The organism is Janibacter sp. Y6 (assembly GCF_040900765.1).
Lineage (GTDB): Bacteria > Actinomycetota > Actinomycetes > Actinomycetales > Dermatophilaceae > Marihabitans > Marihabitans melonis.
This window is the reverse complement of the sequence record NZ_JAKLYZ010000003.1, coordinates 449,012-545,562: the sequence shown is the minus strand read 5'-3', so window position 1 is coordinate 545,562 and position 96,551 is coordinate 449,012. Positions and strand designations below refer to the sequence as shown.

Genomic DNA, 96,551 nt, shown 5'->3' with positions numbered 1-96,551 from the left:
CTTTCCAGACACTAACCATGCGGTTGCGTCTCGTATCCGGTATTAGACGCCGTTTCCAGCGCTTATTCCAGAGTCCGGGGCAGGTTACTCACGTGTTACTCACCCGTTCGCCACTGATCCCCTCGAAGCAAGCTCCAAGGTTCACCGTTCGACTTGCATGTGTTAAGCACGCCGCCAGCGTTCGTCCTGAGCCAGGATCAAACTCTCCGTTGATGTTCAACTCCCACCACAACCCCAAAAGGACCGCGGTGAAATACTGATACCCACAAAGGGTTGTCATCCCAGCTGAGCAAGAACAACTAGCAAAAATACTAGATGATCATTGTCAACCAAAGGATTAAAATATCGTTTCATCAGCACCACACACCCACCATCAAGCGAGTGCGCCGCACCTTCTGAAGACGAGGTATTGGCATCGATTTTTGACACGCTGTTGAGTTCTCAAGGTTCGGACGCGCACCGATTGGTCTGCACTCTCGTGCGTCTCGCTCGGGGCTCTTGGTGAAACCTTACCGCATCCAATCTTGGGCGATTTCCGTGATCTTCCTCGTGAGGGAGCCGGTGACTCGCGCTTGGTTTTCTTGCGGTGTGTTTCCAACCGTACCAGGCCCTTCGGACCGGCTCCAACTCGCTCTTTCGCCATCAGCAGTGCTGCGACGAAGACCTTCGTGGTGGTTGATCAGCTCGCGGGACCGGCCTACTTGGTGCAACCCTGCAAGGGCTGCCGCTTGGTGTCCGTTCCTCCCTCTCGGGCTGACATCGAGAACATTAGACGACCATCCGCGGCGATGCCAAATCGCCCGCCACAGGGGGCCGGCTCACCCCTGCTCACCCCCGGCTCACCCCAGGCGCAGGGCCGCGAGGGCCTTCTTGCCACGGCGCAGCAGGGCGGTCGAGCCGTGGAGGAAGTCCTCCTGGGTGAGCACCCGCTCGGGGTCGGTGACCTTCTCGCCGTTCACCGACGCCGCCCCGTCGGCCACCGCACGACGGGCCGCGTTGCGCGACTCGACGAGACCGCTGGCGACGAGGGCGTCGACGACGGTGTCGCCGACCGCGCCCGCTCCCCCGGGCAGCTCGGCCGTCGCGTCGGCGAGCGTCTGCGCGTCGAGGACCCGGACGTCTCCCTTGTCGAAGAGCGCGGCCGACGCCGCCTGGGCCTGCGCGGTCGCCGCCTCCCCGTGCACGAGCGTCGTGACGTCTTGGGCGAGGAGCCGCTGCGCCGCGCGCCGGAAGGGCTCGTCGCGGACCTGCCGCTCGAGATCGGCGACCTCGTCCGGTGTGCGGTCGGTGAAGATCTTCACGAGCGAGACCACCGAGGCGTCCTCGACGTTGAGCCAGTACTGGTAGAAGGCGAAGGGGCTCGTCATCGACGGGTCGAGCCACACGGCGTTGCCCTCGGACTTGCCGAACTTGCGTCCCTGCGAGTCGGTGATGAGCGGGGTGGTCAGCGCGTGCGCCGTCCCCCCCTCGACGCGGTGCACCAGGTCGGTGCCGGCGGTGATGTTGCCCCACTGGTCCTGCGCACCCGTCTGCAGGGTGCAGCCGTGCTCGCGGTAGAGGTGGAGGTAGTCCAGCGCCTGGAGGATCTGGTAGCTGAACTCCGTGTAGCTGATCCCCTGCTCGGACTCCAGCCGGGCGGCCACGGCGTCCTTCTTGATCATCTGGTTGACCCGGAAGTACTTGCCGTAGTCCCGCAGGAAGTCCAGCGCGGAGATCGGCGCGGTCCAGTCGAGGTTGTTGACGAAGAGCGGGGGCTCGCCGTCCTCCGGGGTGAGGATCAGGCGCACCTGGGCGGCGATGCGCTCGACGTCCTGCGCCGTCTGCTCCTTGGTCTTGAGCACCCGCTCGCTCGTGGGCCGCGGGTCGCCGATGAGGCCCGTCGAGCCGCCGACGAGACCGATGACCTTGTGCCCGGCTCGCTGCAGGTGCCGCAGGAGGATGAGCTGGACGAGGTTGCCGAAGTGCAGCGAGGGCGCCGTCGGGTCGAAGCCGCAGTAGACGGTGACCGGGCCGGCGGCGAGCGCGTCGCGCAGCGCCTGCTCGTCGGTGGTCTGGGCCACCAGACCACGCCAGGTCAGCTCGTCGAGGATGTCAGTCACGGTGCGTCGGGCTCCTTCGTCGTCTCGCCGCCCGCCGTAGGCGGCGCACCCAGCCTGCCACGAAGCGCGACGACGCCCCGAGCCGGCGTCCGGGCATGGACGCGCAGTGATGGGATGGCCCCATGACCCTCCACGACGGCGACACCCCCGTCGACGCCGACCAGCTGTGCCGGCTGCTCGAGGAGCAGCGTCCCGACCTGGCGGACGCCCCGCTGCAGGTCGTCGAGGGCCCGGGGACCGATCACGTGCTCGTCCGGGTGGGGCACGACCTCGTCGCCCGGCTCCCCCGCAACGCCCCAGCCGCGGTGTCGCTCGGCACCGAGCTGCACTGGCTCCCCCGCCTCGTCGACCGGCTCGCCCTGCCCCTGCCCCGGGTCGAGCACGAAGGGGTGCCCGGCGCCGGGTACCCCTTCGCCTGGGCCCTCCTGAGCTGGCTCGACGGGCACGACCTCTGCGCGGTCGTCGTCGACGGCCCGGTCCCCCGGACCTGGGCCGACGACCTCGCCGACCTCGTGGCAACCCTCCGCGCGGTCGACGTCTCGCTCGACCCACCGCGGGGGGCACGTGGCGGTGACGTGGCCACCCGGGCCGCCGGTGCGGACGGCGTGCTCACCGCCCTCGCCGACCGCCACCGCGTGCGGCTCCTGCGACGGGCCCTCGACCTCGGGCGGGAGGCCGCCCCCTTCGCCGGCCCGCCGGTGCTGCTCCACGCCGATCTCATCCCGGGCAACCTCCTGCACCGCGACGGTCGCCTCACCGGGCTGCTCGACCTCGGCGCGCTGACGACCGGCGACCCCGCGTGGGACCTCACGCCGGCGTGGTGGGTGCTCGACGCGCCCGGGCGCTCGCGGCTGCGCGACCTGCTCGGCGGCGACGACGCGGTCTGGGCGCGCGCCCGTGCTCTCGCGACGGTCCAGGGCGCCCTGGCGACCTGGCACTACACGCCGCGGCGGCACCCCCTGGCCGCCCTCGGCGACCGCGCGCTCCGCGAGGTCGCCGACGACCTCAGCGGCGTCTGACCCGGGGCCTGGCCGCGCGGTACGGCGAGACGCTCGGCTCGCCGTCGAGCCAGTAGCGCCACGGGTAGAGCACACCGTCGCCCCCGGCACCGCTGACGCCCACCCGCGGGCCGCTGCGCACGCGCGCCGGGTCCACCGGTGCCGCCGGTGGGAGGACGGCGAAGGGGGCGTCGTCGCCCCCGCACACGTCGGCCCCGTCGTCCTCGCCGGTGATGCCGAGCGCCCGGGTGAGCCGGGCCGGGCCGCGGGCGAGGTCCCGGTCGCGGACGCCGGGTCGGCGCTCCAGCGCCAGCTCGAGTCCGTCGACGACCTCACCGGCCCGCACGAGGACCGCGCCGCAGACGCCGTCGGACGCGCACACGAGGTTGGCGCACCAGTGCATGCCGTAGGTGAAGTACACGTACAGGTGCCCCGGGGGACCGAACATCACCGCGGTGCGGGGCGTGCGCCCCCGGAAGCCGTGCGACCCGGGGTCGCTCTCGCCGCGGTAGGCCTCGACCTCGGTGATCCGCAGCCCGACGCCGCGCACCACGAGGGTGCAGCCGAGCAGCTCGGGCGCGACCTCGAGGGGGTCGCGCCCGAACCACGCGCGCGGCAGGGCCTGCGTCATCGGCTGGGACGGGTCAACGGACCGGCTCAGCGGGCGACGACCCGCGTCGCGGCCCACTGCGAGAGGTCGGCGTGCGTCTCGCGCACCCGCTGCAGCTGCTCGGCCACCCGGACGGGGGCGGTCCCGCCCTTCGCGTCGCGCGAGGCGAGCGAGCCCTCGACCGAGAGCACCTCGCGCACGGCGGGCGTCAGGTGGGGCGAGATCTGCGCGAGGTCGTCGTCGGAGAGGTCCCACAGCTCCATGCCGCGCTCCTCGCACACCCGCACGCACGCCCCGGCCACCTCGTGCGCCACGCGGAAGGGGACCCCTTCGCGCACGAGCCACTCGGCGACGTCCGTCGCGAGCGAGAAGCCCTGGGGTGCGAGCGAGGCCATCCGCTCGGTGTCGAAGCGCAGCGTCGCGACCATCCCCGCGACCGCGGGCAGGACGAGCTCGAGGGTGTCGACGGCGTCGAAGACCGGCTCCTTGTCCTCCTGGAGGTCGCGGTTGTACGCCAGCGGCAGCGCCTTGAGCGTCGCGAGCAGACCGGCGAGGTCACCGATGAGCCGGCCGGCCTTGCCGCGGGCGAGCTCGGCGACGTCGGGGTTCTTCTTCTGCGGCATGATGCTCGACCCGGTCGAGTACGAGTCGTCGAGGGTGACGAAGCCGAACTCCTTCGTCGCCCAGAGGATGACCTCCTCGGACAGGCGCGAGATGTCGACCGCCGCCATCGCGCAGACGAAGGACAGCTCGGCGACGAAGTCGCGCGCCGCGGTGCCGTCGATGGAGTTCTCGACCGACCCGGCGAAGCCGAGGTCGGAGGCGACCGCCTCGGGGTCGAGACCGAGGCTGGAGCCGGCGAGTGCGCCGGACCCGTAGGGCGACAGCGAGGTCCGGGCGTCCCAGTCGCGCAGCCGCTCGACGTCGCGCAGCAGCGGCCACGCGTGGGCGAGCAGATGGTGGGCGAGCAGGACCGGCTGGGCGTGCTGGAGGTGCGTGCGCCCGGGCATCGCCGCCTCCGGGTGCGCCGCCGACTGCTCGACGAGCGCGGCGACGACGGCGAGGAGGTGCTCGGCGACGACCCGCGCGTGGTCGCGCAGGTACATCCGGAAGAGCGTGGCCACCTGGTCGTTGCGCGAGCGGCCCGCGCGCAGCCGGCCGCCCACGTCGGCGCCGGCGCGCTCGATGAGACCGCGCTCGAGCGCGGTGTGCACGTCCTCGTCGTCCTCACCGGGCGCGAAGTCGCCCGACAGGACGTCGGCGAGCAGGGTGTCGAGCCCGGCGAGCATCGCGTCGCGCGTCGTCTCGTCGAGCAGGCCCGCCCCGTGGAGCACCCGGGTGTGGGCCCGCGAGCCGGCGATGTCGTAGGGCGCCAGGCGCCAGTCGAAGTGGGTCGACTTCGACAGGGCGGCGAGCGCGTCGCTCGGCCCGCCCGCGAAGCGTCCGCCCCACAGGCTCACCTTCTCGCTGCTCTGCTCGGTACCGCTCACTGCTCCTCCTCGTTCGTGTGGGTCAGGGCGAGCAGCCGACGCACGAGGTCGCCCGCCGCCCCCGCCCCGGTCGTGATGATCATGATCGTGTCGTCTCCGGCGATCGTGCCGAGGACGTCGGGCAGCCGGGCGTGGTCCATCGCCGAGGCGAGGTAGCCGGCGGCTCCCGGGGGCGTGCGCGCGACGACGAGCTGCTCGCTCGACGTCGCCGTGACGAGCAGCTCCTCGCACAGCCGGCGCAGCCGGTCGTCGAGCTCGTCGGGGCCGACCGCGGGACGCGGGGTCGGGTCTCCCCCTTCGCCCGGGACCGCGTAGACGAGCGCGCGTCCGACGCGCACCCGCTCGGCCCGCAGGTCGATGAGGTCCCGGCTCAGCGTCGCCTGGGTGACGGTGATGCCGTCGGCCGCGAGCAGCTCGAGCAGCTCGGCCTGCGAGCGCACCGCGTGGCTCGAGAGCAGCTCGGCGATCCGGGCCTGACGACCCGGCCGGCTGGCGACGATCACGTGCCGTCCCGGTGCTGCTCGAGGAGGAAGGCGAGCACCGCCTTCTGCGCGTGGAGCCTGTTCTCGGCCTCGTCCCACACGACCGAGCGCGGCCCGTCGATGACGTCGGCGGCGATCTCCACGCCGCGGTAGGCGGGCAGGCAGTGCAGGGCGATCGCGTCGGGGGCGGCCTGCGCGAAGAGCTCGGCGCTCAGCGCGAAGGGGGCGAAGGGGGAGCCCTCGCCCTGCCGGCCGGAGCGCTCGTCCTCCTGCCCCATCGACACCCACGTGTCGGTGGCGACGCTCCCGGCGCCGGCGACCGCCTCGACCGGGTCGGCGGTGACGACGACCGACCCGCCGGTCTGCGCGGCGACGGCCTCGGCCCGGGCGAGGACCCCCGCGTCCGGCTGGTGGCTGGCGGGGGTGCCGATGCGCACGTGCATGCCGGCGGTCGCCCCGGCGAGCAGGTAGGTGTGCGCCATGTTGTTGGCCCCGTCGCCGACGTAGGCGAGGTGCTGGCCGGCGAGGTCGCCGCGGTGCTCGCGGATCGTCAGCAGGTCGGCCAGCCCCTGGCAGGGGTGGTAGTCGTCGGTGAGCGCGTTGACGACCGGCACCCCGGCGTGGCGGGCCATCTCCTCGATGCGGTCCTGACCGTGGGTGCGCCAGACGACGGCGCTCACCTGCCGGCCGATGACGCGGGCGACGTCCGCGACCGACTCGCGGGTGCCGATCTGGGCGAGGTTGCCGTCGACGACCATCGGGTAGCCGCCGAGCTCGGCGACGCCCGTGGTGAAGGACAGCTGGGTGCGCAGGGTCGGCTTGTCGAAGATGATCGCGACGGCCTGGGGCCCCTCGAGCGGGCGCTCGGCGTGGCGCGAGGCCTTGAGCGCGAGCGCCCGGTCGAGGACCGCGGTCTGCTCGGCAGGGGTGAGGTCGTCGTCGGCGAGGAGGTGGCGGGTCACGAGCTGCTCCGGGTGGCGTCGTCGAGGATGGAGGGCAGGGCGGCGACGAAGCCGTCGAGCTCCGCCGCCGTGATGACGAGCGGCGGCGCGAGACGGATCGCGTCGGGGGCGACGGGGTTGACGATGAAGCCCGCCCGTCGGGCGGCGGCGACGACATCGGCCGAGGCGAGACCACGAAGGGGGATCGCGCGCAGCAGCCCGAGCCCGCGGACCGGGCCGAGGCGGGGGTCCTCGAGCGCGGCGACCGCGGCGACGAGGTGCTCGCCGAGCTCTCCCGCCCGGGCCACGAGCCCCTCGGACTCGATGGTGTCGAGCACGGTGAGCGCCGCCGAGCAGGCGAGCGGGTTGCCGCCGAAGGTGCTGCCGTGCTGGCCGGGCGCGAGGAGCGTGGTCGTCTCCGGCCCGAAGGTGACGAGCGCGCCGATCGGCACGCCGCCGCCGAGCCCCTTCGCCAGGGTCATCGCGTCGGGGACGACGCCGTGGTGCTGGTGGGCGAACCACGCGCCGGTGCGCCCGATGCCGGTCTGGATCTCGTCGAGGACGAGGAGGGCGCCGACCTCGCGGGTGACCTCACGGGCGGCCCGCAGGTAGTCGCCGTCGAGGGGCAGCACGCCGGCCTCGCCCTGGACCGGCTCGAGGAGCACCATCGCCGTGCTCTCGTCGACGGCGGCCCGCAGGGCCGCGACGTCGCCCGGGGGCACGTGGACGACGTCGGGGATGAGCGGCTCGAAGGGCTCGCGGTAGGCGGCCTTGTGGGTGAGGGCCAGCGCCCCGGTGCTGCGTCCGTGGAAGGCGCCCTCGAGGGCGACGATGCGGCTGCGGCCCGTGCGGCGCGAGAGCTTGATCGCCGCCTCGACCGACTCGGTGCCGCTGTTGGTGAAGAAGACCCCGGACCCCGCCGGGGCGTCGGCGACCGCCAGGATGCGCTCGGCGGCGCCGACCTGGGCGGTCGTCGTGAAGAAGTTCGAGACGTGGACGAGCTCGCCGGCCTGCTTGCTGATGGCCGCGACGAGCTCGGGGTGCGAGTGCCCGAGCGCGTTGACCGCGATGCCGGAGACGAGGTCGAGGTAGCGCCGCCCGTCGACGTCCCAGACCCAGCAGCCCTCGCCGCGGGAGATGACGAGGCCCGGGGCGCCGAAGACGCCGATGTGGCTCGCCCCGTAGCGCTCGAGCCACTCCGCCTGGCTCGAGGTGCGCTCCTCACCCGCGCTCACGACGGGCTCCCGGAGACGAGCGCCTCGTCGGCCGCCGCCGCGGCCTCGGTGCCGTCGGGCACGAGCATCGTGCCGATGCCCTCGCGGGTGAAGATCTCGAGGAGCATCGAGTGCGGCTGGCGGCCGTCGACGACGTGCGCCTGCGGCACGCCGCCCTCGACGGCGCGGATGCAGGCCTCGAGCTTGGGGATCATCCCGGCGTCGACGCGCTCGAGGAGCCGGCGCGCGCCGGAGACGGAGAGCTGGCTGAGCAGGCTGTCGCGGTCGGGCCAGTCGGCGTAGATGCCCTCGACGTCGGTGAGCACGACGAGCTTGTGCGCGCCGAGGGCGACGGCGAGCGCGGCCGCGGCCGTGTCGGCGTTGACGTTGAGGACCTGGCCCTCGACGTCGAGGTCGGGGGCGATCGTCGACACGACGGGGATGCGACCGGCGTCGAGGACGTCCTGCACCGCGGAGGGCTCGACGTGCTCGACGTCGCCGACGAGACCGATGTCGACGTGCTGCCCGTCGATCTCGACCCCACGGCGGCGCCCGCCGAAGAGACCGGCGTCCTCGCCCGACAGCCCGACGGCGACGGGGCCGTGCTGGTTGAGCAGCCCGACGAGCTCGCGCCCGACCTGCCCCATGAGCACCATGCGCACGACGTCCATGACCTCGGGGGTCGTCACCCGCAGCCCGCCCTTGAACTCGCTCTCGAGCCCGAGCCGGTCGAGCATCGCCGCGATCTGCGGTCCGCCGCCGTGGACGACGACGGGGCGCAGCCCGGCGTAGCGCAGGAAGACGACGTCCTCGGCGAAGGCACGCTTGAGCGCGTCGTCGGTCATCGCGTTGCCGCCGTACTTGACGACGACGAGCGAGCCGCGGAAGCGCTCGAGCCAGGGCAGGGCCTCGACGAGCGTCGTCGCCTTGGTGCGGGCGACGCGCAGCGCGGCCGCGTCGATCGCACCGCGCAGCGTGGCGCTCGGGTCGGACGAAGGGGGCGGGGTCACGCGCATCACTTCCCGGTCAGGTGGAGTAGGCGGAGTTCTCGTGGACGTAGTCGTGGGTGAGGTCGTTGGTCCAGACCGTCACCTCGTGCTCGCCCGCGTGGAGGTCGACGACGACGCTCACCTCGCGGCCGGCGAGGCTGACGGCCGAGCGGTCCTCGCCCACTCCCCCGGCGCGGCAGACCTGCACGTCGTTCATGCTCACGTCGAGCCGGTCGGGCTCGAAGACCGCCCGGGTCGTGCCGACGGCGGCGAGCACGCGGCCCCAGTTCGGGTCCTCGCCGAAGACCGCGCACTTGAAGAGGTTGTTGCGCGCGACGGACCGGGCGACCTCGAGGCCGTCGTCCTCGCTCGCGGCGCCCCGCACGGTGATCGCGATGTCGTGCTTCGCGCCCTCGGCGTCGCCGATGAGCGCGCGGGCCAGCTCGGAGCACACCTCGCGGACGGCCTCGGTGAGCTCGTCGGGGTCGACGGGCACCCCGCTCGCGCCGGATGCCATGAGGAGCACGGTGTCGTTCGTCGACTGGCAGCCGTCGGAGTCGACCCGGTCGAAGGTCGTGCGGGTCGCCTCGCGCAGCGCGGCGTCGAGGACCTCAGGGGACGTCACCGCGTCCGTCGTCACGACGACGAGCATCGTCGCCAGGGCCGGCGCGAGCATCCCCGCCCCCTTCGCCATGCCGCCGACCGACCAGCCGTCGCGGCTCGCGGTCGCCGTCTTGCTCACGGTGTCGGTCGTCATGATCGCCTCGGCGGCGTCGGCGCCGCCGTCCGTCGAGAGCGCGGCCGCGGCCGCGTCGACACCGCCGAGCAGCGCGTCCATCGGCAGCCGCTCGCCGATGAGACCGGTCGAGCACACGGCGACGTCACCGGCGGAGACCCCGAGCACCAGGGCGACGTGCTCGGCCGTGCGGTGCGTGTCGGCGAAGCCCTCGGGCCCGGTGCACGCGTTCGCACCGCCGGAGTTGAGCACGACCGCGTCGACCCGGCCGTCGGAGAGCACCTGCCGGGTCCACACGACGGGGGCCGCCTGGACGCGGTTGGAGGTGAGGACGACGGCCGCGTGGTGGTCGGGGCCGTCGTTGACGACGACGGCGACGTCGGGGCGACCGCTCGCCTTGAGACCGGCGGTGACGCCGGCCGCGCGGAAGCCGGCGGGGACGGTGGTGCTCATGAGCCCTCCTGGGGGTCCGGGCGCCAGCCCGACAGGGACGTCGGGGTGACGACGAAGCCGTGCTTGCGCCACAGGGTCGCGGCGTCGTCGGCCCGCGCCTCGGGGACGAGGACCCAGTCGGTGTCGTAGGTCGACATCGCGAGGATGCTGATCCGGCCGGCGACGACGGGCGTCAGCAGGTCGTGCATGACCCCGACGAGCTCGAAGTCGAGCGGTCCGGCGACCTCGAAGGGGATGTACGGCCCCTCCTGGCGGACGTCGGCGGGCACGAGGTGCGCGTCGCACATGATCGAGGTCTCGTCGGCGGTGCGGGTGATCGAGGAGAAGGCCCCGCCGAAGACGTCCCACGTCGGCTCCTCGCCGGCGGCGAGCCGGGCGACGACTAGACGGTCGGGGTGACGCATGAGGTGCAGCGGCATCCGGCTCACGGCGCGACCCCCGCGAGCGGCAGCCCCGTGGTCTCGGGCAGGCCGAGGGCGAGGTTCATCGACTGCACGGCGGCGCCGGCGGTCCCCTTCGTGAGGTTGTCGACCGCGGCGACGGCGACGACGCGGCCGACGCGCTCGTCGAGGGTCACCTGCACGTGGACGAGGTTGGACCCGACGACGTCGCCCGTGCGCGGCCACGTGCCCTGCGCCAGCAGGTGGACGAAGGGCTCGTCCGCGTAGGCCTGCTCGTAGGCGGCCCGCACGGCGGTGACGTCGACGCCCTCGGCGGCCGGCGCGGTCGCGGTCGCGAGGATGCCCCGGGGCATCGGCGCGAGGGTGGGGGTGAAGGACACGCTCGCGTCCGTGCCCGCGGCGAGGGCGAGGTTCTGCTCGATCTCGGGGGTGTGGCGGTGGACCCCACCGACGCCGTAGGGGGACATCGCCCCCATGACCTCCGAGCCGAGGAGGTGCGCCTTGAGCGAGCGGCCGGCACCGGACGTGCCGGAGGCGGCGACGACGACGACGTCCTGGGCGCGCGCGACACCGGCGGACAGCGCCGGGGCGAGGGCCAGGCTCACGGCCGTCGGGTAGCACCCGGGCACCGCAATGCGGCGTGCCGAGCGCAGCTGCTCGCGGGCCTTGGTCCCGTCGTGGGCGACGAGCTCGGGCATGCCGTAGGGCCAGGTCCCGGCGAAGGGGGTGTCGTAGTACGTCGTCCACGCGGACTCGTCGCGCAGCCGGAAGTCGGCGCCGCAGTCGACGACGACGCAGTCCTGCGGCAGCTGGGCGGCGATCGCCGCCGAGTGGCCGTGCGGGAGGGCGAGGAAGACGACGTCGTGCCCGACGAGCTGCTCGACCTCGGTCGGGGCGAGCACCCGGTCGGCGAGCGGGGAGAGGTGCGGGGCGATGTCGCCCAGCCGGCTCCCGGCGTTGCCGGCTGCGGTGACCGCGCCGATCTCGACCTCGGGGTGCGCGAGGAGGAGCCGGAGGATCTCTGCCCCGGCGTACCCGCTCGCTCCTGCGACTGCTGCTGTGACCACGATGTATGAATATACGCTATCGCTAGAAGTTATGCAGACCGGGGTGGTGCACAGCCGCTCGCCCGGGGTCGGCGCCCCGGGCGAGCGACGCGTCAGCGCTGGACGGCGCCGGTGGCCCGGCCCGCCGCGGCAACCGCGCGGTCGCGCAGCGCGCTCACCTCGTCGGTCGTCAGCGTGCGGTCCGGCGCGCGGAAGGTCAGCCGGTAGGCGAGCGACTTGCGACCCGCGTCGAGCTGGTCGCCGCGGTAGACGTCGAAGAGGGCCACCGACTCGAGCGCGTCCCCGGCGCCGGAGCGCAGGGCGAGCTCGACCCCGGATGCCGCGACGTCCTCGGCGACGACGAGGGCGACGTCCGTGCGGGCGGCCGGGTAGCCCGACAGCGTGCGCGCCTGCACGGGCACGCCGCTGGCGTCGACGAGGACGTCGACGTCCATCTCGGCGGCCACCGTGCGCTCCGGGAGGCCGAGCGCGGCGACGACCTTCGGGTGCAGCTCGCCGAGGTGGCCGACGAGGACGCCGTCGGCCGTGGTCACCCGGGCGCAGCGACCGGGGTGGTAGGGCATGACGTCGTCGGCCTCGAGCGTCAGGCGCAGCGCGAGCGCCTCGCCGAGCTGGGTGACGAGCTCGACGACGTCGGCGAGGTCGGCACGACGACCCGCACCCCACCAGCCGGCGCGGTCGCGGTCGCCGGCGAGGACGAGGGCGAGGTGCCGGGGCTGGGCGGGGACGGCCGCGCGGATCGCCGCGAGCGTCTCGGCGTCCGGGTGCACGCCGACGTCGGCGGTCGGCGCGGGCTGCTGCTCGCCCTCGCGCTGCACGACGAGCCCGGTCTCGAAGAGCGCGACGTCCTTCGCCCCGCGGGCGAGGTTGCGGCGCAGCGACTCGACGAGCGTCGTGAGCACGCGGGTGCGCATGAGCGGCTGCTCGTCGGAGAGCGGGTTGGCGACGACGAGGGTGCGCTCGCGCTCGGCCGCTGCGTCGAGCCCGAGGGCCTCGTGCTGGGCGTCGCCGACGAAGGGCGGGTTCCACACCTCGGAGAGACCCTGCGCCGCGAGCACGGTGGCGAGCAGACGGCGCACGCCCTGGCCGTGGGTCAGCCCGCGGCCGCCCGGCGCGGTCGGGACCACGGACGGGATGGCCTCGTAGCCCTCGAGCCGGGCGACCTCCTCGACGAGGTCCTCCCCCGTCGTGAGGTCGGGTCGCCAGGTCGGCGGGACGACGACGTACGTCTCGTCCTCGGTGCTCACCTCGCAGCCGATCTCGCGCAGGCGGCGCTCGACGGTCGGGCCGTCGTAGGGCACGCCGACGACGCGGCCGGGCAGGTCGGCGGCCATGCGCACCGGCTCGGGGCGCAGCGGCTCGCCGACGTCGGTGACACCGGGGTCGGCCGTGCCGCCCCCGTGCTCGACGAGCAGCTCGACGGCCATCTGGGCGGCAGCGGCGGCGAGCTGCGGGTCGACGCCGCGCTCGAAGCGGCGCGACGCCTCCGAGGGCAGCCGGTGACGGCGGGCGGTCCGGGCGACCGACACCGCGTCGAAGTGGGCCGCCTCGAGCAGGACGTCCGTCGTCGACGGACCGACCTCGCTGTCCTGGCCGCCCATGACACCGGCGATGGCGAGCACGCGCTCGCCCCCCTCGGTGACGAGCAGGTCCTGCGGGCTGAGGGCGCGCTCGACGTCGTCGAGGGTCGTGAGCCGCTCGCCGTCGCGGGCGCGGCGCACGACGACCGGCCCGTCGAGGGTCGCGACGTCGAAGGCGTGCAGCGGCTGGCCGAGGTCGAGCATGACGTAGTTCGTCACGTCGACGGGCAGCGAGATCGGACGCATGCCCGCCTCGGTGAGCCGCGTCGCCATCCAGTCCGGCGTGGGCGCGGAGACGTCGATGCCGCGCACGACGCGGGCGACGTAGCGGTCGCAGCCGGGACGGCCGCGCACCGGGGAGTCGTCGCGCAGCTCGACGGGGTAGCCGCCGGCGCCGGCCGCCGGGGCGCGCTCGGCGAGCGCGAGGGCCGGGTCGACGAAGGGGGCGCCCGTCGAGTGGGCGTACTCGCGGGCGACGCCGCGCACGGCGAAGCAGTAGCCGCGGTCCGGGGTGACGTTGATCTCGACGGTCTCGCGGTCGAGGCCGAGGAGCGGGATCGCGTCCTGGCCGGGCTGCAGCGAGGAGGCGTCGGGACGGTCGGTGAGCACGAGGATCCCGTCGTGGTCCTCGCCGATGCCGAGCTCGGCGACCGAGCAGATCATCCCGGCGCTCACGTGCCCGTAGGTCTTGCGCGCCGAGATCTCGAAACCGCCGGGCAGCACCCCGCCGGGGAGGATGACGACGACGAGGTCGCCCGCGTCGAAGTTGTGCGCGCCGCAGACGATGCCCTGGGGCTCACCGGTGCCGTTGGCGTCGCCGACGTCGACCGTGCACCAGTTGATCGTCTTGCCGTTCTTCTGCTCCTCCGGCTCGCGGGTGAGCACCCGGCCCACGACGAGCGGGCCGGTGACGTCACCGGTGTGCAGGCCTTCTTCCTCGAGCCCGACCTGCACGAGGGCGGCGGCCACGTCGAGGCCGCTCACCCCGTCGGGCAGGGTGACGTGCTCGCCGAGCCAGTCGACGGGTACCCGCATCAGATCTCCATCCCGAACTGGGCGTCGAATCGCACGTCACCCTCGATCATGTCGCGCATGTCGGACACCCCGGTCCGGAACATCAGCGCCCGGTCGATGCCCATCCCGAAGGCGAAGCCGGTGTACCGGTCGGGGTCGACCCCGCTCGCCGTGAGGACGTTGCGGTTGACCATCCCGCAGCCGCCCCACTCGATCCAGCCCGTGCCCTTGCACGTACGGCAGTCGGGGTCCTCGCCGCGGCACACGAAGCAGCGCAGGTCCATCTCGGCGCTCGGCTCGGTGAAGGGGAAGTACGAGGGGCGCAGCCGCGTCGTGATGCCCTCGCCGAAGAGCGAGGTCGCGAGCCGGTCGAGCGTGCCCTTGAGGTGCGCCATCGTCAGCCCCTCGTCGACGGCGATGCCCTCGACCTGGTGGAAGGCCGGCATGTGCGTCGCGTCGAGCTCGTCGGTGCGGAAGACGCGGCCGATCGCGGCGACGTAGAGCGGCACGCCGCGCTCGATGAGCGAGCGCGCCTGGACCGGTGAGGTGTGGGTGCGCAGGACGAGACCGGCGTCGGCGGGCTCGAGGTAGAAGGTGTCCTGCATCTGGCGCGCGGGGTGGTCGGCGTCGAAGTTCAGCGCGTCGAAGTTGAACCACTCGGCCTCGACCTCCGGACCCTCGGCGATCTCCCAGCCCATGCCGACGAAGAGGTCGGCGATGCGCTCGGACATCAGCTCGATGGGGTGCCGGCGCCCGAGCGGGCGGCGGGCCGCGCGCTGGGTGACGTCGAGGGTCTCCTCGCGCAGGATCCGCTCGTCGCGCTCGGCCTCGAGCTCTCCCTGGCGGGCCGTGAGGGCCTGGGCCACCCGGCCGCGGGCCTGCCCGACGCGCTTGCCGGCCTCGGCCTTGGCGCTCGGGGGCAGGGCGCCGATCTCTCGGTTGGCCAGGGCCAGCGGGCTCTTGTCCCCCTGGTGGGCGGGGCGCACGGCCTTGAGCTCCTCGAGGGAGCTCGCGGCGGCGATCGCGGCGAGGGCGGCGTCGACGGCCTCCTCGACGGCGGCGGGCGCGAGCGCGGCCACCTCGACGGGGTCGTAGCTGGTGTTGGGTCCGGACACGCCTGAGAGTCTAGGTAATGCCCGCGGGAGATCTCACCGCGGTTTCGCTCGCGCTCGCGGGCGGCAGGGGTGACGATGGCCAGGGCCCGACGACGCAGCCGGGCCGACCTGCCCGACCGACGAAGGAGTCACCCCGTGCCCGAGCCCAGCCACGCCGTGGGACGCACCGACCTGCCGATGCCCGAGCGCACGATCGGCGCCGACCTCGACGCGACGGTCGCGGCGCACGCAGACCGGGACGCGCTCGTGGAGATGGCGAGCGGGCGGCGCTGGACCTACGCCCAGCTGCGCCGCGACGTCGACGAGCTGGCCCGCGGCTTCCTCGCCATGGGCGTGCGGCCGGGTGACCGCGTCGGCATCTGGGCCCCGAGCTGCGCCGAGTGGACCCTCACCCAGTACGCGACGGCGAAGATCGGCGCCGTCCTCGTCACCGTCAACCCCGCCTACCGCACCCACGAGCTGCAGTACGTCCTCGCCCAGGCCGGCACGAGCGTGCTCGTCTGCACGCAGTCCTTCAAGGGCAGCGACTACCCGCAGATGGTGGCCGAGGTGCGCGACGAGCTGCCGGAGCTGCGCGAGGTCGTCGTCATCGGCACGCCGTCGTGGGACGCCCTCGTGGCCGGCGCGCGGTCCGTTGACGCCGACGAGCTCGCCCGGGTCGGCGAGGGGCTCGCCCCGGACGACCCGATCAACATCCAGTACACGTCGGGCACGACGGGCTTCCCGAAGGGGGCGACCCTCTCCCACCGCAACATCCTGGGCAACGGGTGGTTCGTCGGCGAGGGCTGCCGCTACACGCACGAGGACCGGATCTGCATCCCCGTGCCCTTCTACCACTGCTTCGGCATGGTCATGGGTAACCTCGCGGCCACCTCGCACGGGGCCTGCATGGTCATCCCCGCCCCCGCCTTCGACCCCGCCCTCACGCTCGCCGCCGTGGCGGCCGAGCGGTGCACGAGCCTGTACGGGGTGCCGACGATGTTCATCGCCGAGTGGGCCCTGCCGGACCGCGAGAGCTACGACCTGTCCACCCTGCGCACGGGGATCATGGCCGGCTCCCCCTGCCCCGCCGAGCTCATGCGCCAGGTCCTCGACGCCGGGATCAGCGACATGACGATCTGCTACGGCATGACCGAGACCTCGCCGGTCTCGACGCAGACGAGCCCGGACGACCCCTTCGAGGCCAAGGTCGGCACCGTCGGGCGCGTCGGACCTCACCTCGAGGTCAAGGTCGTCGACCCGACCACCGGCGAGACGGTGCCCCGCGGCGAACCCGGCGAGCTGTGCACGAAGGGGTACTCCGTGATGCTCGGCTACTGGCGCGAGCCGCAGAAGAGCGCCGAGGCGATCCGCGACGGGTGGATGCACACGGGCGACCTCGCGGTCATGGACGACGAGGGCTTCGTGCGGATCACCGGGCGGATCAAGGACGTCGTCATCCGTGGGGGCGAGAACATCTACCCCCGCGAGATCGAGGAGTTCCTCTACACCCACCCCGACGTCCTCGACGCCCAGGTCATCGGGGTCCCCGACGATCGCTACGGCGAGGAGCTCATGGCCTGGGTGCGTCTGCGCGAGGGCGCCGAGCCGATGACCGCGCAGTCGCTGCGCGACTTCTGCACCGGCCGCCTCGCCCACTACAAGATCCCGCGCTTCGTCCACGTCGTCGACGACTTCCCGATGACCGTCACCGGAAAGGTGCGCAAGGTCGAGATGCGCGAGGCGGCCGCGCAGATCCTGCGGCGGGACGGTGCCTGACGACGGGCGAAGGGGTGCGCCCCCTCAGTCGTCGAGCTCGACCTCCTGGAGGGTCCCGTCGGGCTTCACGGGGTTCTCGAGGCCGTTGGGCAGGAAGGGGTTGTCGGAGTCGAGCACGTCCTGGCGGTAGGGCTCGGCGTCGGACTCGTTGCTGATGACGAGCTGCCCGTCGCGGATGACGAGCCCCTGCGACAGCGGGCTGAGGTCGTCGCGGACGACGGTCTGCTCCCCCGTCACCGGGTCGACCTGCACGAGGTTCGACGGGTCGTCCGGGCCACGGGACTGCGTGAAGTAGTAGTGCTCGCCGTCGCTGACGAGCCCCTGGATGTTGTACGGGGCCTCGAAGGTGTGGACCGGCTCGGGCATCCAGGTGCTCGGCGGGCCGGGCGAGTACGCCGGGGTCGGCAGCTCGCCGTCCGGTCCGAGCTCGTACTCGTAGACCGTCGGGGTGTCGCCGTCCGCGTCGCCGCGGTTGAGGTACTCGGCCACGACGAGCCGCCCGTCGGCGACGGTGAGCGTCGAGCCCGTCGGCACCCGCACCGTCTCGACCGGGGCGGTCGGGTCGGTGGAGGTGTCGTCACCGCCGGCCGCGAGCAGGGTGTCGAGCGAGTAGCGCTGGACGTACGAGCCGTCGCCGCCCTCCTCGCCGTTGCCGGAGACGTAGACGTTGTCCCCGTCGACGGCCAGGCCGCCGTAGTGGTCGTTGCCCTCGACGGGCACGTAGCGCGTCTGGCCGTCCTCGGTCTGGATCGCGAGGAGCCCCTGCTCGGGGTTGTCGTGGTCGTAGAAGGCCCACACGTAGGCGCCCTCCTCCTCGCTGTACCCAAAGCCCTGCGGCACCCACGGACGCCCGTCGTCGGGATAGGGGATCTCGACGTCCTCGGCGCTGGGCATCGAGCGGCGCTCGCCCCCGCCGGAGTCGGTGCTCGTACGGACCGGCGCGGTGCCGCCCGTCCCGGGCGCGCCGCCACCCCCTTCGCCGCTCGCCGCACGCTGGTCGGCCGCCTGCTGCCGGGCCCGCTCCGAGACGAGGCGCAGCATCGCCGAGGCATCGCCCAGCGAGCGGTGGGCGCCCTGCCACTGCTGCGCGAAGGACTCGACGTCGGGGCCCGACCACGACTGCCCCAGGACCCCCAACCCCGAGGCGCCCGTCTGCGCGACGACGTCGACCCGGTCGGCCAGCGCCGACAGCGCCACCCCCACCTGCTCGACCCGCTCCGGGTCCTGCCCCTGCGTCACCGCCATCGGCTTCCCCCGTCTCTCGCGCACGGCCTGCTCGTCCCGGGTCAGCGTAGGGGCACCCCCGCCGCTCGCCCATGGGGACGACTCCCCGGCCGACGCCCCGCCGGGCGCCCTAAACTTGACTGGTTCCAGATCATGCGGGACTCTGGACGGATGCACCCCACCCTGTCCCCCGACGACGCCGCGCAGATGCTGCGTGCGCGGTCGCTGCGGGTGACCGCGCCGCGGGTCGCGGTCCTCACGGTGCTCGCCGCGGCACCCCACGCGACGGTCGACGTCATCACGACCTCGACCCGCGAGGTGCTCGGCTCGGTGAGCACGCAGGCCGTCTACGACGTCCTCGCCGCTCTCGCCCGCGCCGGCCTCGTGCGCCGTTTCGAGCCGGCCGGCCACCCGGCCCGCTACGAGATCGAGCTCGGCGACAACCACCACCACCTCGTCTGCCGCTCCTGCGCGACGATGGTCGACGTCGACTGCGCGACGGGCTCCGCCCCCTGCCTGGACGCCGCCGACGACAACGGCTTCGCCATCGACGAGGCCGAGGTCATCTACTGGGGTCTGTGCCCCCGGTGCCAGGCCGAGCTCGAGCCGGCGCTGAGCGTGGACGCCCGCTGAGCGCACAGCCCCCCGGTGGGTCATGATCGAGGTGGGCCGCCGCGACGCGGACCGGCCGGCTGAGATCTCGACCGAGGAGCACAGCGCATGTCCACCCCTTCGCACCCCGCCCCGCACGCAGGCCCTGACGGGACCGTCGACGTCTCCGGGCCGTCCACCACCGCCAGCGGTGCGCCCGTCGCCAGCGACCGCAACAGCCTCTCCGTCGGGGCGAACGGCCCGCTGCTGCTCCACGACCACCACCTCGTCGACACGCTCGCCCACTTCAACCGCGAGAACATCCCCGAGCGCAAGCCGCACGCGAAGGGGTCGGGCGCCTTCGGCCGCTTCGAGGTGACCGGGGACGTCAGCCGGTACACGAAGGCCGCGGTCTTCCAGCCCGGGACGACGACCCGGATGCTCGCCCGCTTCTCGACCGTCGCCGGCGAGCTCGGCTCGCCCGACACGTGGCGCGACGTCCGCGGCTTCTCGCTGCGCTTCTACTCCTCCGAGGGCAACTACGACCTCGTCGGCAACAACACCCCGGTCTTCTTCGTCCGCGACCCCATGAAGTTCCCCCACTTCATCCGCAGCCAGAAGCGCCTGCCGGACTCCGGGCTGCGCGACATGACGATGCAGTGGGACTTCTGGACCGCCAACCCCGAGTCGGCGCACCAGGTCACCTACCTCATGGGTGACCGCGGGCTCCCCCGCACGTGGCGTCACATGAACGGCTACGGCTCGCACACGTACATGTGGGTGGACGCGCAGGGCGAGCGCTTTTGGGTGAAGTACCACTTCCACAGCGAGCAGGGCGTCGAGGCGCTCACCGGCGAGGCCGCCGAGCGGATCGCCGGGTCGGACGCGGACTTCCACCGCCGCGACCTCTTCGAGGCGATCGAGCGCGGCGACGCCCCGCGCTGGACGATGTCGGTGCAGGTCATGCCCTACGAGGACGCGAAGGCCTACCGGTACAACCCCTTCGACCTCACGAAGGTCTGGCCGCACGAGGACTACCCGCTCATCGAGGTCGGCACGATGACCCTCGACGAGAACCCCGTGAACTTCTTCGCGCAGATCGAGCAGGCCGCCTTCGCGCCGAGCAACACCGTGCCCGGCATCGGCTTCTCCCCCGACAAGATGCTCCTCGGCCGGGTCTTCGCCTACGCCGACGCGCACCGCGCGCGGGTGGGCGTCAACGCCGACCAGCTGCCGGTCAACCGCCCCGCGGTCGAGCGCACCAACGCCGCCGTCTTCGACGGGGCGATGACCTACGAGCACTCCGGTGCTGCCCCGACCTACCTGCCGAACAGCTACGGGCGCCCGCACGCGGACGAGACCGGCCCGGTGGCCGCCGGGTGGGAGTCCGACGGCGAGATGGTGCGCTCGGCCTACGAGCTGCACCCGCAGGACGACGACTTCGGCCAGGCGGGGCTGCTCGTGCGCGAGGTCTTCGACGACGCGCAGCGCGAGCGGCTCGTCGCCACCGTCGCGGGCACCCTGCCCGACGTCGTCGAGCCCGTCCTGTCCCGGGTCTTCGAGTACTGGCGCAGCGTCGACGGCGACATCGGCGCGCGCATCCAGGCCGCCTACGAAGAGGCGAAGGGGGCCAGCCTCCCCGGTGGCGACGCCGACGACGCCAAGGCCGAGCAGGACGTCATCAAGGAGTCCCGCACCCACGCGGACGCCTGAGCGGCGCCGGCCCTCGGTCTGTCGGTCAGGCGCGGGTCGAGGCGTAGAGGCACAGGGTCGCCGCCATCGCGAGGTTGAGCGACTCGGCGTGCCCGTAGATCGGGACGCGGACGACCTCGTCGCAGGCGGTGAGGAGGTCGTCGGGCAGGCCCCAGGCCTCGTTGCCCATGACCCAGGCGTGGGGGCGGGTGCGGTCGACCTCGTCGACGCTCGCGCGGCCCGAGCCGTCGGCGGCGTAGGTGCTCACGCCGGCCTCGTGCAGGCGGGCCAGGGTGGTGGGCACGTCGAGACCGGTGACGACCGGGACGTGGAAGAGGGAGCCGACGGTCGAGCGGACGACCTTCGGGGCGGTGACGTCGACCGAGGACCCCGAGACGAGGACGGCGTCGGCCCCGGCGGCGTCGGCACCGCGGACGACCGTGCCGAGGTTGCCGGGGTCACGGACGTTGGTGAGGAAGACGAGGGTGCGGGGGCCGGCGGCGAGGACGTCGTCGAGCCCGGCGGGCTGCCAGCCGACGACGGCGGCCATGCCCTGGGGGTGCTCGGCGTCGCACATCGCGGCGAGGACCTCCTCGCTCACCTCGTGCACGAAGCGACCCGCCTCGCGCGCGTCGTGGACGACGTCGGCGTAGCGGTCGGCCGCCTCGGCGGTGACGTAGAGGTCGACGACGTCGTGGGGGGCGAAGCGCACGGCCTCGCGCACGCCCTGGGGACCCTCGACGAGGAGGCGTCCCGTGCGGCGTCGCACGGGACGACGAGAGAGCCCTCGCACCGACCGCACCCGGTCGGAACCGGGGTTGGTCAGCACGGGGCTCTCCCGGTGCTGCTCTGCGCTCAGGCGCTGGCCGTCTCGGTCTGCGCCGGGACGTTGGCCCGGGCGATCTCGACGAGTGCGGCGAAGGCGGCCTCGTCGTTGACGGCGAGCTCGGCGAGCATGCGACGGTCGACCTCGATCTCAGCGGCGCGCAGCCCCTGGATGAAGCGGTTGTACGTCATGCCGTTGGCGCGGGCGCCGGCGTTGATGCGCTGGATCCACAGGCGACGGAAGTCGCCCTTCTTGGCCCGGCGGTCGCGGTAGCTGTAGCCCAGCGAGTGGGTGACCTGCTCCTTGGCCTTCCGGTACAGGCGCGAGCGCTGACCGCGGTAACCGCTGGCCCGCTCGAGGACGACCCGGCGCTTCTTCTGGGCGTTGACCGCCCGCTTCACGCGTGCCACGTGAGTACTCCTTCGTTGTGGGGTGTGTCGACTGGCAGGTCAGAGGCCGAGGAGCCGCTTGACCTTCTTGGTCTCGGCCGGGCTCAGCTCGACGTCGTTCGCCAGGCGGCGGGCGTGCTGCGGGGTCTTCTCGTGGAACTTGTGCACGTGGTTGGCGCGCTGGCGCATGATCTTGCCCGAGCCGGTCACCCGGAAGCGCTTCTTGGCACCGCTGTGCGTCTTGTTCTTCGGCATCTCGCCGTTCTCCTTGCTGATCTGCTCTGCTGGTTGGCGGGGGACGGCGCTCAGGCCTGCGAGGTGCTCTCGCTCGCGGGGGCCTGCTCGACCTGGTCGGCCTGGACCTCGGTGCTCTCGACCTCGGTGGTCTCGGTCTGCGGGGTCTGGGCCTCGACGGCCTCGGCCTGCGCGGCCTCGTCCTTCATCCGACGCTGCTGGGCGCGTGCCTCGGACTTCTTCTTGGTCGGCCCGAGGACCATGACCATGTTGCGGCCGTCCTGCTTCGGCGAGGACTCGACGAAGCCGAGCTCGGCGACGTCCTCGGCGAGACGCTGCAGGAGACGGAAGCCCAGCTCCGGGCGCGACTGCTCGCGACCGCGGAACATGATCGTCACCTTGACCTTGTCGCCGGCGCTGAGGAAGCGCACGACGTGGCCCTTCTTCGTGCCGTAGTCGTGGGCGTCGATCTTCGGGCGGAGCTTGATCTCCTTGATGATCGTGTTGACCTGGTTCTTGCGCGCTTCGCGCGCCTTCATGGCGGCTTCGTACTTGTACTTGCCGAAGTCCATGAGCTTGGCCACGGGAGGCTTGGCCATCGGGGCGACCTCGACGAGATCGAGATCGGCCTCGGCGGCCAGACGGAGGGCGTCCTCGACCCGGACGATCCCCACCTGCTCCCCGTTAGGCCCGACAAGCCGCACCTCGGGGACACGGATGCGGTCGTTGATGCGAGGCTCGCTGATGTGATGCTCCTTCGTCGGTGGTCCTGGTCCCGGCACGACGAAGGGCTCCTCGCCGTGCGAGGAGCCCACCTGGACACGAGCACCACGACGCCGTCGGACCCCCGCCGAGACGGCGGGGCCGAGGACGACCATGACGGTCGCGACCTGAGACCCGGCCGATCAAGTCGGCCCGGGTGGAAGCGGTGAAGCCCCTCTTGCGCTGCACGCGGACGTGCAACCGGTCGAGGTCAAGACTAGCAGCGGCCCCGCGGCCGACGAAATCAGCCCGGTCAGCCCACGCGGGCGGGCGGGCGCGACGCCCGGGCCGACGCGACGGAGCGGCTGCGCCGACGCGCCTGGAGCACGACGAGCGCTGCTCCCGCGACGAGCAGACCCGCCACCGAGACCGCGACGAAGCCGGCCGGCGCACCGGCGTGGTCGATCGCGAAGCCGGCGACGGGAGCACCGAGGGCGCTGCCACCGGTGATCGCCGACCCGTGCCAGCCGAGGGCCTCGCCGCGCGAGCGCTCGGGCACGATCCGGCTCAGCTGCTCGGTCGTCGCGGTGAGCGTCGGGGCGCAGAAGAAGCCGGCGAGCAGCAGGGCCAGGCTGCTGACGAGCGTCGACGAGGTGAGCGCGACCGGCAGCGTGGCGAGCGCGAGGGCGACGAGGAGCACGTGCGCGGGGACGCTGCGGTGCCACATGCCGTAGAGCAGACCACCGACGAGCGAGCCGAAGGCCCACACGGCCATCGCGACCGCGACCCCCGTCTCCTCCCCCACCGCGCGCAGCAGCGCGACGACCGAGACGTCGGTGCCCGAGAGGATCACCGTCGTCGCGGCGGTCATCGCGAGCACGGCGACGGCCGCGCCGGAGCACCACGAGCGCGCCGGGGCGAGGGTCGAGGAGGACTGCGTCGAGTCCTGGGCGGGCGCGTCGCTGACGATCGTCGGGTCCATCCACCACATCGCCGCCGCGCCGAGGACCCCCAGCCACATGAGGACGAGCAGGACGTAGCGGGTGTCGAGGGCGCTCGCGGCGACGACGCCGATGGCGGGGCCGATCATGAAGGAGATCTCCGTGGCGACGGAGTCGAGCGAGAGCGCGCTGCGGCGCTGCTGCTCGGGCACGGCGTGGAGGATCATCTGGCGCAGCACGCCCCAGGTCGGCACCTGGAAGAGGCCGGCGACGACGACGGCCGCGACGAGCGGCCAGTACGACAAGAAGGGCGCGACCGACCACACGAGCGGGAGCACGACGAGCGAGGGCACGAAGGTGCGCCGAAGGCCCTGCCGGTCGACGAGCCGCCCGCGCCACGGGTTGCTCACGGCGAGCGCGAGGGTCAGCGCCATGCTCGCGATGCCGGCCTTCCCGTAGCTCTGCCCGAGGTGGGTGACGACGTGCAGCGTGAGCGCGATGAGGCTGGCCGCCATCGGGGTGCGCAGGATGATGCCGAAGATCAGCGCGTGGCGCACCTGCGGGATCCGCAGCACGTCACGGTAGGGGGCGATGGTCACAACCACCTATGGTGCGGCTGCCCCGCCCTCCCCGGCAAACCGGTCCCGACGGGAGGCGAAGGGGGTGAGCGTGCTCACCGCACCCGGAAGGTCAACGCATCGACCCGCGCCCGCAGCTCGCCGTCGGCGGCGAGCCGCTCGCCCACCCCTTCGACGACGGCCTGCAGCTGCTCGGTCGCCAGGCCGGGCACGATCTGCAGCGACAGGACGAGCTCGCCGGGCTCGGCGCCGGCGACCAGGTCGTGCCCGAGGACCTCGGGCGCACCGGAGAGCGCGGCGGCGACGGAGCGAGCGACGAAGGGGTCCTCGTGCGGCGGCAGCCAGGGCTGGCGCTGGACGAGCGCCCACAGCATGCTCGAGCGCACCTCCGCGGCGTGCTCGCTCGCGCAGTCGAGCACCATGAGCTGGGCCTGCTCGGAGATCGCCGCCTCGGCCGCCCGCTCGGCCGTGACCGGCACGGGGCGCAGCGAGGTGTCGAAGGCCGCGAGGTCGGCGGCGCTGGAGAAGACGGGCAGCGCGGTGCGCCCGTCGGGGTTGTCGAGCAGGACGACGGCCATGTCCGTCTCCTTCTCGGCGGTGAGGCCGCTCGTGCCCTCGGTCGTCTCTGCCGCGACGGCCGTCACCGGCACGAGCAGCCGAGCACCGCGCAGGGCCTCGACGAGCGCCGCGTCGTCGCCCGTGCCGAGCGCGGCGCCCAGGCGAGGGTCGCGCGAGCCGTCGTCGCCCTCGAAGCCCGAGTGCGGCACGGCCCGCCCGCCCCACGGGACCCCGGCCGAGTCGGCCGGGCGGGTCTGCGGGACCTGCTCGGGCTGCTCGGGCTGCTCGGGCGAGGTCACTGGGGCCCGGCCGCCGCGATGGCGTCGGCCATCGTCAGGGTGCCGCGGTAGAGCGCGGAGCCGACGATCGCGCCCTCGACGCCCAGCGGCACGAGCTCGCGTAGGGCGGCGACGTCGTCCGAGGTCGTCACGCCGCCGGAGGCGACGACGGGTCGCTGCGTCGCGGCGCAGACGTCACGCAGGAGCTGCAGGTTCGGGCCGGCGAGCATGCCGTCCTTCGCGACGTCGGTGACGACGTAGCGGGCGCAGCCCTCGGAGTCCAGGCGCGCGAGGGTCTCCCAGAGGTCTCCCCCTTCGCTCGTCCACCCGCGCGCCGCGAGCGTCGTGCCGCGCACGTCGAGACCGACGGCGACCCGGTCGCCGTACGTCGCGATGGCGCTCGCGGTCCACTCGGGGTCCTCGAGCGCCGCGGTGCCGAGGTTGACGCGCCGGCACCCGGTCGCGAGGGCGCGACCCAGGGTCACCTCGTCGCGGATGCCCCCGCTCATCTCGACGTCGACGTCGAGCCGGCCGACGATCTCGGCGAGCAGGTCGGCGTTGCTCCCCCTCCCGAAGGCGGCGTCGAGGTCGACGAGGTGGAGCCAGCGCGAGCCCTGCTCCTGCCACGACAGCGCCGCCTCGACGGGGTCGCCGAACTGGCCCCCGCTGCCGGCGACGCCCTGGACGAGCTGGACGGCCCGCCCCTCGGAGACGTCGACGGCCGGCAGCAGCTCCAGGCTCGGGATCGGGTCGGTCGCGCTGGTCATAGTGAGCTCACCCAGTTCTTCAAGAGGTGCAGTCCCGCGTCCCCGGACTTCTCGGGGTGGAACTGCGTGGCGGACAAGGTGCCGTCCTCGACGGCGGCGGCGAAGGGGTGGCCGTGCTCGGCGACCGAGACCACCCGCTCCCCCAGCGCCGCCGTGTCGGTGACGGCGTAGGAGTGGACGAAGTAGAAGCGCTCGCCGTCGAGCCCGTCGAGCAGCGCGCTGCCCCGGCCGGCCACGACGGGGGTCCAGCCCATGTGGGGCACGACGGGGGCGTCGACCCGGTGCACCGAGCCCGGCCACAGGCCCAGGCCCGGCTGCGGGTCGGGCGAGGGCTCGTCGGAGCCGTCGAGCATGACCTGCATGCCGACGCAGATGCCGAGGGTCGGTGCGCCGTGGGCGAGCCGGGCCCGGACGACCTCGCCGCCGCCGGCGTCGCGCAGACCGGTCATGCACGCGTGGAAGTTGCCGACGCCGGGCACGAGCAGGCCGTCGGCCCGCTCCGCGCGGGCGAGGTCGGAGGTGAGCTCGACGGCGGCGCCGACGTGCTCGAGGGCGCGGACGACGGAGCGGACGTTGCCGCTGCCGTAGTCGAGGACGACGACGTCGGTCATGGGCGGCCGTCCTCGGCGACGCGGGCGAAGCCGGCGAGCGAGCGGGGGTCGGGCTCGACGAGCGCGCCGGGCTGGTCCTCGCCGCGCACGACCTGCGCACCGGGCAGCTGGAGCACCTCGAGGACGTGCGCGAGCCAGTCGTGCGAGGGCAGCTGGGTCTCCTCGAGCGCGGCGGTCACCTCGGCGGTGCTCACCCCGGCCCCGGCGAAGGGGGCGAGGTCACCCGGGCGCAGCGGCGCGAGGTCGCCCTGGCGCACGAGAGAGCCCCGACGCATCCGCACGGCCCAGCGCTTCATCGTGCGCCAGCCGGTCGACTGGGCGGCGATGACGGCGCGGTCGCCGACGACCCCGAGACCGAGGGAGGGTGCCACGCGGGGCCCGACGGGTCGGGCGAGCAGCACCGACGTCGGGTCGTCGTAGGGGGCCGCGGCCGCGACCCGGCCGGGCGCCGCGGAGACGAGGGTCCAGCCGTGCTGCTCGGCGACGTGGCAGGCCACGACGCCGCGCCGGACCCACGTCGAGGCCGACGCGGCCGACGCGGAGACGAGGACGAGTGCGCTCACCGGGATCGGCTTACAGCGCGCCCTTGGCGCTGGGGATGCCCTCGACCCGGGGGTCGAGGGCCACCGCGGCGCGCAGGGCACGGGCGACGGCCTTGAACTGCGCCTCGACGATGTGGTGCGGGTCGCGGCCGGCGAGCACGCGCACGTGGAGGGCGATGCCGGCGTGGTGGCCGAGCGTCTCGAGGACGTGCCGGGTGAGGGAGCCGACGTAGGCGCCGCCGATGACGACGTACTGCTGCCCCTCGGGCTCACCGGTGTGGACGACGTAGGGGCGGCCGGCGACGTCGACGACGGCGTGCACGAGCGCCTCGTCGAGCGGCACGGTCGCGTCGCCGAAGCGGGAGATGCCGGACTTGTCGCCGAGCGCCTCGCGCAGGGCGTCGCCGAGGCAGATCGCGACGTCCTCGACGGTGTGGTGCGCGTCGACGTCGGTGTCACCGGTGGCCGTGACGTCGATGTCGATGAGGCTGTGCTTGGCCAGCGAGGCGAGCATGTGGTCGTAGAAGCGCACCCCCGTCGAGACCGAGCTGCGCCCGGTGCCGTCGAGGTCGATGCGCAGCTCGACCGAGCTCTCGGACGTGGCGCGCGAGATGGTCGCGGTCCGGTGCTGCTGGGTGGTCACGGGCGGGCCCCTTCGGCAGTGGCGGTCGTGGTGCTGGTCGGCGCGAGGTGCTGCGGGAGCAGGGAGCGCAGCGCGGTGAGGAAGGCGGTGGTCTCCTCCGGCGTGCCCGCGGTGACCCGCAGGTGGCCGGGGATCCCGACGTCGCGGACGAGCACGCCCGCGTCGAGGAGAGCCTGCCAGGTGGCGGGGGCGTCGGCGAGCCCGCCGAAGAGGACGAAGTTGGCGTCGCTGGGCACGGGCCGCAGACCCATCTCGGCGAGCTCGGTGACGAGCCGGTCGCGCTGCTCCTTGATCGCCTCGACCGTCGACAGCAGGCGCGGCGCGTGGGCCAGGGCGACCTCGGCGACGGCCTGGGTGGGGGTCGAGAGGTGGTAGGGCAGGCGCACGAGCCGCAGGGCGTCGACGAGGCTCGGGTGCGCGGCGAGGTAGCCCAGGCGCGCCCCGGCGAGGGTGAAGGCCTTGCTCATCGTGCGCGTGACGACGAGCCGCTCGTGGTGCTCGAGCAGCGCGAGGGCGCTCGGGGTGCCCGGCCGCGCGAACTCGGCGTACGCCTCGTCGACGACGACGATCGCCCGGGGCGCGGCCGCGAGGACCGCCTCGATCGACTCGAAGGGCAGCGCGGTGCCCGTCGGGTTGTTCGGGGAGCACAAGAAGACGAGGTCGGGGTCGCTCGCCCGGACCTGCTCGACCGCCGAGCCCACCTCGAGGTCGAAGCTCTCGGCGTCGCGCTGGCCGTCCACCCACCGGGTGCCGAGGGTCTCGACGATGATCGGGTGCATCGAGTACGCCGGGGTGAAGCCCAGGGCGGTGCGCCCGGCCCCTCCGAAGGCGAGCACCAGGTGCTGGAGCACCTCGTTGCTGCCGTTGCCGGCCCACACCTGCTCGGGACGCAGCCGGGTGCCGGACTGCAGCTCGAGGTAGTCGACGAGCGCCTTGCGCAGCCCGACGAACTCGCGGTCCGGGTAGCGGTTGAGCCCGGAGAGGTCCTCCCCCAGGCGCGCGAGGACGTCGGCGACGACCTCGTCAGGCACGGGGTAGCTGCTCTCGTTGGTGTTGAGCTGCACGGCGACGTCGAGCTGGGGGGCGCCGTAGGCGGTCCGACCGCGCAGGTCGGGTCGCAGGGCGGCCTCGACCTGGGCGCCGGGGGCAGGTGCGGGCCCGCTCATCGGGCGACCGTCTGCCCGGTGCGCGCCGTGACGGCCTCGCCGTGCGCGGGCAGGTCCTCGGCCTCGGCGAGCGTGACGACGTGCTGCCCGACCTCGGTGAGGGCCTGCTCGTCGTAGTGGATGACGTGGATGCCGCGCAGGAAGGACTGGACGGACAGGCCGCTGCTGTGGCAGGCGCACCCGCCGGTGGGCAGGACGTGGTTGCTGCCGGCGGCGTAGTCGCCGAGCGAGACGGGGCTGTACGTGCCGACGAAGACCGCGCCGGCGTTGCGCACCCGGGCGGCGACGGCGGGCGAGTCGGCCGTGATGATCTCGAGGTGCTCGGCCCCGTAGGCGTTGACGACGGCGAGCCCGGCGTCGAGGTCGTCGACGAGCACGACACCGGACTGCGGACCGGTGAGGGCGGTCTGGACGCGCTCGGAGTGCTTCGTCGCGAGGGCGCGTCGGGTCACCGCCTCCTCGACGGCGGCGGCGAGCTCGGTGCTGTCGGTGACGAGCACCGACGCGGCGAGCGGGTCGTGCTCGGCCTGGCTGACGAGGTCGGCGGCGACGTGCTCGGGGTCGGCACCGGCGTCCGCGAGCACGGCGATCTCGGTCGGGCCGGCCTCGGAGTCGATGCCGATGAGGCCCTTGAGCAGGCGCTTGGCGGCGGCGACGTAGACGTTGCCCGGGCCGGTGACGAGGCTCACCGGCTCGCAGCGCGGCACGCGCCCGTCGACCGGCTCGGCCGTCGTGTCGTCGAAGCCGTGGGCGAAGGCGGCGACGGCCTGGGCCCCGCCGGTCGCGTAGACCTCGTCGACCCCGAGGAGCGCGCAGGCGGCGAGGATCGTCGGGTGCGGGTAGCCGGCGAGCTCGCCGGCGTTGTCGCGCTGGGGCGGGCTCGCCACGGCGAGCGAGGAGACCCCGGCGATCTGTGCGGGGACGACGTTCATGACGACGGAGGACGGGTAGACCGCGAGACCGCCGGGCACGTAGAGGCCGACGCGGTCGACGGGCACCCAGCGCTCGGTGACGGTGCCGCCCGGGCTCACCTGCGTCGTGGTGTCGGTGCGCACCTGGTCGGCGTGCACGAGCCGTGCCCGCTCGATCGAGACCTCGAGCGCGCGGCGCACGTCGGGGTCGAGGATCTCGAGCGCACGCTGCATGACCTCGGCCGGCACGCGCAGGCGCTGCGGGCGCACCCCGTCGAAGCGCTCGGCGAGCTCGAGGAGGGCCTCGGCACCGCGCTCGGCGACGTCGGCGACGATGGGGGTGACGGCCTGCAGGGCGGCCTCGACGTCGTACTCCGCGCGCGGCAGCGCCGCACGCAGCTCGGTCACCGACAGGTCGGTACCACGCAGGTCAGTCGTCGAGAGCATGGCTCCATCTTAGGTACCGCTCGCGGCACCCCTTCGCCAGGTCTCACCAGCTGGGGGTGCGCTCAGACCTCGCCGTAGAAGACCCGGTCGGTGACGGAGCGGGCATGCCGCGCCGTGCGGCGGTAGGACTCGGCGAGGGTGAGCCCGGACTGTGGCGGCATGCCGACGATCCGGCCGACCCCGTCGGCCTCGCGCAGGTTCGAGGGCACCGAGTCGACGGGCCGGGCGCGCAGGAGCATCCCCGCGTTGCGCAGCCTTGAGGCCATCGACCACGCCTCGCGCATCGCGTCGGCGTCGGCGCGCTCGAGCAGACCGGCCTCCACCGCGGCCGCAATCGCCGGCAGGGTCTGGGTGGTGCGCAGGCCGGCCACCTCGTGGGCGTGCTGCATCTGGAGGAGCTGGATCGTCCACTCGACGTCCGACAGCCCGCCGTAGCCGAGCTTGAAGTGGGTGCGCCGGTCGGCTCCGCGCGGCAGGCGCTCGCCCTCCATCCGCGCCTTGAGGCGGCGCACCTGGCGCACCGCGTCGGCCGAGAGACCCCCCTTCGGCCACCGCATCGGGTCGACGAGCGCCATGAAACGCTCGCCCAGGGCCTCGTCGCCCGCGCACGGGGCCGCGCGCAGCAGGGCCTGGGCCTCCCAGGGCTCGGACCACCGCTCGTAGTACGCCCGGTAGGACGCGAGGCTGCGCACGAGCGGGCCGGCCTTGCCCTCCGGGCGCAGGTCGGCGTCGAGCCCCAGCGGCGGGTCGCTGCCGGGGGTGCCGAGCAGCGTGCGCAGACGGGAGACGACGGCAGCCGCCGCCTCCTGGGCCTCGGCGTCCGCCACCCCGTCGTGGGGGTCGTGGACGAAGAGGACGTCGGCGTCGCTCGCGTAGCCGACCTCGCGGCCGCCGAGCCGGCCCATGCCGACGACGAGCAGGTCGGTGCCGAGCGGTCGCCCGAGCTCGGCCTCGACGGCCGGCCCGACGACGCCGAGCGCCGCGTCGAGGGTGGCGCAGGTGAGCTCGGTGAGGGCCCGCCCGACGTCGTCGAGCCCGATCTGCTCGGTGAGGTCGGCGACGGCGACGCGGAAGAACTCGGCCCGCCGGATCGCCCGGATCGAGGAGATCGCGCTCTCGAGCTCGTCCTTGCGGCCGGCGGCTGCCCGCATCCGGCGCTCGATGTCGTCGCGCGAGCGCGGGACGAGCCCGCCGCTCTCGCCGAGCATCTGCACCGCCTCCGGGCTGGCGAGGAGGAGGTCGCCGGTGAAGCGGCTCGCCCCGAGCACCCGGGCGAGGGTGCGGGCAGCGGTGCCCTCGTCGCGCAGCAGCCGCAGGTACCAGGGGGTCGTGCCGAGGGCGTCGCTCACCTTGCGGAAGGCGAGCAGCCCGGCGTCGGGGTCGGCCTCCTCGCCGAACCACTCGAGCATGACCGGCAGCAGCTGTCGGTGGATGGAGGCGCTGCGCGAGACGCCGCCGGTGAGCCCCTCGATGTGCCGCAGGGCGCCCGCGGGGTCGCGGTACCCCAGCGCGAGCAGGCGCTCGCGCGCCGCCTCGGGCGACAGGCGCACGTCGTCGTCGGAGAGACGGGCCACGGCCGACAGGAGCGGGCGGTAGAAGAGGCGCTGGTGGAGGCGGCGCACCTCGAGCGAGGTCTCCGAGCGCAGCGCGGTGACGCCCTTCTCGGGCTCGGAGAAGATGCGCAGCCCCCGACCGAGGTGGCGCAGCTCGCCCGCCGCGGTCGGCATGAGGTGGGTGCGCCGCATCCGGCGCAGCTGGATCCGGTGCTCGAGGGTGCGCAGGGTGCGGTAGGCGTGGTCGAGCGTCGCGGCGTCGCCGCGACCGACGTAGCTGCCGCCGGCGAGCGCCGCGAGGGCGGTGAGGGTCGTCCCTGAGCGCAGCGTCTCGTCGGTGCGCCCGTGGACCATCTGGAGCAGCTGGACGCTGAACTCGACGTCGCGCAGACCGCCCGGCCCGAGCTTGAGCTGACGAGCGGCCTCGCCGCTCGGGATGTGCTCCTCGACGCGGCGGCGCATCGCCTGGACGTCGTCGACGAAGTCCTCGCGCGAGCTGGCCTGCCACACGAAGGGGCGGATCGCGTCGAGGTAGGCCGCACCGACCCCGGCGTCGCCGGCCATCGGGCGGGCCTTGAGCAGCGCCTGGAACTCCCAGGTCTTCGCCCACCGCTCGTAGTACGTGCGGTGGCTCGCGACGGTGCGCACGAGGGGCCCCTGGGCGCCCTCAGGACGCAGGTTGGCGTCGACCGGCCACAGCGACCCGTGCGGGGTCGAGGCCGCGCAGGCCGACATCAGACGGCTGGCCAGGCGGGTGGCCGCGGCGACCGCCGCCCCCTCGTCATGCCCCTCTGCGGGCTCGGCGACGAAGATGACGTCGACGTCGGAGATGTAGTTGAGCTCGCGCCCCCCGGCCTTGCCCATGCCGATGACGGCGAGACGGGCGGCGGCGGCCTCCTCGGGCAGCTCGTCCTGGGCGACGACGAGCGCGGCCTCGAGAGCGGCGCCGGCGAGGTCCGCCAGGGCGGCGGCGGTCACCGGCAGCTCGTCGACGGGGTCCTCGCTCGTGACGTCGAGCGCGGCGATCGCGACGAGCTGGCGGCGGTACTCGACCCGCAGCGCGTCCTGCGGCTCGAGCTCGCCCGGGTCGCGCACGGCGGCGATCGCGGCTTCCGCCCGGGCCTGCGGCTCCATCGGCGCGGCCTCGACGACCGCGCGCCAGTGGCCCGGGTGGGCGACGAGGTGGTCGGTGAGGGCGGTCGAGGCCCCGAGGACGCCAAGGATGCGGCGCCGCGCCTCGTCCTGCCCGCACAGGGCGGGCAGCAGGCCCTCCTCGCCGTGCTCCGTCGCGGACTCGACGAGCCGGACGAGCCCGAGCAGGGCGGCGTCGGGGTCGGAGGCACGGCTCAGCGCGTCGACGAGCGCGTCGCGGCACCCGTCGAGGTCGGCGAGCGCGGGGTCGCCGAGCAGCTGCTCGGCGCGCTCGGCGTCGACCAGGCCCCTGCGCGCCAGGTTCGTCGAGGGCTCTCGTCGTCCCGGCACCGCCATCACAGCCGGGGCAGGAGGCGCTCGAGCTCGAAGGGGGTGACCTGGTGCCTGTAGTCGTCCCACTCCTGCTTCTTGTTTCGCAGGACGAAGTCGAAGACGTGCTCGCCGAGGGTCTGGGCGACGAGCTCGCTGGACTCCATCGCCTCGATGGCCTCCGACAGCGAGGCCGGCAGCGGCTTGATGCCCATGGCGCGACGCTCGCGGTCGGTGAGCTGCCAGACGTCGTCCTCGGTCTCGGCGGGCAGGTCGTAGCCCTCCTCGATCCCCTTGAGACCGGCGGCGAGCATCACCGAGAAGGCGAGGTAGGGGTTGCAGGCCGCGTCGACCGTGCGCACCTCGACCCGGCTGCTGTTGGCCTTGTTCGGCTTGTACATCGGCACGCGCACCATCGCCGAGCGGTTGTTGTGCCCCCACGTGAGATGGGCCGGCGCCTCGCCGCCGCCCCACAGCCGCTTGTAGCTGTTGACCCACTGGTTGGTGATGAGGGTGAACTCGCGACCGTGGGTCAGCAGGCCCGCGATGAACTGGCGGCCGGTCTTGCTCAGCGAGTACGGCGCACCGGGCTCGTAGAAGGCATTCGAGTCGCCCTCGAAGAGCGACATGTGGGTGTGCATGCCCGAGCCCGGGTGGTCGGCGAAGACCTTGGGCATGAAGGTCGCGTAGATGCCCTGCTCGAGCGCGACCTCCTTGATGACGGTGCGGAAGGTCATGATGTTGTCGGCGGTCGACAGCGCGTCGGCGTAGCGCAGGTCGATCTCGTTCTGGCCCGGGGCGCCCTCGTGGTGGCTGAACTCCACGGAGATGCCCACCTGCTCGAGCATGGTGATCGCAGCGCGACGGAAGTCGTGCGCCGTCCCCTTCGGCACGTGGTCGAAGTATCCGCCCTGGTCGACCGGCTCGGGGGCCCCGGAGCCGGACTTGAGCAGGAAGAACTCGATCTCGGGGTGGGTGTAGAAGGAGAAGCCCATGTCCGCGGCCCGCGAGAGCGTGCGCCGCAGGACGTAGCGCGCGTCGGCCAGCGCCGGGTTGCCGTCGGGCAGGGTGATGTCGCAGAACATCCGCGCGGTGCCGGGGCGCTCGCCGCGCCACGGCAGGACCTGGAAGGTCGAGGGATCGGGCTTGGCCAGCATGTCCGCCTCGTACACGCGGGTGAAGCCCTCGATGGCGCTGCCGTCGAAGCCGATCCCCTCGGCGAAGGCACCCTCGAGCTCCGCGGGGGCGATGGCGACCGACTTCAGCGTCCCCAGGACGTCGGTGAACCACAGCCGCACGAAGCGGATGTCGCGCTCCTCGATGGTGCGAAGGACGAACTCCTGCTGGCGATCCATGGCCCCATCCTGCCCCATGGACGCACGACGCCCGCCGTGACCACGCGGGTCACGGCGGGCGCCGTCGAGGGTGGCGTCAGGCACGCCGGGCCGGGCTCACTTCTTGCGCGAGACCTGGACCTGCATGTTGTCGCCGGTGCCGGAGAGCACCTCGATCGTCGTCCCGGAGCCCGCGACCTTCGTCGAGCCCTGGGGGTTCTTCGCCGACCAGTACTTGTCGACGTTGGTGTCGTCGAACTTCGGGATGGCCGCCTGCCAGCGCAGCGAGGTCGCCGTGCCGTTCTTGTGGAAGGTCACCGGGTCGGTCCGCTCGAGGCCGAAGGTGGCGTCGAAGGGCTGACGACGGTTGCCCAGGAGCGAGCCGTCCGAGAACGTGACCGGCGTGGGCCGCGCGTCCACCGGGAGGACCTGGCCGTAGCCGGGGTGGTCGCTCGTGTTGTTGTCGCTGTACTCGTTGTTGATGTACCAGACGAGCAAGCCGTTCTGGTACGGGAAGCGCTCCACCCAGTCCGGCTTGGTCGAGGACCAGCCGAAGTTGTACGGGCCCGTCTTGAGGTACTTGTCGTACCCGCTGTAGACGCGGTTCTCCGCGAGGTAGTAGCTCTGGACCGTCTCGGTCGTCGTGCCGTCCATGCGCTCGAAGCCCTTGGCGGTCCAGCCGTTGTCACCGGACTCGACGTCGTCGGAGAGCAGGGTCGCGCCGTCGGCGGTCACCGTGATGTCGTCGAGGAAGGGACCGTCCTCGTGCACGCCGCCGTCGGTGGCGTAGCGGAAGCGGAAGTCGACCTTCTGGCCGGCCCACTTCGACAGGTCCCAGGTCTTCTGGGTCCACGAGCGGCTGACACCGCTGATCGGGCTGCCGGTGTCGGTCCACGTCGCGCCGCCGTCGGTGCTCACCTGGCCGTAGAGGAAGTCGTAGCCCTCCTCGATGTCGTACCAGGTCCAGGCGGAGACCGAGGCGGTCTTCTTGCCGGTGAGGTCGATGCTGCGGGTCAGCGTGCTGTTGAGGTCGTCGGCCGAGCCGCCCCACCACTGCATGGAGCCGGAGTGCGGGGTGTTGTACTCGGTCGTGTTCGTCTTCTCCGGAAGGAGGACGGACAGCGCCTGCGGCCGCTTCTTGTCGTCGCGGTCGGCCGGGCCGAGCTTGGCCGTGGTCACCCGCTTCTTCGACGGGTCGATGGTCTGCACGTCGAGCCAGCCGAGCTGCAGCTTCTCCCACGCGCCCATGTAGCCGGGCTTGGAGCCGATGTCCTCGGTGCCGTCGTTGAGCCAGCTGCCGGCGGACATGAGGGTCCAGAAGCCGGTGCCGTTGTCACCACCGGCGGTGTCGTAGAGGTCGGGCAGACCGAGGTCGTGGCCGAACTCGTGGGTGAAGACGCCCAGGCCGCCGTTCTCGGGCTCGGTGGTGTAGTCACCGATCCACAGGCCGGAGTCGCCGATCGGGACACCGCCGAGGAGGTTGCCCGAGGGGCCGGCCTTGCCCGCGAGGTTGGAGTAGGCGTACCAGCGGTGGCTCCAGATGGCGTCCTCGCCCTCGGCGCCGCCGCCGGCCTCCTCGCCCTCACCGGCGTGGATGGCCTGGAAGTGGTCGATGTAGCCGTCCGGCTCGTCGAAGTCGCCGTCGCCGTCGTGGTCGTAGCGGTCCCACTGGTCGAAGGTGCGCAGGTAGGCCTTGATCTCCTCGAGGCTCTTGCCCTGGGCGACCTGGTCGTCGTACCAGGCCTGCGCGGTGTCCTTGACGTAGTTCCAGTAGCCGTCGGCCTCGGAGGTGCCGTCGCCCTTGACGGGGTTGTGGCCGTAGCGCGCCTCGTTGTAGGGCACCTTCACCCAGTCGGAGACGTCACCGGTGGTGCTGAAGCGACCGTTGGACTGCTTGAGGTAGAAGTCGCGGAAGGACTCCTTGCCCTCGGCGAACATGAGGTCCTGGTAGTGCTCCTGGTCGAAGTCGCTCTGCCAGATCGTCGAGTTGTTGTCCGTGGCGTCGTTGTTCCAGTTGCGGTCCGGCTTCGGGATCCGGTTGTGCACCGGGCCCGGGGCGCCGCCCTGGGGCGAGCTGACCCTGTCACCGAAGTCGGTGAGGACCGTGAAGACCGAGGCCTCGCGGTTGACGTCGTACTCGACGTACTTGCTCTTCTTGCGGTTGCCCTTGCCGTCCTTCGCGCCCTTGAGCTCGATGACCTTCTTGCCGCCGCGGGTGACCACGTCGGCCTCGCCCTTGACGAGCTTGTCGACGGCGTCCTCGCGCAGGCGGCGCTGGGCGTCGCCCAGCGGGTTGGGCTTGTCGTCCTGCTGGACGTTCTTGCTGGTCCCGTCCTGGGGCGGGACCTCGCTCGCACCGGCGGTCGCGGTCGCGGTCGTGGGGGCGAGGGTGAAGACCAGGGCCGAGGTGGCGATCCCGGCCAGAGCTGTGCTGTGACGTCTCTTCACTAGGGGACTTCTTTCGTGGACGAGCGGCTCAGGGGTGCCGCGTGACGGTCCTCGTAGTTGAGCAAGCCGTCCGGCCGTCCGGAAGAGATCCGAGATCTTCTTGGAGGAATCCTTACTTCTTGCAGTCCGTGCACTGACTGCCGAGCGGTCATCCTGCCCCGCCGGGGCGACCCCCTAGGCTGACGCCATGCCCTCGAGCCCGAACGCCCAGGACGCACCCGGCGAGACCACCGCCCCGTACGGCGGGGGCACCGCCCCGGCCGCCGCCGGCGCCGCCGGCAAGCGCCGCGTGCGCATCCCGCACCTGCAGGCGATGACCGACCGTGGCGATCGCTGGAGCATGCTCACCGCCTACGACATGTACACGGCGGAGATCTTCGACGAGGCCGGCATCGAGGTGCTCCTCGTCGGCGACTCGGCCGGCAACAACGTCTACGGCTACGACACGACGCTGCCGGTGAGCGTCGAGGAGATGGTCTTCCTCACGCGGGCCGTCTCCCGCGCCGCGACGCGCGCGCTCGTCCTGGCCGATCTCCCCTTCGGCAGCTACCAGGCCTCCCCCGAGCAGGGCTACCTCACGGCCGCCCGCTTCATGAAGGAGGGCGGCGCGCACGCCGTCAAGCTCGAGGGCGGGGTCGAGATGGCACCGACGATCGAGCGCCTCGTGCGCGGCGGCATCCCGGTGTGCGCGCACATCGGCTTCACCCCGCAGAGCGAGCACACCCTCGGCGGCTACCGGGTCCAGGGCCGCGGCGAGGAGCAGGCCGAGCGCACGCTCGCCGACGCCCGCGCCGTCGAGGCCGCCGGGGCCTTCGCCGTCGTCCTCGAGATGGTGCCCGCGCCCGTCGCCGCCCGGGTGAGCGAGGAGCTGCGCATCCCCACCGTCGGCATCGGCGCCGGCCCGTCGTGCGACGCCCAGGTGCTCGTCTGGCAGGACATGGCCGGCCTGCGCGGGGGCAAGGCGCCCCGCTTCGTCAAGAAGTACGCCGACCTGCGCGGCGAGCTCTCCCGCGCTGCGGGCGAATTCGCCCGTGAGGTCCAGGCCGGCACCTTCCCCGCCGCGGAGCACTCCTTCGATGCCTGACGAGCTGCCCGAGATCCGCACGCGCTGGTCCGAGGTGAGCGGCGGCATCGACGCGGCCACCGCCTACCAGCGCCGCTTCGACGCGCTCGTCGAGCGCGGCGTCGACATCCACGGCGAGGCCCGCTTCGTCCACGAGCTGCTGCCCGCCCCCATCCGGGTCCTCGACGCCGGTTGCGGCACCGGGCGCGTCGCCTCCGAGCTGACCCGCCTGGGCCACGACGTCGTCGGGGTCGACGCCGACGGCGACATGATCGAGGTGGCGCGCGAGCGAGACGACGTCACCCGCTTCGTGCGGGCCGACCTCGCCTCGCTGGAGCTGCGCGGCCAGACCTTCGACGTCGTGCTCATGGCGGGCAACGTCGTGCCCTACCTCGCCGACGGCACGCTCGTCGACGTCCTGCGCCACCTGCGCGGCCATCTCACCCCCGAGGGCGTTCTCGTCGCCGGGTGGTCGTTGCCCGGGCACGAGCCCGCCGCGGCCGCACCGGTCTCGTGGCAGACCTACGAGCGCGCGACCTTCGCCGCCGGGCTCTCCCTCGTGCGCCGCTACGCCGGGTGGGACGCCCAGGCGTGGCCGGGCGACGGCTCGTACTGCCTCGCCCTCCACCGGCGCAGCTGAGGGACCGGTCAGCGGCCCTCCTCGTACTCCTCGTCCTCTTGGTCCCACTGCGCGGTGCGCTCGGCGGCCGAGGCGAGGGCGTTGCGGGCCTGCTCCTCGGTGTCGTACGGGCCCATGAGGTTCTCGCCCGCGGACTTGCTCTCGTCGGGCTCCACCTGGCCGGACTCGATGTTGTACCAGTAGGTCATCGACAGCTCCTTCTGCGCAGACATGGCGGCCTCGCCGTTGCGTCGCCGACGAGATGCCTAGACTCCACCGTATGCCCGGAGCAGCACCTGCCAGCCCCGCCGCGCCCGTCCGACCCGGCACGGTCTCGCCCCGCCGACCCGTCCCGGCCTCGATCGCCCGTCCCGAGTACGTCGACCGCCCCGCGCCCCAGCCGTACACCGGCCCCGAGGTCAAGGACGCCGAGACGATCGAGCGGATGCGCGTGGCCGGCCGGCTCGCCGCGCGGGCCATGGCCGCCGCCGCCGAGGTCATCGCCCCGGGCGTGACGACCGACGAGATCGACCGCGTCGGCCACGAGTACCTCCTCGACCACGGCGCCTACCCCTCGACCCTGGGCTACCGCGGCTTCCCGAAGTCGCTGTGCACCTCGGTCAACGAGGTCGTCTGCCACGGCATCCCCGACGACCGCCCGCTCCAGGACGGCGACGTCGTCAACATCGACATCACGGCCTACCTCGACGGCGTGCACGGCGACACCGACGCGACCTATCTCGTCGGCGAGGTCGACGAGGAGTCGCGCCTGCTCGTAGAGCGCACCCACGAGGCGATGATGCGCGGCATCCGCGCGGCCGTGCCCGGCCGCCAGGTCAACATCATCGGCCGGGTCATCGAGAAGTACGCGGCCCGCTTCGGCTACGGCGTCGTGCGCGACTTCACGGGCCACGGCATCGGCAGCGCCTTCCACTCCGGTCTCGTCATCCCGCACTACGACGCGGCCCCCGGCTACGACACCGTCATCGAGCCCGGCATGACCTTCACCGTCGAGCCGATGCTCAACCTCGGCACCCACGAGTGGACGATGTGGAAGGACGGCTGGACCGTCTCGACGAAGGACCTGCGTCGCTCGGCGCAGTTCGAGCACACCGTCCTCATCACCGAGGACGGCCCCGAGATCCTCACCCTGCCCTGACCCCCTGACCGCGCACGAGAAGCGAGATCACATGGCCACGACGAGCACCGCCCTCGGCATCGACGTCGGCGGCTCCGGCATCAAGGGAGCCCCCGTCGACCTGCGCAAGGGCGCCTTCGCCGACGACCGTCTGCGCATCCCGACGCCCGACGTCGCGACACCCGACGCGGTGTGCGACGTCGTCGCCGAGATCGTCTCCCAGTTCGGGCTGAAGAAGGACGCGGCGGTCGGCATCACGCTGCCCGCGGTCGTCACCCACGGCGTCGCGCGCAGCGCCGCGAACATCGACCCCTCGTGGGTGGACGTCGACGCCGAGGCGCTCTTCGAGAAGCGGCTCGGCCGCGATGTCGTCATCGTCAACGACGCCGACGCGGCCGGGGTCGCCGAGCGGCACTTCGGCGCGGCGCGCAAGCACGACGGGCTCGTCGTGCTCACGACGCTCGGCACCGGCATCGGCTCGGCCGTGCTCCTCGACGGGCAGCTCATGCCCAACTCCGAGCTCGGCCACCTCGAGATCGACGGGCACGACGCGGAGACCCGCGCCGCCGACAGCGCCCGCGAGCGCGAGGACCTCGACTGGGAGCAGTGGGCCCAGCGCCTCACCCGCTACTACCGCGTCGTCGAGGACCTGCTGTGGCCCGACCTCTTCGTCGTCGGCGGTGGCGTGAGCAAGCACGCCGACCACTTCCTGCCGCTCCTCGAGATCCGCACCGAGATCGTCCCGGCGAAGCTGCGCAACAAGGCCGGCATCATCGGCGCGGCCTACCTGGCGGCGAACGCCTGAGGCCGCCGTCGTCCCCCCGAGGGGCACGGCACCTCGAGCAGCCATGGCAGCCACCGGAGGTCACGACCAGACGCTGAGGCGCAGCCTCGGGCTCGGCGACGCGGTCGTCGTCGGGCTCGCCGCGATGCTCGGCGCAGGGGTCTTCGTCGCCTTCGCGCCGGCGGCCCGCGCGGCCGGGGACCTGCTCCTCGTCGCGCTGGCGATCGCGGTCCTCGTCGCCGGGGCGAACGCCCACAGCAGTGCTCGGCTCGCCGCGCGCTACCCGACGTCCGGCGGCGCCTACGTCTACGGCCGAGAGCGTCTCGGGGTGCCGTGGGGGCACCTGGCCGGGTGGGCCTTCATCACCGGCAAGACGGCGTCCTGCGCGGCGATGGCCCTCACCGTGGGCGCGTACCTCATGCCCGACCAGCAGGCCGTGCTCGCCGTCCTCGTCGTCCTCGCGGTGCTGGCGCTCAACCTCGCCGGCGTGCAGCGCAGCGCGAGGGTCGCGTCAGCGGTCGTCGCGCTCGTGCTCGTCGCGCTGCTCGGCTTCGTCGCCGTCATGCTCGCCTCGCCCCCGGCGATCCTGTCCGACCTGCCCGCCCGCGAGAGCGAGCCGGGGCTGCTCGGGGCGGTCCAGGGCGCGGGATTCCTCTTCTTCGCGATGGCCGGGTATGCCCGGGTCGCCACCCTCGGCGAGGAGGTGCGCGACCCCGAGCGCACGCTCCCCCGGGCGATCGCCCTGTCGCTGGGCGTCGTGACGGTCGTCTACCTGCTCGTCGCCTCGGCCTTCCTCTTCACCGTCGGGCCCGACTGGCTCAGCGCGCGGGTCTCCCCCGTCGCCGAGGCCGCCGAGATCTCCGGTCTGCCGTGGCTGGGCCCGGTGATGCGCGTCGTCGCCGGTGTCGCCGCCGGCGGAGCCCTCCTCGCGCTCCTCCTGGGTGTCTCGCGCACCGTGCTCGCGATGGCGCGCGACCACCACCTGCCCCGTGGGCTGGCGCTCGTCGACGCGAAGGGGGTCCCCGCCCGGGCGGAGATCACCGTGGCCGTCGTCGTGCTGCTGCTCGTGGTCCTCTTCGACGTGCGGGCGGTCATCGGCTTCTCCAGCGTGTGCGTGCTCACCTACTACGCGATCGCCAACGCCAGCGCGCTGACCCTCCCGGGCTCGGCGGCCCTGCGGGTCGTCCCGGTCGTCGGGCTCGTCGGCTGCGTCGTCGTCGCGCTGTGCCTGCCGGTGCAGAGCGTCGTCGTCGGGGCGGCCGTGCTCGCCGTCGGTGCGGCGGTCGGGTGGTTCCGCCACGTCGCCCGGCACGACGGGCCCGACGCCGGTTGAGCGTGACCCGTCAGAGCTCGCTGTAGAGCTCTCCGCCGAGGGTGCGGGCCATCTCCTCGTCCAGGTCCGAGGCCTCGGAGCTGCGGGCGTCGACGAGGCTGCTCGCATCACCGAGCGTGCTCGTGCTGGGGGCAGACGACGTGGTGGTCGTGGTGGTGGTCTCCTCCGACGACCCGGCGCCGGCACAACCGGCGAGGACGGGCACGACGAGGAGAGTGGCGGCGAGGGTCTTCACCCGGTATTCCTCGCCGCCTGTCACGCCGTCGCTCGGACGGCACGCCGAGAGGCGGCGAGGGCCGATCGGTCAGCGACCGAGCGGGGTCTTGCCCATGAGCACCGAGACGCAGGCACCCATGACGACGACGAGAGGCAGCACGGCGATCGCGAGTCCGAAGGTCATGGGGACAGAGAAGCCGCTCGGTGGCGGGGCTGGCAAAGACCTGTCCAGACTTCTGCGAGAGGCCAGGTTCGGCCGACCCCGAAGGGGGATGAGTCAGCCTGTAAGCCGGGACCTGAGCGCCCGCCCCGACAGCCCCCTGATACCGGGGCACTCCCCCGTCCGGGTCCGTCTCTGGTCCGTCAGAGACTTCCCCGACGGCCCCCGTGGGCGTCCTCGATCGCGGCCAACATCCGCCCCTCATCGGTCGGCCACAGGTGGCTGTACGTGCGCAGCGTCTCCGACGGATCAGCATGCCCCAGCCGGTCCGCCACCGCCCGCGGGAACGCCCCAGCCGCGATGAGCAGCGACGCGTGATGATGCCGCAGCGCATGCCACCCCTCCCCCTCCGGCCGGCCCGCCGACACCCGCCACGCCTGCCCCAGGTGCGACCGCGCCAGCGGCCCGCCCGAGCGCGACGACCACACCAGCCCGTCACCGCTCGGCCCGAACTCCTCGAGGTGCTCGGTCAACGCCTTCGCGGTCGACGGCGCGAGCGACACCCGCCGGCGCGACCCCGCCCGCTTCAACGGACCCCACACCAGCGCGCCGCGCCGCGACCCCGGGATGACGAGCTGACGGTCGACGACGAGCACCCCGTCCTCGACCCGGTCCACCGTCAGCGAACGGAGCTCCCCCGGGCGCAGCCCTGACCCGGCCCCGACCCACACCATCGCCGACAGCCAGCGCGGCACCGAGGCCGCGACCTGCGCGACGTCGTCGACGGTGAGCGGCGCGACCGGGTCCGCATGGATCTCCGGCAGCCGGATCCGTCTGCACGGCGTCGTCGCGATGAGCCGATCCTCGACGGCCGACGCGAGCACAGCGGCGACGTACCCGTACAGGACGCGCGTCGTGCTCGGCGCGAGGCCCGACCCGGCGACGAGGCCCTGCACCATGCCGCGAGCGATCCGGGGCAGCGACGTCGACCCGATCACCGGGTAGGCGTGCAGCCGCAGCCGCGACTCGGCCTGCTCGCGGGTCGACGCACGTTGGTGGGCCTGGCGAGCGAGCCACGTCCGCGCGTACTCCTCGAAGGTCACCTGCGTCGGCGAGACGTAGGTCCCCGCCCGCTGGTCGGTCTCGACCCGGGCGAGCACGGCGCGCGCCTCGTCCTTGCTCGAGCAGGCGCGGGATCGCTCGCGCCCGTCGGGCTCGACCCACCGGGCGAGCCACCGTTTCCCTCGTCCGTGCCGCGGGCCCTTCACCCGCCGCCCGCTCTCCCCCACGACTGTCCACCGGTCGACGACGTGACCCATCAGCGGCGAGACCGCCACACCGTGCGGCTCCCGAACTGACCGCTAGGGACAAGTTCGCCCGTCGGCGGAAGCGACGACCGGAGTAGGGCGACACGCTCGTGGAGTACTCGTTGTAATTCGCTCGGCGTCGGCCTTATAGTCAAGGCAGCGAGCCGGCGATAAGGGGTCCAGGGGACCGCTTCCGAGCATCTCAGATGCAGCGGATAGTCGGCTCGCCTCATGCCCGGCCCCAGGGTCTGAATGTGGTCTCGAGGAAGGGCTCCACGCATGTGGAATGCCACTGGCTGCCCTTCCCCAAGAGCTCTCTTTGAACGCTCCACAGGCCGTAGTCGGCCACTTGGATGCCCCAGGAACTGGGCGCTTCCCACACACACGCCACGACTGTTCGGTCGACGTCGAGTTGGCTACAGACGTCCCTCACTGCGTCGTAGATGGCATCTCGCTTGCTGTTGGTCTGTAGGTGACCAGCGATCACGAAGACCTCGTCCCCCGGGTTAGAGACCCGGTAGAGGATGTACTTGAAGTGCTGGTAGAAGGCTGTCTTGTAGAGGTAGACCGGCCCCCTAGCTCGCACGTAGTCGTAGGCGTTGGGCTTGTACAAGAAGGTCGTGTCGAACCGGGGCGCCTGCCTCTTGATGAGTTCGAACACCTCGCCCCTGGTCCGGCGGGAGTCGTTCTTCGCGTGCACACCCTTCGGTGTGCGCAGACCGCGGGCTTCTAGGCGGGTTCGAAGGTCGAACCCCTCCCACATCGCGTCTGCGTGTGTACCTGTGAAGGTCGCCGTGCCGATGCCGAAGTACTCCGAGTTCGGGTCTTCGTAGTCGAGCGTGCCCGTCTCGTCACAGTAGATGTAGACCTTTCCCAACTGTCCCCCTAGAGCTCGACCGGCAGTCCAGCACCCGGGAGTCTCCGGGTGCCGGACTGTGCAACGAGAGAGTAGACGTAGAACGAGCACATCGCGCGGAGCAAAGGGGCCAGGGCCGCGCGCTCAGTGGCCGTGAGCTCGTGCGTCATCTCGCCAGACCTCCATCAGCTGGGTGAGCTCGTCGGGGGTGAGGTTGCGCAGGCGGCACTCGACGGTGTCCTCGTCGACCCACAGCTCGTCGGCGAGCTCGTGGACCGAGCGTGCCCAGCGGGCGGCCTCGATGAGGGCGGCGCTGGTGATGAGGCGCTCGGCGGCGGTGGCGTCGGCCGCTTCTTCTTCGCGGGCCTGCATGTGCCCGGGGACGGGTCCGCGCTCGACGTGGGCGACCTCGTGGGCGATGGTCGAGCGTCGCTGCGCCTGGGTCATCCCCGGGGACAGGGTGACGGTGCGTCGGTCGTAGTCGGTGCGGCCGAGGATGTCGGGGTCGCCGAGGTCGTGCCAGTGCAGTGTCCATCCGGCGAGGGCTCGGAGTGCCCGCCACGGGTGGTAGGGGTGCTGCATGGCCCGACCACATCACGTGGGACCGACAGCGTGCCCAGGGTCGGGCCAGGTCAGGGGGTCAGGAGCGGTCGATGATCGTCAGGTCGAGACCAGAGTCCGGGTGGTAGGACCAGCGGGCCTCGTAGTCGTCCCACTCGTCGGTCTGCTGCCCGTCAAGGGCGCGAGTGCTGTCGATGTGGGTGGTCACGTAGCTGGGCGTGTCGAGACGGTTCGTCACGCACCCGACGTCGAAGATGTCGCCGCGCTCGATGCCCGACTCATCCTTGCCCAGGGTGTCGAAGGTGATGGACTTCCCTCCGTCCTCGAGGAGGCCGACGACGTCGCATGCCTCCGCGACCTTCTCCAGCTCGCTGGGGGCGACGAATGCACGCCACGTAAGGAACGCTCCGCCGGCGACCGCCAGGGTCAGTACGACAACGAGCGAGATCACGAGGCCCTTCGTCTTGCTCATGCCCCATCTCCTACATCATCGGTGCGCTGGCGTGTGGCTCGACGCGCCGCAGTGCCGTACTGGCCCTTGTGCGCCCCGCTCCCCGGGGCCTGGCTGGTGGTGGGGGCGTTGTCATGGTCGGCCTCTCGCACGATGCTCTTGATGAGCTGGCCCAGCGCCTTTCGCTGGTCCCCACTCAACCGAGCAGCCTCGTCCGGCGGCGTCCACGGGCCGAGCTCGCCTGCCGGCTTCCCGGCGAGCGTGCGCAGCTCGCGAACGTCGAGGCCGAGACCCGCGGCCAACGCCCTCAGCACACGGTCTGGGGGGTTCTTCGCGCCGTTGCCCGCCACGTAGCGGCTCACGGTTGCCCGGTCGATCGCGTGACCTTGCCTGCCAGCTCGCTCGACGACTGCGTCGATGGAGTCGTTGCCCTTCGCTTCTGCGAGGCGGGCGGAAAGCGCGGTCACGTTCACAACCTTCGGGAGTCGGCATGTGCAGGCGCAACTCGTCTTGTGCGCTGCTATGCACAAACTACAACGGCGTAATAGGCATCGCCCGCTGACTTCCTTACAAACGCGCTTGCGCTTCAGCGGCGACTACTTCTACGGCCGGCTCCCCGGCATCGCCCACGTCGTCGCGCCCTGACCGCAAAAGAGCGACGTCGACCAGCTGACTAGGGCAGATCCTTCGCTGCCACCCACCTGTCCACGAACTCCCTCCCCGACTTTGTCAACTCGTACAGGACCGGACCGGATCCCACCGAGATCGCTGCGCCGTTCGGTAGCGATAGCCCGTGCTGGGTGGGTGGGTTCGTGATTTGAATCAGGTACCCGTCCTTCAACAAGTTCAAGATGGCCAACTCGAGGGCGACGTCGATGGTGATGTTGGTTGCCCCGGGACGGTCGGCGAAGAGCTGCAGCACCCGACGCTCGATCTCGCCGTACCTGTGGTTGAGCACCGACAGGTTGGCCTTGATCTGCTTCACCGCCAACTTCGGAATATCACCCTTGGTGACGAGCCGGTGGCAGTTCGGGCACAGCGCGATGAGGTTGTGGAACTCGTGCTTCTTGACCTTGGCCCAGTCCTCGATGTGTTCGATATCGACGACGTGAGCACCGCACTGCGGCATGGCGCACCGGTAGCCACTCTCGATCAGGACGTCCCGCTTCATGGATGCCGGGATGCCCGGCCTGCCTGCAGCCATACGCGTCAGTGTGCCCGAGACCGTCGGGCCGGCAGTCCGACCCGAGGAGGTCCCGCGTGGACGACGTCCTGACACAGCTGCCCTGGGGCAGCCTCGGCACGACGAGCGTCATCGTCATCTCGGTGCTCGCGCTGCTGCGCGTCTCGGTGCTCGCCATCATCCGGGGCGAGCTTGTACCGGCTCGCACGGTGGAGAAGACCGAGGCCGATCTACGCGAGTCCCTGCGCCTCGAGCGGGTCCGCAACGACCAGCCCTCCCGAGCACTGTCGGTGCTCGCGCTGAACTACGGCACGACGGCCGACAAGGTCCTCACCTCGCTGCCCCTCCTCGAGGGCCAGCAGCAGGAGCCGGTGCGCGCCGTCGGGGGAGGTGTCGTCGATGGGTGACACCAGCTGGGTGCAGCGACTCGTCGGGCGTCTCGCCCCTGACCGGCCGGACGGCGCAGCCGACGAGGTCGAGCGCTCCCGCCGCTCGCTCGACGAGACCGAGCACCTCGTCGCCACGGCCAACGACGTCGCCGCCCGTCTCCACTCCCACGCGGAGACCAACCGCTTCAGCCGACGGATCGAGATCCACCTAGCAGGGAGGCTCTACTGATGCGCCCACGCACCCTCGCGGCGCTCGCCGCCGTGGCGATGCTCGTCCTCGCGGTGGTCTCCCTGGAGTCGGCGAAGGTTGTCGCGACCGCAGCCGGCTTCGCCGCGACCGTCGGCTTCATGCTCGTCTTCCACGTCGTCACCTCTAGGCAGGAGGGGTGCCGTGGCACGTATCGCGCACCGGCCGGAACCTCATGCTCAAGGCCGCGGCGGTCGCAGCCCTGGCGACGGTCTCCCTGCTCTCCCGGGTCGACGAGGTCACGGGCCTGCCGATCAAGCAGTCCCTCGACCCGCTGCTCGTCGCCGCGTATACCGCCCTGGCCTACGCGTACTCCAGGTGGATCCGCGGCGTCCTCCACGACCACGACGACGAGGACCAGCGGTGACCGAGCAGATGATCGTCATGACCCCCGTCGAGACCGCGCTCGCGGTGATGAACACCCTCGCCGTCGTCTCCGTCGCCGTCGCGCTGGGCTCGTCCGCGGTTAAGCGCCTGCACCGCACCGAGCTCGGCCGCGGCCTCATGGTCTGCCTCGTCGCGCTGCTGATGACCAGCAGCGCCGGCCTGGCCCGCCGGATCCGCTTCGAGTACGCCGACCAGGTCGTACTCATCGCCTTCGGCATCACCGTCGTCGTCGCGTGGTGGGTCTACCGCGATCTCCTCCGCGACGACGACACCTGACCGATCCCCCTTCGTCACCCGACCCACCCCGGGCCGGGTGCTCACCCATGCCACGGAGGCACCACATGTCCGATCACACCGGGCCCGAGCGCCCGCCCGTCGACACCGACGACGTCGGCCCCCTCGAGGAGTTCACCACCGATTACAACGGCGACTACGACCCCTCGTGGGACAACGACCCTGCCGACGACCCCCAGCCCGAGCCCGCCACGGAGCAGGGCGAGCCCGACGACTACGACCCGGAGGTCTGAGCAATGACCGGCGCACTCATCATCCCCGGCGCGGACCAGTCCCGCCGCTACGACCGCGCGTACCCCGGCATCACCCAGCCCGCGGTGTCCAAGCTCGCGCTGCACTCCACCGAGACCTCGGCCAAGTGGGGCTGCCCCGGCTACTCCGGCGGCGCGTCCGCCCCCACCGCCACGATCGACCCGTGGAACTTCCGGACCTGGCAGCACTTCCCCGCCACCATGTCCGCCCGGGCGCTGCTCAACCCCACCAGCACCGCCGTCAGCGAGAACCGTGACAACGTCGCCCAGCTGGAGATCATCGGCTACAGCGACGAGCGGTACGGCAAGCAGTACGGGTCGAACCTGCGCGACCTCCCCGACGCCGGGTACGCCTACCTCGCGCGCCAGGTTGCGTGGTTCGCCGTCGAGCACCCCGTGCCCCTGCGCCGCCCCGCCCTGTGGCCGGCCTACCCCGCCTCCTACGGCAACAGCCCGGCCCGGATGACCAGCAGCGAGTACGCCGCGTACACCGGCCTCCTCGGGCACCTGCACGTCTCCGGCAACTCCCACGGCGACGTCACCCTCGACATCGACCGACTCATCGCGAAGGCCCAGGCCCTCGTCACCGGGACGAAGGGGATCGTCTCAACCGTCGAGGCGAGCAAGGTGACCATCGCCCGCTTCCAGCGCGCGATCGGCGTCGACGACGACGGGATCTGGGGCAAGGAGACCGACAAGCAGGCCAAGGCCCTGCGCAACTACCTCGCGCCCGGGCGCCGCACCAGCCAGTGGGACGACAAGCGCGGGTGGCGGCACGTCTTCGCCAAGGGCGGCAAGGGCTCCGCGAAGGCCGCGCGACGCTCCATCCAGTGGGCGCTCGGCGTCAAGACCGACGGCGACTGGGGTCCGAAGACCGACGCCGCGTGGCTCGCGTTCCGCGACGACGCCCTCGACCGATGACCCCCGACGAGCGGCCTGCCGTCCCGGACGCCACCGCTGCCGGGATCGCGATGGCGATCGCCACCGGCTTCGGCCTGACCATCGGCCTCGCTATCGGGGCCGCCTTCCTCACCGCCGCGTGGCGGCACCTCGACCACTAGGAGCACACCGTGACCTACGACCCCAAGTACGACGCCCCACGCGCCGCGACCATCCTCGGCCGCGAGCCCGCCGCCTGGGTCGGCCTCATCGAGGCCACCATCGCCCTGCTCGTCGTCTTCGCCCTCGGCGTCACCACGGAGAGCGCGGTCCTCATCATGGCTGCCGTCTCCGCGGCCGCCGGCCTGTACACGGCGTGGGCGACGAAGGACACCGCCCTCGGCGCGGTCCTCGGCCTCGCGAAGGCCGCGATCTCCCTCGCCGCGTACTACGGCCTGCAGCTCACCCCGAGCAGCAGGGCGCGCTCATGGCAATCATCCCCGTCGTCTTCGGCCTCCTCCAGCGCACTCAGACCACGCCGGTCGGCGACCCCATCGACCCGAGCCCGCAGTAGGTCTCACTCGGCTCCGCGAGGGGTTGGAGCACCAGCCAGGCTTTAGTCTCCCAGGCATGAACAACTTGCCCGCCGAACTAACCCAGGACCAGCTGCAGGAGATTCTTCGCGTACTCGAAGAGCGAGAGGTCCGAGGCAACTGCCCCAGGTGTGGAAACGCACAGTGGAGCCTGCAATCACACTTGACCGCCCTGCCCATTTTCGACCCTTCGGGCAACGTTGTTCTTCCAGCTCCGTCCGTACCCGGCTGCATCGTCCTCTGCGTGAGGTGCGGCTATATGAGCGTCCACGCCCTCGGCGTGCTCGGACTTATGCACTTGGCCGAGAGGTCTGAGCAGTGAGTACGGACGACCTGAAGAACAACATCGGCGTCAACCTCGTCGATAACCTGAAGCTAACTGAGAATATCAAGCAGGAGGTGGTGATGACGACTCGAGACAAGATCAAGGTAGCTCTGCACGAGATGCTCCCGCAGTACACCTCGACAGAGCAGCTGCTGGCCTGGGCGGGTTTGACTATCGGGTTAGCTACCGCCCTCCTGACGGCCGACTTCAAGGATTTTCTAGGTATTTCCGGGGAGACAGTCGCCGGAGCGGTGGGCTTGGGCGCTCTACTTTCCCTAGGGGTGACCTCTCGCGAAGTTCTTCGGTGGTTCCGACGCCCGAATCTCGACGATGTAGTTGATCGAATCATCCAAGACTCGGAACGCCAAGAGGCGTAGCCAGGTGCCTTCACGACCGGGCCCCCACCTTCATCTCCGGCCGATGAAGGTGGGGGCTTCTTCGCGTGCCCGGACATAGAACGCTCTTGTCGCCGCTGTCACACCGGCCCGCCACGATGACGCCATGGATCCGCGACACCCCACCGGGCCGCCCCCGCAGGTCGTCGCACCCCTTAACGAGGACTGGCCACCGCTGCCGGTCCCGCCGGCCGCGCCGCAGCCCATCAACGTCGTCGCCCGCCTCGACTGGCCCGGCGGCGAGCAGCACATCCCCACTCGCGCGGTCGCGTGGACCCGCACCCACGTCATGGTCGTCGTCGGCGATCCACGTCTCGGCGGCTGGTGGGCGTTGTGGCTTCGGGCGCACGACGTGCGCCGGCGCTAGACGGCCGGGCCGTGGACGCGGCCGCGGTGGATCGCGACCCCCTTCGCCGACGCGAGCCGCGCCCCGCACTCCTCGCACTGGTGCGTGAAGGTGCCCCGCTCGAGGCGCGCGATGGTCGTTGACCACCACCACGGCGGCTTGCCACCGTCGGGGGCCGGCAGGACCCCGCTGTCCCGGTAGAGCGCGGCCATGTGGTGCGACCACCCGAAGCGTTCGACGATCTCCGAGGTCCGCAGCCGCGCCGGGGTCAGCCGCACCGACCCCTCCTGCGCCCACCTGCGCAGCCGAGCCGGGGGCACCTCGATCTGGGCAGCGATGCCGTCAAGGTCGGCGCCGTCACGCCACAGCTGCAGCACCTCGGCGGCGACATCCTCCGGGGACGGGCTCGGGTCGGGCCACCCGTCGAGGGCGACACCGATGAGGTGCTCGGGCACTTCGTACAGCTCGGCGAGCTCCCCCAGCGAGTGGCCCTGCTCCCGGCCGAGACGCCACGCGGGGACGTCGTGCAGCCAGGGCGCGAGCAGCGCGGGCACGGCCGTGGTGAGCCGGCCGGAGAGGTTGCGCCGGTCGATGCCGAGGTCGGCGGCCAGAGCTGAGACCGTCTCCCCTGCGGCGCGTCGGGCGATGGCCTCCACGACGTCGGGGCGCACGGCCCACCCTCGCGGGCTCGCCTGCTGCGGGCTCGGATCGGCGGGCATGCCCGTCCGGAAGAGCACGTCGTGCCAGCACGGCGCGACCGCCTCCCAGAGCGTGTAGCGGGCCACGAGCAGACCGTAGCGGGCGCGGGTCGTAGAAGAACGGGGCTGGGGAGGGCACGAGGACCGACTTGTAAGCCGCAGGGGCGCGAGTCCCGCGCCGGGGGTTACCACGACCCGACTGTTGGTGAGGTCATCGTCATTCACATCTTGCGGACGAGCGCACGCAACGAGGTGCCGATATCTTTCACCCACCCGTTGAGGTCGCTCTTGGCGGGCTCGCTGCCGGCGCTCGCGGTCTGGGACAGGATGGGTGCAGGGTCGATGGTGAACTCATCGCTGTAGTCGTGACCGTCCGGGCCCTTGTATCGAAGGCGCAAGGTGAGCGTCCTCTCGCTCGACTCGTCGTCGTCAACACCCCAGATGTACACGTGGCTCAACTGCCACCGGGGCGGCCACAGGGTGACCGGAGCCGCATAGGACCGGTAGAGCCACTTGAGCATGCTGTCGTCCGGGAGGGTGTCGAGGTCCGCCGGAGGCCCGGGGTCGAGGAAGTCGATGTGCACGTCTGACGCTGCGGATCGACCCCAGTTACGGAGAACAAAGTTCACCGTCCCGTGGCTCAGGTGCTCCTGCTGCAGTTCGGGCACCAGCATCGGGCGGGACTGCGCGCGGCGGTCCTCGGCTGCATTCTCATCGGCCTTCTGCGAGTCCTTCCGGGAGGCTCGGAATGACCGGACTGCGACGATCACCGCGCCCAGCGTGATCAGCGCCGAGACGGCTGCTGCGATCGAGGAGACTACGGCGGCATCATCAGCTGACATCTGCGCATCGTGGCGGAAGCGACGGTGTCTCGCACCTCGTGGCGGCGAGCCCCACAGCCACACCCTCTGGGGGCACTCGATCCTGGTCCGTCTCTGGTCCGTCTGAGCTCGGCCTGTTGGCCTCAGATCCGTCTCTGGTCCGTCCCAAATGCAACGAACTACGACGAAATGCATCTTCCTGCCTCACCCGTAGCCCGCTTCCCCGTAGGGGAACCTCGCAGGGTGGCCCCCGAAGGGGGGGATGAGTCAGCCTGTAAGCCGGGTTCTGTCCACCGCCCCGAGGGGCGGATGGGCGGCCATCCATCTGGGGCCGTCGTCGCCGACGACCTCGTCGCGTCCTACCCGTGCGCTCGGGCGGGCAGCCCTCGGGCGCGCACTGTCTGGACTTGCTCCAGGTGGGGTTTACCTAGCCGGACCGGTCACCCGGCCCGCTGGTGGTCTCTTACACCACCCTTTCACCCTTACCGGTGCGAGCACCGGCGGTCTTCTCTCTGTGGCACTGTCCCGCGGGTCGCCCCGGGTGGCCGTTAGCCACCACCTCGCCCTGCGGAGCCCGGACTTTCCTCGACATCGCTGCCGCGGCCGCCCGGCTGACTCATCCGCGGGACAGCATACGGCTCCTGGCTGCTCCCCCTTCGCCACCGGTCACGACCTCGGGAAGGAACCTTCGACCTCGGGAAGGCAATGTCCCTTCCCGAGGTCGAGCTTTCCCGCCCAGGGCGGGAAAGCTGGGACGACCGGGGAGGCGAAGGCGAAGGGGTCAGACGACGACGAGGTCGACGGTGCCGGCGGCGACGTCGGCACCGACGACCCGCACGGTCACCTGCGAGCCGAGCTCGGCGCGGCCGGAGGCCCGGGCGATGGCCGGGGGGTCGCTCAGCTGGAGCTCGACGCGCTCCTTGTCCTCGTCGACGTCGACGACGACACCGGTGAGCTCCTCGCCCACCCGACCCCGCAGCACGGCGGCCTCGACGGCGTCGGTGCTCGCGCGCTCGACCGCCCCGGCGAGACGGTCGGAGGCCGCTATGACCTCCGGCAGCTGCGGGAGCGCGTCGCGGGCCCAGGCCGGCACCTCCTCGCCGGCGCTCACCGCGGCGCACACGGCGAGGCCGAAGCGGTCGACGAGCCGGCGCAGCGGGGCGGTGACGTGCGCGTAGGGCGCGGCGATGGCCGACTGCTCCGTGTGCTCGGGCAGCTCGCCGTCGAAGGCGGTGTACCCCGCCCCGCGGAAGAGCGAGGTGGCCTCGTGGATGAGGGCGAGATGGCGCCCGTCCGTGCGGTCCAGCGAGCGCAGCATCTCGCCGTGGGGCACGTCGTCGCGCCACTGCACGCCGAGCGCCCGGGCGGCGGCGCGCAGACGACGCAGCGCGCGCTCGTCCGGCGGGGGCATCGTGCGCAGGATCCCGACCCGGGCGTCGAGCATGAGCCGGGCGGCGCACATGCCGGTCAAGAGCGAGATCTGCGCGTTCCAGTCCTCGATGGCGAGGAGCGGGCGCAGCTGGAGGGTGTACGAGCCGTCCTCGGCGCGCTCCACCTCCTGCTCGGGCATGGGCAGGGTGGCCCCGCCGCGGGCCTGCTCGAGGGCGATCCGGCGCTCCCCCACCTCGCGCAGCAGGACGAGGCGCTCGTCGGGCTCGGCCGTCTCGAGCTGCTCCTGGGCGCCCTCGTAGTCGAGGCGGTCGACCGAGCGGACCACCGCGGGGTAGAGCTCGACGGCGGTGACCTCGCCGGTCTCGTCAAGGCGCATGTCCCACAGGTAGGCCGGCGTGGCCTGACCGGGCAGCAGGCTGGCGGCCCCCTCGGAGAGCACCGGCGGGTGCAGCGGCACCCGCTCGTCCGGGGCGTAGATCGTCTGGCCCCGGCGCCGTGCCTCGGTGTCGATCGCGCCGTCCGGCTCGACGAAAGAGACGAGGTGCGCGATCGCGTAGCGCACGCGGTAGCCCTGCCCGTCGCGCTCCAGGTGCATCGCCTGGTCGAGGTCCATCGACCCGGGCGGGTCGATGGTGAGCAGCGCCAGCGCGGTCTCGTCGCGCTCGGGCAGCGACAGCGGCTGCTCCGCGACGCGCTGAGCCTCGGCCACCGCCTCGGGCGGGAAGTCCTCGGGCACCTCGAGCTCGGCGCGGATCGCCGCGAAGCGGGCGACGAGGTCGGGATCGGGCTCCCCCGTCGAGCGGTCGCGCAGGCCGAGGACGCGGTGGGTACCCATGCGGCTCACCCTAGGACGGGTCCGCTCAGGACGACGTGCTGCGCAGTGCCTGGTCGAGGTCGGCCACGAGGTCGGCGCTCGCCTCGAGACCGATCGAGACCCGCAGGGTGCCGTCGGTGATGCCGATCGCGGCGCGCGCCTCCTCGCCCATCCGCCGGTGCGTCGTCGTCGCGGGGTGGGTGATGAGGGACTTGCTGTCACCGAGGTTGTTGGAGATGTCGACGAGCCGCAGCGCGTCCATGACGGCGAAGGCGTCGTCCTTGCCCCCACCGATCTCGAAGGTCACCACCGTGCCGCCCCCGCTCATCTGCCGGCGGGCGAGGTCGTGCTGGGGGTGCGAGGGCAGCCAGGGGTAGACGGTCGAGACGACACCGGGGTGCGCGTCGAGGTGCTCCGCGACGGCGAGGGCGGAGGACGCCATCGCGCGCACCCGTAGGTCCATCGTCTCCAGGCCCTTGAGCAGCACCCAGGCGTTGAAGGGCGACAGGCTCGGGCCGGTGTGCCGCACGAGCTGCTCGACGGGCCCGTGGATGTACTCCTGCGGCCCGAGGATCGCGCCGCCGAGCACCCTGCCCTGCCCGTCGATGTGCTTCGTCGCCGAGTACACGACGACGTCGGCGCCGTGGTCGAGCGGGCGGGAGAAGACGGGGGTGCCGAAGACGTTGTCGACGACGACCTGGGCCCCCGCGGCGTGTGCGAGCTCGCACACGGCCTCGATGTCGACGAGCTCCTGCATCGGGTTGCTCGGCGTCTCGAAGAAGACGGCGGTCGTCGGCTGCGCCAGCGCCTCGCGCCACTGCTCGAGGTCGGGCCCGTCGACGAAGACGGTCTCGACGCCCCAGCGCGGGAGGATCTCGTCGAGGATGACGAAGCACGATCCGAAGAGCCCACGAGAGGCGACGACCCGGTCGCCGGCGCCGAGCAGCGCGCCCAGGGCGGTGAAGACCGCGCCCATGCCCGACCCCGTCGCGTAGCAGGCGGGGGCTCCCTCGAGGAGCCGCAGTCGCTCCTCAAACATCGCGACGGTCGGGTTGCCGTAGCGCGAGTAGACGAACTTGCTGCGCTCGCCGGAGAAGGCGGCCTCGGCCTCTCGGGCCGAGCCGTACACGAAGCCGGAGGTGAGGTACATCGCCTCGGCGGTCTCGTCGAAGGCGCTGCGGGCCTGACCCCCGCGCACGGAGAGCGTGCGCGGGTCGAGACCGGCGGGGTCGAGGTAGGGCTGGGGGTTGCCGGGGCCGAGGTCGTGCGTCACGGGTCAGTCCTGGCGCCAGGGCAGCCCGGCGACCTTCCACCCGGCGAGGGTGCGGCGGCCGGCGTCGTCGACGCCGCCCTCGAAGCCGTCGAGGATGTTGTACGCCTCGTCCCACCCGGCAGCGGTGGCCTCGTCGGCCGCTGCCACGGAGCGCACCCCGGAGCGGCACAGGAAGTACACCGGCTGGTCGCGGCGCACGCCGAGCTGGTCGAGCTCGGCGACGAAGTCGGGGTTGCGCTCGCCCCCGGGGAAACGGGTCCACTCGACCGCGACGAGCGGGCGGCCGAGCTCGGCGAGGTCGGGCCGGCCGACGAAGGTCAGCTCGGCGCGGGTGCGCACGTCGACGAGGACGGCGTCGGGCTGGGAGCGCAGCGCCTCCCAGGTCTGCTCGGGCGTGACATCACCGGCGTAGGTCATGCGGCGCACCCTAGACCAGCCCCGCGGCGTCCCGCGGAGGCGTGTCAGCCCGCGGCGCGGGAGACGAGGAAGGCCGTGCCGAGGAAGCGCACGAGGCACCCGAGGGTGCCGAAGGTCGCGAAGCGGACGAGGCCGCTGCGACGCACACCGGCGGCCACCGTGATGACGGCGAAGGGAGGGATCCCGGTGAGCCCGGAGACGAAGACGACGAGCGGGCCGAGGACGGGACGCTCCAGGGTGTCGATGGCCCGGCTCGTCCAGCGCGCGAGGACCCGCTTGACCAGGGCCGTCCAGCCCTCGTCCGGGGGTCGCCCCTGCGGGTCGTCGTCGGGCACGACGCTCTGCCGTCGCGCACGACGCCGGGCGAAGAGTGCCATCCCGCGGTCGGCGGCGACGTAGTGGCTCACCTTGCCCACCATGAAGCCGGCGGTCATGAGCAGGATGTGCCAGTGCCAGGTCTCGGGGAAGACGAGCGGCAGCGCGAGGGCGTACACCTCGGCGTTGAGCGGCGGGATGAAGGCCGAGAGCAGCCCGAAGGCCACGGCCCCGACGAGCCCGGAGGTCTGCAGCCAGCCGGGGACGTCACCGGCGCCGATGAGCTCGACCACTACGTGCGGTTGGTGAAGGCGACGACGGCCTCGCCGCCGGGCCAGGCCTCGACGGCGGTGAGCGAGCCGGGGGCTCCGGCGAGACGCCAGATCCGGTCGTGCGGGATGCCGAGCACGTGCGCGAGGACGACGAGGATCGGCTTGCGGTGGCACACGACGACGACGCTGCCCCCGCGGGCCACGACGGCCTCCCAGGCGGCGAGCACGCGCGTCGTCAGCTCCTCGTGGCTCTCCCCGCCGGGCGGGGCGAAGGCGGGGTCGTCGCGCAGCGCGGCGAAGCCCGCGGCGTCCGCGGCGACGAGCTCGCCGACCGAGGCGCCGTCCCACTCGCCGAAGGACTGCTCGTCCCAGTCCGCCACCTGCACCGGCGTGACGCCGAGCGCGTCGGCGACGTGCTCTGCGGTCTCACGGGCCCGCCGCAGCGAGGAGCTGATGACGACGCTCTCGGCGTCGCCGACGAGGGCGCGCACGCCCCGGGCGGCGGCCTGCGCCTGCTCGTGGCCCCTCGGCGCGAGCGCGGGGTCGGCCCCGCCGCGACCGTCGAGGCGGGCCTCGAGGGTGAAGTCGGTGACCCCGTGCCGCACGAGGACGACGCGGGTCGGCTCGCCCTCGCGCCGGGGCGGGCGCACGGGCAGCTGGTCGGTGTCCTTCGTCGGCTCGAGGTCCTCCGGGGACAGGCCGACCCCGGCGTCGGGCGCCTGCGCGCTCGCCGAGACGTCCTCGGACGCAGCGCCGTCGTGCCAGTCGGCGACGTGGTCGCCGTCCATGCCCCGGTTCGACAGCGCGTCGGCGTCGCCGTTCTGCGCGCGCGGGATCCAGGTGAAGCGCACCGAGCCGCCGGCCTGCGTGATGTCGGCGAGCAGGTCACGGGCGGTCAGGGCGAGCGCACGCATGTCGGCGTGCTTGATCTTCCACCGCCCGCTCATCTGCTCGACGACGAGCTTGGAGTCCATCGCGACCTCGACGTCGGCCGAGGGGTCGATGCGCAGCACCGCCTCGAGCCCGGCGATCATCCCGCGGTACTCGGCGACGTTGTTCGAGGCCTTGCCCAGCGGGGCGGCGAGCTCGACGAGCAGCGCGCCGGACGCGCGGTCCCGCACGAGCGCGCCGTACCCGGCCACGCCGGGGTTGCCGCGCGAGCCGCCGTCGGCCTCGACCCGGAGGCGTCGACCCATCAGGCGGGCAGACCGGACTCGTCGGTGCGCACGACGATGCGCCCGCACTCCACGCAGCGCAGCACCTCGTCCTCCGGCGCCGCGGCCATGCGGTTGAGCTCGACGGGGTTGAGCTCGAGCTGGCAGCCACCGCATCGTCGAGCCCGCAGCGGGGCGGCCCCGAGGCCACCGCTCTGCGCCCGGACGCGGTCGTAGAGGGCGAGCAGCGGGTCGTCGATCTCGGCGAGGATCGACGCGCGCGGTGCGCTCACCTCGCGCTCCTGGGCGTCGAGGTCGGCCCGTGCGGCGGCGAGCTCGTCGGTGAGCCGGGCGACCTCGGCCTCCGCGGCGGGCACCTGGGCGGTCGCGTCGTCGAGACGTGCGCGGACCTCCTCGGCGCGCTCCATGACCTCGAGCTCGACGTCCTCGAGCGTGGCCTGGCGGCGGGCGAGGGACTCGAGCTCGTGCTGGAGGGCCTGGAGATCCTTCGCGCTCCCCTGGCCGGACTCGAGCCGCGAGCGGTCCCGGGTCGCCCGGTCCCGGACGAGCTGGACGTCGCCCTCGGCCCGCGCGAGCTCGCGCTCGACGTCGCTCACCTGGGTCTGCGCCATGATGACGGCGTCCTGGACCTTCCCCAGACGGGCGTGCGCGGCCTCGAGCTCGGCCTGCTGGGGGATGCGGGCCCGGGCGTGCGCGATCTGCGAGAGGCGCGTGTCGAGCTGCTGCAGGTCGAGCAGCCGCAGCTGCACGGTGGGGTCGGCCTTCACTGGGGGGCTCCTTCGGGGCCGGTGGCACCGACCGTGAAGGTCCACGGGTCGGTGCGCAGGGTGCTGACGTGGGTCTCCACGGTAGTCGTGTCGTGGCCGTGCTCCTGCAGCACCCGCAGCAGGTCGCGCGTCGCGCGCTCCAGCCACAGCGACTCCGTCGCCCAGTGGCCGGCGTCGACGAGGTAGGGCGTGCCTCCCCGCGCCTCCTCGCGCGCCTCGAGGGCGGGGTGGTGGCGCAGGTCGGCGGTGACGTAGACGTCGGCCCCGCTCGCCCGGACCGCGTCGAAGAGCCCGTCACCGGATCCGCCGAGCAGCGCGACGCGGCGCACGGCCGCGTCGGGCGGCCCGGCGACCCTGACGCCCCCGGCGGCTGCGGGCAGGCGCCCCGCGAGGTCACCGGCGAAGGTCGCGAGGTCCACGGCGTCGTCGAGGTCGCCGACGAGACCGAGGGGCTGGCCCTCCTCGACCGAGAGCGGGCCCCATCGCGTGAGGCCGCACGCCTGCGCGAGCGCGGTGTTGACCCCGGGGTCGGCGACGTCGGCGTTCGTGTGCGCCACGTAGAGCGCGACGTCGCCGACGACGAGCGAGGTGACGCTCTCCCCCTTCGCCGTCGTCGTCGCGACGGAGTGGATGCCGCGCAGGAGGAGCGGGTGGTGGGTGAGCAGGAGGTCGGCGCCGAGCTCGCGGGCCTCGGCGATGACGGCGAGGGTCGGGTCGACGGCCGCGTGGACGCGGCGCACGGGCTGCGCGAGGTCACCGGTGACGAGACCCACCTGGTCCCAGGACTGGGCCCCCGAGCTCGGGTACAGCTGCTCGAGGGCGGCGACGACGTCGCCGAGGGTGATGCTCATGTGGGCCCGGCCGGGATCGAACCGACGACATCCACGGTGTAAACGTGGCGCTCTGCCAGCTGAGCTACAGGCCCCTGCCCGCCCACGCGGTGCGGGGGACGGACGTCATTCTCGCAGGGCTGGCGCACCCCGCCGCGCACTCAGGAGCGCGCGTCCTCGATGAGGTTGATCTCGTAGAGGACGAGGTCGAGCGCGTCGGCCGCCGAGACCGGGCTGAAGCGCTGCGGCGTCTGCGGCGTGATCGTCGAGGCGACCGGGCTGAGCACGGTCCACGGCGTGGGGTGGCAGAACTGCACGACCGAGTACCGGTCGCCGCTCTGGCCCGGCGCCGCGACGACGCGGTGGATGCCCGGCTCGACGAGGCCGTTCGTCACGACCTCGAGCATGAGCCCGGTGTTGATGATCGCCCCGCCCTCGGGTGCGACGGCGTCGATCCACTCCCCCGTGTCCTTGAGCTTGACCTGCAGCCCCGAGGCCGTGGCACGGGGCAGCGCGGTGATGAGGTTGATGTCGGCGTGCTCGGCCGCCCACACGTGCGGCTGCTCGGGCGCGGACTCCATCGCCGGGTAGTGGATCGCGCGCGAGAGCGTCGGGCCGTCGACGAGCATCCGCTCGAAGTAGTCGGCGTGCGCGCCGATGCCCGTCGCGATGATCCGCAGGATCCGGCGCTGGAGGTCGGCGACCTCGTCGTGGAAGGTCGTGAGGGTCCGCGTGATCCCCGGCACGGCGACCTCGGGGAGGACGGCGTCGTGGTAGCGGTGCGGGTAGCGGGTGCGAAGGGGGTGCCCGGCCGGGATGTCGCGGCCCCAGTTGAGCATCTCCTTCCAGTCCGCGACGTCGGCGCTGGCAGCGGTCTCGACGAGCAGCCCGGTGTAGCCGGTCTGGCCGTGCGTGCCGGGCGCGACGAAGCGGTCCTTGCTCTCCTGCTCCTGGGTGAAGAACTCCTCGAGCATCCCGTAGGCCTCGTCGACGAGGTCCTCGGACAGGTCGTGGCGCACGAAGACGAAGCCGGTCTCCAGCGAGGTCATCATCCCCTCGACGACCGCCCGGGCGCGCTGCGCGTCCCCGGACTCGAAGGCTGCCAGGTCGACCTCGAGGATGTGCTCGCTCATGGCGGGGAGGCTACCGCGCCGTCCTCGTCAGGTCAGACGCGGTCGAGCGCGGCGACCTCGGCGCGCACCCGGGCGAAGTCGCGGCGCTGGCCCTGCTCGTTGACGCCGGACCACACGACGCGGCCGTCCCGGCCGACGAGGAAGGTGCCGCGCACCGCCATGCCGGCCTTCTCGTCGAGGACGCCGTAGCTGCGGGCGACCTCGCCGTGGGGCCAGAAGTCGGAGAGCAGCGGGAAGAAGTAGCCCTGCTGGTCGGCCCACGCGCGCAGGCTGAACATCGGGTCGCACGAGATGGCGAGCACCTCGCTCGTGGAGGTGACGAAGGAGCCGAGGTCGTCGCGGATCTCGCTCAGCTCACCCGTGCAGATGCCGGAGAAGGCGAAGGGGTAGAAGACGAGCAGGACGTTCTTCTCGCCGGCGAACTGCGACAGGCGCACGCTCGCGCCGTTCTGGTCGCGCAGGGCGAGATCCGGGGCGAGGTCGCCGACCGCCGGCGGGCGGGCGCTCCTCGTGGGCGCGGGGACGGGCTGGTGCCGCCTCATCGCCCGCCCTTGGGCGACACGAGCCGGGTGGCCACCCAGTCCGGGCCGCACTTCGTCGTGCCCGAGGTGTGCAGACCGGCCGTGCTCGCGGCCTCCTCGATCTCCGTCGCGTCGACCTCGTCGGGCCGCCCGGAGGTGGGGGTGACGAGCACGATGCTGCCGCCCTCCTCGAGGGTGCCCAGCGTGTCGACGAGCGCGTCGGTGAGGTCGCCGTCGGAGTCACGCCACCACATGAGGACGTGGTCGACCACACCCGTGTAGTCCTCGTCCTCCAGCTCTCCCCCGACGACCTCGACGACCGAGGCCCGGAAGCCCTCGTCGATGTCCTCGTCCCAGCCGAACTCCTGGATCACCTGGTCGTGCTCCAGACCAAGTCGGCTCACGGCGCTCGTGGCGCTGTCCCCGCTCACCTCGTACCACCTCTCGTGCTTCGCGTGATGTCTGTCATCAAGTCCACCCAATCACGACCCGGATGGCAAGGGTCGGCTAGGGGCGCTGGGAGTTGGCCCGGCGCGCCGCGCGCGGGAGCGCGCGCGCATCTCCTCGGCCACCTCCTGCGCGTCCCGGGCGGCGAGGTGCTGGGCGAGCGGGCGGACCGCCCCGACGGTCGAGACGAGCCGCACGTCGGCCAGCCCGAGCCGGCGCGCGAGCGGGCCCTGCGAGACCTCGACGGACTGGATGCGTCCCCAGGGCACGACGGTGACGACGCGCGCGAGCCGTCCGCTGCGCACGACGGCGACCTCGTCGGCGAGCAGGACGCCCCGCCGCCGCCAGGCCCACGGGTCGAGCAGCCGGGCCGAGGGCGGGCAGCCGACGGCCTGCGGCGGCAGGCCGTCGCGCATCACCGACCGTGCCGGGGTCGTGTCCATCGCCGTCGAGAGCACGCCGAGCAGGCCCTCGGCCTCGGCTCGGCTCGCGGCGGGCACGATGACGCCCTCCTCGACGACGGTGTCGCCGCCGACCTTGACCCCGGCGATGTTGACGGCCACCGACCACCAGTCCGGGCGACGCCACAGCAGCGGCTGGGTGAGCTCGACCGCCTGCACGCGGTGCAGCGGCACGGTCGACGTCGCGAGCTCGGTGAGCCCGTGCTGCGAGGCGAGGGTGCGACCGCTCACCCGCATCGTGAGGTTGCCCCAGGTGAGCAGGCGGCGGACCTTGCCGACGACGTAGAGCAGGAGCGGCACGACGAAGCCGGTGACCGCGACCTGCCCGAAGAGCGCCCCGACGCCCAGGCCGAGGACGACGAGCACGGTGATGACGAGGGTGTCGAGCGTGAGCACGGTCGAGGCGAGCAGCCGACCGAAGGGCATCGAGACGACCGGGGGCGGCGGGGGTCCCGCCGGCGAAGGGGGACCCGCCGGCGACGGGGGACCCGCCGCGGGTGAGGGGGCGAGCCCGTCGGGCGAGACCTCCGTGCTCTCGTCCCGGGCGTCCCCGTCGGCCCCCGCGCCGACCGGGTCGGCGCCGGCGCGCTCGGCCAGCCCGAGGAGCTGGTCGCGCAGCACGGCGGCGGAGCGCCGGTCGAGGTAGGCGAGCGACATGTGCGAGTCTCCGCCGCCCGCGGACTCGACCCGCACCTCTGCGAGCCCGACGAGCCGGGCGAGGAGGGGCTGGGTCGTGCTCACGGCCTGGATCTGCGCGTACCGGGCCTGGCGGTGACGGCGGAAGAGGACGCCCTGGGTGAGCTCGATGGTGCTCGGGCCGAGCCGGTAGCGGGTGAACCACCACGACGCCGCGGCCACGGCGACGACGCCGAGGACGACGAGGGCGACCGCGGCGACGGCCAGCAGAGGGTGCTCCCCCGCCGACGCCTCCCACCCGCCGTCGGGTCCCCCTTCGCCCCGGCCGGTGATCCCGCCGAGGAGGTCCTCGACGAGCTGGCTGGCGAGGTAGCCGACGACGGCGAGCAGGAGCAGCCCGCCGCGCAGCAGCGGGGAGAGGGGGTGGAAGCGCTGCCAGCCCGGCTCGGGCGGGGCGCTCACAGCCCCGCCCGGCGGCTCTCGCCCAGCGAGCTGAGGCTCTCGCGCAGCCGGTGGGCGACCGGCTCGGGCAGGCCGGGGATCGACCCGGCGCTCTGGGGGTTGGCGGTGTGCACCTCGACCTCGGCGAGACCGGCACGACGCAGCAGCGGGCCCGCCTCGACGTCGACGTACTGGATGCGGCCGTAGGGGATCGTCACGAGGGTGCGGACAATCCGCCCCTTGCGGATCACCAGCTCGTCGGGCAGCTCGGCATAGCTCATCGCGCTCACCTGGCGGCCGACGAGCCACCACGCCCAGGCCCACAGCAGGAGCAGCACGACGGCCGGGACGGCAGCCCACCGCCACACCGTCGCGGCGACGACGACCGCGGCGAGCGTCAGGGGGGCGAGGACGACCGAGGTGGCGACCCGACGCACCCCTGCCAGGCCCGGGTCGACCCGCGCCCAGCGCACCGCCCCGTCGTCGTAGAGGTCCAGGGCGGGCGGCTGCTCCGTCATGCGCTCATCCAACCACCACCCCGGAATGTGACCGTGGCCACCTCGGGTGGGAGACTGGTCCCAGCAACCCACCGCGTGGTGGGCCCGGTGCAGCACCCTGCACCCCCGTGCACCGAAAGGACGCAGACGTGACCGTCCCTGACGACCGGCCCGACGACGGCCCGATCCTCAACGGCATCCCCACCCACCTGCCGGACATCGACCCCGACGAGACCCAGGAGTGGGTCGAGTCGCTCGAGGCCCTCGTCGACCAGGCCGGCCGCCGCCGAGCCCGCTACGTGATGCTGCGCCTGCTCGAGCGCGCCCGGGCGATGAACGTCGGCGTCCCGTCGCTGACGACGACCGACTACGTCAACACCATCCGGCCCGAGCACGAGCCCTGGTACCCCGGTGACGAGGAGGTCGAGCGGCGCTACCGCTCGTGGATCCGCTGGAACGCCGCGGTGCAGGTGCACCGCGCGCAGCGCCCCGAGATCTCCGTCGGCGGTCACATCTCGACGTACGCCTCCGCGGCGACCCTCTACGAGGTGGGCTTCAACCACTTCTGGCGCGGCAAGGACCACCCCGGCGGCGGCGACCACATCTTCTTCCAGGGCCACGCCTCCCCCGGCATGTACGCCCGCGCCTTCCTCGAGGGCCGGCTGTCCGAGGACCAGATGGACGGCTTCCGCCAGGAGAAGAGCCACGAGGTCGAGGGCAAGCCCTTCGGGCTGCCGAGCTACCCGCACCCGCGCCTCATGCCCGACTTCTGGGAGTTCCCGACCGTCTCCATGGGCCTGGGCCCGATGGACGCGATCTACCAGGCGCAGTTCAACAAGTACCTGCACAACCGGGGCATCAAGGACACGAGCGAGCAGCACGTGTGGGCCTTCCTCGGCGACGGCGAGATGGACGAGGCCGAGAGCCGGGGGCTGCTGCAGACGGCGGCGACCGACGAGCTCGACAACCTCACCTTCGTCATCAACTGCAACCTCCAGCGCCTCGACGGGCCGGTGCGCGGCAACGGCAAGATCATCCAGGAGCTTGAGGCCTTCTTCCGCGGCGCCGGGTGGAACGTCATCAAGGTCGTGTGGGGCCGCGGGTGGGACCCGCTGCTCGCCGCCGACCACGACGGCGCCCTGGTCAACCTCATGAACCAGACGCCGGACGGCGACTACCAGACCTACCGCGCGAACGACGGCCGGTACGTCCGCGAGCACTTCTTCGACCGCGACCCCCGCACCCGCAAGATGGTGCAGGACTGGAGCGACGAGGACGTGTGGTGGAAGCTCAAGCGCGGCGGCCACGACTACAACAAGGTCTTCGCGGCCTACAAGGCGGCGACCGAGCACACCGGCCAGCCGACCGTCATCCTCGTCAAGACCATCAAGGGCTACGGCCTGGGCACGCACTTCGCCGCCCGCAACGCCACGCACCAGATGAAGAAGCTCACGCTCGACGACCTCAAGGGTCTGCGCGACGGGCTGAAGATCCCGATCAGCGACGAGGTCCTCGAGGCCGACCCGAAGGCCCCGCCGTACTACCACCCGGGGACCGACGACGAGGCCGTGCGCTACATGCTCGAGCGCCGCGAGAAGCTCGGCGGCTCGCTGCCCTCGCGCCGGGTGAAGTACAAGGACCTCACCCTGCCCGGCGACGACGCCTACAAGCAGATGGCCAAGGGCTCGGGCAAGCAGGAGGTCGCGACGACGATGGCGTGGGTGCGTCTCGTCAAGGACCTCATGCGCGAGAAGGACTTCGGCGACCGCGTCGTGCCGATCATCCCGGACGAGGCCCGCACCTTCGGGATGGACTCCTTCTTCCCGACGAAGAAGATCTACAACCCGCACGGCCAGAACTACACCTCGGTCGACGCCGACCTCATGCTCGCCTACAAGGAGTCCGAGCAGGGTCAGATCATCCACACCGGCATCAACGAGGCCGGCTCGGTCGCGGCCTTCATCGCCGCCGGCTCGAGCTACGCCACCCACGGCCAGCCGATGATCCCGCTGTACATCTTCTACTCGATGTTTGGCTTCCAGCGCACCGGTGACGGCATCTGGGCGGCCGCCGACCAGATGACGCGAGGCTTCCTCCTCGGGGCCACCGCCGGTCGTACGACGCTCACGGGCGAGGGCCTGCAGCACGCCGACGGGCACTCGCAGATCCTCGCGGCGACCAACCCCGCCGTCGTCACGTGGGACCCCGCCTTCGGCTTCGAGATCGGGCACATCATGCGCCGCGGTCTGGAAACGATGTACGGCGGCGACGCCCCGCAGGACGACCCGTCGCGCAACAAGATCTACTACCTCACCCTCTACAACGAGCCGTACGTGCAGCCGGCCGAGCCGGAGGGGATCGACGTCGACGGCCTGCTCAAGGGCATGTACCTCTACAAGAAGGGCGACGCCGAGGGTCTGGGCGACACCCCGCCGCGCTGCCAGCTGCTCGGCAGCGGTGTCGGCATGCCGTGGGTCCTCGAGGCCCAGGAGCTGCTGCGCAAGGACTGGGGCGTCGTCGCCGACGCGTGGTCGGTGACGTCGTGGACCGAGCTGCGCCGTGAGGCGATGGACTGCGACGAGCAGGCCTTCCTCCACCCGGAGCAGGAGAAGCGCACGCCGTACATCACGACGGCCCTCGAGCCGGCGGTCGGCCCGGTCGTCGCGGTCTCGGACTACATGAAGCAGGTCCAGGACCAGATCCGTCCCTGGGTCCCCGAGGAGTTCTCGGCGCTCGGCACGGACGGCTTCGGCTTCTCCGACACCCGCGCCGCGGCCCGTCGCTTCTTCCACGTCGACGGCCCGTCCGTCGCGGTCCGCGCGCTGCAGATGCTCGCTGCCCGCGGCTGGGTGGACGCCTCGGTCCCCGAGGAGGCGGCGAAGAAGTACCAGCTGCTCGACGTGCGGGCCGGCACCTCCGGCAACGCCGGGGGCGACGCCTGAGCGCAGGCGAGGTAGCGAAGGGGGAGGCCCGCCGGCCTCCCCCTTCGTCGTGCCGGGGCCTCAACCGGGACTCGACCCGTCCGCGCTCCGGTACTGCGCCAAGCTCCCGAAGGGGAGGTCCATATGGAGCCTCAGCGAGAACAACCGGACGTACTCAGGTGGTCTCACTGTCGAGGGGGTAGGCCTGTCGGCCGAGGCGGACCGGACGAAGGAGACGAGGATGTACATCAACCCCAGCGCCAGCTCGACGGTGTGCGGAGATACCGACCGCTACGGCGAAGCCGAACGCCCAGAGATCCACAAGGCCATGTCGTGATCCGGCGGGTCAGCGGTCTCGCGTGCCTTCTGCTCGCGGGGTGCAGCTCGACGGTCGTGGTGAGCCCGAGCCAGGTGGTCGTCACCGAGCCGTACTCCCCGGCTGAGTCCGTCTTCACCGTCGCGACGCAGGACGGCTTCTGCTCCGACGACGAGGTGTCGGTCACCCGGGCACGCTGGGAGATGTCCGAGGGGCTGACCATCACGAAGGTCGGCGTCACCGCGCGACGACCGTCGGACGACTTCACACCGCGTCCGCTCTCAGAGCTCGGCTCACCCACGTCGAGCGTCCTGCCCCGGTGCGACGGCAGCGAGGGAGCCGTCGTCATCGAGGTCGAGATCACGACTGACGAGATGGCGTGGGGCTCGGGGTTGACGATCGAGACCTCGGCCGGCGAGGCCACGGGTCGCTCGGCGATCGGCTTCTGCCCCGAGACCCCAGAGGGCATGGGGTGTACCGAGGAGCAGCATCTCGACATCCCGGTCCCGAGCCAGGACTGATCGCCTTCTTCGCGATGCCCGCTCCGCGCGACGCGAGGGCGACGCACCAGGCCCCCGCCACGCACCTGCGTGGCGGGGGCCTCGTGGGTCAGGGGCGGGGTCAGCCGCGCTCGTGGAGCATCTCGGTGCGGGCCTGCACGCACACGTCGGGCTGGTCGCAGAAGATGCCGTCGACGTCGGTCTCGAGGAAGGCCCGGGCCTCGTCGATCGCGCGGCCGAAGTGCGAGGGGTCGCTGCCGACCCGGTAGTCGGTCGGCAGGAAGGAGTTCTCCGCCCGGAAGGTCCACGGCATGACCGTGAGCCCGACCGCGTGGGCGTCGCGCACGAAGGTCGACGGCGTCCCCAGGGAGCCGTCTGCTCGGCGCGGGATGACCTGGGACTTCTCCGGGCCGTAGCCGTCGATCCAGCGGGAGAGGTCCTTCATCGCCGCCGGCGTCGTCAGCTGGGCGTAGGTGGTCCCCCGCCCGCTGAGGTCGAAGGGGCCCCCCTTCGCCGTCGTGAGGAAGGTCGTGCGCGCCCGGAAGCCGTGCTGCTCGCGCAGGTCCTTCAGGGCGGTGAGCTCGAAGGACTGGACCCACAGCGGTGCGCGGCGGTGGTCGAGGTGGTGCTTGCGGGCCAGGCGGGCCACCTCGCGCTCGGGGTCGAAGCCCTCCGCGTGGAGGTAGGTCGAGTGCTTGATCTCGGGGATGACGCCGATGACCCGGCCGGTGCGCCGCGAGAGCTCCTCGCGCTGGCGCAGCACCTCCTCGAAGGTCGGCACCTCGAAGCGGCCGTCGTACATCGCCGACTCCTCACGCAGCTCGCCGAGGCGCTCGGTCGCGCGCAGCGTCTTCAGCTCGGCGAGGGTGAAGTCGTCGACGAACCACCCGGTCGTGCGCACCCCGTCGAGCAGCTTCGTCGTGCGCCGGTCGGCGAACTCGGGGCGCTGCGCGACGTCGGTCGTGCCGCCGATCTCGGGCTCGTGACGGTCGACGAGCACGCCGTCCCTCGTCATGACGAGGTCGGGCTCGATGTAGTCCGCGCCCTGGCCGACGGCCAGCTCGTAGGCGGCGAGGGTGTGCTCGGGGCGGTAGCCCGACGCGCCGCGGTGGGCCACGACGAGCGGGCGGATCATGTCCTTCTCGCGCAGACCGGGGCCGCCGGTGACGCTCTGGGTCTGGGTGTCGAGGGCGGGGGCCGGCGCGGAGACGGCGGCGGCCGCGGGGGCGGCGAGAGCCGCGGCCGCGAGCACGCCGGTGGCGATCTTCGTGGGGGTCATGGCGGCGACGCTAGGGACGCCCGGCCAGCAGGCCGCGACGCGCAGGTGGCGCGCCGGTGACGATCAGATGAGGTCGCGGGGACGGACCGGCGCGCGGTGCGCGCGCGGGAGGTCCTACGCTGACCTCGTGTCCAAGGTCCTCACCTCTCTGCCAGTCAACGAACGCGTCGGGATCGCCTTCTCCGGTGGTCTCGACACCTCTGTCGCCGTCGCGTGGATGCGCGAGAAGGGCGCGGTCCCGTGCACGTACACGGCCGACCTCGGCCAGTACGACGAGGACGACATCGAGACGATCCCCGGCCGCGCCGGGCAGTACGGCGCGGAGATCAGCCGGCTCGTCGACTGCAAGGGCCCCCTCGTCGAGGAGGGTCTCGCCGCGATCGCGACCGGTGCCTTCCACATCCGCTCGGGCGGCCGCACGTACTTCAACACCACCCCCCTCGGGCGTGCCGTCACCGGCACGATGCTCGTGCGCGCGATGGCGCAGGACGGCGTGTCGATCTGGGGCGACGGCTCGACCTTCAAGGGCAACGACATCGAGCGCTTCTACCGCTACGGCCTCATGGCCAACCCCGCGCTGCGGGTCTACAAGCCGTGGCTCGACGCCGACTTCGTCACCGAGCTCGGCGGGCGCCAGGAGATGAGCGAGTGGCTCACCGCGCGTGACCTGCCCTACCGCGCGAGCGCCGAGAAGGCGTACAGCACGGACGCGAACATCTGGGGCGCGACCCACGAGGCGAAGACCCTCGAGCACCTCGACGAGTCCATCGAGATCGTCGAGCCGATCATGGGCGTGCGCTTCTGGGACCCCGAGGTCGCCATCGAGACCGAGGACGTCACCGTCCGCTTCGAGCGCGGCCGTCCCGTGGCGATCAACGGCACCCGCTACGACGACCCGGTGGCCCTCGTCCACGAGGCCAACACCATCGGCGGTCGCCACGGCATGGGCATGTCCGACCAGATCGAGAACCGGATCATCGAGGCGAAGTCGCGCGGCATCTACGAGGCCCCCGCGATGGCGCTGCTCCACATCACCTACGAGCGCCTCGTCGCCGCGATCCACAACGAGGACACCGTCGAGGCGTACCACACGCAGGGCCGCCGCCTCGGGCGCCTCATGTACGAGGGCCGCTGGTTCGACCCCCAGGCGCTCATGCTGCGCGAGTCGATCGAGCGCTGGGTCGCCTCGCTCGTCACCGGTGAGGTCACCCTGCGGCTGCGCCGGGGCGACGACTGGAGCATCGTGTCGACGGCGGGCGAGAACTTCAGCTACCACCCCGACAAGCTGTCGATGGAGCGCACCGAGAACGCCGCCTTCGGCCCGGTCGACCGCATCGGCCAGCTGACGATGCGCAACCTCGACATCGCCGACAGCCGCGCGAAGCTCGAGATCTACGCCGGCCAGGACCAGCTCGGCGGCGGGTACGCCGACCTCATGGGCGAGCTCGAGCCCGGTGGTGCGGAGCAGATCGCCTCCAACCCCGCGGCGGCCGCCGTCGACGACGAGGACGACGCGCTCGACCGCGCCGCCATGGAGTTCGGCACCGACTGACCTCGCACCTCTCCACGCACCCGGCCCCGTCGTCCTCGACGGGGCCGGTTGTCGTCCGCCCACAAAGACAGCCCCTAGAGTGCGCTCGTGCCCACCGCGTCTCCCGTCCCCTCGCGCGCCCAGGCCGCCGTGCGCCGGCGGGCCGGCGATCTCGCGACCGCGGCGACGAGACAGCTCGAGGAGAGCCACTCCTGGTACGCCGACCTCAGCGCCCAGGAGCGCGCCTGGGTGGCCCAGGTCGCCCAGGCGGGCATCGCCGACTTCGTCGCGTGGCTGGCCGCCGGCACGCAGGGCGGGACGGCCCGACCAGGCGCGATCTTCGCCTCCGCACCACGCGAGCTGACCCGCTCGATCACCCTCGCCCAGACCCTGTCGCTGCTCCGCGAGGTCGTCCGCGTCGTCGAGTCACGGGTCGAGAGCGTCGTGCGCGCCGAGGACGTCGTCGTCGTGCGCGAGGCGATCCTGCGCTACAGCAGCGAGGTCGCCTTCGGCGCCGCCCTCGTCTACGCCGAGGCGGCCGAGCAGCGCGGTGCGTGGGACGCGCGGCTCGAGGCGCTCGTCCTCGACGCGGTCCTGCGCGGCGAGGTCGACGAGTCGATCCGCTCGCAGGCCTCGGCCCTCGGGTGGACCGCGACGACTGGGGTGGTCGTCGTCGTCGGCCGCGCCCCGGCGCCCGACGAGAGCGGGATCGAAGGGGTCCTGTCCCACCTGCACCGGGCGGCCGCCCGCCGTCATCTCGCCGTCATCGCCGGGGTCCAGGGGCGCCGGCTCGTCGCGGTGCTCGGCCAGGTCGAGGACGTCAGCGCCGAGGTGAGCGCGCTCGCCGACTGCTTCGGCGACGGCCCGCTCGTGCACGGCGTCGTCGTCGACGACCTCGTCGAGGGCGCGCTGTCGGCCGCCGCGGCGATGGCCGGCTACGACGCGTCCGGCGGGTGGCCGGCGTGCCCTCGCCCCTGCCCTGCCTCGGACCTGCTGCCCGAGCGGGCCCTCGCCGGCGACGAGTGGGCGCGCCACGAGCTCGTGACGACCGTGTGGGAGCCGTTGCGCGCGCAGCCGGCGCTGCTGCGCACCGCCGAGATCCACCTCGACACGAAGGGGGGCCTCGAGGGCACCGCGCGCGCCCTCTTCGTCCACGTCAACACGGTGCGCTACCGCCTGGGCAAGATCACCGACGCCACGGGCTACGACCTCGCTGAGCCGCACGACGCCTTCACCGTGCGCACTGCCCTGACGATCGGCCGGTTGTTGGAGGTAACCTCCAACAACTGACTGATTTTGCTGTGCCCGTCGCCGTCGCGTCGACGGCCCGATCATCGCGAAGGTGGAGACGTGCTTGCGATCACCTGCCCCGGTCAGGGCTCCCAGACCCCCGGTTTCCTCGCCCCCTGGCTCGAGCTCCCCGGGATGCGCGACCGCCTCTACTGGCTGTCCACCGTCGCCGGTCTCGACCTCGAGCAGCACGGCACAGTCTCCGACGAGGCGACGATCAAGGACACGGCCGTCGCCCAGCCCCTCATCGTCGCCGCGGGCCTGCTCGGCATGCTCGGCCTCTTCCAGCACCCGGCCGACGGCTTCCGCGTCGTCGGCGTCGGCGCGGGCCACTCCGTCGGCGAGCTCACCGCCGCTGCCGCGGCGGGTGTCATCAGCGCCGAGCAGGCGATGGTCCTCGTCGCCCAGCGCGGCCGCGCGATGGCCGCCGCCTCGGCGCAGACCCCGACCGGCATGAGCGCGGTCGTCGGCGGCGACGAGAGCGAGGTGCTCGCCGCGATCGAGCGCCACGGTCTCACCCCCGCCAACGTCAACGGCGCCGGCCAGGTCGTCGCGGCCGGTGCACTCGACGCGCTCGCCGCCCTGGCCGACGACGCCCCCGCGAAGGCCCGGGTCATCCCGCTCTCGGTCGCCGGCGCCTTCCACACCGACTACATGTCGCCCGCCGTCGAGACCCTCTCGCGCCTCTCGCGCGCCGTCTCCACCCACGACGCACGCGTCCCGCTGCTGTCGAACTCCGACGGCACCGTCGTCGGCTCCGGCAGCGAGGTGCTGCGGCGCATCGTGCGTCAGGTCTCCTCGCCGGTGCGCTGGGACCTGTGCATGGACACGATGCGCGACCTCGGCGTGACCGGGATCATCGAGGTGCCGCCGGCCGGCGCCCTCACCGGTCTGGCCAAGCGTGGTCTCAAGGGCGTCGAGACGCTCGCGCTGCGCACCCCGGACGACCTCGAGGCGGCCCACCGCATGGTGCGCGAGCACGGCGAGGAGCGCACCGCGTCCGACCCGGCCTGGCGCCTCGTCGTCGCCCCGGTCAAGGGCACCGTCGCCGTCGAGCCGCACGGCCCCGGCGACTCCCTGAGCCCGGGCGACCTCGTCGCCCGCGTCTCCTCCCTTCGCGACACCCACCAGGTCATCTCGGCCTACGGCGGGCAGGTCGTCGAGTGGCTCGTCGAGGAGGGCGACCCCGTCTCCCCCGGCCAGCCGCTGCTGCGCCTGCACCCGACGGGAGAGCTCGCATGAGCAGCATGGTGACCCTCAGCCCCGGCCTGGGCACGACGCCGGGCGGCTACCACTCGCGGATCTCGGGCATCGGCGGGTACCGCCCCGAGCGGGTCGTGCCCAACAGCGAGATCGTCGAGCGGATCGACTCCAGCGACGAGTGGATCCGCCAGCGCTCCGGCATCGAGGCCCGCCACCGCGCGGCCCCGGAGGAGACCGTCGTCGACATGGCCGAGCAGGCCGCGCGAGCCGCGATCGCGCACGCCGGGCTCGAGGTCGACCAGGTCGACGCGGTCCTCGTCGCGACGGTGACCCACCCCTACCAGACGCCCGCCGCGGCGCCCGAGCTCGCGCACCGCCTGGGCCTGACGTGCATGGCCATCGACCTCAGCGCCGCGTGCGCCGGGTACTGCTACGGCATCGGCCTGGCCTCGGACATGGTGCGCTCGGGCTCGGCCCAGAACGTCCTCGTCCTCGGCGTCGAGAAGCTCTCGGACTTCACCGACTACGACGACCGCACCATCGCCTTCATCTTCGGCGACGGCGCCGGCGCCGCGGTCGTCTCCCGCTCCGAGACGCCGGGCATCAGCCCCACCGTGTGGGGCAGCGACGGCGAGCAGAAGGCCGTCATCGCCCAGGACGAGTCGTGGATGGAGGTCCGGGCCAACCCGGACCTGCAGTTCCCCTCGATCAAGATGCAGGGCCAGAGCGTCTTCCGCTGGGCCGTGTGGACGATCGCGAAGAAGGCCCAGGAGACCCTCGACGCGGCCGGGCTCACCGTCGCCGACGTCGACGTCTTCGTGCCGCACCAGGCGAACATGCGGATCATCGACTCGCTGGCCAAGACCCTCGGCCTGCCCGAGTCCGTCGTCATCGCTGACGACATCCGCACGACGGCCAACACCTCGGCCGCCTCCGTGCCGCTCGCGATGAGCAAGCTCGTCGAGTCCGGCCAGATCCGCAGCGGCGACGTCGTCCTGCAGATCGCCTTCGGCGCCGGCCTGGCCTACGCCGGCCAGGTCGTCATCGCCCCCTGACCACCCGCACCACCAGCACCACCCACACAGAAGAAGGAGACACGCATGGCCTACACCGACCAGGAGATCCTCGAGGGCCTCGCCGAGGTCGTCGCCGAGGAGACCGGCATCGACGCTGCCGAGGTCACCGCCGACAAGAGCTTCACCGACGACCTCGACGTGGACTCGCTGTCGATGATGACCATCGCGGTCACCGCGGAGGAGAAGTTCGGGGTGAAGATCCCCGACGAGGAGGTCAAGAACCTCAAGACCGTCGGCGACGCCGTCACCTACATCAAGACCAACCAGGGCTGATCGCCCGCACCACCGTGCTGCCACGCGGCGCCGGTCGTCACCACGACCGGTGCCGCGTGGCCGCCGGGCCCACCCCCTTCGCCGACCCCACCACGGAGAACTCATGACTTCACCCACCGTCGTCGTCACCGGTCTCGGGGCGACCACCCCGCTCGGCGGGGACGTCACCTCCACCTGGGAGGCCGCGCTCGCGGGGACCCCCGGCGCCCGGCCCCTCACCCAGGAGTGGGTGAGCGAGCACGAGCTGCCCGTCACCTTCGCCGCCAGCCTCACCACCCCGGTGGCCGAGGTGCTCAAGAAGGTCGAGACCAAGCGCCTCGACCCCTTCGCCCAGTACGCGCTCGTCGCCGCCCGTGAGGCCTGGCAGCACGCCGGCGCCCCGGAGGTCGAGCCCGAGCGGCTCGGCGTCGCCGTCGGCAGCGGCATCGGCGGGGTGCAGACCCTCATCACCGCGTGGGACACCCTCGGCTCGAAGGGGGCCCGTCGGGTCTACCCGCTGTCGATCCCCATGCTCATGCCCAACAGCGCCTCCGGCACGATCTCGCTCGAGCTCGGTGCCCGCGCGGGCGCCCACACCCTCGTCTCGGCCTGCAGCTCCGGCGCGGAGTCGATCGGCTACGGCCTGCAGATGATCCGCGACGGCAAGGCCGACGTCGTCGTCTGCGGCGGCTCCGAGGCCGCGATCCACCCGCTGCCCATCGCCGGCTTCGCCGCGATGCAGGCGCTGTCGACCCGCAACGACGACCCGGCGACCGCCTCGCGCCCCTACGACACGACGCGCGACGGCTTCGTCCTCGGCGAGGGCGCCGCGATCATGGTCCTCGAGTCCGAGGAGCACGCGAAGGCCCGCGGCGCGACGATCTACGCGACGCTCGCCGGCTTCGGCGTGAGCGCCGACGCCCACCACATGGCTGCCCCCGAGCCCGAGGGCGCCGGTGCCAGCCGCGCGATGGCCGACGCCGTGACCGACGCCGGGGCCACCCCCGCCGACGTCGTCCACATCAACGCCCACGCGACGTCGACGCCCGTCGGCGACGTCGCCGAGGTGGCCGCGATCCGTCGCGCCTTCGGCGACGAGGCCGACCACATGGCCGTGAGCGGCACGAAGTCGATGACCGGTCACCTCCTGGGTGCGGCCGGCTCGCTCGAGGCGATCTTCTCCGCGCTCGCGATCTACCACCGGGTCGCTCCCCCGACGATCAACATCACCGATCTCGACCCGGCCGTGACGCTCGACGTCGTGCGCGACGAGCCCCGCCCGCTCGGCGACGGCCAGATCATCGCCCTCAACAACTCCTTCGGCTTCGGCGGTCACAACGTCGCGCTCGCCTTCGGGAGCATCTGATGGCGCGCCAGCCCAGCGCCGCGAGCGCTGCCGTGAGCAAGGCCGGCAAGCCCGACCGCCTGCAGGACCCGCGTCACCCGGAGAAGCGCCTGCGGGCCTTCCTCGACGAGGGCTCGGTCGAGCTCCTCGGGCCCGACGACGGCTCCGGCATGATGGCCGCGCGCGGCACGGTCGACGGCCAGCAGGTCATCACCTTCGTCTCCGACGCGACGATCATGGGCGGCGCGATGGGTGTCGACGGCTGCCGCGTCGTCGTCGACGCCTACGAGCTCGCCCTCGCCGAGCAGCTGCCGATCATCGGCCTGTGGCACAGCGGCGGCGCCCGTCTGCCCGAGGGCGTCGTCTCGCTGCACGCCGTCGGCCTGATCTTCGCGATCATGACCCGCGCGAGCGGCAAGATCCCCCAGATCTCCATCGTCATCGGCGCGGCTGCCGGCGGCGCCGCGTACGGCCCCGCGCTCACCGACGTCGTCATCCTCGCCCCCGAGGGCCGGATCTTCGTCACCGGGCCCGACGTCGTGCGCTCCGTCACCGGCGAGGCCGTCGACGCGCTGCGCCTCGGTGGGCCCGAGCCGCACGGGCGTCGCTCCGGTGTCGTCCACGTCCTCGCGAGCTCCGTCGACGACGCCTTCGCCCGGGGCCGCGCCATCGCGCGTCTCATGGACCCGGCGACGCAGGGCGAGTTCGACGTCGACGGCGTCGAGGACCGCGACCTCGCGGCCTCGCTGCCCGAGTCGGCCAAGCGCGCCTACGACGTGCACTCGCTCGTCGACGACCTCCTCGACGAGGGCACGACGGAGGAGCTCCACGCGCGGTGGGCGCCGAACATCGTCACCGCGCTCGGCCGTCTCGGCGGTCGCAGCGTCGGCGTCATCGCCAACAACCCGATGCGCCTGGGTGGCTGCCTCGACTCCGCCTCGGCGGAGAAGTCGGCCCGCTTCGTGCGGATGTGCGACGCCTTCGGCATCCCGCTCGTCGTCCTCGTCGACGTGCCGGGCTACCTGCCCGGTGTCGGGCAGGAATGGGACGGCGTCGTGCGACGCGGGGCGAAGCTGCTCCACGCCTTCGCCGAGTCGGTCGTCCCGCGCGTCACCGTCGTCACCCGCAAGACCTTCGGCGGTGCCTACATCGCGATGAACTCGCGCTCGCTCGGCGCGACGAAGGTCTACGCCTGGCCCGACGCGCACGTGGCGGTCATGGGCTCGGTCGCGGCCATCCGGATCCTGCACCGCCGGCGCCTGGCCGAGGTCGACGACTCCGAGCGCGCCGCCGTCGAGGAGCAGCTCGCCGCCGAGCACGACCGCCTCTCCGGTGGTCTGCCGCGGGCGGTCGAGATCGGCGTCGTCGACGAGATCGTCGAGCCGACCGGGACCCGCTCCGCGGTCGTCGCCACCCTCGCCGCCGCCCCCGCGGCCCGTGGGCAGCACACGAACATCCCGCTCTGAGGCCTCAGCTTTCCCGCCCAGGGCGGGAAAGCTCGACCTCGGGAAAGAACATTTCCTTCCCGAGGTCGAAGGTACTTGCCCGAGGTGACTGGGACGGGTGACTCAGGGCATGGCGAAGGGGTGCGCCGCGGGGAGGATCCGCGGCGTACCCCTTCGTCATGGGCGAATGAGGTCAGCCGACCTTGTGCAGCCAGCGCACGGGTGCGCCCTCGCCGGCGTGGCGGAAGGGCTCGAGCTCGGCGTCCCACTGGCTGCCGAGGAGCTCGTCGAGCATGTCCTCGACGGCCTCCCCTGCGCCCTGGGCGAGGGTGAGGACCTCACGGAGGCGGTTCTCGTGGATGACGGTGTCGCCGGAGGCAGAGATCGTCGCGTGATGGATGCCCAGGCTCGGGGTGTGCGACCAGCGTGACCCGTCGACACCGGGGCTCGGCTCCTCGGTCACCTCGTAGCGCACGCCCTCCCACCCGCGCAGGGCGGAGGCCAGGGCCGCGCCGGTGCCCGGCAGACCCGTCCAGGAGACCTCGGCACGACGAAGCGAGGGGCCCAGCGGCTGCTCGGTCCACTCGAGGGCCACGTCACGCCCGAGAGCAGACTCCAGCGCCCACGTGATGTGGGGGCAGAGCGCCGTCGGGGTGCTGTGGATGAACACCACTCCACGCGTTGCGATCGACATCCGTTCCTCCTTGTGTGCGATGGACGTCTTCCCCACGGCCAGGGCACTGCTCGGAGATGGATGCGCTCGATGCGCGGTGGTGGTGCATAGATATGAGACGGCCGCAGCCGTCTGTTTGGGCTCATCATGCCCCATCGGCACCAGGAGCACCACCCCCCGCACCGGGCACTTCTGATGACTCTGGTAGCGCGAGGTCGCACGGGTCACGACTGCCTCACCCGTCACGGCCCGGGGCGAAGGGATCACGGTCCGGGACGACGGTGCGAGCGGACCGGGCCCGGGGGCAGGGGCTCCCGGGCCCGGCCGGCAGGTCAGCTCGCGGTGGAGCTGGCGCTCGGCGACGAGTCCTGCTCGCCCTGAGGCGCCGAGGGCGCCTCCTGCTGGGCGTCGTCGGAGTCCTCGCCGCCCGAGCCCTGGGAGCCAGGGGCCTGGCCGGGTGCTCCGTGGCCGCCCGGGCCACCGGGACCGCCCGGCCCACCGCGCCCGTCACGCTCCTCGACACCCGTGACGATGAAGGAGTCGTCGACCGTGACCTCGACCATCGTGCCGTCCGTGCGGAGCATCATGACGTCGTAGCCGCTGTCACGACCGACGTGCACGCCCTTGACCGCGGCGTCCGTCTCCTTGCCCTGCGCGGCGGTGATCGCCTTGCTCGCAGCGTCGGCGCTCAGCTCGCGGCCGTCGTCGACCGGCGCGGGCCGCTCCCCCTTCGCGCCCTGCTGACCCTGGCTGTCGCCGGAGCCCTGGGTCGAGCTCGTGCTGGACGAACCGGTCGAGGGGCTGTCGTCCGCCGAGGCGAACGAGGCGCCGGCGACGCCGAGGCCGAGGGCGGCCAGGCCGGCCGCACCGATCCCGATGAGCTTCTCCGTCTGCATGTGTGTCTCCTTCCGTCGGGGATGTGGAGATCCCACGCTCGCCGCGCGACGTAGGCCCGACCTCGGGCGGACCTGTCAGGAGGCTGTCGGTCGGTCGGCGACCTGTGCACGGGCAGGGGCGAAGGGGGCGGTAGCCTGCCCGCGTCACCGCCTCGCGGTGCGGGGCGGTAGCTCAGTCGGTCAGAGCAGCGGACTCATAATCCGTCGGTCCTGGGTTCAAGCCCCAGCCGCCCTACGTCACGACCTGAGCGTCGTAGCCTTGACCCATGCGCCCGCTCCGTCACCAAGAGCGTGAGGACCCTGCCGGCCCCCTCGTCGAACCACCGCTCGGCCCGCCGCCGCAGATCGACGCAGACGGCGCGCCGACGAGGTCGCTGCCGTGATCGAGCTGCCGGAGCTGCACGGCCGACCAGGCCCGACGGCCCCGTGGTGGGAGCGGCGGGCGTCCTGGATCTACGACTGCCTCCTCGGCAGCCTCCTGCCTGATCAAGGCGAGACCGGCATCTCGTACCCCCTCGAGCACGTCCTGCTGGGCACGTTGCACCTGCCCGGAGGCGAGCTCGCCGCCGGCGACCCGTACGTCATGGGGGCCGAGCCGCTCATCTTCAGCCGTCGGCTCGGGGCCGACGTCGTCGAGGTCGTCGCCACGGTGGCCGGCGACGAGCGGATGGCGACCTTGCTCCTCCTGGCTGGGTCGAACCCGGTCTGCGGGTGGGCGATGGCCACGTCGGCAGACGACGACGTCTGCGACCTCGCCGCAGAGGACTACCGGGGATATCCCGTCGACTCGGGCACAGGCGCGCTCGGCAGCCCAGCCGCGATGCGACGGGTCGGTCAGGCCTTGGCCGATGACGCGGGCCGCATGCGGGACCCGCTGTCGGCGGCGATCCACGCCGAGATCGGCACGTGCTCCGGGATGATCGCCTCCCTCGACGAGGGGCCCGCCGCCGTCGCGATCTGCTCATCCGGGTGGGGTGATGGCGACTACCCCACCTGGCTCGGTCTCGATGACACGGGAGCGGTGATGGTCGCGTTCACCGACTTCCTCCTTACCAGCGACCCGTACCAGACGATCGGGCACGAGGACGTCATGCCGATCTCGTGGTGGCGCCGCCTCCTCGGCCGCTAAGATCCCGCCTCGCCGATCAGGAGTCGAAACCCACCCCCGCGACGTCGAGGGCGCGCAGGAGCGGTCCCCGTCGCCCGGTCTGGTCCTCACGCGCCATCGCCGCACGGGTCGCCTGGACCGCCGCGTAGCGCAGCGGCTCTGGCGGGAAGGGGATGGGCTTGTCCCGCACCATCGACAGACCGGTGCGCTCGGTCTCGGCACCGGCGAGGAGGTCGAGCGCCACCGCCGCGCCGAAGCGCGTGGACGCGACCCCCAGCCCGGTGTACCCCATCGCGTAGGCCACGCGGCCGCCGTGCGAGGTCCCGAAGATCGGGGTAAAGCGCGAGGTCGTGTCGATGACCCCGGCCCACCGGTGGCTGATCCGCACTCCCTCCAGCTGGGGGAAGATCTCGAGCAGATGCCTCGCGAGCAGGTCGTGCGACGCCCCCTGCTCGAGCTCGGCGTCGATGCGGCCCCCGTAGTGATAGCTCGCGTCGTACCCGCCGAAGAGGATGCGGTCGTCGGCGGTGAGCCGGTAGTAGTGGAACTGGTTGCCCGCGTCGGTCAGCCCCTCGCGCCCGTGCCACCGCAGGGACGCGAGCTGCTCGCCGCTCAGCGGCTCGGTCATGAGGACGTGGTCGTAGACGGGGATGACCCACGCGCCGACCCGCCGCAGCAGCGCGGGGTACGCCCCGGTCGCGAGGACGACCTGGTCGGCGCGGACCGATCCCTCGTCACCGCGCAGCCTCATCCCCGACCCGTCGCGCTCCATCGCCCGCACCGGGCTGCGCTCGACGACCTCGACGCCGCGCTCCCGGGCCGCGGCGGCCAGGCCCCACAGCAGCCGCGCCGGGTCGACGAGACCCACTGTCGGGTCGAGCATGCCGGCGCGGTAGCAGGGCGAGTCGACGCGCTCACGCGCCGCTCGGGCGTCGAGCCAGGTCACGTCGGCACCGTGCTGCCGGTGCAGCTGGTAGCCCTCGCGCAGCGTGCGCACCTGGTGCTCGTCGAGCGCGAGGGTCAGCTCCCCCGGCACGTGGAGGTCGCAGTCGATGCCCAGCCGGGTGACGTCGGCCTGCAGCCCCGCGAAGTTCTGAGCCCCCATCCGCTCGAGGGTCTCGATCTCGTCGGGCCAGCACCCGACCCCCTGGGCCAGCCCGTGGGTGAGCGAGGGAGAGACGAAGCCGCCGTTGCGCCCCGACGCGCCGAAGCCGAGCGGTCCCCCTTCGAGCACGACGACCCGCCGACCCGGGTCCGCCTCCGCGGCCTGCAGGGCCGCCCACAGCCCGGTGAAGCCTCCCCCGACGACCGCGAGGTCGCAGCGCACCTCGCCCCGGAGCAACTCCCCCGGCGAGGGCGCCGGCCGCACCTCGGGGTCGGTCCAGTAGGGCCGGCGGGCAGCCCCGGCGAGGGACTCGTGCTCGGTCGGGCGGTCGGGCATCGCTACTCCTCGGTCGGGTGCGCAGGAGACTACGCCCGCGCCCCCGCACCCGTGCCCAGGGCTCGAGACGACGGGTGACGGTGCGGTCACAACCCCGCCTGACCTGGGCGAAGGGGGAGGCCGTCCCGCACGTGGGGTGCGAGGATGAGGGCCATGCCCAGGGGTCGTCGAGTCGCCGCTGCGCTCGCGGTCCCGGCCCTGCTGCTGGTGAGCGCGTGCAGCCAGGCCGTCGACGTGCCCCCGAGCACCTCGACCCCCACCCCTGGCACGACGACCTCGAGCGACGGGCTGCCGCCGGCGCCCGACCGCCTGCGCGTCGCGATCTCCTTCGACCAGCCCGGCCTCGGCGTCAAGGACGGCGACGACTACTCCGGTCTCGACGTCGACGTCAGCCGCTACGTCGCGCAGCAGATGGGCACCGAGCGCATCACCTTCGTCCAGGCGATCCCCGACCAGCGCGAGACCCTCCTCGCGACCGGTCAGGTCGACATGGTCGTCTCCAGCTACTCGATGACGCCGCAGCGCGCCGAGCAGGTCCGCTTCGCCGGGCCCTACCTCGTCACCGACCAGGAGCTCCTGCTCCCCCGCCGCAGCAGCATCCGCTCGCCGCAGGAGCTCCGGGGCTTCACCGTGTGCGGCGCCGCGGGCTCCTCGGCGACGCAGCGCCTCGTGCGCGACTACACCGGGCTGCACATCGTCGAGGAGAAGAGCGTCGACGCCTGCGTCGACCGGCTGCGCGACGACGAGGTCAAGGCGGTCACGTCCGACACGACGATCCTCGCCGGGTACCTCGAGGAGGAGGACGGGAGCGACCTGCGGCTGTCGGGTCGCCCCTTCGGCCGGGAGTCCTACGGGATCGGGCTGGCCAAGGACGACAGGGCCCTGTGCTACCGGGTGAGCGAGGGGCTGCGCACGATGATCTCCTCGGGCGAGTGGCGCCGGGCCGTCGCCCGCAACCTGCCGAGCGCGAAGGTCATCGGCCGGCAGACCTACCGGCCGCCGCAGGTGCGGTCGTGCACGTCCCCGACCACCCCGTCGCCCTCCGGCTCGAGCACCTCGAGCTGACCCGGCCGGGGCACGACGAAGGCCCGGACGCGATGCGTCCGGGCCTGGTCATGAAGAGCTCCCCCGGTTGGACTCGAACCAACAACCTATCGATTAACAGTCGATTGCTCTGCCAATTGAGCTACAGGGGATCGCGCCTCAGCGCTGCGCCACCATAGCAAGAAGACCGCGAGCGACGAAAACGGCGGTCAGCGCTCGAGGCCGACGTGCTCCGCGAGCCGGGCGAGGGCGTCGTCGACCTGCTCCTTGAGCTCGGGCCGGTCGGGGTCGGCGCCCTCGGAGTAGATGGTCTGCACGCTCAGCGCGCCCGTCGCGAGGTCCTTGCGCAGGACGACCCGGGCCTTGTCGCGACGGTCGACGCCGACGTGCTCGGTGAGCACGACGCTGGCCTGGACGCGCTCACGGAAGGCGTCCGTCACCGGGCCCGGGTCCGGCAGCACCCAGGCTCCCGGCTCACGCCCGTCGACGAAGCTCGCCCAGATCTCGTCGCGCTCGGGACGCCAGCCGCCGCCGTCGACGAGGTGCCACGGGCAGCGCTCGGGCTGCTCGCCGTCGACGACGAGCCGGTAGGTCGTCACGGCGAGCACACCGCCGTCGGCGAGGGCCGCGCTGGCGAGGACCCGCTCCCCCCGCTCGAGACCCTCGGGCTGGGGCTGCTTGTCACGTCGGCGCAGGATGCTCATCGGGTCAGCCCATCACGGATGGCTGCGCGCTGGCGCTCCAGGTCCTGCAGGCGCACCGAGAGTGCGCGCAGCTCGGCCTGGTCGGCCTTGGGGTCGGTGCCCAGGCGCCGCATCGTCGCCATGCCGTCGGCGATCTCGCGGCTCACCTGGCGCTCCCGCACCCGGGCGACGAGCGAGTCGGTGTACGCCCGCGGCGGCAGCCCGCTCGAGGCCTCGAGGACGACGGGCACGGGGGCGACGGCGAGCTCGGCGATGAGCCCGCGCACGGTGAGCGACGCGGCCTCGCCGAGCAGCGCGTGCCAGCCGCCGAGCGAGAGGTCCGGGCGCAGGCCGACCTCACGGATCGCGTCGAGCACGGCCCGGTGCGCCGGGGCGCTGATCGCCTCGGGCTGCCAGTCCTCGATGCCGGACTCGGCGAAGAGGGAGGGGTACTGCAGCACGGACTGGAAGAGCTGGCGCTCGGCGAAGACGACGGGGTCGCGCAGGTCGGGCGCCGGCAGCCCGGCCATCGCCTCCGCGCTCGGCTCTGGAGCGGCGGGTGCGGAGCGCTCCTTCGGGCCGGTGCTCGGCTGTGCCGAGACACGGCCGGCGCGCTGGGTCGCGGTGCGCATCTGCTCGACCTCGACACCGACCCATCCGGCGACGGTGCGGATGTACTCCGGGCGCAGCGCGCTGTCGCGGATCGCGTTGATGATCGGGGCGACCGCCGTCATCGCGCGCACGCGACCCTCCGCGGTCGTGAGGTCGAAGCGCTCGAGCGTCGTGCGCACCGCGAACTCGAACATCGGGACCGCCGACTCGACGAGGTCGCGCACCGCGGCGTCCCCCTCGCGCAGCCGCAGGTCGCACGGGTCCATGCCTTCACGGGCGACCGCGACGAAGGACTGGCTGGCCCAGCGCTGGTCCTCGCCGTAGGCCTTCATCGCGGCCTTCTGCCCCGCCGCGTCGCCGTCGAAGGTGAAGACCACCCGCGCCGGCGACATGTCGGCCTCGTCGCGCATGATCCGCCGGAGCATCTTGATGTGGTCGACACCGAAGGCGGTGCCGCACGTCGCCACGGCCTGCTCGACCCCGGAGAGGTGGGCCGCCATGACGTCGGTGTAGCCCTCGACGACGACGGCCTTGCGCTCGGTCGAGATGGCCTTCTTCGCGAGGTCGAGCCCGTAGAGCACCTGGCTCTTCTTGTAGATCGCCGTCTCGGAGGTGTTGAGGTACTTCGCGTTGATCCGGTCGTCCTCGAAGAGGCGCCGGGCGCCGAAGCCGAGGGTGTCGCCCGTCGTGTCCCGGATCGGCCACAGCAGACGGCCGCGGAAGCGGTCGTAGAGGCCCCTCGAGCCCCGCCCGCTCAAGCCGGCGGCGACGAGCTCCTCGTCGGTGAAGCCGCGTCCGAGGAGGTGGCGGGTCAGCTCCTCGCCGCCGCGGGGTGCGTAGCCGATGCCGAAGCGCTCGGCGTCGGGGCGCATGAAGCCGCGCTGGCGCAGGAAGTCGCGACCGGCTCGCCCTTCGCTCGTGTCGACGAGCATCTGCTGGTACCACTGCTCGGCCGTGCGGTTGGCCTCGACGAGCCGGGAGCGCTTGCCGATGCTCTCGCCGCGGCGCGGCGCACCGCCCTCCTCGTAGCGCAGCTCGAGGCCGAGCTTGCCGGCGAGCCGCTCGACGGACTCGGTGAAGGTGAGGTGGTCGACCTTCTGCACGAAGTCGAGGACGTCTCCCCCTTCGCCGCAGCCGAAGCAGTGATAGCTGCCGACGGACTCGCGCACGGTGAAGGACGGGGTCTTCTCGTCGTGGAAGGGGCACAGCCCCTTCATCGCGCCGACCCCGGCGGGGCGCAGCGTCACGTGCTCACGGACGACGTCGGTGATCGACGAGCGCTCCTTGACGGCCGTGACGTCCTTGGCCCTGATCCTGCCTGCCACGCGTGCACCTCCTGCGGTCGAGGTGAGTCTAGGTGCCGCGGCGAAGGGGGCGCTCAGAGCGGCCTCGGCGCACGGAGGTGACGACCGGGCCGCGATGACCTGAGTCCCGCGCTCGGGCCGGGATCGTCGCGGCCGACCGGGAAGTCTCTGTGTGACCGGGACACGTCTCGGTCATGGGCGGGTGTCCCGGGCCGGGTGCGTCGTCCCGGGCACGGACGGGTTCCCCGGACGCCGTCCCGAGCGGCACCCCTGTCGCGGCGAAGGGGGCGCTCAGAGCCGGGCGTGGAGGGCGAGCGCCCGGACGTCCGTGAGCCCGGCCACCTGGTCGACGACGACCCGCAGCCGTGCCGCGTCGTCGGCCGCGGCGTCGTGGTCGGCCCCCAGGTCGGGGTCGAGACGGCTTCGTGGGTCGGCGGCGAACCACTCGACGAGGTCGCCGACGACGACCCGCTGGCGCACGTAGACGTCGGCGCGCTCGCTCGCGTGCATGACGAAGTGGGCGGCCATCCCCTTGAGCACCGCGACCTCAGCGCGGCTGTCGTCGGGCACGACGAGCGAGGCCGCGTAGCGGGTGAGCGGGCCCGGGCCGTAGCGCTCGCGGGTCGCCTCCTCGGCGGCCTGGACGAAGCGGCCGACGAGCCGCGAGGTCATGTCCTTGAGCCGGGCGAGCGCCTCGCGGCTGCCGTCGAAGTGCAGCGGCACGAGGCCCTGGTCGGTGAGCCGGGCGAGCGCGGCCTCGACCTCGTGTGCCGGCAGGTCCGCGGCGTACTCGCCGTGGGCGGCGGCGAGCACCGAGTCCGAGCGGGCGGTGTCGCGCAGGGCCGCGGGGTCGAGCTGGCCGCAGGCGACGGCGTCCTCGACGTCGTGCACGGAGTAGGCGACGTCGTCCGACCAGTCCATGACGTCGGCCTCGAGGCAGCGCACCCGCGGCGCGGCGCCACCGCGCAACCAGCCGAAGACCGCGACGTCGTCGCCGTACGCGCCGTACTTCGGTCCGGGGCGCGGGCCGTCGTCGCGGGTCCAGGGGTACTTCGTCGCGGCGTCGAGGCTCGCGCGGGTGAGGTTGAGCCCGGCGGGCCGGCCGTCGGGGTGGACCCGCTTGGCCTCGAGCCGGGTGAGGATCCGCAGGGTCTGCGCGTTGCCCTCGAAGCCGCCGATGCCCGCGGCGATCGCGTCGAGCGCGCTCTCCCCGTTGTGGCCGAAGGGGGGATGCCCGAGGTCGTGCGCGAGGCAGGCCACCTCGACGACGTCGGCGTTGCAGCCCAGCGCCCCGCCGAACTCCCGGCCGATCTGAGCGACCTCGAGGGTGTGGGTCAGCCGGTTGCGCACGAAGTCGTCGCTCGCCGGCTGGACGACCTGGGTCTTCGCCGCGAGCCGGCGCAGGGCGGCGGAGTGGATGAGCCGCCCCCGGTCGCGCGCGAAGTCGTCGCGATCGGCGCGCTTGTGCACGGGGTCCTCGGCCACCCAGCGCTCACGATCGGCCTCGGCATAGGTCACGGGGGGAGCCTACGGGTGCGCGACGTCCACGCCGCCGGGCCTCAGAGGCCGTCCTGGGCGCCCCGGGCCCGGCGCACCCAGGCCGGCTCGGTGCCGTAGCGCTGCGTGCGGATGAGCCGACCGGCGGCGCAGTCGGCGACGAGCTCGCCCATCCGCCGCTCGCGGGTGGCCTCCTGCTTCGCGCCGAGCACCCAGTGGGTGGCCTGCTTGCGGTACCCCGGCGTCGCCTCGGCCCAGAAGGCCCGGGCACGGGGCTCTGCCTCGAGACGGGCCGCGTATCCCTGCGGCAGCTCACCGGCCTCGACCTCGTAGGTGTAGATCGCCGTGCGGTCCTCGCGCCGCCGCTCGAAGGCCGCCTCGCCCGCCGGCGTCATCAGCCCCTGCTCGCGCAGCCGCTCGACGTGAGCGACGTTGACCGCGCTCCACGTGCTGCTCGCGCGACGGGGCGTCCAGCGCTGGCGCCGCGAGTCCTCGTCGACCCGCTCGCTCACGCTGTCGATCCACCCGAAGCACAGGGCGACCGGCACCGCCTCCGCCCAGGTGATGCCGCGGTCGGGGACGTGCTTGCCGCGCAGCCCCATCCACAGCTCGCTCGCGCTGTCGTGGTGCTCCTCGAACCACGCCCGCAGCTCGGCCGCGTCGGCGAAGTAGGTCGCCGGTCGCTCCGGCGTCCCCCCAGGGCGGCCGGGCGCCCCCTTCGCCCCCGACGTCATCTCAGCCGCCGCTCACCGACAGCTCGGCCTGAGAGACCTGGGCGGCCTGGTCGGCGTCGAGCTCGCGGCTGCGCAGCCAGCCCTCCGGGAGGGCGACGGTGCGCGGGGAGCCGGCGCGGCCGCGGGGCCCGTCGGCGGCCTCGGCGGGCCAGGGCACGTCCGGGTCGAGCGTCGCGATGAGGTCGTCGAGCGCGGCGAGCGAGTCGACGAGCGCGAGCTGGTTGCGCACGCGCGAGCCCGCCGGGAAGCCCTTGAGGTACCAGGCGATGTGCTTGCGGATGTCGCGGCAGCCGCGCAGCTCGTCGCCGTCGTAGAAGTCGACGAGGTGCTCGGCGTGCAGGCGCAGCGTCGCCGCGACCTCGCCGAGGGTCGGTCGGACGCGAGCGCTCGAGCCGGCGAAGGCGGCCGCGAGATCGGTGAAGAGCCACGGCCGGCCCAGGCAGCCGCGGCCGACGACGACGCCGTCGCAGCCGGTCTCGCGGACCATCCGCAGGGCGTCGTCCGCCGACCAGATGTCGCCGTTGCCGAGGACCGGGACCTGCGTGATCGTCTCCTTGAGCAGCCGGATCGCCGACCAGTCGGCCTGGCCGGAGTACGCCTGGGACGCGGTGCGGCCGTGCAGCGAGATCGCCGCCACCCCCTCGTCGACGGCGATCTGCGCGGCCTCGAGGTAGGTGAGGTGCTCGTCGTCGATGCCCTTGCGCATCTTCACCGTCACCGGGATGTCGCGGCGCGAGCCCTCCTCGACGGCGGCGGCGACGATGGAGCGGAAGAGGTCGCGCTTCCACGGCAGCGCCGCTCCCCCGCCCTTGCGCGTCACCTTCGGCACCGGGCACCCGAAGTTGAGGTCGATGTGGTCGGCCCGGTCCTCCGTGGCGATGATGCGGGCGGCCAGCCGGGTGGCACCGGGGTCGACGCTGTAGAGCTGGACGCTGCGCGGGTGCTCGTCCGGGTCGTGCTCGAGCAGCCGCATCGTCTCGGGCGAGCGCTCGACGACCGCGCGCGAGGTGACCATCTCGTTGACGTACAGGCTGCTCGCCCCGTCGGCCCCGCCGGCGACGTGACCGGCCGCGCCGTAGCGCCGGCACAACCGGCGGAAGGCGACGTTGGTGATGCCGGCCATCGGCGCGAGGACCACCGGCGAGGTGATCGTGTGGCGGCCGAGGCGAAGGGGTGGCAGCACCGGCGACGCGACGGCCGGCGTCGCGGGCGGCGCGGTGCGGGGCGAGGTGGTGGTGGGAGCGCTCATGACCACCCCAGTGTCCCACCACCGGCGGACAGCCCCTCCCCGCCGGCTCACAGCACCGGCGAGCCGACCATCTCCCCCACCGCCGGCTGCGACCCCGGCGGTGGCTGCCCGAGGACCTCGGTGACCCGCCACGTCGTGCCGGTGTGGACGTCCCACACGAGGACCCAGGTGCCCAGGGCGGAGCGCGAGAGGAGGAGCAGCTGGTCGGCCGGGCCCCAGTCGAGCGGGACGAGGCCGCCCATGACGGTGCTGTCGTCGGCCGCGGCGAGCACCCGCGGACGGGGCGAGGCGTCGACCTGCACGGCGTAGATGCCCTGGTAGCTGCCGTCGAGCTGGGCGGTGGCCCACTGCGGCAGCCAGATGCCGGCCGCCGACCACCCGGCGATGTCGCTCACCGTCTCGCCGTGCACGCCGCCGACCGGACCGGGCATCGTCTCGCCGCCGACGAGGTCGCCCGTGCCGGCGTAGGAGGAGCGCTCGAGCCGGCCGTCGGGACGCAGCACGAGCTCCTCGGGGGCCGGGCTGACCTGGGGGTCTGCCCGCCGCACGCGCGAGCCGGTGATCCGCCACGTCGACTCCCCGCGCACGATGATGTCGCCGTTGCCGGCCCACCCGAGGCTGCTCAGCCGCTCGTCGGGCACCGGGATGTCCCGGGTGCGCCCGGCGGCCACGTCGACGAGCACCACCCGCCCGGGCTGGGGCACGGCGACCCTGTCCCGGTCGGGGTGGATCATGTCGCCGGTGAGCACGAGCGGCTCCCCGACGACCTGGCTGGTCAGCAGCTCCTCCACCTCGACGTAGGGCGTCGGCGTGCCCGTGAGGCGCAGCACGAGGTGCGCCCGGTGGCGGCCCTGGACGCGGCGCAGGGCGGCGGCGCGCACCGGCTGCGAGAGCCCGCCCTGCGGCAGCCCGGAGATGTCGGCGCCCGCGGTCCAGCCCAGCGTCGCCCCGAGGCCCAGGCTGCCCGGGTCGGGGTACCGCGGCAGGTCGCCCAGCTGCTCGGCCGGGACGAGCCGGTCGACCTGAGCGCCGCCGAGCACGACCGGGCGGCCCGGGCCCTCGGAGGTCGACGTCGGTGCCGGCACGGGCTCGACCGCCGCGTCGGGCCCGAGGGCGAAGCCGACGCCGAGCACGGCGACGACGGCCGCCGCGACGACCGCCCCGCGGCGCCGCCCGGCCCGACGACGGGTCGTCGCGGTGCGCCACGCGCTGTCGACGAGGGCGTCGAGGTCGGACGTGGCGGGAGGGGGCGTCATCCGCGAGCCCGGGTGGGTCCGGTGCCGGTGCATGGCGCGCCGCGCGTACGCGAGGGGCTCCTCGTGGCGCAGCACGCCCCAGCGCACGGCCACGAGGACGAGGGCCTCGTGCACGTCGACGCGGGCCTGCTCCTCGTCGACCCGGCCGTGGCCGGCCTCGCGCAGCAGCCCGGCCACGCTGGAGCGCGCCCAGCTGACGAACTCCTGCTCGTCTCGCGACGGCCCACCCATGGCACCGACCTCCCGTCCGCCCTCGTGCGGCGCGACCTCTCGTCGCCAGGATGGACCCTGCACCTGCGCCCGCGCAGCCGGTCCGATCTCGGTCCGGCCTCAGACGCGGCCGCGCAGCAGGGCGTAGCGGTAGACCCTCGGCTCGAGGTAGCGGTCGAAGACCCACAGCCAGGTCCTCGGGACGGTGAGATCGGGTCGGCGCACGGTGGGCTGAGGGGTGCCATCGCGGTCCATCTCGGCGAGGAGCAGCCGGCGCCGGTCGGTGGTGATCGGGATGATCGTGTAGCCGTCGTAGCGGCGCAACGGCTCGCCGAGACGGCGGCGGGCGACGTTGTCGGCGAGGACGTCGACCTGCCGACGCAGCGCTCCCCCGGACGGGCGGGTGCGCAGGTCGGCGACGTCACCGAGGGACCACACGTCCGGTGCGCTGCGGTGCGCCATCGTCTCGGGGTCGACGTCGACGAGCCCGTGCTCGCCACCGGCGAGACCGGCCAGCCAGGACGGCCCCCGGTAGTGCGGGACGACGACGGCGTGGTCGACGTCCGCGATCGTCGTCGTGCCCCCGCCGGACGCGACGACGACCTCGCGGGTGGCGCCGTCGAGCGACGCGACCCGGGCGTCGTGGTGCACCTGGACGCCGAGCCTCTCGAGCCGGGTGGTGAGCGTGCCGTCGACGAAGGGGAGGTCGAGGACCGACGCGAAGGGGGTGACGAGATGGATCTCGACGTCGCCGAGGACCCCTTCGCGCCGCCAGTGGTCGGCCGCGAGGAAGAGGGGCTTGAGCGCCGTGCCACCGCACGGCGCCGGCTCGGGCGGGATGCTCAGCACGACCCTGCCGCGGCGAAGGGGGCGCAGCGCCTCCCAGGTGCGCTCGGCCCGTTCTTCGAGGTGCGGGGTGCTCGCCCAGCCCGATGCGAGAGCCGTCTCGAGACCCTCGACCGCGCCGAGGTCCTCCTCGAGCCCGGTCGCGACGACGAGGTCGGTGTAGCCGACGCGCTCCCCCTTCGCCGTCTCGACCTCGTGGAGGTCGGGATGCACGGCGACCGCCCGGTCCCGCAGCCACTGCACGCCCGAGGGCATGACGGCGTGCGTCGTCAGGGTGAGCTCGTCGAGGCGCGCCTGACCGCCGCCGACGTAGTTGAGCATCGGTCGGTAGAGGTGGGTCGCGGAGGGGGCGACGACGAGGACGTCTCGGCAGCCGACCCGGCGCAGCCGGGCGGCCAGCGAGATGCCGGCGTTCCCTCCCCCGAGGACGACGACGTCGTGGTGCCGGCTCATGGGGCGGACGCTACCCGCGCGACCGGCGGCTGCGGGGCCTCAGGTCGGGCCCCGTGCGCGAGGATGGCCGGGTGACGACCGCCGCACCGCACGCCCGGGTCGACCGGGCCCGTCTGACCCGCTTCGCCTGGCTGGCCATCGCTGCCGCCCTGGTGACGATCGGGATGAAGACCACCGCCTGGCTCGTCACCGGATCCGTCGGTCTGCTCTCGGACGCCGCCGAGTCGGTCGTCAACCTCGTCGCCGCCGTCGGCGCGCTCGTCGCCCTGCGCGTCGCGGCGGCCCCCGCCGACGCGGGCCACCACTTCGGCCACGCGAAGGCGGAGTACCTCTCCGCCGCCCTCGAGGGCGCGATGATCGCCGTCGCCGCGCTCGTCATCATCTGGCAGTCGGTGCTGCGCCTGCTCGACCCCCGGCCGGTGGAGGACGTCGGCATCGGTCTGGCCATCTCGGTCGGCGCGTCGGTCGTCAACGGGCTCGTCGCCGTCGTCCTCCTGCGGGCCAGCCGCCGGCACCGCTCCATCACCCTCACCGCCGACGGCCGGCACCTGCTCACCGACGTCGTCACCTCCGTCGGGGTCGTCGTCGGCGTCGCGCTCGTGTGGCTCAGCGGCGTCGACTGGCTCGACCCCGTCGTCGCGCTGCTCGTCGCGGCCAACATCCTGTGGGCCGGGTGGGGGCTGCTCGACGAGTCGACGAGCGGGCTCATGGATCGCACGATGGACGAGTCCGACAACGTCCGGCTCGCCGAGCTGCTCTCGCGGTGGGCCGACGACGAGGTCCACTTCCACGGCCTGCGCACCCGGGTCGCCGGCCACACCTCCTTCGCCGAGGTGCACGTCCTCGTGCCCGGGGCGTGGGACGTGCGTCGGGCCCACGACCTCGTCGAGGAGGTCGAGGACGCGCTGCGGGCGGAGTACCCCGACCTGCGGGTCTCGACCCACATCGAGCCGCGCGAGGACCCCGCTCCTACGACGACTACGAGCACGAGGTGCCCGTGGCCGGCCCGACACCGACCCCCGGAGGACCCTCATGAGCACGCTGCTCACCCCTGCTGCCCTCGACGCGATGCGTCAGCGCCCCGACGTCGTCGTGCTCGACGTGCAGTACGAGCTGGGCGGCACGCCGAGCGCCCAGCTCTACGCCGCCGGTCACCTGCCCGGGGCGGCGCCGGTCGACCTCGACTCCGTCCTCGCCGGCCCGCCCGGCGCGGGTGGACGGCACCCCCTGCCCGACCCGGAGGTGCTCCAGGAGGGCCTGCGAGCCGCGGGTGTGCGCGCCGAGAGCACCGTCGTCGTCTACGACCAGCGCACCTCGCTGTCGGCCGCCCGGGCGTGGTGGGTGCTGCGCTGGGCAGGCGTCGAGGACGTCCGCGTGCTCGACGGCGGTCTGTCCGCGTGGCGCGACGCCGGGCTGCCGGTGAGCACCGAGCCGGACCCGGTCGAGCCGGGTGACGTCGTCGTGCGCCCCGGGAGCCTGCCGGTCCTCGACGCCGACGGCGCCGCCCGGGTCGCGCAGGAGGGTCTGCTCCTCGACGCCCGCACGCCCGAGCGCTTCCGCGGCGAGAGCGAGCCGATCGACCCGGTCGCCGGGCACGTCCCCGGGGCGACGAACCTGCCCATGGGCGAGCTGGTGCGCCCGGACGGCCGGCTGCTCCCGCCGGAAGAGCTGCGGGAGCGGCTGCACGCCCTCGGGCTGCACGCCTCCGACGCGACACCCGTCGGCACGTACTGCGGCTCGGGCGTCACCGCGGCGCACACGGCGCTCGCCCTCGCCGAGATCGGGGTGACCGCCGTGCCGTACATCGGCTCGTGGAGCGAGTGGGTGTCCGACCCCGAGCGGCCCGTCGCCACCGGCGCCTGAGCGGGGGAACCACCCGCTCCCCCGCTGCGTCCTAGCCCCGAGGTCGACGGCACGGGCCGTCGCACGAGGATCGGGGTGGGGCAGATGAGCGGGATCTCCAGCAGCATGCGCGGGGCGGTCGTGACGCTCGCCGTCGTGGTCGGGCTCGCGCTCGCCTACGTCGTCGGCACGAGCAGCGCGCAGGCCGACGAGCCGGACCCGGCAGGCCCGGCGAGCAGCGAGACGATCACCATCCGTGGCTCGGGGAGCACGAGCGTCGTGCCCGACGAGGTCCACTTCGACCTGTCGGTGACGACCCGGGCCGAGGGCCTCGACGACGCGCTGAGCCGCTCGAGCGCCGAGCTGTCGACGGCCGTCGACGCCCTCGTCGACCAGGGCGTCGCCCGCGAGGACGTGCGGACCACCGGCGCCCAGATGCGCCCGACCTACCGCCGGGTCAAGGGGCAGGCGCCCGAGCCGACGGGCTACTCCGTCACGCAGTCGGTGCGGGTCGAGGTCGCCCTCGACGACGCCGGCGACGCCATCACCGCGGCGACCAAGGACGCCGGCAGGGCGCTGCGCGTCGGCGGGATCCGGCTCGCGGTGAGCGACGAGACGCAGGCGACGAAGGAGGCGCGCGACGAGGCGATGGCCGACTCGCGCGCGACCGCCGAGCAGTACGCGAAGGCGTCCGGGCGCCGGCTCGGGAGGGCCACGAAGATCGTCGAGCCCCGCGGTGACCGGGGCGTCTTCGAGGCGCAGTCGCTCAGCAGCGCCGACGCGAGCACCGGCAGGGCCTTCGCCCTCTACGCCGGCGAGCAGGACCTCACCGTCCAGGTCGAGGTGGTCTGGGAGCTCCTCTGAGACGACGCAGCGCCCCCGGCCTGGTGGCCGGGGGCGCTGGCTGTCGTGCGGTGCGGCTCAGCAGCCGAGGAGCTTGGGGGCGAGCCAGGACTCGACCTGGTCGATGCTCACCCGCTCCTGGCGCATCGAGTCGCGCTCGCGGATCGTCACCGCGTCGTCCTCGAGGGTGTCGAAGTCGACGGTGATGCAGTACGGCGTGCCGATCTCGTCCTGGCGGCGGTAGCGCTTGCCGATCGCCTGGGCGTCGTCGAAGTCGACGTTCCAGCTGCGGCGCAGCTGGGCGGCGAGGTCGCGGGCCTTGGGCGAGAGGTCGGCGTTGCGCGAGAGCGGGAGCACCGCGGCCTTGACCGGCGCGAGGCGGTGGTCGAGGCGCAGCACGGTGCGGGTGTCGACCCCGCCCTTGGCGTTGGGCGCCTCGTCCTCGGCGTAGGCGTCGACGAGGAAGGTCATGAGCGAGCGCGACAGGCCCGCTGCCGGCTCGATGACGTACGGCGTGTACTTCTCGCCGGAGGCCTGGTCGAAGTAGACGAGGTCGGTGCCCGAGTGCTCGCTGTGGCTCTTGAGGTCGAAGTCGGTGCGGTTGGCGATGCCCTCGAGCTCGCCCCACTCGTTGCCGCTGAAGCCGAAGCGGTACTCGATGTCGACGGTGCGCTTCGAGTAGTGCGAGAGCTTCTCCTGCGCGTGCTCGTAGTGGCGCAGGTTCTCGGGCTTGATGCCGAGGTCGGTGTACCAGCGGGTGCGCTCGTCGATCCAGTACTGGTGCCAGTCCTCGTCCTCGCCGGGCTTGACGAAGAACTCCATCTCCATCTGCTCGAACTCGCGCGTGCGGAAGATGAAGTTGCCCGGCGTGATCTCGTTGCGGAAGGACTTGCCGGTCTGCGCGATGCCGAAGGGGGGCTTCTTGCGCGAGGTGCCGAGGACGTTGAGGAAGTTGATGAAGATGCCCTGCGCGGTCTCGGGGCGCAGGTAGTGCAGCCCGGACTCGTCCTCGATGACGCCGAGGTAGGTCTTGAGCATCATGTTGAACTCGCGCGCCTCGGTCCACTGGCCCCGGGTGCCGCAGTCGGGGCAGACGACCTCGGACATCGGCACGTCGTCCGGGTCGAGCTCCTGGCCCTTCTTCGCGGCCTTCTCGGCCACGGCCTCCTGCAGGTGGTCCTGACGGCGGCGCTTGTGGCAGCTGAGGCACTCGACGAGCGGGTCGGTGAAGGTGCCGACGTGCCCGGAGGCGACCCATGTCTCGCGCGGCAGGATGATCGAGGAGTCGAGGCCGACGACGTCGTCACGACCGGTGACCATCGAGCGCCACCACTGGCGCTTGATGTTCTCCTTGAGCTCGACGCCGAGGGGACCGTAGTCCCACGCGGAGCGGGTGCCGCCGTAGATCTCGCCGCAGGGGAAGACGAATCCCCGCCGCTTGCACAGCGAGACGACGGTGTCGACGGTGGAGGTCTGCTTGGCCATGGCGCAAGGCTATCCGGCCGCGAAGGGGGTGCCGACCACCGCCTACGATCGTCGGGTGAGCCCGTCCCAGCCGTCCCCCGAGGTCCCGCGGGACACCGCCGTCGCCCGCGCCACCGCGCCCCTCGTCCGATGGGTGTCGGGGCTGCCGCCGGTCGTGCCCGTCCTCGGCGTCTTCGCCCTCGTCCTGCTCGGTGCGGTCGTGCCCGGCTGGGGCTGGGTCTTCCTCGCCCTCGCGGTGCTCGTCCTCGTCTGGGTGCTCGCCATCAGCTGGCCGCGCCTCACGCCGTCGGAGAAGATGCTCCGCCTCGCGGTCATCGTCTTGTGCCTGGCGATCACCGTCGTGCGAGCCGTCCCGCGCTGACCCGTCGATTTTGACAACCGTTCTCAATTAAGATGAGAATGGTTGTCATGAAGCGCACCGCCCTCCTCGTCGCCCCCCTCCTCGCCCTCGCCGCCTGCGGCAGCGACGGCTCCGACGACGCAGCGGGCGGGGGTGACCGCCTCGAGGTGGTCACCTCCTTCTACCCCCTGCAGTACGCCGTGCAGCAGGTCGGCGGCGACCGGGTCGAGGCGAGCAACCTCACCCGCCCCGGCGCCGAGCCGCACGACCTCGAGCTCAGCCCGAAGGACGTGCTGTCGGTGGCCCAGGCCGACTCGGTGGTCTACCTCGCCGACTTCCAGCCCGCCGTCGACGACGCGATCACCGAGGCCGACGGCACCGCCTTCGACGTGACGAAGGCCGCCCGGCTCGACCTCGCCGCCACCGACGACGGCCACGACCACGGCGGCGAGTCCGCGGAGGAGCACGCGGGCCACGACCACGGCTCGCAGGACCCCCACTTCTGGCTCGACCCGCAGCGCTACGCGGACGTCGCCGACGCGATCGCCGGCGAGCTCGGCCGGGTCGACCCCGACCACGCCGCGGAGTACGAGCAGAACGCCAAGGACATGCGCACCCGGCTCGACTCGCTCGACGCCTCCTTCCGCGAGGGCCTGAAGGACTGCCAGACGACCGACCTCGTCACCTCGCACGCCGCCTTCGGCTACCTCGCCGACGCGTACGGCCTGACCCAGGAGTCGATCACCGGGCTCACCCCCGAGACCGAGCCCAGCGCGCAGGCGATGAAGGACGTCGTCGAGCACATCCGCGAGCACGACGTGCCGACGGTCTACGCCGAGACCCTCGTGCCCAAGGACGTCGCCGAGACCATCGCGAAGGAGGCCGACGCGCAGGTCATGGTCCTCGACCCGATCGAAGGGGTGACCGACGAGTCGTCCGCGCAGGACTACTTCGGCATCATGGAGGCCAACCTCACGACCTTGGAGAAGGGCCAGTCCTGCTCATGAGCTCAGCAGAGCCCACCCCGGTGATTCGGGTGCACGCGGCCTCCTTCGGGTACTCCGAGCGCACCGTCGTCACCGGCGTCGACCTCGTCGTGGAGCGCGGCGAGGTCGTCGCCGTGCTCGGGCCCAACGGGTCGGGCAAGTCGACCGTCGTCAAGGGCCTGCTCGGGCTCGCCGAGACCAGCCGCGGGACCGTCGACCTCTTCGGCACCCCGCGCGAGCACCTCGAGGAGCGCACGCGGGTCGGGTACGTCCCGCAGCGCCACACCCTCGCCTCGACCGTCTCGGCGACCGTCGAGGAGATCGTCGCGACCGGCCGTGTCCCCCGCGTGCCGTGGTGGGC

Annotated in this window: 97 protein-coding genes, 3 tRNA genes, 1 rRNA gene, 1 other RNA gene and 2 pseudogenes (1 of these 104 cut by a window edge); 38 read left to right on the top strand and 66 right to left on the bottom strand. The window is 72.7% G+C overall.

Features of this window, described 5'->3' with window-relative positions:
* Positions 1 to 213: ribosomal RNA gene (locus L6241_RS10250) — 16S ribosomal RNA — on the bottom strand; the annotation flags it as partial.
* Between the two features lie 626 nt (positions 214 to 839).
* Entirely contained in the window at positions 840 to 2,099 is a 1,260-nt protein-coding gene (tyrS, locus tag L6241_RS10245) for a tyrosine--tRNA ligase (RefSeq protein ID WP_368246061.1), read from the bottom strand.
* A 122-nt stretch (positions 2,100 to 2,221) separates the two neighbouring features.
* Between tyrS and L6241_RS10240 the strand changes: the two genes are divergently transcribed.
* Positions 2,222 to 3,118 (top strand): phosphotransferase, encoded by an 897-nt coding sequence (locus L6241_RS10240; protein ID WP_368246059.1) that lies wholly within the window; start codon positions 2,222 to 2,224, stop codon positions 3,116 to 3,118.
* Here the strand turns inward: L6241_RS10240 and L6241_RS10235 are convergent.
* The 11 genes from L6241_RS10235 to pheS form a co-directional block, all read right to left on the bottom strand.
* On the bottom strand, positions 3,105 to 3,728 hold the full coding sequence (locus L6241_RS10235; protein WP_368246057.1) for a DNA-3-methyladenine glycosylase: 624 nt from the start codon (positions 3,726 to 3,728) through the stop codon (positions 3,105 to 3,107). The two genes, L6241_RS10240 and L6241_RS10235, sit on opposite strands and share 14 nt — an antisense overlap.
* A 26-nt stretch (positions 3,729 to 3,754) precedes the next feature.
* Positions 3,755 to 5,197: an argininosuccinate lyase gene (argH, locus tag L6241_RS10230; RefSeq protein WP_368246055.1), complete on the bottom strand. Its 1,443-nt coding sequence runs from the start codon at positions 5,195 to 5,197 to the stop codon at positions 3,755 to 3,757.
* On the bottom strand, positions 5,194 to 5,700 hold the full coding sequence (locus L6241_RS10225; RefSeq protein WP_191563442.1) for an arginine repressor: 507 nt from the start codon (positions 5,698 to 5,700) through the stop codon (positions 5,194 to 5,196). The genes argH and L6241_RS10225 overlap by 4 nt, the downstream gene beginning before the upstream one ends.
* Entirely contained in the window at positions 5,697 to 6,641 is a 945-nt protein-coding gene (argF, locus tag L6241_RS10220; protein ID WP_368246052.1) for an ornithine carbamoyltransferase, read from the bottom strand. The genes L6241_RS10225 and argF overlap by 4 nt, the downstream gene beginning before the upstream one ends.
* A complete protein-coding gene (locus L6241_RS10215; protein ID WP_368246050.1) occupies positions 6,638 to 7,855 on the bottom strand; it encodes an acetylornithine transaminase in 1,218 nt (405 codons plus the stop codon). The genes argF and L6241_RS10215 overlap by 4 nt, the downstream gene beginning before the upstream one ends.
* Entirely contained in the window at positions 7,852 to 8,808 is a 957-nt protein-coding gene (argB, locus tag L6241_RS10210; protein WP_224766806.1) for an acetylglutamate kinase, read from the bottom strand. Before argB ends, L6241_RS10215 begins: the two co-directional genes overlap by 4 nt.
* 52 nt (positions 8,809 to 8,860) lie before the next feature.
* The gene (gene argJ / locus L6241_RS10205) at positions 8,861 to 10,012 is read right to left on the bottom strand and encodes a bifunctional glutamate N-acetyltransferase/amino-acid acetyltransferase ArgJ (RefSeq protein ID WP_252973825.1); all 1,152 of its coding nucleotides are present in this window, start codon (positions 10,010 to 10,012) and stop codon (positions 8,861 to 8,863) included.
* Positions 10,009 to 10,431 (bottom strand): ACT domain-containing protein, encoded by a 423-nt coding sequence (locus L6241_RS10200; RefSeq protein ID WP_068274431.1) that lies wholly within the window; start codon positions 10,429 to 10,431, stop codon positions 10,009 to 10,011. Before L6241_RS10200 ends, argJ begins: the two co-directional genes overlap by 4 nt.
* A gap of 5 nt (positions 10,432 to 10,436) precedes the next feature.
* Positions 10,437 to 11,480, bottom strand: coding sequence for an N-acetyl-gamma-glutamyl-phosphate reductase (argC, locus tag L6241_RS10195; RefSeq protein WP_368246048.1), 1,044 nt, complete (start codon positions 11,478 to 11,480; stop codon positions 10,437 to 10,439).
* A 92-nt stretch (positions 11,481 to 11,572) separates the two neighbouring features.
* Positions 11,573 to 14,095, bottom strand: coding sequence for a phenylalanine--tRNA ligase subunit beta (pheT, locus tag L6241_RS10190; RefSeq protein WP_368246046.1), 2,523 nt, complete (start codon positions 14,093 to 14,095; stop codon positions 11,573 to 11,575).
* Positions 14,095 to 15,189 carry a phenylalanine--tRNA ligase subunit alpha gene (gene pheS / locus L6241_RS10185; RefSeq protein WP_123090781.1) on the bottom strand — a complete coding sequence of 365 codons (1,095 nt, stop codon included), beginning with the start codon at positions 15,187 to 15,189 and terminating at the stop codon, positions 14,095 to 14,097. Before pheS ends, pheT begins: the two co-directional genes overlap by 1 nt.
* A gap of 177 nt (positions 15,190 to 15,366) precedes the next feature.
* Here pheS and L6241_RS10180 point away from each other — a divergent pair, with 177 nt between their 5' ends.
* Positions 15,367 to 16,947, top strand: a complete 1,581-nt coding sequence (locus L6241_RS10180) for an AMP-binding protein (RefSeq protein ID WP_229301020.1) — start codon at positions 15,367 to 15,369, stop codon at positions 16,945 to 16,947.
* A 24-nt stretch (positions 16,948 to 16,971) separates the two neighbouring features.
* Here the strand turns inward: L6241_RS10180 and L6241_RS10175 are convergent, their stop codons facing one another.
* Positions 16,972 to 18,192 (bottom strand): WXG100 family type VII secretion target, encoded by a 1,221-nt coding sequence (locus L6241_RS10175; RefSeq protein ID WP_252973821.1) that lies wholly within the window; start codon positions 18,190 to 18,192, stop codon positions 16,972 to 16,974.
* A gap of 150 nt (positions 18,193 to 18,342) precedes the next feature.
* On the opposite strand from L6241_RS10175, the gene L6241_RS10170 reads away from it, so the two are divergent.
* Complete coding sequence (locus L6241_RS10170) at positions 18,343 to 18,804, top strand: Fur family transcriptional regulator (protein ID WP_068274148.1); 462 nt, start codon at positions 18,343 to 18,345, stop codon at positions 18,802 to 18,804.
* 87 nt (positions 18,805 to 18,891) lie between these two features.
* Positions 18,892 to 20,475 carry a catalase gene (locus L6241_RS10165; protein WP_368246044.1) on the top strand — a complete coding sequence of 528 codons (1,584 nt, stop codon included), beginning with the start codon at positions 18,892 to 18,894 and terminating at the stop codon, positions 20,473 to 20,475.
* Positions 20,476 to 20,500: 25 nt separating this feature from the next.
* Here L6241_RS10165 and L6241_RS10160 read toward each other — a convergent pair whose 3' ends face one another.
* From L6241_RS10160 to L6241_RS10090, 15 genes are all read right to left on the bottom strand, one after another.
* The gene (locus L6241_RS10160; protein ID WP_368246043.1) at positions 20,501 to 21,283 is read right to left on the bottom strand and encodes a TrmH family RNA methyltransferase; all 783 of its coding nucleotides are present in this window, start codon (positions 21,281 to 21,283) and stop codon (positions 20,501 to 20,503) included.
* A 26-nt stretch (positions 21,284 to 21,309) separates the two neighbouring features.
* Complete coding sequence (gene rplT / locus L6241_RS10155) at positions 21,310 to 21,690, bottom strand: 50S ribosomal protein L20 (protein ID WP_068274144.1); 381 nt, start codon at positions 21,688 to 21,690, stop codon at positions 21,310 to 21,312.
* Positions 21,691 to 21,729: 39 nt separating this feature from the next.
* Complete coding sequence (rpmI, locus tag L6241_RS10150; protein WP_068274142.1) at positions 21,730 to 21,924, bottom strand: 50S ribosomal protein L35; 195 nt, start codon at positions 21,922 to 21,924, stop codon at positions 21,730 to 21,732.
* A 50-nt stretch (positions 21,925 to 21,974) separates the two neighbouring features.
* The gene (gene infC / locus L6241_RS10145; protein WP_308012932.1) at positions 21,975 to 22,607 is read right to left on the bottom strand and encodes a translation initiation factor IF-3; all 633 of its coding nucleotides are present in this window, start codon (positions 22,605 to 22,607) and stop codon (positions 21,975 to 21,977) included.
* Between the two features lie 311 nt (positions 22,608 to 22,918).
* Entirely contained in the window at positions 22,919 to 24,145 is a 1,227-nt protein-coding gene (locus tag L6241_RS10140; RefSeq protein WP_368246041.1) for an MFS transporter, read from the bottom strand.
* Between the two features lie 74 nt (positions 24,146 to 24,219).
* Positions 24,220 to 24,981, bottom strand: a complete 762-nt coding sequence (locus L6241_RS10135; RefSeq protein WP_368246040.1) for an SseB family protein — start codon at positions 24,979 to 24,981, stop codon at positions 24,220 to 24,222.
* Positions 24,978 to 25,727: a bifunctional 1-(5-phosphoribosyl)-5-((5-phosphoribosylamino)methylideneamino)imidazole-4-carboxamide isomerase/phosphoribosylanthranilate isomerase PriA gene (priA, locus tag L6241_RS10130; RefSeq protein WP_368246039.1), complete on the bottom strand. Its 750-nt coding sequence runs from the start codon at positions 25,725 to 25,727 to the stop codon at positions 24,978 to 24,980. The genes L6241_RS10135 and priA overlap by 4 nt, the downstream gene beginning before the upstream one ends.
* On the bottom strand, positions 25,724 to 26,338 hold the full coding sequence (gene hisH, locus L6241_RS10125; protein ID WP_068274132.1) for an imidazole glycerol phosphate synthase subunit HisH: 615 nt from the start codon (positions 26,336 to 26,338) through the stop codon (positions 25,724 to 25,726). The genes priA and hisH overlap by 4 nt, the downstream gene beginning before the upstream one ends.
* Complete coding sequence (locus L6241_RS10120) at positions 26,335 to 26,901, bottom strand: hypothetical protein (protein WP_068274128.1); 567 nt, start codon at positions 26,899 to 26,901, stop codon at positions 26,335 to 26,337. Before L6241_RS10120 ends, hisH begins: the two co-directional genes overlap by 4 nt.
* A gap of 10 nt (positions 26,902 to 26,911) precedes the next feature.
* Positions 26,912 to 27,523 carry an imidazoleglycerol-phosphate dehydratase HisB gene (hisB, locus tag L6241_RS10115; protein WP_068274126.1) on the bottom strand — a complete coding sequence of 204 codons (612 nt, stop codon included), beginning with the start codon at positions 27,521 to 27,523 and terminating at the stop codon, positions 26,912 to 26,914.
* Complete coding sequence (locus L6241_RS10110; protein WP_252973814.1) at positions 27,520 to 28,689, bottom strand: histidinol-phosphate transaminase; 1,170 nt, start codon at positions 28,687 to 28,689, stop codon at positions 27,520 to 27,522. Before L6241_RS10110 ends, hisB begins: the two co-directional genes overlap by 4 nt.
* The gene (gene hisD / locus L6241_RS10105; RefSeq protein WP_368246038.1) at positions 28,686 to 30,047 is read right to left on the bottom strand and encodes a histidinol dehydrogenase; all 1,362 of its coding nucleotides are present in this window, start codon (positions 30,045 to 30,047) and stop codon (positions 28,686 to 28,688) included. The genes L6241_RS10110 and hisD overlap by 4 nt, the downstream gene beginning before the upstream one ends.
* A 62-nt stretch (positions 30,048 to 30,109) precedes the next feature.
* Positions 30,110 to 33,082 (bottom strand): bifunctional [glutamine synthetase] adenylyltransferase/[glutamine synthetase]-adenylyl-L-tyrosine phosphorylase, encoded by a 2,973-nt coding sequence (locus L6241_RS10100; protein WP_368246037.1) that lies wholly within the window; start codon positions 33,080 to 33,082, stop codon positions 30,110 to 30,112.
* 5 nt (positions 33,083 to 33,087) lie between these two features.
* Positions 33,088 to 34,416: a glutamine synthetase family protein gene (locus L6241_RS10095; protein WP_368246035.1), complete on the bottom strand. Its 1,329-nt coding sequence runs from the start codon at positions 34,414 to 34,416 to the stop codon at positions 33,088 to 33,090.
* Between the two features lie 96 nt (positions 34,417 to 34,512).
* Entirely contained in the window at positions 34,513 to 36,843 is a 2,331-nt protein-coding gene (locus tag L6241_RS10090; protein WP_368246033.1) for an immune inhibitor A domain-containing protein, read from the bottom strand.
* 187 nt (positions 36,844 to 37,030) lie between these two features.
* Here L6241_RS10090 and panB point away from each other — a divergent pair, with 187 nt between their 5' ends.
* Both panB and L6241_RS10080 read left to right on the top strand, forming a co-directional pair.
* Positions 37,031 to 37,927, top strand: coding sequence for a 3-methyl-2-oxobutanoate hydroxymethyltransferase (panB, locus tag L6241_RS10085; protein WP_123090794.1), 897 nt, complete (start codon positions 37,031 to 37,033; stop codon positions 37,925 to 37,927).
* The gene (locus L6241_RS10080; RefSeq protein ID WP_229300939.1) at positions 37,920 to 38,546 is read left to right on the top strand and encodes a bifunctional 2-polyprenyl-6-hydroxyphenol methylase/3-demethylubiquinol 3-O-methyltransferase UbiG; all 627 of its coding nucleotides are present in this window, start codon (positions 37,920 to 37,922) and stop codon (positions 38,544 to 38,546) included. The genes panB and L6241_RS10080 overlap by 8 nt, the downstream gene beginning before the upstream one ends.
* Before the next feature lie 8 nt (positions 38,547 to 38,554).
* On the opposite strand, the gene L6241_RS10075 is transcribed toward L6241_RS10080, so the two are convergent.
* Entirely contained in the window at positions 38,555 to 38,758 is a 204-nt protein-coding gene (locus tag L6241_RS10075; RefSeq protein ID WP_225985042.1) for a methionine aminopeptidase, read from the bottom strand.
* A 47-nt stretch (positions 38,759 to 38,805) separates the two neighbouring features.
* On the opposite strand from L6241_RS10075, the gene map reads away from it, so the two are divergent.
* From map to L6241_RS10060, 3 genes are read left to right on the top strand one after another with little or no spacing between them, the layout of a single operon-like run.
* Entirely contained in the window at positions 38,806 to 39,684 is an 879-nt protein-coding gene (gene map, locus L6241_RS10070; RefSeq protein ID WP_368246032.1) for a type I methionyl aminopeptidase, read from the top strand.
* A 31-nt stretch (positions 39,685 to 39,715) separates the two neighbouring features.
* Positions 39,716 to 40,468, top strand: a complete 753-nt coding sequence (gene ppgK, locus L6241_RS10065; protein ID WP_123090796.1) for a polyphosphate--glucose phosphotransferase — start codon at positions 39,716 to 39,718, stop codon at positions 40,466 to 40,468.
* A gap of 43 nt (positions 40,469 to 40,511) precedes the next feature.
* Positions 40,512 to 41,780 (top strand): APC family permease, encoded by a 1,269-nt coding sequence (locus L6241_RS10060; RefSeq protein WP_368246031.1) that lies wholly within the window; start codon positions 40,512 to 40,514, stop codon positions 41,778 to 41,780.
* A gap of 10 nt (positions 41,781 to 41,790) precedes the next feature.
* Here the strand turns inward: L6241_RS10060 and L6241_RS10055 are convergent, their stop codons facing one another.
* The 7 genes from L6241_RS10055 to L6241_RS10025 form a co-directional block, all read right to left on the bottom strand.
* On the bottom strand, positions 41,791 to 42,015 hold the full coding sequence (locus L6241_RS10055) for a hypothetical protein (RefSeq protein WP_368246030.1): 225 nt from the start codon (positions 42,013 to 42,015) through the stop codon (positions 41,791 to 41,793).
* Positions 42,016 to 42,359: 344 nt separating this feature from the next.
* Positions 42,360 to 43,475, bottom strand: a complete 1,116-nt coding sequence (locus tag L6241_RS10050; RefSeq protein WP_368246029.1) for a tyrosine-type recombinase/integrase — start codon at positions 43,473 to 43,475, stop codon at positions 42,360 to 42,362.
* Positions 43,476 to 43,692: 217 nt separating this feature from the next.
* A complete protein-coding gene (locus L6241_RS10045; protein WP_368246028.1) occupies positions 43,693 to 44,340 on the bottom strand; it encodes a DUF3800 domain-containing protein in 648 nt (215 codons plus the stop codon).
* 123 nt (positions 44,341 to 44,463) lie between these two features.
* Positions 44,464 to 44,901 carry an ImmA/IrrE family metallo-endopeptidase gene (locus L6241_RS10040; protein ID WP_368246027.1) on the bottom strand — a complete coding sequence of 146 codons (438 nt, stop codon included), beginning with the start codon at positions 44,899 to 44,901 and terminating at the stop codon, positions 44,464 to 44,466.
* Positions 44,902 to 44,959: 58 nt separating this feature from the next.
* The gene (locus tag L6241_RS10035; RefSeq protein ID WP_368246026.1) at positions 44,960 to 45,352 is read right to left on the bottom strand and encodes a hypothetical protein; all 393 of its coding nucleotides are present in this window, start codon (positions 45,350 to 45,352) and stop codon (positions 44,960 to 44,962) included.
* The gene (locus L6241_RS10030) at positions 45,349 to 45,798 is read right to left on the bottom strand and encodes a helix-turn-helix domain-containing protein (RefSeq protein WP_368246025.1); all 450 of its coding nucleotides are present in this window, start codon (positions 45,796 to 45,798) and stop codon (positions 45,349 to 45,351) included. Before L6241_RS10030 ends, L6241_RS10035 begins: the two co-directional genes overlap by 4 nt.
* Before the next feature lie 206 nt (positions 45,799 to 46,004).
* Positions 46,005 to 46,535, bottom strand: coding sequence for an HNH endonuclease (locus L6241_RS10025; protein WP_368246024.1), 531 nt, complete (start codon positions 46,533 to 46,535; stop codon positions 46,005 to 46,007).
* A gap of 56 nt (positions 46,536 to 46,591) precedes the next feature.
* Here L6241_RS10025 and L6241_RS10020 point away from each other — a divergent pair, with 56 nt between their 5' ends.
* The 10 genes from L6241_RS10020 to L6241_RS09975 all read left to right on the top strand — a co-directional run bounded on the left by L6241_RS10020 (position 46,592) and on the right by L6241_RS09975 (position 50,641).
* On the top strand, positions 46,592 to 46,921 hold the full coding sequence (locus L6241_RS10020; protein WP_368246022.1) for a hypothetical protein: 330 nt from the start codon (positions 46,592 to 46,594) through the stop codon (positions 46,919 to 46,921).
* Positions 46,914 to 47,132, top strand: a complete 219-nt coding sequence (locus L6241_RS10015; RefSeq protein WP_368246021.1) for a hypothetical protein — start codon at positions 46,914 to 46,916, stop codon at positions 47,130 to 47,132. The genes L6241_RS10020 and L6241_RS10015 overlap by 8 nt, the downstream gene beginning before the upstream one ends.
* Positions 47,133 to 47,289: 157 nt before the next feature.
* Complete coding sequence (locus L6241_RS10010; protein WP_368246020.1) at positions 47,290 to 47,517, top strand: hypothetical protein; 228 nt, start codon at positions 47,290 to 47,292, stop codon at positions 47,515 to 47,517.
* Entirely contained in the window at positions 47,514 to 47,813 is a 300-nt protein-coding gene (locus tag L6241_RS10005; RefSeq protein WP_368246018.1) for a hypothetical protein, read from the top strand. The genes L6241_RS10010 and L6241_RS10005 overlap by 4 nt, the downstream gene beginning before the upstream one ends.
* 65 nt (positions 47,814 to 47,878) lie before the next feature.
* Complete coding sequence (locus L6241_RS10000; protein ID WP_368246017.1) at positions 47,879 to 48,064, top strand: hypothetical protein; 186 nt, start codon at positions 47,879 to 47,881, stop codon at positions 48,062 to 48,064.
* 3 nt (positions 48,065 to 48,067) lie between these two features.
* Positions 48,068 to 49,003 (top strand): hypothetical protein, encoded by a 936-nt coding sequence (locus L6241_RS09995; RefSeq protein ID WP_368246016.1) that lies wholly within the window; start codon positions 48,068 to 48,070, stop codon positions 49,001 to 49,003.
* On the top strand, positions 49,000 to 49,143 hold the full coding sequence (locus L6241_RS09990) for a hypothetical protein (protein ID WP_368246014.1): 144 nt from the start codon (positions 49,000 to 49,002) through the stop codon (positions 49,141 to 49,143). Before L6241_RS09995 ends, L6241_RS09990 begins: the two co-directional genes overlap by 4 nt.
* Positions 49,144 to 49,152: 9 nt before the next feature.
* Positions 49,153 to 49,581: a hypothetical protein gene (locus L6241_RS09985; protein WP_368246012.1), complete on the top strand. Its 429-nt coding sequence runs from the start codon at positions 49,153 to 49,155 to the stop codon at positions 49,579 to 49,581.
* Between the two features lie 291 nt (positions 49,582 to 49,872).
* Positions 49,873 to 50,256 carry a hypothetical protein gene (locus L6241_RS09980; RefSeq protein WP_368246011.1) on the top strand — a complete coding sequence of 128 codons (384 nt, stop codon included), beginning with the start codon at positions 49,873 to 49,875 and terminating at the stop codon, positions 50,254 to 50,256.
* 124 nt (positions 50,257 to 50,380) lie between these two features.
* Positions 50,381 to 50,641 carry a hypothetical protein gene (locus tag L6241_RS09975; protein WP_368246009.1) on the top strand — a complete coding sequence of 87 codons (261 nt, stop codon included), beginning with the start codon at positions 50,381 to 50,383 and terminating at the stop codon, positions 50,639 to 50,641.
* Here the strand turns inward: L6241_RS09975 and L6241_RS09970 are convergent.
* The 16 genes from L6241_RS09970 to L6241_RS09895 all read right to left on the bottom strand — a co-directional run bounded on the left by L6241_RS09970 (position 50,638) and on the right by L6241_RS09895 (position 63,551).
* Entirely contained in the window at positions 50,638 to 51,405 is a 768-nt protein-coding gene (locus L6241_RS09970) for a hypothetical protein (protein ID WP_368246008.1), read from the bottom strand. The genes L6241_RS09975 and L6241_RS09970 overlap by 4 nt on opposite strands.
* A 134-nt stretch (positions 51,406 to 51,539) precedes the next feature.
* Entirely contained in the window at positions 51,540 to 52,160 is a 621-nt protein-coding gene (locus L6241_RS09965; protein WP_368246006.1) for a hypothetical protein, read from the bottom strand.
* Between the two features lie 238 nt (positions 52,161 to 52,398).
* An RNA gene (gene rnpB, locus L6241_RS09960) (RNase P RNA component class A) lies at positions 52,399 to 52,758 on the bottom strand.
* Positions 52,759 to 52,920: 162 nt separating this feature from the next.
* Positions 52,921 to 54,366, bottom strand: a complete 1,446-nt coding sequence (locus tag L6241_RS09955) for an RNB domain-containing ribonuclease (RefSeq protein WP_368246004.1) — start codon at positions 54,364 to 54,366, stop codon at positions 52,921 to 52,923.
* Between the two features lie 25 nt (positions 54,367 to 54,391).
* Positions 54,392 to 55,618, bottom strand: a complete 1,227-nt coding sequence (locus tag L6241_RS09950) for an O-succinylhomoserine sulfhydrylase (RefSeq protein ID WP_354588897.1) — start codon at positions 55,616 to 55,618, stop codon at positions 54,392 to 54,394.
* A gap of 3 nt (positions 55,619 to 55,621) precedes the next feature.
* Positions 55,622 to 56,035, bottom strand: coding sequence for a rhodanese-like domain-containing protein (locus L6241_RS09945; protein ID WP_123090800.1), 414 nt, complete (start codon positions 56,033 to 56,035; stop codon positions 55,622 to 55,624).
* A 44-nt stretch (positions 56,036 to 56,079) separates the two neighbouring features.
* The gene (locus tag L6241_RS09940; protein ID WP_368246002.1) at positions 56,080 to 56,643 is read right to left on the bottom strand and encodes a hypothetical protein; all 564 of its coding nucleotides are present in this window, start codon (positions 56,641 to 56,643) and stop codon (positions 56,080 to 56,082) included.
* Positions 56,643 to 57,818 carry a bifunctional RNase H/acid phosphatase gene (locus tag L6241_RS09935; RefSeq protein ID WP_368246001.1) on the bottom strand — a complete coding sequence of 392 codons (1,176 nt, stop codon included), beginning with the start codon at positions 57,816 to 57,818 and terminating at the stop codon, positions 56,643 to 56,645. The genes L6241_RS09940 and L6241_RS09935 overlap by 1 nt, the downstream gene beginning before the upstream one ends.
* Positions 57,818 to 58,564, bottom strand: a complete 747-nt coding sequence (locus L6241_RS09930; RefSeq protein WP_368246000.1) for a zinc ribbon domain-containing protein — start codon at positions 58,562 to 58,564, stop codon at positions 57,818 to 57,820. The genes L6241_RS09935 and L6241_RS09930 overlap by 1 nt, the downstream gene beginning before the upstream one ends.
* Positions 58,561 to 59,415, bottom strand: a complete 855-nt coding sequence (locus tag L6241_RS09925) for a Nif3-like dinuclear metal center hexameric protein (protein ID WP_123090804.1) — start codon at positions 59,413 to 59,415, stop codon at positions 58,561 to 58,563. The genes L6241_RS09930 and L6241_RS09925 overlap by 4 nt, the downstream gene beginning before the upstream one ends.
* Before the next feature lies 1 nt (position 59,416).
* Positions 59,417 to 59,489, bottom strand: a tRNA-Val gene (locus tag L6241_RS09920).
* Positions 59,490 to 59,555: 66 nt separating this feature from the next.
* Complete coding sequence (locus L6241_RS09915; RefSeq protein ID WP_368245997.1) at positions 59,556 to 60,527, bottom strand: isopenicillin N synthase family dioxygenase; 972 nt, start codon at positions 60,525 to 60,527, stop codon at positions 59,556 to 59,558.
* A gap of 32 nt (positions 60,528 to 60,559) precedes the next feature.
* The gene (locus L6241_RS09910; RefSeq protein ID WP_123090808.1) at positions 60,560 to 61,069 is read right to left on the bottom strand and encodes a peroxiredoxin; all 510 of its coding nucleotides are present in this window, start codon (positions 61,067 to 61,069) and stop codon (positions 60,560 to 60,562) included.
* The gene (locus L6241_RS09905; protein ID WP_368245996.1) at positions 61,066 to 61,479 is read right to left on the bottom strand and encodes a DUF3052 domain-containing protein; all 414 of its coding nucleotides are present in this window, start codon (positions 61,477 to 61,479) and stop codon (positions 61,066 to 61,068) included. Before L6241_RS09905 ends, L6241_RS09910 begins: the two co-directional genes overlap by 4 nt.
* A gap of 51 nt (positions 61,480 to 61,530) precedes the next feature.
* Positions 61,531 to 63,054, bottom strand: coding sequence for a PH domain-containing protein (locus tag L6241_RS09900; protein WP_368245994.1), 1,524 nt, complete (start codon positions 63,052 to 63,054; stop codon positions 61,531 to 61,533).
* On the bottom strand, positions 63,051 to 63,551 hold the full coding sequence (locus L6241_RS09895) for a PH domain-containing protein (protein WP_229300926.1): 501 nt from the start codon (positions 63,549 to 63,551) through the stop codon (positions 63,051 to 63,053). Before L6241_RS09895 ends, L6241_RS09900 begins: the two co-directional genes overlap by 4 nt.
* A gap of 128 nt (positions 63,552 to 63,679) precedes the next feature.
* Between L6241_RS09895 and aceE the strand changes: the two genes are divergently transcribed.
* On the top strand, positions 63,680 to 66,472 hold the full coding sequence (gene aceE / locus L6241_RS09890) for a pyruvate dehydrogenase (acetyl-transferring), homodimeric type (protein WP_368245992.1): 2,793 nt from the start codon (positions 63,680 to 63,682) through the stop codon (positions 66,470 to 66,472).
* A gap of 375 nt (positions 66,473 to 66,847) precedes the next feature.
* The gene (locus L6241_RS09885; protein WP_368245990.1) at positions 66,848 to 67,288 is read left to right on the top strand and encodes a hypothetical protein; all 441 of its coding nucleotides are present in this window, start codon (positions 66,848 to 66,850) and stop codon (positions 67,286 to 67,288) included.
* Positions 67,289 to 67,388: 100 nt separating this feature from the next.
* Here the strand turns inward: L6241_RS09885 and L6241_RS09880 are convergent, their stop codons facing one another.
* Positions 67,389 to 68,546 carry a glycerophosphodiester phosphodiesterase family protein gene (locus L6241_RS09880; protein WP_368245988.1) on the bottom strand — a complete coding sequence of 386 codons (1,158 nt, stop codon included), beginning with the start codon at positions 68,544 to 68,546 and terminating at the stop codon, positions 67,389 to 67,391.
* A 127-nt stretch (positions 68,547 to 68,673) separates the two neighbouring features.
* On the opposite strand from L6241_RS09880, the gene argG reads away from it, so the two are divergent.
* The 7 genes from argG (at position 68,674) to L6241_RS09845 (ending at position 76,709) form a co-directional block, all read left to right on the top strand.
* Positions 68,674 to 70,098: an argininosuccinate synthase gene (gene argG / locus L6241_RS09875; RefSeq protein ID WP_368245986.1), complete on the top strand. Its 1,425-nt coding sequence runs from the start codon at positions 68,674 to 68,676 to the stop codon at positions 70,096 to 70,098.
* Between the two features lie 87 nt (positions 70,099 to 70,185).
* Positions 70,186 to 71,367, top strand: a complete 1,182-nt coding sequence (locus L6241_RS09870; protein WP_368245984.1) for a PucR family transcriptional regulator — start codon at positions 70,186 to 70,188, stop codon at positions 71,365 to 71,367.
* 60 nt (positions 71,368 to 71,427) lie between these two features.
* A complete protein-coding gene (locus tag L6241_RS09865) occupies positions 71,428 to 72,609 on the top strand; it encodes an acyltransferase domain-containing protein (protein WP_191680433.1) in 1,182 nt (393 codons plus the stop codon).
* Positions 72,606 to 73,625, top strand: a complete 1,020-nt coding sequence (locus tag L6241_RS09860; protein WP_224767002.1) for a beta-ketoacyl-ACP synthase III — start codon at positions 72,606 to 72,608, stop codon at positions 73,623 to 73,625. Before L6241_RS09865 ends, L6241_RS09860 begins: the two co-directional genes overlap by 4 nt.
* A gap of 45 nt (positions 73,626 to 73,670) precedes the next feature.
* Entirely contained in the window at positions 73,671 to 73,919 is a 249-nt protein-coding gene (locus L6241_RS09855) for an acyl carrier protein (protein WP_068274070.1), read from the top strand.
* A 103-nt stretch (positions 73,920 to 74,022) separates the two neighbouring features.
* Positions 74,023 to 75,264: a beta-ketoacyl-ACP synthase II gene (fabF, locus tag L6241_RS09850; RefSeq protein WP_368245982.1), complete on the top strand. Its 1,242-nt coding sequence runs from the start codon at positions 74,023 to 74,025 to the stop codon at positions 75,262 to 75,264.
* Entirely contained in the window at positions 75,264 to 76,709 is a 1,446-nt protein-coding gene (locus L6241_RS09845) for an acyl-CoA carboxylase subunit beta (RefSeq protein WP_083968635.1), read from the top strand. The genes fabF and L6241_RS09845 overlap by 1 nt, the downstream gene beginning before the upstream one ends.
* 172 nt (positions 76,710 to 76,881) lie before the next feature.
* Here the strand turns inward: L6241_RS09845 and L6241_RS09840 are convergent, their stop codons facing one another.
* A complete protein-coding gene (locus tag L6241_RS09840; protein WP_191564612.1) occupies positions 76,882 to 77,382 on the bottom strand; it encodes a DUF3145 domain-containing protein in 501 nt (166 codons plus the stop codon).
* A gap of 311 nt (positions 77,383 to 77,693) precedes the next feature.
* On the bottom strand, positions 77,694 to 78,257 hold the full coding sequence (locus L6241_RS09835) for a hypothetical protein (protein ID WP_368245979.1): 564 nt from the start codon (positions 78,255 to 78,257) through the stop codon (positions 77,694 to 77,696).
* 161 nt (positions 78,258 to 78,418) lie between these two features.
* On the opposite strand from L6241_RS09835, the gene L6241_RS09830 reads away from it, so the two are divergent.
* Together L6241_RS09830 and L6241_RS09825 are read left to right on the top strand one after the other, a co-directional pair.
* Positions 78,419 to 78,492, top strand: a tRNA-Ile gene (locus L6241_RS09830).
* Positions 78,493 to 78,636: 144 nt separating this feature from the next.
* Entirely contained in the window at positions 78,637 to 79,386 is a 750-nt protein-coding gene (locus L6241_RS09825; protein WP_368245977.1) for a DUF4241 domain-containing protein, read from the top strand.
* Between the two features lie 16 nt (positions 79,387 to 79,402).
* Here the strand turns inward: L6241_RS09825 and L6241_RS09820 are convergent, their stop codons facing one another.
* Complete coding sequence (locus L6241_RS09820; RefSeq protein WP_368245975.1) at positions 79,403 to 80,806, bottom strand: NAD(P)/FAD-dependent oxidoreductase; 1,404 nt, start codon at positions 80,804 to 80,806, stop codon at positions 79,403 to 79,405.
* A gap of 153 nt (positions 80,807 to 80,959) precedes the next feature.
* On the opposite strand from L6241_RS09820, the gene L6241_RS09815 reads away from it, so the two are divergent.
* Positions 80,960 to 81,871: a transporter substrate-binding domain-containing protein gene (locus tag L6241_RS09815; RefSeq protein ID WP_368245974.1), complete on the top strand. Its 912-nt coding sequence runs from the start codon at positions 80,960 to 80,962 to the stop codon at positions 81,869 to 81,871.
* A 58-nt stretch (positions 81,872 to 81,929) separates the two neighbouring features.
* Here the strand turns inward: L6241_RS09815 and L6241_RS09810 are convergent.
* The 8 genes from L6241_RS09810 to L6241_RS09775 all read right to left on the bottom strand — a co-directional run bounded on the left by L6241_RS09810 (position 81,930) and on the right by L6241_RS09775 (position 90,694).
* Positions 81,930 to 82,002, bottom strand: a tRNA-Asn gene (locus L6241_RS09810).
* 57 nt (positions 82,003 to 82,059) lie between these two features.
* Positions 82,060 to 82,554, bottom strand: coding sequence for a hypothetical protein (locus L6241_RS09805; RefSeq protein WP_201466411.1), 495 nt, complete (start codon positions 82,552 to 82,554; stop codon positions 82,060 to 82,062).
* On the bottom strand, positions 82,551 to 84,470 hold the full coding sequence (dnaG, locus tag L6241_RS09800) for a DNA primase (protein ID WP_368245973.1): 1,920 nt from the start codon (positions 84,468 to 84,470) through the stop codon (positions 82,551 to 82,553). Before dnaG ends, L6241_RS09805 begins: the two co-directional genes overlap by 4 nt.
* A gap of 270 nt (positions 84,471 to 84,740) precedes the next feature.
* Positions 84,741 to 85,967, bottom strand: a complete 1,227-nt coding sequence (locus L6241_RS09795) for a deoxyguanosinetriphosphate triphosphohydrolase (protein ID WP_368245972.1) — start codon at positions 85,965 to 85,967, stop codon at positions 84,741 to 84,743.
* A 41-nt stretch (positions 85,968 to 86,008) separates the two neighbouring features.
* Positions 86,009 to 86,680, bottom strand: a complete 672-nt coding sequence (locus L6241_RS09790) for a YdeI family protein (protein WP_368245970.1) — start codon at positions 86,678 to 86,680, stop codon at positions 86,009 to 86,011.
* A gap of 1 nt (position 86,681) precedes the next feature.
* Positions 86,682 to 87,929 (bottom strand): tRNA dihydrouridine synthase DusB, encoded by a 1,248-nt coding sequence (gene dusB / locus L6241_RS09785; protein ID WP_368245968.1) that lies wholly within the window; start codon positions 87,927 to 87,929, stop codon positions 86,682 to 86,684.
* Between the two features lie 47 nt (positions 87,930 to 87,976).
* Positions 87,977 to 89,416: a hypothetical protein gene (locus tag L6241_RS09780; RefSeq protein ID WP_368245967.1), complete on the bottom strand. Its 1,440-nt coding sequence runs from the start codon at positions 89,414 to 89,416 to the stop codon at positions 87,977 to 87,979.
* A 99-nt stretch (positions 89,417 to 89,515) separates the two neighbouring features.
* On the bottom strand, positions 89,516 to 90,694 hold the full coding sequence (locus L6241_RS09775) for an NAD(P)/FAD-dependent oxidoreductase (RefSeq protein WP_368245965.1): 1,179 nt from the start codon (positions 90,692 to 90,694) through the stop codon (positions 89,516 to 89,518).
* A 164-nt stretch (positions 90,695 to 90,858) separates the two neighbouring features.
* Here L6241_RS09775 and L6241_RS09770 point away from each other — a divergent pair.
* The 4 genes and pseudogenes from L6241_RS09770 to L6241_RS09755 form a co-directional block, all read left to right on the top strand.
* Positions 90,859 to 91,593, top strand: a pseudogene (locus tag L6241_RS09770) (cation diffusion facilitator family transporter); the annotation flags it as partial.
* Positions 91,594 to 91,726: 133 nt separating this feature from the next.
* Positions 91,727 to 92,041 (top strand): annotated as a pseudogene (locus L6241_RS09765) (rhodanese-like domain-containing protein); the annotation flags it as partial.
* A gap of 27 nt (positions 92,042 to 92,068) precedes the next feature.
* Positions 92,069 to 92,557, top strand: coding sequence for a sulfurtransferase (locus L6241_RS09760; protein WP_368246080.1), 489 nt, complete (start codon positions 92,069 to 92,071; stop codon positions 92,555 to 92,557).
* An 84-nt stretch (positions 92,558 to 92,641) separates the two neighbouring features.
* Positions 92,642 to 93,400, top strand: coding sequence for an SIMPL domain-containing protein (locus L6241_RS09755; protein WP_368245964.1), 759 nt, complete (start codon positions 92,642 to 92,644; stop codon positions 93,398 to 93,400).
* 57 nt (positions 93,401 to 93,457) lie between these two features.
* On the opposite strand, the gene L6241_RS09750 is transcribed toward L6241_RS09755, so the two are convergent.
* Positions 93,458 to 94,864, bottom strand: coding sequence for a glycine--tRNA ligase (locus tag L6241_RS09750; RefSeq protein WP_123090832.1), 1,407 nt, complete (start codon positions 94,862 to 94,864; stop codon positions 93,458 to 93,460).
* Between the two features lie 55 nt (positions 94,865 to 94,919).
* Between L6241_RS09750 and L6241_RS09745 the strand changes: the two genes are divergently transcribed.
* The 3 genes in view from L6241_RS09745 to L6241_RS09735 are tightly spaced (at most 47 nt apart) and all read left to right on the top strand, a layout consistent with a single transcriptional unit that may run on beyond the window.
* Positions 94,920 to 95,225, top strand: coding sequence for a hypothetical protein (locus tag L6241_RS09745; protein WP_068274394.1), 306 nt, complete (start codon positions 94,920 to 94,922; stop codon positions 95,223 to 95,225).
* Positions 95,226 to 95,272: 47 nt separating this feature from the next.
* Positions 95,273 to 96,211: a metal ABC transporter substrate-binding protein gene (locus L6241_RS09740; protein ID WP_368245963.1), complete on the top strand. Its 939-nt coding sequence runs from the start codon at positions 95,273 to 95,275 to the stop codon at positions 96,209 to 96,211.
* A protein-coding gene (locus L6241_RS09735; RefSeq protein WP_368245961.1) for a metal ABC transporter ATP-binding protein crosses the window boundary here: on the top strand, positions 96,208 to 96,551 show its beginning. The gene runs 460 nt beyond the window's last position; 344 of the gene's 804 nt are visible here — the first part of the coding sequence; it begins with the start codon at positions 96,208 to 96,210; its stop codon lies beyond the right edge, outside the window. The genes L6241_RS09740 and L6241_RS09735 overlap by 4 nt, the downstream gene beginning before the upstream one ends.

Coding starts and splice junctions, on each gene's coding strand:
- L6241_RS10240 (WP_368246059.1), top strand. CDS start 2,222: ATGACCCTCCACGACGGCGACACCCCCGTCGACGCCGACCAGCTGTGC.
- L6241_RS10235 (WP_368246057.1), bottom strand. CDS start 3,728: ATGACGCAGGCCCTGCCGCGCGCGTGGTTCGGGCGCGACCCCCTCGAG.
- argJ (WP_252973825.1), bottom strand. CDS start 10,012: ATGAGCACCACCGTCCCCGCCGGCTTCCGCGCGGCCGGCGTCACCGCC.
- L6241_RS10200 (WP_068274431.1), bottom strand. CDS start 10,431: ATGCCGCTGCACCTCATGCGTCACCCCGACCGTCTAGTCGTCGCCCGG.
- pheT (WP_368246046.1), bottom strand. CDS start 14,095: ATGCGGGTACCCGTCGACTGGCTCGGCGAGCACGTCACCCTGCCCGAC.
- L6241_RS10180 (WP_229301020.1), top strand. CDS start 15,367: ATGCCCGAGCGCACGATCGGCGCCGACCTCGACGCGACGGTCGCGGCG.
- L6241_RS10175 (WP_252973821.1), bottom strand. CDS start 18,192: ATGGCGGTGACGCAGGGGCAGGACCCGGAGCGGGTCGAGCAGGTGGGG.
- L6241_RS10170 (WP_068274148.1), top strand. CDS start 18,343: ATGCACCCCACCCTGTCCCCCGACGACGCCGCGCAGATGCTGCGTGCG.
- L6241_RS10165 (WP_368246044.1), top strand. CDS start 18,892: ATGTCCACCCCTTCGCACCCCGCCCCGCACGCAGGCCCTGACGGGACC.
- rpmI (WP_068274142.1), bottom strand. CDS start 21,924: ATGCCGAAGAACAAGACGCACAGCGGTGCCAAGAAGCGCTTCCGGGTG.
- priA (WP_368246039.1), bottom strand. CDS start 25,727: ATGACCAGCGCGACCGACCCGATCCCGAGCCTGGAGCTGCTGCCGGCC.
- hisH (WP_068274132.1), bottom strand. CDS start 26,338: ATGACCGACGTCGTCGTCCTCGACTACGGCAGCGGCAACGTCCGCTCC.
- L6241_RS10110 (WP_252973814.1), bottom strand. CDS start 28,689: ATGAGCGGGCCCGCACCTGCCCCCGGCGCCCAGGTCGAGGCCGCCCTG.
- hisD (WP_368246038.1), bottom strand. CDS start 30,047: ATGCTCTCGACGACTGACCTGCGTGGTACCGACCTGTCGGTGACCGAG.
- L6241_RS10095 (WP_368246035.1), bottom strand. CDS start 34,416: ATGGATCGCCAGCAGGAGTTCGTCCTTCGCACCATCGAGGAGCGCGAC.
- panB (WP_123090794.1), top strand. CDS start 37,031: ATGCCCTCGAGCCCGAACGCCCAGGACGCACCCGGCGAGACCACCGCC.
- L6241_RS10080 (WP_229300939.1), top strand. CDS start 37,920: ATGCCTGACGAGCTGCCCGAGATCCGCACGCGCTGGTCCGAGGTGAGC.
- L6241_RS10075 (WP_225985042.1), bottom strand. CDS start 38,758: ATGTCTGCGCAGAAGGAGCTGTCGATGACCTACTGGTACAACATCGAG.
- map (WP_368246032.1), top strand. CDS start 38,806: ATGCCCGGAGCAGCACCTGCCAGCCCCGCCGCGCCCGTCCGACCCGGC.
- ppgK (WP_123090796.1), top strand. CDS start 39,716: ATGGCCACGACGAGCACCGCCCTCGGCATCGACGTCGGCGGCTCCGGC.
- L6241_RS10060 (WP_368246031.1), top strand. CDS start 40,512: ATGGCAGCCACCGGAGGTCACGACCAGACGCTGAGGCGCAGCCTCGGG.
- L6241_RS10050 (WP_368246029.1), bottom strand. CDS start 43,475: ATGGGTCACGTCGTCGACCGGTGGACAGTCGTGGGGGAGAGCGGGCGG.
- L6241_RS10040 (WP_368246027.1), bottom strand. CDS start 44,901: ATGCAGCACCCCTACCACCCGTGGCGGGCACTCCGAGCCCTCGCCGGA.
- L6241_RS10035 (WP_368246026.1), bottom strand. CDS start 45,352: ATGAGCAAGACGAAGGGCCTCGTGATCTCGCTCGTTGTCGTACTGACC.
- L6241_RS10025 (WP_368246024.1), bottom strand. CDS start 46,535: ATGGCTGCAGGCAGGCCGGGCATCCCGGCATCCATGAAGCGGGACGTC.
- L6241_RS10015 (WP_368246021.1), top strand. CDS start 46,914: ATGGGTGACACCAGCTGGGTGCAGCGACTCGTCGGGCGTCTCGCCCCT.
- L6241_RS10000 (WP_368246017.1), top strand. CDS start 47,879: ATGTCCGATCACACCGGGCCCGAGCGCCCGCCCGTCGACACCGACGAC.
- L6241_RS09995 (WP_368246016.1), top strand. CDS start 48,068: ATGACCGGCGCACTCATCATCCCCGGCGCGGACCAGTCCCGCCGCTAC.
- L6241_RS09990 (WP_368246014.1), top strand. CDS start 49,000: ATGACCCCCGACGAGCGGCCTGCCGTCCCGGACGCCACCGCTGCCGGG.
- L6241_RS09975 (WP_368246009.1), top strand. CDS start 50,381: ATGGATCCGCGACACCCCACCGGGCCGCCCCCGCAGGTCGTCGCACCC.
- L6241_RS09965 (WP_368246006.1), bottom strand. CDS start 52,160: ATGTCAGCTGATGATGCCGCCGTAGTCTCCTCGATCGCAGCAGCCGTC.
- L6241_RS09955 (WP_368246004.1), bottom strand. CDS start 54,366: ATGGGTACCCACCGCGTCCTCGGCCTGCGCGACCGCTCGACGGGGGAG.
- L6241_RS09945 (WP_123090800.1), bottom strand. CDS start 56,035: ATGACCTACGCCGGTGATGTCACGCCCGAGCAGACCTGGGAGGCGCTG.
- L6241_RS09935 (WP_368246001.1), bottom strand. CDS start 57,818: ATGGGTCGACGCCTCCGGGTCGAGGCCGACGGCGGCTCGCGCGGCAAC.
- L6241_RS09925 (WP_123090804.1), bottom strand. CDS start 59,415: ATGAGCATCACCCTCGGCGACGTCGTCGCCGCCCTCGAGCAGCTGTAC.
- L6241_RS09915 (WP_368245997.1), bottom strand. CDS start 60,527: ATGAGCGAGCACATCCTCGAGGTCGACCTGGCAGCCTTCGAGTCCGGG.
- L6241_RS09910 (WP_123090808.1), bottom strand. CDS start 61,069: ATGAGGCGGCACCAGCCCGTCCCCGCGCCCACGAGGAGCGCCCGCCCG.
- L6241_RS09895 (WP_229300926.1), bottom strand. CDS start 63,551: ATGACGGAGCAGCCGCCCGCCCTGGACCTCTACGACGACGGGGCGGTG.
- L6241_RS09880 (WP_368245988.1), bottom strand. CDS start 68,546: ATGACCCCCACGAAGATCGCCACCGGCGTGCTCGCGGCCGCGGCTCTC.
- L6241_RS09860 (WP_224767002.1), top strand. CDS start 72,606: ATGAGCAGCATGGTGACCCTCAGCCCCGGCCTGGGCACGACGCCGGGC.
- L6241_RS09855 (WP_068274070.1), top strand. CDS start 73,671: ATGGCCTACACCGACCAGGAGATCCTCGAGGGCCTCGCCGAGGTCGTC.
- fabF (WP_368245982.1), top strand. CDS start 74,023: ATGACTTCACCCACCGTCGTCGTCACCGGTCTCGGGGCGACCACCCCG.
- L6241_RS09845 (WP_083968635.1), top strand. CDS start 75,264: ATGGCGCGCCAGCCCAGCGCCGCGAGCGCTGCCGTGAGCAAGGCCGGC.
- L6241_RS09840 (WP_191564612.1), bottom strand. CDS start 77,382: ATGTCGATCGCAACGCGTGGAGTGGTGTTCATCCACAGCACCCCGACG.
- L6241_RS09835 (WP_368245979.1), bottom strand. CDS start 78,257: ATGCAGACGGAGAAGCTCATCGGGATCGGTGCGGCCGGCCTGGCCGCC.
- L6241_RS09820 (WP_368245975.1), bottom strand. CDS start 80,806: ATGCCCGACCGCCCGACCGAGCACGAGTCCCTCGCCGGGGCTGCCCGC.
- L6241_RS09815 (WP_368245974.1), top strand. CDS start 80,960: ATGCCCAGGGGTCGTCGAGTCGCCGCTGCGCTCGCGGTCCCGGCCCTG.
- L6241_RS09805 (WP_201466411.1), bottom strand. CDS start 82,554: ATGAGCATCCTGCGCCGACGTGACAAGCAGCCCCAGCCCGAGGGTCTC.
- L6241_RS09790 (WP_368245970.1), bottom strand. CDS start 86,680: ATGACGTCGGGGGCGAAGGGGGCGCCCGGCCGCCCTGGGGGGACGCCG.
- dusB (WP_368245968.1), bottom strand. CDS start 87,929: ATGAGCGCTCCCACCACCACCTCGCCCCGCACCGCGCCGCCCGCGACG.
- L6241_RS09780 (WP_368245967.1), bottom strand. CDS start 89,416: ATGGGTGGGCCGTCGCGAGACGAGCAGGAGTTCGTCAGCTGGGCGCGC.
- L6241_RS09775 (WP_368245965.1), bottom strand. CDS start 90,694: ATGAGCCGGCACCACGACGTCGTCGTCCTCGGGGGAGGGAACGCCGGC.
- L6241_RS09755 (WP_368245964.1), top strand. CDS start 92,642: ATGAGCGGGATCTCCAGCAGCATGCGCGGGGCGGTCGTGACGCTCGCC.
- L6241_RS09750 (WP_123090832.1), bottom strand. CDS start 94,864: ATGGCCAAGCAGACCTCCACCGTCGACACCGTCGTCTCGCTGTGCAAG.
- L6241_RS09740 (WP_368245963.1), top strand. CDS start 95,273: ATGAAGCGCACCGCCCTCCTCGTCGCCCCCCTCCTCGCCCTCGCCGCC.